The organism is Natrinema sp. DC36, from assembly GCF_020405225.1.
Classification (GTDB): Archaea; Halobacteriota; Halobacteria; order Halobacteriales; family Natrialbaceae; genus Natrinema.
In genome coordinates this window covers 1-113052 of record NZ_CP084472.1, presented here as the reverse complement: position 1 = coordinate 113052, position 113052 = coordinate 1, and the positions used below count along the sequence as shown (strand labels likewise).

Annotated in this window: 109 protein-coding genes and 3 pseudogenes (1 of these 112 only partly in view); 58 read left to right on the top strand and 54 right to left on the bottom strand. The window is 65.2% G+C overall.

Annotation, left to right across the window (positions count from 1 at the left end; genetic code table 11):
- Window positions 1-288: the 3' portion of an archaeosortase A gene (gene artA, locus LDH74_RS00555; protein WP_226040692.1), read on the top strand. Its footprint begins 780 nt before the window's first position; only the last 288 of its 1068 coding nucleotides appear in the window; its start codon lies beyond the left edge, outside the window; it ends in the stop codon at window positions 286-288.
- Window positions 281-994 carry a metallophosphoesterase gene (locus LDH74_RS00550; RefSeq protein WP_226040691.1) on the top strand — a complete coding sequence of 238 codons (714 nt, stop codon included), beginning with the start codon at window positions 281-283 and terminating at the stop codon, window positions 992-994. Before artA ends, LDH74_RS00550 begins: the two co-directional genes overlap by 8 nt.
- A 365-nt stretch (window positions 995-1359) precedes the next feature.
- On the opposite strand, the gene LDH74_RS00545 is transcribed toward LDH74_RS00550, so the two are convergent.
- The 4 genes from LDH74_RS00545 to LDH74_RS00530 form a co-directional block, all read right to left on the bottom strand.
- Window positions 1360-2700: an NAD(P)/FAD-dependent oxidoreductase gene (locus LDH74_RS00545; RefSeq protein WP_226040690.1), complete on the bottom strand. Its 1341-nt coding sequence runs from the start codon at window positions 2698-2700 to the stop codon at window positions 1360-1362.
- A gap of 62 nt (window positions 2701-2762) precedes the next feature.
- The gene (locus LDH74_RS00540) at window positions 2763-3413 is read right to left on the bottom strand and encodes a hypothetical protein (protein WP_226040689.1); all 651 of its coding nucleotides are present in this window, start codon (window positions 3411-3413) and stop codon (window positions 2763-2765) included.
- Window positions 3410-3994 (bottom strand): hypothetical protein, encoded by a 585-nt coding sequence (locus tag LDH74_RS00535; RefSeq protein WP_226040688.1) that lies wholly within the window; start codon window positions 3992-3994, stop codon window positions 3410-3412. The genes LDH74_RS00540 and LDH74_RS00535 overlap by 4 nt, the downstream gene beginning before the upstream one ends.
- A 139-nt stretch (window positions 3995-4133) precedes the next feature.
- A complete protein-coding gene (locus LDH74_RS00530; RefSeq protein WP_226040687.1) occupies window positions 4134-4268 on the bottom strand; it encodes a transporter in 135 nt (44 codons plus the stop codon).
- A gap of 131 nt (window positions 4269-4399) precedes the next feature.
- On the opposite strand from LDH74_RS00530, the gene LDH74_RS00525 reads away from it, so the two are divergent.
- On the top strand, window positions 4400-4876 hold the full coding sequence (locus LDH74_RS00525) for a thioesterase family protein (RefSeq protein WP_226040686.1): 477 nt from the start codon (window positions 4400-4402) through the stop codon (window positions 4874-4876).
- A 57-nt stretch (window positions 4877-4933) separates the two neighbouring features.
- Here LDH74_RS00525 and LDH74_RS00520 read toward each other — a convergent pair whose 3' ends face one another.
- The 7 genes from LDH74_RS00520 to gatB all read right to left on the bottom strand — a co-directional run bounded on the left by LDH74_RS00520 (window position 4934) and on the right by gatB (window position 12622).
- Window positions 4934-5653 (bottom strand): ABC transporter ATP-binding protein, encoded by a 720-nt coding sequence (locus LDH74_RS00520; RefSeq protein ID WP_226040685.1) that lies wholly within the window; start codon window positions 5651-5653, stop codon window positions 4934-4936.
- Complete coding sequence (locus LDH74_RS00515) at window positions 5653-6381, bottom strand: ABC transporter ATP-binding protein (protein WP_226040684.1); 729 nt, start codon at window positions 6379-6381, stop codon at window positions 5653-5655. Before LDH74_RS00515 ends, LDH74_RS00520 begins: the two co-directional genes overlap by 1 nt.
- A complete protein-coding gene (locus LDH74_RS00510; protein WP_226040683.1) occupies window positions 6378-7496 on the bottom strand; it encodes a branched-chain amino acid ABC transporter permease in 1119 nt (372 codons plus the stop codon). The genes LDH74_RS00515 and LDH74_RS00510 overlap by 4 nt, the downstream gene beginning before the upstream one ends.
- A complete protein-coding gene (locus LDH74_RS00505) occupies window positions 7489-8379 on the bottom strand; it encodes a branched-chain amino acid ABC transporter permease (RefSeq protein ID WP_226040682.1) in 891 nt (296 codons plus the stop codon). Before LDH74_RS00505 ends, LDH74_RS00510 begins: the two co-directional genes overlap by 8 nt.
- Before the next feature lie 6 nt (window positions 8380-8385).
- Complete coding sequence (locus LDH74_RS00500) at window positions 8386-9639, bottom strand: ABC transporter substrate-binding protein (protein ID WP_226040681.1); 1254 nt, start codon at window positions 9637-9639, stop codon at window positions 8386-8388.
- A gap of 276 nt (window positions 9640-9915) precedes the next feature.
- Window positions 9916-10878, bottom strand: a complete 963-nt coding sequence (locus LDH74_RS00495; protein WP_226040680.1) for an MBL fold metallo-hydrolase — start codon at window positions 10876-10878, stop codon at window positions 9916-9918.
- 247 nt (window positions 10879-11125) lie between these two features.
- Window positions 11126-12622: an Asp-tRNA(Asn)/Glu-tRNA(Gln) amidotransferase subunit GatB gene (gene gatB, locus LDH74_RS00490; RefSeq protein ID WP_226040679.1), complete on the bottom strand. Its 1497-nt coding sequence runs from the start codon at window positions 12620-12622 to the stop codon at window positions 11126-11128.
- Window positions 12623-12735: 113 nt separating this feature from the next.
- On the opposite strand from gatB, the gene LDH74_RS00485 reads away from it, so the two are divergent.
- Together LDH74_RS00485 and LDH74_RS00480 are read left to right on the top strand one after the other, a co-directional pair.
- A complete protein-coding gene (locus tag LDH74_RS00485) occupies window positions 12736-12981 on the top strand; it encodes an AbrB/MazE/SpoVT family DNA-binding domain-containing protein (protein WP_226040678.1) in 246 nt (81 codons plus the stop codon).
- Window positions 12982-13416, top strand: a complete 435-nt coding sequence (locus LDH74_RS00480) for a PIN domain-containing protein (RefSeq protein ID WP_226040677.1) — start codon at window positions 12982-12984, stop codon at window positions 13414-13416.
- On the opposite strand, the gene LDH74_RS00475 is transcribed toward LDH74_RS00480, so the two are convergent.
- Entirely contained in the window at window positions 13417-15447 is a 2031-nt protein-coding gene (locus LDH74_RS00475; RefSeq protein WP_226040676.1) for an AMP-binding protein, read from the bottom strand.
- Window positions 15448-15449: 2 nt separating this feature from the next.
- A pseudogene (locus LDH74_RS00470) lies at window positions 15450-15593 on the bottom strand (D-beta-hydroxybutyrate dehydrogenase); the annotation flags it as partial.
- 314 nt (window positions 15594-15907) lie between these two features.
- Between LDH74_RS00470 and LDH74_RS00465 the strand changes: the two are divergent.
- The 7 genes from LDH74_RS00465 to LDH74_RS00435 all read left to right on the top strand — a co-directional run bounded on the left by LDH74_RS00465 (window position 15908) and on the right by LDH74_RS00435 (window position 25976).
- Window positions 15908-18562, top strand: coding sequence for a PAS domain S-box protein (locus tag LDH74_RS00465; protein WP_226040675.1), 2655 nt, complete (start codon window positions 15908-15910; stop codon window positions 18560-18562).
- Between the two features lie 277 nt (window positions 18563-18839).
- Complete coding sequence (locus LDH74_RS00460) at window positions 18840-19151, top strand: hypothetical protein (protein WP_226040674.1); 312 nt, start codon at window positions 18840-18842, stop codon at window positions 19149-19151.
- Window positions 19152-19242: 91 nt separating this feature from the next.
- On the top strand, window positions 19243-22833 hold the full coding sequence (gene smc / locus LDH74_RS00455; protein ID WP_226040673.1) for a chromosome segregation protein SMC: 3591 nt from the start codon (window positions 19243-19245) through the stop codon (window positions 22831-22833).
- Complete coding sequence (locus LDH74_RS00450) at window positions 22826-23851, top strand: ScpA family protein (protein WP_226040672.1); 1026 nt, start codon at window positions 22826-22828, stop codon at window positions 23849-23851. The genes smc and LDH74_RS00450 overlap by 8 nt, the downstream gene beginning before the upstream one ends.
- A gap of 342 nt (window positions 23852-24193) precedes the next feature.
- Window positions 24194-24769, top strand: a complete 576-nt coding sequence (locus LDH74_RS00445) for a hypothetical protein (RefSeq protein ID WP_226040671.1) — start codon at window positions 24194-24196, stop codon at window positions 24767-24769.
- Entirely contained in the window at window positions 24766-25215 is a 450-nt protein-coding gene (locus LDH74_RS00440) for a hypothetical protein (protein WP_226040670.1), read from the top strand. The genes LDH74_RS00445 and LDH74_RS00440 overlap by 4 nt, the downstream gene beginning before the upstream one ends.
- 107 nt (window positions 25216-25322) lie before the next feature.
- A complete protein-coding gene (locus LDH74_RS00435) occupies window positions 25323-25976 on the top strand; it encodes a hypothetical protein (protein ID WP_226040669.1) in 654 nt (217 codons plus the stop codon).
- A 2-nt stretch (window positions 25977-25978) separates the two neighbouring features.
- Here LDH74_RS00435 and mtnP read toward each other — a convergent pair whose 3' ends face one another.
- Complete coding sequence (gene mtnP, locus LDH74_RS00430; RefSeq protein WP_226042580.1) at window positions 25979-26839, bottom strand: S-methyl-5'-thioadenosine phosphorylase; 861 nt, start codon at window positions 26837-26839, stop codon at window positions 25979-25981.
- Between the two features lie 150 nt (window positions 26840-26989).
- Here mtnP and LDH74_RS00425 point away from each other — a divergent pair, with 150 nt between their 5' ends.
- On the top strand, window positions 26990-28444 hold the full coding sequence (locus LDH74_RS00425; RefSeq protein WP_226040668.1) for an MATE family efflux transporter: 1455 nt from the start codon (window positions 26990-26992) through the stop codon (window positions 28442-28444).
- A gap of 51 nt (window positions 28445-28495) precedes the next feature.
- Here LDH74_RS00425 and LDH74_RS00420 read toward each other — a convergent pair whose 3' ends face one another.
- On the bottom strand, window positions 28496-29194 hold the full coding sequence (locus LDH74_RS00420) for a phosphoribosyltransferase (protein WP_226040667.1): 699 nt from the start codon (window positions 29192-29194) through the stop codon (window positions 28496-28498).
- A gap of 164 nt (window positions 29195-29358) precedes the next feature.
- Here LDH74_RS00420 and thiC point away from each other — a divergent pair, with 164 nt between their 5' ends.
- The 4 genes from thiC (at window position 29359) to ppsA (ending at window position 35926) form a co-directional block, all read left to right on the top strand.
- Window positions 29359-30804, top strand: a complete 1446-nt coding sequence (gene thiC / locus LDH74_RS00415) for a phosphomethylpyrimidine synthase ThiC (protein WP_226040666.1) — start codon at window positions 29359-29361, stop codon at window positions 30802-30804.
- Between the two features lie 107 nt (window positions 30805-30911).
- The gene (locus tag LDH74_RS00410) at window positions 30912-32252 is read left to right on the top strand and encodes an alpha/beta fold hydrolase (RefSeq protein ID WP_226040665.1); all 1341 of its coding nucleotides are present in this window, start codon (window positions 30912-30914) and stop codon (window positions 32250-32252) included.
- A 61-nt stretch (window positions 32253-32313) separates the two neighbouring features.
- The gene (locus LDH74_RS00405; RefSeq protein ID WP_226040664.1) at window positions 32314-33213 is read left to right on the top strand and encodes a PhzF family phenazine biosynthesis protein; all 900 of its coding nucleotides are present in this window, start codon (window positions 32314-32316) and stop codon (window positions 33211-33213) included.
- Window positions 33214-33586: 373 nt separating this feature from the next.
- Window positions 33587-35926, top strand: coding sequence for a phosphoenolpyruvate synthase (gene ppsA, locus LDH74_RS00400; RefSeq protein WP_226040663.1), 2340 nt, complete (start codon window positions 33587-33589; stop codon window positions 35924-35926).
- Window positions 35927-36033: 107 nt separating this feature from the next.
- On the opposite strand, the gene LDH74_RS00395 is transcribed toward ppsA, so the two are convergent.
- Entirely contained in the window at window positions 36034-36243 is a 210-nt protein-coding gene (locus tag LDH74_RS00395; RefSeq protein WP_226040662.1) for a hypothetical protein, read from the bottom strand.
- Window positions 36244-36325: 82 nt separating this feature from the next.
- On the opposite strand from LDH74_RS00395, the gene LDH74_RS00390 reads away from it, so the two are divergent.
- Window positions 36326-36961, top strand: coding sequence for a DUF456 domain-containing protein (locus tag LDH74_RS00390; protein ID WP_226040661.1), 636 nt, complete (start codon window positions 36326-36328; stop codon window positions 36959-36961).
- On the opposite strand, the gene LDH74_RS00385 is transcribed toward LDH74_RS00390, so the two are convergent.
- Both LDH74_RS00385 and LDH74_RS00380 read right to left on the bottom strand, forming a co-directional pair.
- On the bottom strand, window positions 36962-37621 hold the full coding sequence (locus LDH74_RS00385; RefSeq protein ID WP_226040660.1) for a metalloregulator ArsR/SmtB family transcription factor: 660 nt from the start codon (window positions 37619-37621) through the stop codon (window positions 36962-36964).
- A gap of 88 nt (window positions 37622-37709) precedes the next feature.
- The gene (locus LDH74_RS00380; protein ID WP_226040659.1) at window positions 37710-38555 is read right to left on the bottom strand and encodes a hypothetical protein; all 846 of its coding nucleotides are present in this window, start codon (window positions 38553-38555) and stop codon (window positions 37710-37712) included.
- 532 nt (window positions 38556-39087) lie between these two features.
- On the opposite strand from LDH74_RS00380, the gene LDH74_RS00375 reads away from it, so the two are divergent.
- Window positions 39088-39480 carry a DUF5802 family protein gene (locus tag LDH74_RS00375; protein WP_226042579.1) on the top strand — a complete coding sequence of 131 codons (393 nt, stop codon included), beginning with the start codon at window positions 39088-39090 and terminating at the stop codon, window positions 39478-39480.
- 29 nt (window positions 39481-39509) lie between these two features.
- Window positions 39510-40439, top strand: coding sequence for a Vms1/Ankzf1 family peptidyl-tRNA hydrolase (locus LDH74_RS00370; protein WP_226040658.1), 930 nt, complete (start codon window positions 39510-39512; stop codon window positions 40437-40439).
- 27 nt (window positions 40440-40466) lie between these two features.
- Here the strand turns inward: LDH74_RS00370 and LDH74_RS00365 are convergent, their stop codons facing one another.
- On the bottom strand, window positions 40467-40661 hold the full coding sequence (locus tag LDH74_RS00365) for a hypothetical protein (RefSeq protein ID WP_226040657.1): 195 nt from the start codon (window positions 40659-40661) through the stop codon (window positions 40467-40469).
- Window positions 40662-40809: 148 nt separating this feature from the next.
- Window positions 40810-42186 carry an MFS transporter gene (locus tag LDH74_RS00360; RefSeq protein ID WP_226040656.1) on the bottom strand — a complete coding sequence of 459 codons (1377 nt, stop codon included), beginning with the start codon at window positions 42184-42186 and terminating at the stop codon, window positions 40810-40812.
- A gap of 125 nt (window positions 42187-42311) precedes the next feature.
- Here LDH74_RS00360 and LDH74_RS00355 point away from each other — a divergent pair, with 125 nt between their 5' ends.
- The 3 genes from LDH74_RS00355 (at window position 42312) to LDH74_RS00345 (ending at window position 45385) form a co-directional block, all read left to right on the top strand.
- On the top strand, window positions 42312-43331 hold the full coding sequence (locus LDH74_RS00355) for a DUF1611 domain-containing protein (RefSeq protein ID WP_226040655.1): 1020 nt from the start codon (window positions 42312-42314) through the stop codon (window positions 43329-43331).
- A 1-nt stretch (window position 43332) separates the two neighbouring features.
- Window positions 43333-44391, top strand: coding sequence for a dipeptide epimerase (locus LDH74_RS00350; protein ID WP_226040654.1), 1059 nt, complete (start codon window positions 43333-43335; stop codon window positions 44389-44391).
- A 112-nt stretch (window positions 44392-44503) separates the two neighbouring features.
- Window positions 44504-45385, top strand: coding sequence for a hypothetical protein (locus LDH74_RS00345; protein ID WP_226040653.1), 882 nt, complete (start codon window positions 44504-44506; stop codon window positions 45383-45385).
- A 74-nt stretch (window positions 45386-45459) separates the two neighbouring features.
- Here the strand turns inward: LDH74_RS00345 and LDH74_RS00340 are convergent, their stop codons facing one another.
- From LDH74_RS00340 to LDH74_RS00330, 4 genes are all read right to left on the bottom strand, one after another.
- The gene (locus LDH74_RS00340; RefSeq protein WP_226040652.1) at window positions 45460-45906 is read right to left on the bottom strand and encodes an ATP-binding protein; all 447 of its coding nucleotides are present in this window, start codon (window positions 45904-45906) and stop codon (window positions 45460-45462) included.
- Window positions 45907-45973: 67 nt separating this feature from the next.
- Entirely contained in the window at window positions 45974-46108 is a 135-nt protein-coding gene (locus tag LDH74_RS26400) for a hypothetical protein (RefSeq protein WP_255680874.1), read from the bottom strand.
- A 75-nt stretch (window positions 46109-46183) separates the two neighbouring features.
- A complete protein-coding gene (locus tag LDH74_RS00335; RefSeq protein ID WP_226040651.1) occupies window positions 46184-47227 on the bottom strand; it encodes a hypothetical protein in 1044 nt (347 codons plus the stop codon).
- Window positions 47228-47297: 70 nt separating this feature from the next.
- The gene (locus tag LDH74_RS00330; protein ID WP_226040650.1) at window positions 47298-48350 is read right to left on the bottom strand and encodes a hypothetical protein; all 1053 of its coding nucleotides are present in this window, start codon (window positions 48348-48350) and stop codon (window positions 47298-47300) included.
- A gap of 234 nt (window positions 48351-48584) precedes the next feature.
- Between LDH74_RS00330 and LDH74_RS00325 the strand changes: the two genes are divergently transcribed.
- Window positions 48585-49097: an FxLYD domain-containing protein gene (locus LDH74_RS00325; protein WP_226040649.1), complete on the top strand. Its 513-nt coding sequence runs from the start codon at window positions 48585-48587 to the stop codon at window positions 49095-49097.
- A 54-nt stretch (window positions 49098-49151) separates the two neighbouring features.
- On the opposite strand, the gene LDH74_RS00320 is transcribed toward LDH74_RS00325, so the two are convergent.
- Window positions 49152-49499: a hypothetical protein gene (locus LDH74_RS00320; RefSeq protein ID WP_226040648.1), complete on the bottom strand. Its 348-nt coding sequence runs from the start codon at window positions 49497-49499 to the stop codon at window positions 49152-49154.
- A gap of 152 nt (window positions 49500-49651) precedes the next feature.
- Complete coding sequence (locus LDH74_RS00315) at window positions 49652-50530, bottom strand: PspA/IM30 family protein (protein ID WP_226040647.1); 879 nt, start codon at window positions 50528-50530, stop codon at window positions 49652-49654.
- A gap of 76 nt (window positions 50531-50606) precedes the next feature.
- On the opposite strand from LDH74_RS00315, the gene LDH74_RS00310 reads away from it, so the two are divergent.
- The 3 genes from LDH74_RS00310 (at window position 50607) to LDH74_RS00300 (ending at window position 52603) form a co-directional block, all read left to right on the top strand.
- The gene (locus LDH74_RS00310; protein WP_226040646.1) at window positions 50607-50834 is read left to right on the top strand and encodes a hypothetical protein; all 228 of its coding nucleotides are present in this window, start codon (window positions 50607-50609) and stop codon (window positions 50832-50834) included.
- Window positions 50835-50921: 87 nt separating this feature from the next.
- On the top strand, window positions 50922-51536 hold the full coding sequence (locus LDH74_RS00305) for an alpha/beta hydrolase (RefSeq protein ID WP_226040645.1): 615 nt from the start codon (window positions 50922-50924) through the stop codon (window positions 51534-51536).
- A gap of 146 nt (window positions 51537-51682) precedes the next feature.
- On the top strand, window positions 51683-52603 hold the full coding sequence (locus tag LDH74_RS00300) for an FRG domain-containing protein (protein WP_226040644.1): 921 nt from the start codon (window positions 51683-51685) through the stop codon (window positions 52601-52603).
- A 15-nt stretch (window positions 52604-52618) separates the two neighbouring features.
- On the opposite strand, the gene LDH74_RS00295 is transcribed toward LDH74_RS00300, so the two are convergent.
- The 4 genes from LDH74_RS00295 to LDH74_RS00280 all read right to left on the bottom strand — a co-directional run bounded on the left by LDH74_RS00295 (window position 52619) and on the right by LDH74_RS00280 (window position 56726).
- Window positions 52619-53041 (bottom strand): DUF6069 family protein, encoded by a 423-nt coding sequence (locus tag LDH74_RS00295; protein ID WP_226040643.1) that lies wholly within the window; start codon window positions 53039-53041, stop codon window positions 52619-52621.
- A gap of 217 nt (window positions 53042-53258) precedes the next feature.
- Window positions 53259-55112 carry an ATP-binding protein gene (locus tag LDH74_RS00290; protein WP_226040642.1) on the bottom strand — a complete coding sequence of 618 codons (1854 nt, stop codon included), beginning with the start codon at window positions 55110-55112 and terminating at the stop codon, window positions 53259-53261.
- A 56-nt stretch (window positions 55113-55168) separates the two neighbouring features.
- The gene (locus LDH74_RS00285; RefSeq protein ID WP_226040641.1) at window positions 55169-55963 is read right to left on the bottom strand and encodes a cohesin domain-containing protein; all 795 of its coding nucleotides are present in this window, start codon (window positions 55961-55963) and stop codon (window positions 55169-55171) included.
- A gap of 133 nt (window positions 55964-56096) precedes the next feature.
- Window positions 56097-56726, bottom strand: a complete 630-nt coding sequence (locus LDH74_RS00280) for a helix-turn-helix domain-containing protein (RefSeq protein ID WP_226040640.1) — start codon at window positions 56724-56726, stop codon at window positions 56097-56099.
- A gap of 489 nt (window positions 56727-57215) precedes the next feature.
- On the opposite strand from LDH74_RS00280, the gene LDH74_RS00275 reads away from it, so the two are divergent.
- The 4 genes from LDH74_RS00275 to LDH74_RS00260 all read left to right on the top strand — a co-directional run bounded on the left by LDH74_RS00275 (window position 57216) and on the right by LDH74_RS00260 (window position 59379).
- On the top strand, window positions 57216-57548 hold the full coding sequence (locus LDH74_RS00275; RefSeq protein WP_226040639.1) for a hypothetical protein: 333 nt from the start codon (window positions 57216-57218) through the stop codon (window positions 57546-57548).
- A 136-nt stretch (window positions 57549-57684) separates the two neighbouring features.
- The gene (locus tag LDH74_RS00270; RefSeq protein ID WP_226040638.1) at window positions 57685-58494 is read left to right on the top strand and encodes a MarR family transcriptional regulator; all 810 of its coding nucleotides are present in this window, start codon (window positions 57685-57687) and stop codon (window positions 58492-58494) included.
- Window positions 58495-58607: 113 nt separating this feature from the next.
- Window positions 58608-58865, top strand: a complete 258-nt coding sequence (locus LDH74_RS00265; protein ID WP_226040637.1) for a DUF1059 domain-containing protein — start codon at window positions 58608-58610, stop codon at window positions 58863-58865.
- A complete protein-coding gene (locus LDH74_RS00260; protein ID WP_226040636.1) occupies window positions 58840-59379 on the top strand; it encodes a hypothetical protein in 540 nt (179 codons plus the stop codon). Before LDH74_RS00265 ends, LDH74_RS00260 begins: the two co-directional genes overlap by 26 nt.
- Window positions 59380-59420: 41 nt before the next feature.
- Here the strand turns inward: LDH74_RS00260 and LDH74_RS00255 are convergent, their stop codons facing one another.
- Window positions 59421-60698, bottom strand: coding sequence for a DNA double-strand break repair nuclease NurA (locus LDH74_RS00255; RefSeq protein WP_226040635.1), 1278 nt, complete (start codon window positions 60696-60698; stop codon window positions 59421-59423).
- A gap of 126 nt (window positions 60699-60824) precedes the next feature.
- Here LDH74_RS00255 and LDH74_RS00250 point away from each other — a divergent pair, with 126 nt between their 5' ends.
- The 8 genes from LDH74_RS00250 to LDH74_RS00215 all read left to right on the top strand — a co-directional run bounded on the left by LDH74_RS00250 (window position 60825) and on the right by LDH74_RS00215 (window position 70993).
- On the top strand, window positions 60825-61103 hold the full coding sequence (locus tag LDH74_RS00250; protein WP_226040634.1) for a hypothetical protein: 279 nt from the start codon (window positions 60825-60827) through the stop codon (window positions 61101-61103).
- A gap of 138 nt (window positions 61104-61241) precedes the next feature.
- On the top strand, window positions 61242-62801 hold the full coding sequence (locus tag LDH74_RS00245; protein WP_226040633.1) for an HTTM domain-containing protein: 1560 nt from the start codon (window positions 61242-61244) through the stop codon (window positions 62799-62801).
- A 139-nt stretch (window positions 62802-62940) separates the two neighbouring features.
- Window positions 62941-64572, top strand: a complete 1632-nt coding sequence (gene gpmI, locus LDH74_RS00240) for a 2,3-bisphosphoglycerate-independent phosphoglycerate mutase (protein WP_226040632.1) — start codon at window positions 62941-62943, stop codon at window positions 64570-64572.
- Window positions 64573-64877: 305 nt separating this feature from the next.
- Window positions 64878-65300, top strand: coding sequence for a hypothetical protein (locus LDH74_RS00235; protein WP_226040631.1), 423 nt, complete (start codon window positions 64878-64880; stop codon window positions 65298-65300).
- 293 nt (window positions 65301-65593) lie between these two features.
- A complete protein-coding gene (locus LDH74_RS00230) occupies window positions 65594-68224 on the top strand; it encodes an alkaline phosphatase PhoX (RefSeq protein ID WP_226040630.1) in 2631 nt (876 codons plus the stop codon).
- A gap of 5 nt (window positions 68225-68229) precedes the next feature.
- Window positions 68230-69033 (top strand): hypothetical protein, encoded by an 804-nt coding sequence (locus LDH74_RS00225; protein WP_226040629.1) that lies wholly within the window; start codon window positions 68230-68232, stop codon window positions 69031-69033.
- Window positions 69034-69125: 92 nt separating this feature from the next.
- A complete protein-coding gene (locus LDH74_RS00220; RefSeq protein WP_226040628.1) occupies window positions 69126-70418 on the top strand; it encodes an O-acetylhomoserine aminocarboxypropyltransferase/cysteine synthase family protein in 1293 nt (430 codons plus the stop codon).
- Window positions 70419-70603: 185 nt separating this feature from the next.
- Window positions 70604-70993 (top strand): hypothetical protein, encoded by a 390-nt coding sequence (locus LDH74_RS00215; protein ID WP_226040627.1) that lies wholly within the window; start codon window positions 70604-70606, stop codon window positions 70991-70993.
- Here the strand turns inward: LDH74_RS00215 and LDH74_RS00210 are convergent.
- The gene (locus tag LDH74_RS00210; RefSeq protein ID WP_226040626.1) at window positions 70971-71159 is read right to left on the bottom strand and encodes a hypothetical protein; all 189 of its coding nucleotides are present in this window, start codon (window positions 71157-71159) and stop codon (window positions 70971-70973) included. The two genes, LDH74_RS00215 and LDH74_RS00210, sit on opposite strands and share 23 nt — an antisense overlap.
- A gap of 206 nt (window positions 71160-71365) precedes the next feature.
- Between LDH74_RS00210 and LDH74_RS00205 the strand changes: the two genes are divergently transcribed.
- Entirely contained in the window at window positions 71366-71890 is a 525-nt protein-coding gene (locus LDH74_RS00205; RefSeq protein ID WP_226040625.1) for a DUF5813 family protein, read from the top strand.
- 299 nt (window positions 71891-72189) lie between these two features.
- Here the strand turns inward: LDH74_RS00205 and LDH74_RS00200 are convergent, their stop codons facing one another.
- The 4 genes from LDH74_RS00200 to tmk all read right to left on the bottom strand — a co-directional run bounded on the left by LDH74_RS00200 (window position 72190) and on the right by tmk (window position 74322).
- Window positions 72190-72420 carry an Lrp/AsnC ligand binding domain-containing protein gene (locus tag LDH74_RS00200; protein WP_226040624.1) on the bottom strand — a complete coding sequence of 77 codons (231 nt, stop codon included), beginning with the start codon at window positions 72418-72420 and terminating at the stop codon, window positions 72190-72192.
- The gene (locus LDH74_RS00195; RefSeq protein WP_226040623.1) at window positions 72420-73166 is read right to left on the bottom strand and encodes a TrkA family potassium uptake protein; all 747 of its coding nucleotides are present in this window, start codon (window positions 73164-73166) and stop codon (window positions 72420-72422) included. Before LDH74_RS00195 ends, LDH74_RS00200 begins: the two co-directional genes overlap by 1 nt.
- A gap of 213 nt (window positions 73167-73379) precedes the next feature.
- Window positions 73380-73610 (bottom strand): Lrp/AsnC family transcriptional regulator, encoded by a 231-nt coding sequence (locus LDH74_RS00190; protein WP_226040622.1) that lies wholly within the window; start codon window positions 73608-73610, stop codon window positions 73380-73382.
- 106 nt (window positions 73611-73716) lie between these two features.
- Window positions 73717-74322, bottom strand: a complete 606-nt coding sequence (gene tmk / locus LDH74_RS00185) for a dTMP kinase (protein WP_226040621.1) — start codon at window positions 74320-74322, stop codon at window positions 73717-73719.
- Window positions 74323-74425: 103 nt separating this feature from the next.
- Here tmk and LDH74_RS00180 point away from each other — a divergent pair, with 103 nt between their 5' ends.
- The 4 genes from LDH74_RS00180 (at window position 74426) to cofG (ending at window position 78891) form a co-directional block, all read left to right on the top strand.
- Window positions 74426-75349 (top strand): complex I NDUFA9 subunit family protein, encoded by a 924-nt coding sequence (locus LDH74_RS00180; RefSeq protein WP_226040620.1) that lies wholly within the window; start codon window positions 74426-74428, stop codon window positions 75347-75349.
- A gap of 246 nt (window positions 75350-75595) precedes the next feature.
- The gene (locus LDH74_RS00175; RefSeq protein WP_226040619.1) at window positions 75596-76774 is read left to right on the top strand and encodes a tubulin/FtsZ family protein; all 1179 of its coding nucleotides are present in this window, start codon (window positions 75596-75598) and stop codon (window positions 76772-76774) included.
- A gap of 185 nt (window positions 76775-76959) precedes the next feature.
- A complete protein-coding gene (cofC, locus tag LDH74_RS00170) occupies window positions 76960-77655 on the top strand; it encodes a 2-phospho-L-lactate guanylyltransferase (protein ID WP_226040618.1) in 696 nt (231 codons plus the stop codon).
- Between the two features lie 72 nt (window positions 77656-77727).
- On the top strand, window positions 77728-78891 hold the full coding sequence (cofG, locus tag LDH74_RS00165) for a 7,8-didemethyl-8-hydroxy-5-deazariboflavin synthase subunit CofG (RefSeq protein ID WP_226040617.1): 1164 nt from the start codon (window positions 77728-77730) through the stop codon (window positions 78889-78891).
- A gap of 560 nt (window positions 78892-79451) precedes the next feature.
- Here the strand turns inward: cofG and LDH74_RS00160 are convergent.
- Together LDH74_RS00160 and LDH74_RS00155 are read right to left on the bottom strand one after the other, a co-directional pair.
- A complete protein-coding gene (locus LDH74_RS00160) occupies window positions 79452-79916 on the bottom strand; it encodes a nucleoside deaminase (RefSeq protein ID WP_226040616.1) in 465 nt (154 codons plus the stop codon).
- 57 nt (window positions 79917-79973) lie between these two features.
- Window positions 79974-80732, bottom strand: a complete 759-nt coding sequence (locus LDH74_RS00155; protein WP_226040615.1) for an SDR family oxidoreductase — start codon at window positions 80730-80732, stop codon at window positions 79974-79976.
- Between the two features lie 140 nt (window positions 80733-80872).
- Here LDH74_RS00155 and LDH74_RS00150 point away from each other — a divergent pair, with 140 nt between their 5' ends.
- The gene (locus LDH74_RS00150; RefSeq protein WP_226040614.1) at window positions 80873-81511 is read left to right on the top strand and encodes a cyclase family protein; all 639 of its coding nucleotides are present in this window, start codon (window positions 80873-80875) and stop codon (window positions 81509-81511) included.
- Between the two features lie 360 nt (window positions 81512-81871).
- On the opposite strand, the gene cofH is transcribed toward LDH74_RS00150, so the two are convergent.
- Both cofH and LDH74_RS00140 read right to left on the bottom strand, forming a co-directional pair.
- Complete coding sequence (gene cofH / locus LDH74_RS00145) at window positions 81872-83254, bottom strand: 7,8-didemethyl-8-hydroxy-5-deazariboflavin synthase subunit CofH (RefSeq protein WP_226040613.1); 1383 nt, start codon at window positions 83252-83254, stop codon at window positions 81872-81874.
- Between the two features lie 165 nt (window positions 83255-83419).
- Entirely contained in the window at window positions 83420-84421 is a 1002-nt protein-coding gene (locus LDH74_RS00140) for a potassium channel family protein (protein ID WP_226040612.1), read from the bottom strand.
- A gap of 245 nt (window positions 84422-84666) precedes the next feature.
- Here LDH74_RS00140 and LDH74_RS00135 point away from each other — a divergent pair, with 245 nt between their 5' ends.
- The 4 genes from LDH74_RS00135 to LDH74_RS00120 all read left to right on the top strand — a co-directional run bounded on the left by LDH74_RS00135 (window position 84667) and on the right by LDH74_RS00120 (window position 87557).
- A complete protein-coding gene (locus tag LDH74_RS00135) occupies window positions 84667-84957 on the top strand; it encodes a hypothetical protein (RefSeq protein ID WP_226040611.1) in 291 nt (96 codons plus the stop codon).
- Window positions 84958-85098: 141 nt separating this feature from the next.
- Window positions 85099-86118, top strand: a complete 1020-nt coding sequence (locus LDH74_RS00130; RefSeq protein ID WP_226040610.1) for a phosphoribosylaminoimidazolesuccinocarboxamide synthase — start codon at window positions 85099-85101, stop codon at window positions 86116-86118.
- A gap of 162 nt (window positions 86119-86280) precedes the next feature.
- On the top strand, window positions 86281-86940 hold the full coding sequence (locus LDH74_RS00125) for a hypothetical protein (protein ID WP_226040609.1): 660 nt from the start codon (window positions 86281-86283) through the stop codon (window positions 86938-86940).
- 452 nt (window positions 86941-87392) lie between these two features.
- Complete coding sequence (locus tag LDH74_RS00120; protein ID WP_226040608.1) at window positions 87393-87557, top strand: hypothetical protein; 165 nt, start codon at window positions 87393-87395, stop codon at window positions 87555-87557.
- A gap of 99 nt (window positions 87558-87656) precedes the next feature.
- Here the strand turns inward: LDH74_RS00120 and LDH74_RS00115 are convergent, their stop codons facing one another.
- Window positions 87657-88616, bottom strand: coding sequence for a formyltetrahydrofolate deformylase (locus LDH74_RS00115; RefSeq protein WP_226040607.1), 960 nt, complete (start codon window positions 88614-88616; stop codon window positions 87657-87659).
- Between the two features lie 526 nt (window positions 88617-89142).
- On the opposite strand from LDH74_RS00115, the gene LDH74_RS00110 reads away from it, so the two are divergent.
- From LDH74_RS00110 to LDH74_RS00095, 4 genes are all read left to right on the top strand, one after another.
- Window positions 89143-89457 carry a HalOD1 output domain-containing protein gene (locus LDH74_RS00110; protein WP_226040606.1) on the top strand — a complete coding sequence of 105 codons (315 nt, stop codon included), beginning with the start codon at window positions 89143-89145 and terminating at the stop codon, window positions 89455-89457.
- 157 nt (window positions 89458-89614) lie between these two features.
- Entirely contained in the window at window positions 89615-89866 is a 252-nt protein-coding gene (gene purS / locus LDH74_RS00105; protein WP_226040605.1) for a phosphoribosylformylglycinamidine synthase subunit PurS, read from the top strand.
- 118 nt (window positions 89867-89984) lie between these two features.
- A complete protein-coding gene (purQ, locus tag LDH74_RS00100; protein WP_226040604.1) occupies window positions 89985-90665 on the top strand; it encodes a phosphoribosylformylglycinamidine synthase I in 681 nt (226 codons plus the stop codon).
- 130 nt (window positions 90666-90795) lie between these two features.
- A complete protein-coding gene (locus LDH74_RS00095; RefSeq protein ID WP_226040603.1) occupies window positions 90796-93963 on the top strand; it encodes a PAS domain S-box protein in 3168 nt (1055 codons plus the stop codon).
- A 3-nt stretch (window positions 93964-93966) separates the two neighbouring features.
- Here the strand turns inward: LDH74_RS00095 and LDH74_RS00090 are convergent, their stop codons facing one another.
- Window positions 93967-94131 carry a hypothetical protein gene (locus LDH74_RS00090; protein ID WP_226040602.1) on the bottom strand — a complete coding sequence of 55 codons (165 nt, stop codon included), beginning with the start codon at window positions 94129-94131 and terminating at the stop codon, window positions 93967-93969.
- Window positions 94132-94218: 87 nt separating this feature from the next.
- Window positions 94219-95319 carry an archaeosine biosynthesis radical SAM protein RaSEA gene (locus LDH74_RS00085; protein ID WP_226040601.1) on the bottom strand — a complete coding sequence of 367 codons (1101 nt, stop codon included), beginning with the start codon at window positions 95317-95319 and terminating at the stop codon, window positions 94219-94221.
- A 183-nt stretch (window positions 95320-95502) separates the two neighbouring features.
- On the opposite strand from LDH74_RS00085, the gene tgtA reads away from it, so the two are divergent.
- Window positions 95503-96987, top strand: coding sequence for a tRNA guanosine(15) transglycosylase TgtA (gene tgtA, locus LDH74_RS00080; protein WP_226040600.1), 1485 nt, complete (start codon window positions 95503-95505; stop codon window positions 96985-96987).
- A gap of 359 nt (window positions 96988-97346) precedes the next feature.
- Here the strand turns inward: tgtA and LDH74_RS00075 are convergent, their stop codons facing one another.
- Complete coding sequence (locus LDH74_RS00075; RefSeq protein WP_226042578.1) at window positions 97347-97670, bottom strand: HalOD1 output domain-containing protein; 324 nt, start codon at window positions 97668-97670, stop codon at window positions 97347-97349.
- A gap of 168 nt (window positions 97671-97838) precedes the next feature.
- On the opposite strand from LDH74_RS00075, the gene LDH74_RS00070 reads away from it, so the two are divergent.
- Window positions 97839-98195: an RNA-binding protein gene (locus tag LDH74_RS00070; protein ID WP_226040599.1), complete on the top strand. Its 357-nt coding sequence runs from the start codon at window positions 97839-97841 to the stop codon at window positions 98193-98195.
- 104 nt (window positions 98196-98299) lie between these two features.
- Here the strand turns inward: LDH74_RS00070 and LDH74_RS00065 are convergent, their stop codons facing one another.
- On the bottom strand, window positions 98300-100309 hold the full coding sequence (locus tag LDH74_RS00065) for a hypothetical protein (protein ID WP_226040598.1): 2010 nt from the start codon (window positions 100307-100309) through the stop codon (window positions 98300-98302).
- 256 nt (window positions 100310-100565) lie between these two features.
- Here LDH74_RS00065 and arcS point away from each other — a divergent pair, with 256 nt between their 5' ends.
- A complete protein-coding gene (gene arcS, locus LDH74_RS00060) occupies window positions 100566-102317 on the top strand; it encodes an archaeosine synthase subunit alpha (protein WP_226040597.1) in 1752 nt (583 codons plus the stop codon).
- A 520-nt stretch (window positions 102318-102837) separates the two neighbouring features.
- On the opposite strand, the gene LDH74_RS00055 is transcribed toward arcS, so the two are convergent.
- On the bottom strand, window positions 102838-102975 hold the full coding sequence (locus LDH74_RS00055) for a hypothetical protein (RefSeq protein WP_226040596.1): 138 nt from the start codon (window positions 102973-102975) through the stop codon (window positions 102838-102840).
- Window positions 102976-103153: 178 nt separating this feature from the next.
- Between LDH74_RS00055 and LDH74_RS00050 the strand changes: the two genes are divergently transcribed.
- Both LDH74_RS00050 and LDH74_RS00045 read left to right on the top strand, forming a co-directional pair.
- Entirely contained in the window at window positions 103154-103756 is a 603-nt protein-coding gene (locus LDH74_RS00050) for an HdeD family acid-resistance protein (RefSeq protein WP_226040595.1), read from the top strand.
- A gap of 389 nt (window positions 103757-104145) precedes the next feature.
- A pseudogene (locus LDH74_RS00045) lies at window positions 104146-104306 on the top strand (alkane 1-monooxygenase); the annotation flags it as partial.
- A gap of 34 nt (window positions 104307-104340) precedes the next feature.
- On the opposite strand, the gene LDH74_RS00040 reads toward LDH74_RS00045, so the two are convergent.
- From LDH74_RS00040 to LDH74_RS00005, 8 genes and pseudogenes are all read right to left on the bottom strand, one after another.
- Window positions 104341-106032: a bacterio-opsin activator domain-containing protein gene (locus LDH74_RS00040; protein WP_226040594.1), complete on the bottom strand. Its 1692-nt coding sequence runs from the start codon at window positions 106030-106032 to the stop codon at window positions 104341-104343.
- Entirely contained in the window at window positions 106032-106493 is a 462-nt protein-coding gene (locus LDH74_RS00035; RefSeq protein ID WP_226040593.1) for a response regulator, read from the bottom strand. The genes LDH74_RS00040 and LDH74_RS00035 overlap by 1 nt, the downstream gene beginning before the upstream one ends.
- Window positions 106486-106998 (bottom strand): annotated as a pseudogene (locus LDH74_RS00030) (ATP-binding protein); the annotation flags it as partial. The gene LDH74_RS00035 and the pseudogene LDH74_RS00030, both read right to left, overlap by 8 nt.
- A gap of 211 nt (window positions 106999-107209) precedes the next feature.
- Window positions 107210-109468 (bottom strand): type B DNA-directed DNA polymerase, encoded by a 2259-nt coding sequence (locus LDH74_RS00025; RefSeq protein ID WP_226040592.1) that lies wholly within the window; start codon window positions 109466-109468, stop codon window positions 107210-107212.
- On the bottom strand, window positions 109465-109779 hold the full coding sequence (locus LDH74_RS00020) for a hypothetical protein (protein WP_226040591.1): 315 nt from the start codon (window positions 109777-109779) through the stop codon (window positions 109465-109467). Before LDH74_RS00020 ends, LDH74_RS00025 begins: the two co-directional genes overlap by 4 nt.
- Window positions 109779-110486: a hypothetical protein gene (locus tag LDH74_RS00015; protein ID WP_226040590.1), complete on the bottom strand. Its 708-nt coding sequence runs from the start codon at window positions 110484-110486 to the stop codon at window positions 109779-109781. The genes LDH74_RS00020 and LDH74_RS00015 overlap by 1 nt, the downstream gene beginning before the upstream one ends.
- A gap of 230 nt (window positions 110487-110716) precedes the next feature.
- Window positions 110717-111613: a VOC family protein gene (locus LDH74_RS00010; protein WP_226040589.1), complete on the bottom strand. Its 897-nt coding sequence runs from the start codon at window positions 111611-111613 to the stop codon at window positions 110717-110719.
- 147 nt (window positions 111614-111760) lie between these two features.
- Complete coding sequence (locus LDH74_RS00005; protein WP_226040588.1) at window positions 111761-112783, bottom strand: Cdc6/Cdc18 family protein; 1023 nt, start codon at window positions 112781-112783, stop codon at window positions 111761-111763.
- Between the last annotated feature and the right edge of the window lie 269 nt (window positions 112784-113052).

The window sequence follows — 113052 nt, the reverse complement described above, 5'->3', positions numbered from 1 at the left end:
TTCATCGCCCAGTCGCTGTCGATCGTCGCCCTGCTGGGGATCACCTACCTGGTCGTCCGCCTCCTCCCCGAAGTCTTCGAGCCCCTCGAGGAGGTCCTCTACATCCTGACGGGCACGGAGTACGACCTCGCAGACGCGCTCGGAACGGAAGCGCCTCCCGTCGATGGCTCGGACGCGGTCGCCGCGTCCGAATCGGCTTCCGACACCGGTGATGCGCCCGATCTTGACGTCACCGAGCCCGATGTCGACCCCGAGTCCGCATCGGGCCCCGAAACGGACGATGACTGACGTCGACATCGACGTCCCGTTCGATGTTCGCGATCGGTCCGTCTACGTTCCGGCCACAGCGACGCTCGTACTCGCGGACCTCCACCTCGGGAAAGCGGCCGCCTCGAGCGTCAACGCTCCGATCGACGACGGGAGCGACGTCCTCGATCGATTACAGGGGTTGCTCGAGGCGACCGAGCCGGCCACGGTCGTAATCGCCGGCGACCTGCTCCACTCGTTTTCGCGACTTCCGCGCGGTGTCGAGCGGGATCTCGACCGACTCACCGACGCGGTCGACGACGCCGGGGCCAAGCTGATCGTCACGCCGGGCAACCACGATACGATGCTCGCGGAGGCCTTCGACGGTGAGACGGCCGCCGAATACGAACTGGCCGACGGTGAAACGGTTGTCTGTCACGGCCACGAGCGGCCCGACGCGACGGCCGAGCGATACATCGTCGGCCACGACCATCCCGCGCTGGCGATCGAGGGGCGCAAACGGCCGTGTTTCCTCTACGGTCCCGACGCCTTCGAGGGAGCGGACGTGCTCGTGCTCCCGGCGTTCACCCGGCTGGCAGCCGGTTCGACCGTCAACGGAAAGGACGGCCGCGACTTCCAGACGCCGCTCGTCCGGGACGCCGACGGGTTCTACCCCGCGGTCAGGGACGACTCGAGCGGCGAGACGCTCTGGTTCCCGCCGCTGGGCGAGTTGCGGCGGTTGCTGTGATCGCCGTCTTCGTGTTCGATAGAGGGAAAACACGTCTCACACCAGATCGGCCAACCGACATGCGGTGGCGCGCGCTGGACCGCGGTGAACTGCGAGGCCTGAACGAAGTGACGGCCTCGATAGTGTGAGCGGTGACCGCAGGGAGCCGCGAACCACCTGTGAACCGGGGTCCGAAGCCGTGCGAGGGATGAGTGAGCGCCGCGAGGCGCGAACGAATCGGTTGGGGAGGGTGTGGCTATTCCCTGTTGCCACGATCGCAGGACGCTTCGTTTCGTACAGCCCCATCAAAACCCACCGTTCCGTTCCACACATCTACTAAATGCACGAACGACTCGAGTGACCGTATCACGACTCAGAAAAACGACTCATCCCGACAGATCGTCGATGACCGCCTTCGCAGCCTGTCGGCCGCTCTCCATCGCACCCTGAATGGACGACCATCGCGTGGAATCACCCGCGAGATAGACCGGCCCCGCGGGATCGCGGGCGTCCGGCAGCCCCTCGAAAAACCCGGGCGGCTGTGCGAACTGAGCGAACGGAACCCGCGCGGTGTGCACCGTCTCGAGCCCGTCGAACCGCCGATCCGGATACCACGACTCGAGCGTCCGTCGCGTCAGCGCAGCGAGTTCCTCATCGCGCTCCGTCCGCTCGCCGAGATAGGTCGCGCTGATGAGGGTCACATTACCGGGAGCGGACGCCGGCGCGACCGCGCTGTGGGGCACGACGTGGTTCGGCCCCTGCTCGGTCGCGTTCAGTAGCAGCCGGCGACCCGTCTCGAGGTCGATACCGGCCGGCAGCGAGTAGTACTGGGTGACACAGCCGCGCGCGTCGGTGGGGATCGCGTCGACGCCAGTCAACTCGCGAGCGGACGGCGGATCGGTCGAGACGACGACCGCGTCGGCCGCGACGGTTCCGGCGTCGGTCTCGACCGTGACGCCCGCATCCGATCTGCGTCCGCCGACGCTCTCGTCCGATCCGCGCCCGCCGACACCGCTCGAGTCTCCGGCAGCCCCCGAGACCGACTCGACCGTGACCCCGGTCTCGATCCGACCGTCGACCTCGCGAACGCGGTCGGCGAGCTGCGTCGGGATCGCTTCCATCCCCGCTGCGGGAACGGCGATTTCGCCCGCCGCGAGCGTCTTGAAGGTGTACTCGAAGACGCGGCTCGAGGTCGACAGCGAGCGATCGAGGGTGATCCCGCCGTAGAAGGGGGCGAGAAAGTCCTCGACGAATCGCCTCGAGAAGCCGCGCTCGCGGAGGAACGCGTCGATGGTCGCGTCATGGCCGGCGAACAACGCCGATGGATCGGTTCGCCGGAGGTCCCACCAGAGCCGGGCGACTCGTAGCGCGTCACCGACGGAGACGGACGGGCTTGACAGCGTCGCGGGGATCGTCTCGGGCTCGCGGAGCGGATCCGCGAGCGTCGACCGGCCGTCGGGACCGGCGACGGTGGCACCCGGTGCGAACCGGCGCAACTCGAGCGCCTCGCGGTCGAGTTCCCGCTGTACCGCGGGATAGCCGGTGAACAGCACCTGGAAGCCGCGATCGAATCGGTAGCCGTCCCGCTCGAGCGTTCGGACGCGGCCGCCGACCGTGTCGCGGCGCTCGAGTACAGCGACGTCGATGCCGCCGCCGGCGAGGTGACGGGCGGCGACGAGACCGGCGAGGCCACCGCCGACGACGATGACGCGAGGGGGTGAAGGCATAGTGGATGCTCGAGAGGGAGCGACTAAAGGGGCGGACCTACCCACGTTGCCCGACGGGACGCTTACGAAGTCCCGTCGCTTCGGTCGACCCGACGGCCGACGAGCCTCGAGACACCGTCGAAGTAGCCGGTCCCCCACAGCGCGACGAGCAGCGCACCGAACGCGTTGTAGAGGAGATCGAAGACGATGTCGCTCGTCCCGTACTGGGCCAACACCGGTTCGCCGCCGACGACGCTCGCCAGCCCGGCGGAGGCGAACTCGCCGATTTCCCAGAGGACGCCGAACGCGAGGACGAATATGAGGATGAACACGAAGCGAAATTCGCCGGGAACGTCGACCGATTCGGCGGACTGATCGAGCGCGTCGACGACGGCGTAGCCGACGCCGGCGACGAGCGTCGCCGAGACCGTGTGCGTTACCGAGTCGTACCAGCCGAACCGTTCGTAGGGTCCGAGCGCGCCGACCGCATGGAGAAACGCCGCCGCGGCGATCCAGAGAGCGAGTCCGCCCCCCATCTCGTGGCCGAACTCGCGACGAACGAGACGGGGGAGGAAGGTAAGAGCCAGCGGAATGCCGGCGTTTACGACCAGACCGAAATCGACCGTGACGAGCGCGTAGCCGACGACGAGCGCCAGCAGCCCCTGAATCACTCGAACGGCGTGCCAGCACCGGCGCTCGGAGAGCCCCAAAACGGTGTCGCTGTCTTCCGTCACGACGGATCACCCGAGCGTCCGCGGCGGCCGATACTTGCGGTATCGTGGCGATAGAAGTACACCACGAAGAGCGCGGCGGCGAGCCCGCCGAACGCGGTCGCGTAGACCAGATCCCACATCAGTTCTCCCTTCGTCGTGAGAAACGCCGTCGCGAGGAGCGTATCGGAGAGCCACTGAGCGATCACCCAGAGCCCGGCGACGGCCATCGTCGCGAGCACGACGAACGCGACGGCGAAGCGCGGCGACATCTCGATCGGCGTGTAGGCGTCGAGTTCGACGGTGATCAGTAACGCGATCGTCGCGACCGTGAGGAAGCCGGCGATCGGGAGCGTTCCGAACAGCCGCGCCCAGATCGGGACGGCGGCCAGGGCCAGTAGTTCCCAGGGGAGCATGACCAGCGCGTCCCACCGAACGATCGTCGGCACGAACGCGAGGACGACGATCGTCGTCGCGAGGGCCGCCCAGAGAAACGATCCCTGGCTGGCAGTCACGACGGCCGCGACGGCAATCGAGAACACGATCGGCCACGCAAGCGCCGCGTTCACCTGTTCGTTATCGATGAGCGATTGGAGGACCGGCATTTGTTCACCCGTGCCGTGAGTCACGGCAGCCGAACGGAAACCGTCGGGGCTTTCACACCCATCCCACAGTTCCTGTGATCGAAACGGATACCGGTCGCTCGGCCGACTGAACTGCCGAACTCGGCGTCGACTCTCGCCGTCACACGTTAGCGAAGAGCCGAAGACCGATACCGAGGAGAACCACCAGGATACCCAGTGCAGTCGCGATCGGCGGAATCGGAACGAGGAGCAATCCGACGCCGACGATCATCACCACCGTCGATACTCTGACCATGTTCCGTGGTCGACGGCTCGAGGCATAACGCGTCGGCAGGCATTCACAGCGATTCGACCGGCGACCGTGATCGGAGTGCGACCGCTTGCCGTAGCCGGTACGGTTTTGCTCGTCGCGGCGACCGTGTTGGTATGGGAGACCACGGTACGAGCGATTCCGAGCGCGGGTCCGACGGCCCCGCCTTCCAGTCCGTCTTCGAGAATCGCGTCCGCTTTGCCGAAACCGACCAGCAGGGAATCGTCTTCTACGGCGAGTACTTCACCTTTCAGGACGAGGCCGTCTCCGCGTTCCTGCGAGCGATCGACTACGGCTACGACCGGATGCTCGAGGACGGCTGGCAGATCCACGTCGTCAACACGCAACTGAACTACCACACCGGCGGGGAGTTCGAGGACGTGATCGACAACGAACTGCGGGTCGCCGACATCGGGACGGCGAGTCTCGAGTACGAGTATCGGGCCACACGCAAGCGTGACGACGAGATCCTGGCCGATGGAACCGTCACGCAGGTCGCCGTCGACCGCGAGACGGAGAAGCCGACTCGAATCCCCGACGAGTTCCGCGACGCCGTCGCGGCGTTTCAGGGCGGCCTCGAATCCGGCGAGTAGCGCTGCGGCTCCGGCGGTCGGTTCGACACCGAAAAAATTCGGAACGGAGAACGGTGCTCAGTGGACGCCGACGTACGCTTCGCGGACGTACTCGTTGTCGTGGAACTCGTCGTGAGTCCCCGACAGCTCGATCTCACCGGTCTCGATCAGCGAGAGTCGTTCCGCGTGAGTCAGGGCGAACGTCGAGTTCTGCTCGGCGAGCAGGATCGTCAGCCCGGTCTCCGCCTGGAGTTTCTGGAGCGCGTCCCCGATATCCTGGATGATGACCGGTGCGAGCCCGAGCGTCGGTTCGTCGAGCATCAACACGTCGGGGTCGCTCATCAGCGCGCGACCGACGGCGAGCATCTGCTGTTCGCCGCCGCTCATGGTCTCGGCCTCCTGCTCGCGGCGTTCGTCCAGCCGCGGGAACAGGTCGTAGACCATGTCGAGGTCGGCTTTGACCTCGTCGCGATCGCTTCGGAACTGGGCACCCATCAGCAGGTTCTCGTGGACCGAGAAGTACGGGAACAGGTCCCGATCCTCGGTACAGTAGATCAGGCCGTCCCTGACGATCTGCTGTGGCTTCACGGTGGCGAGATCCGTTCCGTCGTAGCGGATCGTCCCGTCGTATTCGACGAAGCCGGCGATGGCGTTGAGCATGGTCGTCTTGCCGGCCCCGTTCGGGCCGATCACGCCGTAGATCTCGCCCTCGTCGATCGACAGCGAGACGCCCTTCAGTGCGTGTGACTTGCCGTAGTAGACGTTGAGATCTTCGACCTCGAGTATCGGATCAGTCATTATAGTCCCTCCCCGGCGAGATACGCCTCCTGGACTGCGTCGTCCTGGGCGATCTCCTCGGGCGTTCCCGACGCGAGGAAGTCGCCGTTGTTGAGGACGACGACGCGGTCGACGAGTCCCATCAGCCCGCCCATGTTGTGATCGACGACGACCATCGTCATTCCTTCCTCGCGGAAGCGTTCGATCTGGGCGGCGAGCTCCCCGATCTCCGCCTGGTTCATCCCGGCGAAGGGCTCGTCGAGCAACAGGAGTTCGGGCTCGGTCGCCAGCGCCTTGGCGATCTCGAGGCGGCGAACGTCCGCGTGGGGGAGTTCGTCCGGCATCTCCTGGAGATCGTCTTCGATGTCGATACGAGCCGCGTACTCGTAGATCTCCTCCTGCGTGGCACCGCCGCGCAGCGAGACGATGCTGTTGGGGAGCGTGAACAGCTTGATGTTGCCGGCGACCGACATCGAGTCGATCGGGTTCGATTCCTGTGAGACTCGCGAGAGCCCCTTGTTGACGACCTGGTGGGTCGAATCGTCGGTGATGTCGTCGCCGTTGAACCGGATCGATCCGTCGGTGACGCCGTAGATGCCCATGATGCAGTTGAACACCGTGGACTTGCCCGAGCCGTTCGGGCCGATCAGGCCGACGATTTCGCCCTTGTCGACCTCGAACGAGAAGTCGTCGACGGCGACGAGGCCGCCGAACTTCTTCGTAAGATTCTCGACTTCCAGCACGCTCATCGGCGATCACCTCCGAGCCGCTCGAGCCCGTACCACAGTTTGCGGAACAGGCCGTCGCGGGCGAAGACGAGGATCAGCAGGACGATCGCCCAGAGGATCGACCACTTGATCTCGCTCTCGAGCCCCCCGAGAATCACGTCCTCTAACATGATGATGAGGAAGGCACCGCCCAGTGGTCCGAGTATCGAACTCATCCCGCCGACGACTGCCATCGCGATCATCTCGATGCTGTTGTGGACCGCGATGAACGTACCGGGATCGACGGTTCCGAATCGATGAGCGAGAAGGACACCGCCGATGCCCATCGGTATCGAACTGAGCACGAACGACCAGATCTTGAACTTGGTCGCGTTGATCCCGGCGGCTTCGACCGCAGACTCGTTCTCACGGATCGCCAGGAGGACGAGTCCGATGTTCGAGCGTGCGACGACCAACAGCGTGGCCGCGATCACGAGCATCGGAATCATGAAGACGTAGGTTCGCATCACCGGATCGGTGCTGTAGACCGCTTCGACTCCGGAGATGCCCAGTTCACCGCCAGTGTACTCGCTCAGCGGGTTGATCACCCGGGTGAAGATCAGCACGGCGACGAACGTGATCAACGAGAAGTACGGCCCGCTCAGTCGGAGCGACGGCAGCGCGATCGCGAGACCGATAACCAGTGCCGCAAGAATCGAGATGGGAACCGTGATCAGCATCGGCATCTCCGGGTTGACGTTGTGAATCAACATCGCGGTCGTGTACCCTGCCCCGCCGGACAGCACCGAATGACCGAAACTGATGTAGCCGGTATATCCGCTCTGGATGTCCCAGCTCATCGCGAAGATGCCCCAGATGCAGGCCATCCACGTCGCCTGAACTAAGGTGTAGTTCCCCCAGAACGGGATCGTCAGGAGTGCAAGCAGCGAGCCGAACAGCACCACGAACTGGAGGCCGTTCATCTCGCCGAAATACCGGCCGAGCGACCAATTGTAGATGTTCGCAAGCGGCTGGAGAGCTCGATCGAGGGGACCAGTGACGGTACTCAGTCCATCAATGGCCGCACCGCCGAATCGGTCGGCGGCACCTCTGAATCGCCCGGCGATACCACTCGAACGGTCTGTTTTACTACTCATGGGCAAACTCCCTCCCGAAGAGCCCCTCCGGTCGGAGGAGCAAGACGGCGACGAGGACGACCAGCGAGAAGATCCCCTGGTATCCCGTGCCGAGGAATTCGAGCGTGAACTGCTCGAGATAGCCGATGAAATAGGCGGCGACGACGGAACCTTTGATGCTGCCGATACCGCCGATCACGACGATGATGAACGCGATCGCGAGCGGATTGAGCCACATACTGGGTGAGGTCGTCTGAAGCGTTCCCAGGAACACGCCGGCGATTCCGGCCAGCGCGCCCGCGATCAACCACGTCCGCGATTTCACGGACACGAGATCGACGCCGGTTAGCTGTGCGCCTCGTTCGCTCATCGACGATGCGAGGATCGACCGCCCCTCGTCGGTTCGGCTGACGTAGTACCACAGGAGGCCGATCGAAATCCACGAGACGATAAACCCGAGGATGTACATGTGATTGATCCGGGTACCGGCCCATTCGAGGTTGAGCGAGCCGTCTACGATCGGGAGGAGCGTCCGTGGACTCGCACCGAATTGGTGATGGACGAGTTCCGTGAGGAGGAGTGCGATCATGACCGTCGAGAGGAACGTGATCACGACGTTGTCCTCGATGTGTCGGACAAGCCCACCGTATAGCAGGTACGATGCGAGCGCAGTCACGACGATCGCGACGACGAACCCCAGTGCCGTCGGGACCGCGATCGAGCCGAACACCGACGACGACGTGACCACTAAGAACGAGTACGCACCGATCATGATCAGCCCGCCGTGGGCGAGGTTCAATACACCACCGACACCGAAGATCATCGTAAATCCGATGGCGACGAGCGCATAGATCGCACTCATCATCGCCCCCAAGATCAGCACCGAGAGAATTGCATCAAGCATATCGTCTTACATCCAGGATGGCGGCATGTGTTCTGCCGTGCTGTCCGCTTTCGGATAGACGATCTGCTGACTCCCGCCGCCGTTACCGTCGGGCTGCCACTGCGTGACCGGGTAGTTGACCTTATCCTCCTCGTTTCGCGTCTCCTTGACGTCGTGGGGATACTCCGAGTCCGTCCCATAGAGGGAGAGATCCGTCGCTGCGCCGGTGTGTTCGACGCTCAGCATGGCGTCGACGATATCATCGAGGTTATCACTGTGGTTGACAGTCCCGGCCTCCTCGGCGACCTTGCTGTAGAAATGGATCGCGTCGTAGGTGTTGAATCCCATGTACATCGGCTTGCTCGGTGGCTCCCCGTCGCCGTACTTCTCCTCGTACTTGTCGACGAAGTCCATCGTCTTGTCCGTTATCGGGCCGACCCCCCCGCCGCCGGACTGGGAGGTCGTCTCGAAGATACAGCCGCCGTTCGACTGATCCCAGAACTGGGGCGACATCGATGCGACGTGAACGCCCTCGAGAGCGAACGGATAGTTCCCGGCCCAGTCCTTGAGGAGCTGTCCCCGTCCGCCTTTCGCGAAGAACCGGATCACTGCGTCCGCACCGGCGTCTTCGATCCCGTCGAGGAACGGCGTGAAGTTCGAGGTGTCCGCGCTCGGCACCTCTTCGTAGACGAGGTTGAGACCGCGGTCCTCGAGATAGCCCGGAAGCAGATCGCGGAACGGCTTCGTCCAAGCCGCTTCTTCGGGTAGATGTGCGAAGTCCGTCCAGCCGTGTAATTCGTTGAGATACTCGGCGTAGTCGGCGATCGCTTCGGCCTGCAGTTCGGAGTTGATCGGGCCCGTTCGGAAGATGTTCTTGTACTTATCGTAGTCCTCGTTGACCGTGTCTTTCAGCGTACTCGAGTCCGCCGACCCGGTGATGAGGAACGGAACGGTGCTGTCCGCGATCGGCTGATCGATGATCGCTTGGGTGACCTCGCTGCTGAACGTCCCCACGATCACGTCGACGTTCTGCTTGTTGATCATCCGCTCGACGATCGGCGTCGTCGTGCTGACCGACTGTTCGGTGTTCTCGTTGATCAGTTCGATCTCTTGATCGAGCACGCCGTCGCCCTCTTTCAGTTCCTCGACGGCGATTTCGGCGCTTCGCTCCGACCCCTTCCCCATCGACAGGCCGGTCGGTGCGAGATGTCCAATCTTCAGCGTTCCGTCGTCGCCGCCACCCCCGACACCGCCGAGGCAGCCGGCCAGCGTCGTCGTCACGGCACCGGCCGCTCCGAGAAACGTTCGGCGTCCGAGTGATCCCTTACCATTCCTACCCGAGTTGCGATTATTATTATCTTCGTTAGCCATTGTGTATCAGTGAGTTACCGATTCTCACTCTCCAGTTTTGAGTCACCCGTAATAAAGGTGAGGAAAGTTAGCAAGGATCCTGTGAACTGTGCACGAGTGTTGTGTTTTACTTCTCTTTCGAGTTACTCACAGGAACAGCTGCCGAGAATAGACGCTGCTCGAGCCCGAGCGACCGTCCACTGCCGTTCAACGGATTTCGTCCTCGAGCCCGGCCGGTTCCTCGAGGAGCCGATACTCGCCGTGTTCGAACGCGACGACGCCGTCGTGGCGGAGGTGATCGAGATGGGCGAAGGCCTCCCCCGGTCCGTGGACGATGTGGATCCCCTCGAGGTCGCCGAACAGGTGGGCGCTGACCGTCCAGGCGTCGGCCGGTCCGTGATCGTCCAGAAACGCGAGGATCGTGTCCGTTCGCTCGCGGTGGTGCTCGAGGATCGCGTCGGCGCGGGCGGTCGGCTCCGCGATCGGATCGCGGTGGCCGGGCCAGACCCGCTCGTAATCGCGGTCGATGAGTCGGTCCAACGTCGCGACGTAGCGCTCGAGCGGGCGCTCGACCCGGACGTCCGCGCCGCCGACGTTCGGCGTGTACACCGGCAGGAGGGCGTCGCCGACGAACGCCTCGTCGCCGCTCTCGGTTTCGAAACAGCACAGCCCCGCCGCGTGCCCCGGTGCGTGAACCGTCTCGAGCGTTCGGCCGCCGACCGCGAGCGTCTCCCCGTCCTCGATCGGGGTCGGGTCGGCCGGCCGTCCCTCGATCTCCGCGGACTCGAAGAAGGCGAGGAGTTCGGCTCGCGCATCGTCGGGGACGCCCCACTCCTCGAGGAGTTCCCGACGCCGCTCCTCGACGGCGGCGACGGCGTCGGGGTCCTGTGCGACCAGCGGGGCGTCGGCCTCGTGAACGTAAACGGTCGCGTCGCTTTCGGCCTGAATCTCGCCGGCCAGTCCGGCGTGATCGACGTGGAAGTGGGTGAGGACGATGTCGTCGACGTCGGCGAACCCGTAGCCGCGCTCGGCGAGCCCCTCGCGGAGGTCTCGACGGATGTCGTCGGTGGCGATGCCGGTATCGACGAGTGCGAGTTCGTCGTCGTCGGCGAGGACGTAGGCGTTGTTTCGGCCCTCGAACTCCTCGTTTCCGAGTACGATGCGGTCCATATCGGCTACCCACATGTTGTCCGCTAATAATTCGCGCGATAGCGGAACTGGACGAGACGGAGTAACCACTAAACCGCCAATTAGCTCTCGAGTTCGGCCCGCAGCAACTGATTCACGTCACCGGGGTCCGCGCTCCCACCGGTCAGTTCTCCCACCTTTTTCTCGTCGGGTTGCTCGCTTCGCTCGCAACCGCTCGAGAAAAATCTGGACCAAAAAGCCGAACGCTTACTCCGTTCGCGTTCGGTCGTTACCCTTCTAACTCCGCCCGCAGCAACTGATTCACGTCACCGGGGTCCGCGCTCCCACCGGTCTTCTGCATGACCTGTCCAACGAGGAAGTTGATCGCGCCGTCGTCGCCCGACTCGTAGTCGTCGACGGCGTCGGGGTTCTCGTCGATCGCGTCGACGACGGCCTGCTGGACCTCGTCCTCGCCGGTCTTGCCCAGCCCTTCCTCGGCGACGACCTCGTCCGGCGTTCGGCCGTCGTCCAGCATCGATCGCAGGACCGTCTCGCGGGCGTTCTTCGCCGTGATCTCGTCCTCGGCGACGAGTTCGACCAAGCGGTTGATCTCCTCGAGGCGGCCCTCGATCTCCGTGATCTCGATGTCGCGGTAGTTGAGTTCGCCCAGCAGGTTGTCCGCGACCCACGTGGCGGCGAGGTCGGGATCGAACTCGCCCGCGACATCCTCGTAGAAGTCCGCGACCTGCTTGGTCGAGGTGAGCTTCGAGGCGGCCTCCTCGCTCAGACCGTACTCCGCCTGAAACCGCTCGCGGCGGGCCGAGGGGAGTTCCGGAATCGAAATTTCGTCCTTCCAGTGGGAGACGCGCAGCGGCGGCAGGTCCGCCTCCTCGAAGTAGCGGTAGTCCTTCTCTTCTTCCTTCGAGCGCATCGAGACGGTGATTCCCCGCGACTCGTCCCAGTGGCGGGTCTCCTGTTCGACCGCGCGCCCGCGCTGGATCGCGTTCTTCTGTCGGGTCTCTTCGTAGGCCAGGGCCTTCTCCGCGCCCTTGTGACTCGAGATGTTCTTGACCTCGGTCCGGTTGGCCGCCTCGAGCGCCTCCGTCCCGATCTCATCGGTATCGTCACCGTCGATCGCTTCGTCGGGGATGATCGAGAGGTTCGCGTCGATCCGCAGGCTGCCGTCGCGTTCGGCGTCGAAGACGCCCAGGTACTCGAGGACCTCCTCGAGTTCGGCCAGAAACGCGCGCACCTCGCCGGGACTGCGGAAGTCCGGCGCGGTGACGATCTCCATCAGCGGCGTCCCGGCGCGATTGTAATCGACGAGCGTGTACTCCGCGGAATCGATGCCGCCACCGCCGCCGACGTGCTGGAGACTTCCGGGGTCCTCCTCGAGGTGCGCGCGCTCGATCGCGACGCTGCGTCGTTGGCCCTCAACGGAAATCTCGAGCTCTCCCTCCTGACAGATCGGCTCGTCGTACTGGGTGATCTGGAAGTTCTTGGGCAGGTCGGGGTAGTAGTAGTTCTTCCGGTGGAAGCGGGTCTCCTCGGGGATCTCGGCGTCGATCGCCTTGCCGATCTTGACTGCGGCCTCGACGGCGGCCTCGTTGAGCACCGGCAGCGCCCCCGGCAGGCCGAGACAGACCGGACAGACGTTGTCGTTGGGTTCGTCGCTCGGCTCGGTCGAACAGCCACAGAAGATCTTCGTGTCGGTCTCCAGCTGGACGTGGACCTCGAGGCCGATGACGGTCACGAGGTCGCCCTGCTGGACGGTCTGGGCAGTCATTGGAGGCGATTCGGCCCCACGGGGGTAAAACGTAACGGGACGCGCTCGTTTGGTCTCCAATCGGGTAGTGTGCCACCACACTATATTTGTCTCTTCGATACCTACCGTCGGGTATGAGTAGCGATCGGATCGACGCCGAAAGCAAGGTCTCCGGAAATCAGGCCAATATTCCCGCGCGAATCCGGCGGCAGCTCGACATCGATGACGGCGACCGACTTCGATGGAACGTCGAGGACGATGGAACGGTCCGGGTAGAGGTCGTTCACCGTCGTGGCGGTTCGTTCGCGGATTTCACGGGATACGACGGTGACGAGGAGACTGACGCGACGACGGACCACGACGCCTGGGGAATCGAGTAAATGCCGCGTGCAGTCGTCGATACGTCGGTGCTGTTCGCTGCGAGTTACCGCCGGGACGTGGCACACGAAGACGCGCTTCCGATTCTTCGCGGGATAGATGATCAGTCCGTGCCCGAAGCCATCGTACTCGATTTCGTTCTCGCAGAGACGCTCAACGGACTGACGACGCACGCTGGTCACGGTCCGTCCGTCGATTTTCTCGACCGCATAGAAGAAAACGACAGATTCCACATCGTCTCGCTCGCAGCGGATACGTTGGCGACGGCAAAATCGCTGTTTCGCCGGCACAGAGGCCTTTCGTTCGTCGACGCGTGCATCGTCGCGTATATGCAAGCCGACGACGTCGAATATCTGTACGCGTTCGACGACGATTTCGATCGCATCGACGACATCACTCGGCTCGAGACGGCGACGAATCCGTACGATCCGCACTGACTACCGCGCGTCCTCGAGTTCCTCGAGCGCGCTGGGGTTCTCGATGCTGCTCATATCGCCCAGATCCTCACCGGTGTAGGCCGCCTGAATGGCCCGCCGGATGATCTTGCCCGACTGCGTTTTGGGGAACTCGTCGACGAACAGCACCTCGCGCGGGCGGAACGGTTTGCCCAGCTCCTCGCCGACCTGCGCGCGCAGTTCCTCCCGGAGGTCGTCCGTCTCCTCGATTCCCGCCTCGAGGACGACGTAGGCGACGACGGCGGTTCCGGTGGTGTCGTCGGGCGCGCCGATCGCGGCGGCCTGATTGACTGCCTCGTGGTCGATGAGCGCGCCTTCGACCTCCGCCGGACCGACCTTGCGGCCGGCCACGTTGAGGGCGTCGTCGGCGCGACCGTGGAGGAACCAGAAGCCGTCGTCGTCCTTCTGGGCCCAGTCGCCGTGGTCCCACATGGGCGGGTCCCGGAACGTCGACCAGTACTCCTCGAGGTAGCGCTCGTCGCCCGACCAGAGCGATCTGGTCATCGACGGACAGGAGTCGCGAGCGACGAGGTAGCCCCGCTCGTTGTCCTCCCGCACGGAGTTCCCCTCGCGGTCGACGATATCGATGTCCATGCCGAGGCCGGGGCCACCGAGCGTGCAGGGTTTCAGCGGTTCGGTCGGCAGCGGCGTCAGGAAACAGCCACAGATCTCGGTGCCGCCGGAAATGTTGATGATCGGCGACTCGCCACCGCCCACGTTCTCGTAGAACCAGTGCCAGGACTCTGGGTCCCAGGGCTCGCCCGTCGAGCCGAGGATCCGGAGCGAAGAGAGATCGTGGCCGGAGAGCCAGTCGTCCCCGTGCTTGCGCAGCGCCCGAATGGCGGTCGGTGAGATGCCGAACTGGGTGAGCTTGTGACGGTCGATCATCTCCCAGAAGCGATCCGGTTCGGGGTAGTCCGGCGCGCCCTCGTACATGAAGACGGTGCCGCCGAAGGTGTGTGTCCCGATCAGGCTCCAGGGCCCCATCATCCAGCCGATATCGGACACCCAGAAGAAGCGGTCGGCGGGTTTGAGGTCCATCCCGAAGTAGACCTCCTTGGGGCACTGGACCTGAACTCCCGCGTGCGTATGAACAATTCCTTTCGGCTTACCCGTCGTGCCCGACGAATAGAGGAGCATCGACTCCTGACTCGAGTCGAGCGATTTCGTCTCGTACTCGTCGTCCTGCGTTTCGACGGCGTCGGCCCACCACTCGTCGCGATCGTCGATCCAGGGAATTTCGTGTTCGCTGGTCGCGGAACCGGCCCCCAATCTGTCGAAGACGATCGTGTGTTCGACGTGCCCGGCCTCCTCGATCGCCTCGTCGGCGGCGGACTTGAGGAAGACCGGGTCGCCGCGACGGTAGAAACCGTCGCCGGTAAAGAGCACGGAACACTCTGAATCCGCGATCCGGGTAGCGGCCGCGTCGACGCCGAATCCGGAGAAAATCGGCACGGCGATCGCACCGACCTTGAAACAGCCGTAGAGGATCGAGACGACTTCGGGGACCATCGGCATGTAGAGGCCGACGGTGTCGCCCGTTCCGATGCCGCGTTCCTCGAGCGCGTTCGCGACCCGGTTCGCTTGTCGGTGGAGTTCGTGGTAGGTCACCTCCCGGACCTCGCCGTGCTCGCCCTCCCAGATGGTTGCGACTTTGTTCCGGCGCTCCTCGTCGACGGCCGCGTGGCGATCCACGACGTTGTGGGCAACGTTGAGCTCGCCGCCGGGGTACCAGTCGGTGAACTGCGGGCCGTCACTATCGTCGCGAATCTCGTCGTACTCCTCGTAGAACTCGATCCCGAGGTAGTCGACCAGTTCGTCCCAGAACCAGTCGACGCCGCTTTCGGGTTCGCCCTCGATCTCGGTCGTCGTCCGCTCGATCAGTTCGTCGTAGTCGTCGATTCCGTACGCCTGCATGAACTCGAAGACGTTCGTGGACTCGACGAACTCCCGGCTCGGTTCGTGAGCGATCTCGTCGATATCCTCGAGACTCGGGCTGGTGTTTCCGGCCATTGTTACTCGTAGGTAAGGGTCAGACCATCATCAAACAACAGGTCACCGCCGTCGAGGTGTCGCCCGAGGTCGGAAAAGCCCAGCAGGAAGAGGGTGGCGACGTCGATCGGTTCCATCATCTCGTTCACTCGAGACTGGCCGAGCATGAACCTGATTCTGGGGCATTTTGCGTACGCTACCGTCTCCGCAGACCACGATAAAAGTGGCCAGCAGACGACCCCGTCCAGTCACCGGCGGCGATCTGCGGCGGCGGTAGCGATCGCTCGAGGGCGTACTCGAGAAATCTCGAGGACCCAGCTGAACGACGACGTCGAGAGCCGATTCTCCGCTTTGGAACCTCCTCGAGCGCGTTCCCCCTTGTTTGCCTTTGTCACTGATGGCCTCGCCGAACTGGACGATACCGGGGGAAACCTGCAACGCGCCGGGGGTTTTTTGCCCACTCGACGGCTATCGGGGATCCATGAGTACTCGAGCGGGCGCGGACGACGGGGCATTCTGGGGGGATGCCGACGACGACGTTGCGCTCCACCGATATCGGACCCTCGTCAACACGATCGACGACGGCATTTACCAACTCGATACCGACGGACGCTTCGTCGCGGTCAACGACATTATCGTCGAGGCGACCGGCTATACGCGCGACGAACTCCTCGGCGAGCACGTCTCGCTCGTGCTCGGCGATGACGATGTCGAGCGCATCAAACGCGAAATCGCGAGCCAGATCCGCGCCTCCGGCGAGGACGACATCGCGACGTTCGATATCGTCGTCCGAACCGCCGACGGCGACGCGATCCCCTACGAACTGCGGATCAACCTCCTGGTGAAAGACGGCGAATTTCGAGGCTCCATCGGCGTCGCTCGCAACCGCACCGAGGAACAGCGCCGGCAGGAGTCGCTCGCATCGGCGGTGAAATCGTACGATTCGATCACGAGCATCATCGACAAAGCCGATATCGGCGTCTGTATCCTCGACGAGAACTGCGAGATCACGTGGGCCGACGAGACCATCGAACAGTATTTCGCTCTCGATCACGAGCGTCTCGTCGGGCGGGACAACCGGACGGTCATCGACGAGACCCTCAAACACAGGTTCGCCGATCCCGATTCGTTCGCCGAGACCATCCTCTCGTCGTACGACGACGATCGCTACGTCAACCGCCTCGAGTGTCGGGTCACGGGCGACGGGACCGACCTCGAGGATCGGTGGCTCCGGTACCAGAGTAAACTAATCGAATCGGGGGAGTTCGCCGGCGGTAGGGTCGAGTTTTACTACGATATCACCGATCAGAAGCGGTCCGAAGAGGATCTGGAAGAGAACAGGGAAGCGTTTCAATCGTTAGTCGACGCCGTCGAGGAGTACGCGATCTTCCGGCTGGACGCGGACGGTCACGTCCTCACCTGGAACAGAGGAGCGCAGAACCTCAAGGGCTACGACCGCGAAGAGATCGTCGGCGAGCACTTCTCGACGTTTTACACCGATGCGGGTCGAGCGGCGAACGTTCCCGAACGGAACCTCAAGCGAGCGCTCGAGACCGGCTCCGCCGAGGACGAAGGGTGGCGCGTCCGAGAGGACGGGACGCGGTTCTGGGCGAACGTGACGATAACGCCGGTTCGAGACGACGACGGCACCCATCGGGGCTATCTGAAGGTAACTCGCGATATGACGGACCGCTGGGAGCGCGAACAGGAACTCGAGAGCGAACTCCAGCGCATTCTCGGGCGGATTTCGGACGCCTTCTACGCCGTCGACGACGAGTTCCGATTCACACACGTCAACGAGCGCGCCGCCGAACTCCTCCAGCACTCCGAGGAGGAACTTCTCGGCGAACAGCTCTGGGACGTGTTCCCGGATCTCCGCGACCTCGACGTGGTCTGGGACGCCTTCCACACGGCGCTGGAAACGCAGGAGCCGACCAGTTACGAACTCTACTACGACACGCTCGACTTCCGCGTCGAGGCGAACCTCTACCCCTCCGAGACCGGGATCTCGGTGTACTTCCGCGACGTCACCGAGCGCAGAGAGCGCGAACGCGAACTCGAGGAGTCCGAGCAGCGCTACCGGACCCTCGCGGAGCACTTCCCGAACGGCGTCGTCACGCTGTTCGACCACGACCTCGAGTACACGCTGGTCGCGGGGCAGGGCTTCGACAAGATACCGGTGGACCCGGCGGAAGCCGAGGGGGAACAGTTCGACGACGTCTGGCCCGAAGAGACGAGCGACACGCTCGAGCCCGCGCTTCGGGCCGCGCTCGAGGGCGAAGAGCGAACGGTCGAGCTCGAGTACGCCGGCCGGGAGTGGGTGCTCTATACGGCCCCGATCACCGACAACCGTGGCGACGTCTTCGCCGGCGTGTCGATGGCCCACGACATCACCGAACGCAAGGAGTACCAGCGCAGACTCGAGGAGACGATCGACCGGCTCGAGGAGTCCAACCGTCGATTGGAACAGTTCGCGTACGCGGCCTCCCACGACCTGCAAGAGCCCCTGCGGATGGTCTCGAGTTACCTCCAGCTCATCGAGAGCCGCTACGCCGACGAACTCGACGAGGACGGCGAGGAGTTCCTCGCGTTCGCGGTCGACGGTGCCGACCGAATGCGCGACATGATCGATGGACTGCTGGCGTACTCTCGAGTCGAGACGCAGGGGGACCCGCTCGAACCCGTCGACTTCGATTCGGTCCTCGAGAGCGTGCTCGCTGATCTCCAGCTCCAGATCGAGGAGACGGACGCCGAGATCGAGACCGACACCCTCCCCCGCGTCAAAGGGGACGCCAGCCAGTTGCGTCAGGTGCTCCAGAACCTCCTGAGTAACGCGCTCGAGTACAGCGGCGACGAGCCGCCGCAGGTTTCCGTCGACGCCGAACGTCGGGGACGAGAGTGGGTAATCTCGGTGCACGACGAGGGCATCGGGATCGATCCCGACGATCAAGAGCGCGTGTTCGAGGTCTTCCAGCGCCTCCACAGTCGCGAGAAGTACTCCGGAACGGGGATCGGCCTCGCGCTCTGTCAGCGGATCATCGAACGCCACGGTGGCGAGATCTGGGTCGACTCCGAATCGGGTGCGGGCGCGACGTTCTCTTTCGTGCTTCCCGCGGCGGACGATTTCGCGGAATAAGTCCACCGATCGTCTCGTTTCCACTCACGATTCGTCACGTCCCTTCCCGCCGCTACATCACCGTTGCCGTCACAGTCCCTCTACTCCTCAGACAGGCCATTACAGTCTCCACATCCGACCACATACAGGCCACCACAGTCCTCCAGTCAGTCACCCCATTCAGCGGACGGCCGGTACCGAATCTGCAGCCAGTGCAAACGCGGCACGGCCGAGAAATATAAAATAACTTATACACGTCTGACGTACGTTTATGTGGCCGGACGGACCCCTAGTTGATATGTCGAACAACCGCGTCGAGACGCTCGAATCGACGGTTGCGGAACTCGAGTCGACGGTAGAGGGCCTGACGGACGAACTCATCGAGGCGAAAGAGCGGATTCGCGTCCTTGAGGCCGAACTGGACGCCGACACGCCGACGCGCGTCCCCGAACGTCGCAGCGAGGAGACTGAAGCGACGGCGGACGAAACGCCCGAAGCCGAACCCGACGAGGTCGCCGAGGCGGCGGCGGACGCTGAGGGGAAAGTCGAGGATGAAGCGACCGGTGACGAAACGGAAGACTCAGGTAGCGACGACATTATCGTCGCATAACTGCGGCCGACACAACGGAAGGGGATGCCGCGGAGGGATTGATACCTCTCGTTTCGGCAGCTACTGACGGTATGGAGGTCGCGCAAAGAGAATGTATATCAAAGCGATCGTCCTCGACAATTTCAAGAGTTTCGGTAGAAAGACGAAGATCCCGTTCTACGAGGATTTCACCGTCGTTACGGGCCCGAACGGCTCCGGGAAGTCGAACATCATCGACGCCGTCCTCTTCGCGCTCGGATTGGCCCGTACCCGCGGGATTCGCGCCGAGAAGCTGACGGATCTCATCTACAACCCCGGTCACGAGGGCGAGGAGACCGCGAGCGGTCCCCGCGAGGCCACCGTCGAGGTCATCCTCGACAACTCCGAGGGCGCTCTCGATCGATCGCAGGTCGTCAACGCCGCGGGCAGCGACGATGTCGGCGACGTCGACGAAATTCGCATTCGACGGCGAGTGAAAGAGACCGAGGACAACTACTACTCCTACTACTATCTCAACGACCGCTCGGTCAACCTCTCGGACATTCAGGATCTGCTCGCACAGGCCGGGATCACGCCGGAGGGGTACAACGTCGTCATGCAGGGCGACGTCACCGAGATCATCAACATGACGCCCCACGCCCGCCGGGAGATCATCGATGAAATCGCGGGCGTCGCGGAGTTCGACGCCAAGAAAGAAGACGCCTTCGGCGAACTCGAGACGGTCCAGGAACGGATCGACGAGGCCGAACTCCGCATCGAGGAGAAACGCGACCGCCTCGACCAGCTCGCGGACGAACGCCGGGAGGCCATGCGCTACCGCCGGCTCCGCCGCGAAAAGGAGGAGTACGAGGGCTACAAGAAAGCCAGCGAACTCGAGGAGAAACGCGCCGAACTCGCGTCGGTCGAGCGCGAGGTCGACGACCTCGAGGACGAACTCCGAGAGCTCCAGCGCGAACTCGACGAGCGCGAGGGGACGGTCATCCGCCTCCAGGAAGACCTCGAGGACCTGAACGCGGACATCGAACGCAAGGGCGAGGACGAACAGCTCAGGATCAAAAGCGAGATCGAGGAGATCAAAGGCGACATCTCGCGGCTCGAGGACAAGATCGAGGCCAGCGAGGAGGCGATCGAGGAGGCCGAATCCAAGCGCCGCGAGGCGTTCGTCCAGATCGATCGCAAGCAGGAGACGATCGACGACCTCACGGACGAGATGCGCGAGCACAAACTCGAGAAGGCCTCGATCAAATCCGAGATTCAGGAACGCGAGAACGAGCGCGACGAACTCGAGGCCGAAATCGACGCCGTCGACACCGAGTTCGACGAACTCAAGACCGATCTGGCCGAGCGTAAAGAGCAGCTAGAGGACGCGAAGACGGAGCGGAACGACCTCCAGCGCGAACAGGATCGCCTACTCGACGAAGCCCGCCGCCGCTCGAACGCGATCAGCGAGAAAGAAGCGACGATCGAGGAGAGACGCGAGGAGCTCCCCGAACTCGAGAGCCAGCGCGGCGACCTCGAGCGGGAACTCGAGAAGGCAAAGCGGAACCGCGCGAACATCGCGGAGGTCGTCGACGACCTGAAAAGCGAGAAGCGACGGCTGCAGTCCGATATCGACGATCTCGACGACGAGATCCAGGCGAAACAACAGGAATACGCCGAACTCGAGGCCAACGCGGGCGAGAGCGGCGATTCCTCGTTCGGTCGCGCGGTGACGACGATCCTCAACTCGGGGATCGACGGCGTTCACGGCGCTGTCGCCCAGCTGGGGACCGTTCCCGGCGAGTACGCGGTCGCCTGCGAGACCGCGGCCGGCGGTCGGCTGGCGAACGTGATCGTCGACGACGACGTCATCGGTCAGCAGTGTATCGAGCACCTCAAGTCCCGAAACGCGGGGAGAGCGACCTTCCTGCCGCTGACGGACATGAGCCAGCGTCGGCTCCCCAACGCGCCGAGCGATCCGGGGATCGTCGACTTCGCGTACAATCTCGTCGACTTCGATAGCGAATACGCCGGAGTCTTCTCCTACGTCCTCGGTGACACGCTGGTCGTCGAGGACATCGAGACCGCCCGCTCGTACATGGGCGACTATCGGATGGTTACGCTCGACGGCGACTTAGTCGAGAAGAGCGGCGCGATGACCGGCGGCTCCGGCGGCGGCTCGCGCTACTCTTTTACCGGCGGCGGCGAGGGCCAACTCGAGCGCGTCGCGAAACAGATCACGGAACTGCAGGAGGAACGGCAGTCGCTCCGCGAGGACGCCCGCGGCGTCGAGGAGCGACTCGACGACGCTCGCGACCGCAAGAGCGACGCGGCCGACGAGGTTCGGTCGATCGAGTCCGAACTCGAGGGGCTCGACGAGAAACGCGAGGAGATCGAGGCCGAGATCGAGGATCTCGAGTCGGACCTCGAGGAGCTTCGCGAGGAGCGCGAATCGGTCGACGAGCGGATGAACGAGATCTCCGAGGAGATCGACGCGAAGACGGCGACGGTCGAGGAACTCGAGGCGGACATCGCCGATCTCGAGCGCGAGCTCGCGGACTCGAAGATCCCCGAGCTGACCGACCAGATCGAGACGCTCGAGGCCGAGATCGACGAGCGCGAGGACCGGACGCAGGAGCTCGACAACGAACTCAACGAGCTGAGCCTCGAGAAGGAGTACGCCGAGGACGCCATCGAGGACCTCCACGACGACATCGAGGCCGCGCAAAATCGGACGGCCGAGCACGAAGACAGGATCGACGAGTACGAGACGGAAATCGACGGGAAACGCGAGACGCTCGAGGCGAAACACGAGGCCGTCGCGGAACTCGAAGAAGAGCTCACGGAACTGAAAGCCGAGCGCAGCGACCTCAAGGAGGAGTTGTCCGAGGCTCGGACGGACCGCGACAAACAGCAGGATCGGGTCAACGCCGTCGAAAGCAAACTCGAGGACGCCGGCGAGCGCGCGAGCAGCCTCGAGTGGGAGATCGAGTCCCTCGAATCGGAGGTCGGCGACTACGACCCCGAGAACGTGCCGGACCACGACACCGTCCTCGAGATGATCGAGTACCTGCAGGCGGATATGGAGGCGATGGAGCCGGTGAACATGCTCGCGATCGACGAGTACGACGAGGTCAAGAGCGATCTCGAGACGCTCGAGGAGGGCAGGGAAACGCTGGTCGAAGAGGCCGACGGGATCCGCGAGCGGATCGAGCAGTACGAGACCCAGAAGAAACAGACGTTCATGGACGCCTACGACGCGATCGCCGCACACTTCACCGAAATATTCGAGAAGCTTTCGGAGGGGACGGGGACGCTGCACCTCGAGAACGAGGCGGATCCGTTCGACGGCGGGCTGACGATGAAGGCACAGCCGGGCGACAAGCCGATTCAGCGCCTGGACGCGATGTCCGGCGGCGAGAAGTCGCTGACCGCACTCGCCTTTATCTTCGCGATCCAGCGACACAACCCGGCTCCGTTCTACGCGCTCGACGAGGTCGACGCCTTCCTCGACGCCGTCAACGCCGATCGGATCGGCGAGATGGTCGACGAACTCTCCGAGAAGGCGCAGTTCGTCGTCGTCTCTCACCGGTCGGCGATGCTCGATCGCTCCGAGCGGGCGATCGGCGTGACGATGCAACAGGATAACGTGAGCGCGGTGACCGGGATCGATCTGAGCGACGGCGGCGACGGGAGCGGGGAGGAGGTGCCGGTCAGTGACTAATCACGACGAATTGTATACTGATGGAGGGGACGAGATTCCCCTCGACATCGCGGGCCACGAGGACCGCGAGCGCCCCGGGGACGCGGACTCGAGGACGGACGGTGATTCCGACGCCGAGAGCCCGCCGGCCGGGTCCGACGGTTCCGTCCTCGAGTTTGCGGACGTCGAAACGGCCACGGAGACGGCCGAAGACGACGAAGACGAGGAGACGGTCGAGCCCGTCGAACTGCTCGTCCAGCTCGCGAAGGACGGCGAAATCGACCCCTGGGATATCGACATCGTCGCGGTCACCGACAAGTTCCTCGAGGCGATCGACGAGGTCGACCTGCGAACCTCCGGCCGGGCGCTGTTCTACGCGAGCGTCCTCCTGCGGATGAAAAGCGACGAACTGTTCGCCACCGACGAGCCCGACGAGGAGGAGCTCCCGCCGTGGGAAGCGCCCTTCGCCGATGACGGGCCGATGGATCCGGAGGACGACGACGGCCGGGAGTACCCGCCGGGATTCGACCCCGTGGAGAACCTCGAGGAAGAAATGGAACGCCGCCTCGAGCGCAAGCACGCCCGCGGGAAGCCGGAAACGCTGGACGAACTGGTCCGCGAGCTTCGGACCGCCGAGCGCGACACCTGGTGGAAGGAGTCGCGAAGTTACGATACGAGCGACTCTCCGAAGGGGTACGACCGCGGCGTGCAGGAGCTGAACTACCACTCCGGCGACGACTTCCGGGTCGACGACGAGCCGACCAGCGACGACGTGACCCACACGACTCACGAGGAGGACATCGAGGCTGTCATCGACGACGTCGAGACGGAACTCGAAAAGCACTACGAGCAAGGCCGCGATGAGGTGCTGTACACCGAGATCGACGAGATTGGCGGCACGCGCGTGATGACCTACCTCGCCCTGCTCTTTCTGGCCCATCGGGGCCGGGTCACGCTCGAGCAGGACGAACTGTTCGGCGACCTCTGGGTCAAGGAGGCTACAGTGGAGGCGGAGCCGAGCGAAGCGATCGCCGACTGAGTGTTCTGAACCGGTTCGTTGTTCGGCTCGAGTGGCGCTACGTGACGGCTGTCACAGCGCCACGTCCACCGGCCGCTCAACCGTCCGCTCGATGAATCGGGACGATGATCGGGGACTGGGATAGTCGGGAACGGTCCGATACGGTCGTCGCGTCTGCAGACGCCGTTCGTGCAGGCGATACCAGTTTAGCTGAATCACGAGCGCGCCGTCCACGAGCGACCGTCGGAACCGATCGGCTGTTCCGCAGGTATGATGATACCGTGCGTCCGTTCACCGACCGTGAAGGTCGAGGGATATTCCGTCGAGAAAAGATTTATTCCGCTTCGGCTCGACGTATTAGCTATGGACGAACCGAACTCGGAACTGACGGCGAGTGCTGAGGAACGCGCAGAATCGCCGGAGTTCGAGTCGCTGACGCCGCCTGCGGAAGTCGTTCACGGTGATCGCACGCGCGACGACTTCTTCGATGCGGTTCTCGGACTGGATAGTCCAGCGACGGTCGGTGATGTCGCCGAGTACGCCGGTCACGGGGTAGACGCGGCACGGGAGTACTTGGAGTGGTTCAACCGGATGGGGATCGTCACACGGGTCACCGAGTCGCCGGCGACGTATAAGCGGAATCAGGAGTACCTGAACTGGCGTCGCGTCCAGCGACTCCGGGACCGACACACGACCGATGAACTCCTCGACTACCTGACCGCGGAGACGGAGCGCGACGAGGAGTACAGTGAAGTATTCGAGGCTGGCTCCCCGAACGCGGTTTCGATCGTCGCTCGCGCCTCGGAGACCGGGCGCTCGGTCGAGGAGGTCTGGGAAGACGTTTCCGCCTGGAAGACGACTCGTCGTCGGATCAGCCTCCTCGAACGGGCGTTGCGGACTGATTCGGGCGATTCGACAGCGCAGCGAACCGCCGTATGACCGACCGAGACGACGGGACAGGAACACCTGAAGACATCAGCGGAGCACCGGTCGATTTCGACCGGCTCGAGGTCATTACGGAACGGTTGTCTACTGACGACCGATTCGATCAGATCGACGAGCAGCCGTCGTTCGCACCGGATCGGGTGGTGTGCGTATACGATTCCAGTTTCTACCCGCGCAGCGTTCGCACGGCCCGCCTGGAGATCGTGTGGTTCGAGAACGGCGACTGTTCGCTTCATTACCACGAAACGCATGACGGGGGGACGTTCGATCATCGGTGGGATCGGCATCCGTCTGACCACAACGCACGTGATCACGTACATCCCGGTCCCGACGCACCGACACCGGGGACCGACTCGCCACACCCGCCAGATTGGCGTGATATCCTCTCGATGGTACTCGCAGAAATCGAAGACCGGCAACGAAGCTTCTGGCTCGAGTGAGTGAATGAGCGTCAGTTCGTGAATCGACCGACAGTCGTACTGGCTCCCGATCCGACCTCCTCGAACGCCCACAAGCGTTTAGCCCGCACCGGCGAAACCTCGAGTCGATGACGAGGCCGGACGATGTCCTCTTTCGCGCTCGCGTCGAGACGTTCGCGCTGGTTCGGAAGCTGCTGCCAATCGCCCTCCTCGCGGGGGCCATGGTCGGGCCGCTGTACCGGTTCGAGCCGACGGTCGCGATGTGGATCTCTGCCGTGAGCTTCCTGGTGATCCTCGTCGGTCTCCTCCTCGTGAGCCGCCTCCCGCTGTATCCGGCCCACACGTTCGGGATCGAGTACCGGTTCGAGGAGGAGCCGTTCGACACCGGTCGGCGACAGTGCGTCCGCTGCAGCGTGTTGGCCGAATCCGGCACGCACCGCCGCTACGCCAGACAGATCGTCGTCCTCGGCGTGCCACTTCACACCCTCGAGTGGGGGAGCAACGACTTCTGTGGCGACTGCGTGGCGCTCGGGGACGCCGTCGACTCGCGTCCCATGGACGAGCGCACCGCGGTGCCGGATCCGACGCCGACACAATCGACGGCGCGGGAACCGGACCGAAGTCGAGATGTGAAACAGGAACGGGAACGAGAACGGGCAACGGGATCGCCGTCAGGCGGCGAGATGCGATCGGACGGCGAACCGCCGCGCCTCGAGCGGGCCCGGCGTATCGACCGAAGCGACGAGACGACCGCGCTGGAGCTCAGGCGCGCGTTCGACTAGACTCACTCGAGGTAGTCGCCGGCCAGCAGATCGACGCGCTCGAGCGTCTCTTCGGGGATCGCCTCCTGTGGCGTGTTGATCGTCCCCTCGAGCGCGCTCCAGGCCTCGCTCTCGAAGTCCTCGGGCATCGTTCGGATGGCGCGTTCGACGACCGCGTTGATCGCGTCCTGATTGGCCGCGGCGTTCTCGAGGACCTCCTCGAGGGTGACCTCGCTGTCTTGCTTCCAGACGTCGTAATCGGTGACGCCGGCGACGGTGGCGTAGCTCAGCTCTGCCTCGCGGGCGAGTTTGGCCTCCGGGATGGCGGTCATACCGACGATGTCCCAGCCCTGGTCGCGGTAGAACTCGCTTTCGGCCCGGGTGGAGTACTGTGGCCCTTCGATGCAGACGTACGTGCCGTCTTCCTGGGTTTTCGTTCCGTCGTCGGTCGCTTCCCGTGCCGATTCCGCGAGATGAGAGACCATTTCCGGACAGTAGGGATCGGCGAAGCCCATGTGGACGACCATGCCGTCGCCGAAGAAAGTCGGCGTGCGGTGTTTGGTTCGGTCGAAAATCTGGTCGGGAATGACCAGCGTCCGCGGCGGCAGCTCCTCTCGCAGGCTGCCGACGGCGTTCGTGGCGATGACTCGGTCGACGCCGACCGATTTGAGCGCGTAGATGTTCGCCCGGTAGGCCGCGTCGGTCGGCGGATGCTGATGGTTCTCGCCGTGACGCGGGAGGAACGCGACGTCTCGCCCGGCGAGTTCGCCGCGGGTGACCGCCTCGCTTGGCTCGCCGTACGGTGTCGAAATCTCCGTTTTGCGAGTGTTCTCGAGTGGCAGTGCGTCGTAGATACCGCTGCCGCCGATTACGCCGATCGTCATGGCGAAAGATGGGCCGAGCAGGACCGTAAACGGACTGGTTCCCGTCCCGGGCTCGTCGCGAAGCGGTGGTCCGCACCGGCAGTCGAAACCGATGGCCGTCGCTACCATGGCTCACGAGAATCCAAGTAGCGCCGCCGTCTTGTTTCGGCTATGGGTGCGGAATCGGCCGATGGAACGCTCACGGACGGCCCTCTCGTTCGACCGATGATTCGACTCGCGTGGCCGCTCGTGGTCATCCAGCTGCTACAGGTCGCCTACAACGTGGGCGACACCTTCTGGCTGGGGGCGCTCTCACCCGATGCGGTGGGAGCCGTGAGCCTCGCGTTTCCGATCCTCTTCTTGCTGATCGCGATCGGCGGCGGCTTCACCACGGCCGGCGCGATCCTGATCGCCCAGCACACCGGCGCGAAAAGCGGCGACGCCGGACTGATCGCCGGCCAGACGCTGTCGTTCGTCTCGCTGGTCGCCGTCGGACTGAGTACGCTGGGCTTTTTCGCCACCGGGCCGCTGCTCGCCGCCCTGCCCGCCGACGCCGCGACGCAGGCCGAGATCATCCCGCTCGCGGCCGGCTACCTCCGGATCTTCTTCCTCGGGCTCCCCTTCCTCTTCGGCTTTTTCGTCTTCGTCGCGCTCATGCGCGGCTACGGAACCACTCGCGCGCCGATGCGCGTGATGCTCGTCAGCGTCGTCCTCAATCTCGCGCTCGATCCGTTGTTCATCTTCGGCGTCGGCCCGTTCCCCCGCCTCGAGGTCGAGGGGGCCGCCGTCGCGACCCTCATCTCGCGGGGGCTCGCGACGGCGATCGGCTTTTACTTGCTGTACTACACCAATGTGGGTCCTGATATCCAGCCCAGCCACCTCCGGCCGCGACGAGAGTACGTCGCGAAGATCACCCGGTTGGGGGTCCCGACGGCGCTCGAGCAGTCGATGACGGCCCTCGCCCTCGTCGCGATGACGGCCATCGTTGTGACCTTCCCGCCGGCGGTCGTCGCGGCCTACGGACTCGGCAATCGACTGATCTCGTTGGCCTTCCTGCCGGCGATGGGATTGGGGCAAGCGACGGATTCGATCGTCGGCCAGAATCTCGGTGCGGGCAACCCCGACCGGGCGGCGAGAGCGGTCCGGATCGCCGCGAGCGTGATCGGTGCGGTCATGTTCACGGCCAGTGTATTCGCGCTTCTCTTTCCGGAGCCGTTCGTTTCGGTGTTCGTCACCGCCGACGCGGCTGGGAAAGCGGCGACGATCGATTACGGCGTGACTTATCTCCGCTTCGCCGCGGTCGGCTTCGCCTTCATGGGCGTCTTGCAGGTCGTCCAGGGCGCGTTCCGCGGAGCCGGCAACACGAAGACGGCGCTCGCGTTCGCGGTGCTCGGGCTCTGGATCGTGCGCGTCCCCGTCACCGCCTATCTGGTCTTCGTCGCCGACTGGGGACCGACCGGTATCTGGACGGGCGTCGTGATCGGCGATATCGTCGGTGCGATCGCCGCCGTCGCGTGGTTTTCGCGCGGCACGTGGAAGGGGGCGCTGGTTGACCGAGACGAAGAAGTCGAGGGACCGACTGAGGGGGCGGCGAAAACGGTGGATACCGAGTCGACGTCGGAGTGACGAGCGGACGGGTGGACGGGGAGCTACCTCGAGCGGAAAACGGGTCGACAGTCAGTTCTCGACGAGCGCCCACTCTCCCGTCCCGACCGATTCGAGCACCTCGCGGCGTTCCATCTCGCTCAGGACTTCCGATAGCCGGTCGGGCTGGGCGATCTCCATCTCGATGCGCTCGATACCGTGGTGTTCGGTGAGGAAGTAACGGACCTCGTCGTTCGTGAAGCTCTCCTGGTCGGCCTTCTCCATCGCACTGGTGATCAGGTCCACCATGTCCTCGATGAAGTTCCACGGGTAGACGACCCAGGTCCACTCCTCGAGCCGTTCGCCGACGTAGTCGGGCTGGAACTCGCTGGTACCGAGCAGCTGCAGGGTCGCGGTGCGGACCTCGCCGGCGTCGCGGTCGTCGACGTACTCGTATGCGCGCTCGATCGAGCCGCCGGTGTCGGCGATATCGTCGATGATAAGGACGTCCTTGCCCTCGACGCTGCCCTCCGGCATCGGGTAGCGGACGGTCGGCTCGCCGGACTTCTCGGCGGCGCCGACGTAGTGTTCCATCTTCAGGCTCGTCAGGTCGTTCAGCCCGAGGAAGTCACAGAGACACCGCCCCGCGAACCAGCCGCCGCGGGCCAGCGCGACGACGACGTCCGGCTCGAACTCGTCGTCACGCACGTCGTCGGCGACGTCCCGACACAGGCCGTAAATATACTCCCAGTTGGTTATCGTGCAGTCGAAATCGTCCGGTAGGTCGGACATCTGATGGCCACCTACCCGGTCTCTCGAGCGCGGCCCCCTTAAGTCGGCTGAAACGATCCGCTCGTCTCGAGCGAGGGCAGCGAGTCCTCATCCAGCGAACTTCCCGTCACTGCGGGGGACCGGCATCCGGCAATTTATAACCAAGTAGTATAATCTAGTTATCGATGCCGCAGACACAGATTCAGGCCGCCCGCGAGGGGACGGTGACGCCCGAGATGGAACGCGTCGCCGAACGAGAGAACCGCGATCCGGCGTTCGTCCGCGAGCAGGTCGCCGAGGGGCGGGCCGTGATTCCGGCGAACGTCAACCACGACGCGCTCGACGCGATGATCATCGGCCGCGAGTTCGCGACGAAAGTCAACGCCAACATCGGCAACAGCGAGACGACCAGCGACCTCGAGACGGAACTCGAGAAACTCCACACTGCGGTCCACTACGGCGCGGACACGGTGATGGATCTGGGAACCGGGAGCGATCTGGACGAGATTCGGGAAGCCCATATCGAACACTCGCCGATACCGCTCGGGACGGTGCCGCTGTACGAGGCGGTCAAGCAGGCCGGGAGCCCCGAAGACGTGACGAAAGACCTGCTGCTCGAGATCATCGCAAAGCAGGCCGAGCAGGGCGTCGACTACATGACGATCCACGCGGGGATCCTCGCGGAGCACCTGCCGCTGACCGACGGCCGGAAGACGGGAATCGTCTCTCGAGGCGGCTCGATTATGGCCAAGTGGATGGAGGAACACGGCGAGCAGAACCCGCTGTATCAGATCTTTCCCGAAATCTGTGAGATTTTCGCCGAGCACGACGTGACGTTCAGTCTGGGCGACAGTCTGCGACCGGGCTGTCTGGCGGACGCCTGCGACGAGGCTCAGTACGCCGAACTCGACACGCTGGGCGAACTCACTCGCGTCGGCTGGGACCGCGGCGTCCAGGTGATGGTCGAAGGGCCGGGCCACGTTCCGATGCACAAAGTTGTGGAGAACGTCGAGCGACAGCAGGAGGTCTGCGACGGCGCGCCCTTTTACGTGCTCGGTCCGCTGGTGACCGACATCGCACCGGGCTACGACCACATCACGAGCGCGATCGGTGCGGCGATGGCCGCCCAGGCCGGTGCCGCAATGTTGTGTTACGTTACCCCGAAAGAACACCTCGGCCTCCCCGAGGAGGAAGACGTCCGGGACGGCCTCGCGGCCTATCGGATCGCCGCCCACGCCGGCGACGTCGGAAACGAACGGCCCGGTGCTCGAGACTGGGACGATGCCCTCTCGGAGGCCCGCTACGAGTTCGAGTGGCGCGAGCAGTTCGACCTCGCGCTCGATCCCGACCGCGCCCGGTCGTTCCACGATCAGACGCTCCCCGAAGACAACTACAAAGAGGCCCGATTCTGCTCGATGTGTGGCGCGGAGTTCTGTTCGATGCGGATCGACCAGGATGCACGCGAGGACGGCGAGATGAAAGCGATCGAGGGCAAGAAACGGACGGACCTCGAGTCCTCGCCCGCTGCGGACGTAAATCGGCCGCCCGTCGGGACTCACCGGTCCGGCAATCTGCCGCCGATGGCGGACCACGAGCACGGTGATCCGCTCGAGGAAGCAGGAGACGATTGATCCGCAACTGGCCGTGAGTCGTGGACACCTTCGAATATCAAACCCAAACACAGTCACAGAGAATCGACCTCGTCTTTATCTGACAAACCGTGGTCGGTTCGGTATCGATGGCACCTCGACGACGGACCGTTCTGGCGGCGGTATCAACGGCGACAGCGACGGCAGCGGCCGGCTGTACCGATCTGCTCGGGATCGGCGCTGACGACGAAACCGACGGCTCAAGGTCGGCCGACGAGGTAGCGACGGCGTTCGTCGACGACCTCGCAAACGGACGGTTCGAACGGGCCAGTGAACGATTCGTGGAGAACGAACGGGACCGGTACGGCGATCCCGGTCGACTCGAACGAGTCTGGCTGGCCTTCGCGACGGTCGGCGGCGCGTTCGAGAAAGTCGTCGACGCGAGCGTGACTGCTGGCAACCAGGGTAATCTGGTCACCGTGACGCTGTCGTTCGACCGCGGCGATCACGACTGCGGCGTCATCGTCGATACCGAGTCGCGGATCCGCAACTGTGGCATCGCCGACGAGTACGAACGACCGGCGTACGTCGATCCGAACGCGTTCGGCGAGCGGGATGTCTCGCTCTCGGTTCCGGACTGCTCGCTGTCGGGGACCGTCGCGACGCCCGCGGACGGCGACGGGGTTCCCGGGGCCGTCCTCGTTCACGACGACGGTCCGATGACCGCGGACACTCCCCGAGGCGCCACGAGGACGTTTGCGGACCTCGCAGAGGGGCTCGCCACGCGGGGCGTCGCGTCTCTCAGATACGACAAACGCAATACTGCCTGCGAGGTCGCGCTCGACGAGTACACGCTCGATCGCGTCACCGTCGACGACGCCGCGGTCGCGATCGAGCGGCTCCGGGCCGTCGACGGCGTCGACCCGGACCGGATCGTCGTCGTCGGGCACGGACTCGGCGGCCGAGCCGCGCCAAGGATCGCCGCTCGAGACGGCGATCTCGCCGGCGTCGTCGGGCTGGCCGCGCCGGCACGGCCGTATCGCGAACTGACCCTCGAGCAACTCGAGCACAAGGCGACGGTCGGGAGCCACGAGTGGGAAGATCTGCGCGCCACGTACGAGACCTGGGTCGACGAGAGCGACCGGCTCCGAGAGGGCGAGTACGACCCCGACGAACGGCTGCTCGGGAAACCGGGTGCCTTCTGGGACAGTATCGCGGCGTACGACCACGTCCAGACTGCGGCCGAGGTCGACGTTCCGTTCCGATTCCTGCAGGGCGAGCGCGACTTTCAGGTGACCGTGGCCGACGACCTCGAGCGGTGGGAGCGCGAACTCGAGGGGAAGTCGGCGACGACGTTCGAGACGTACGAGGGACTCAACCACCTGTTCATGCCGGGCGAGGGCGAGTCGCTGGCGTTCGCGTACGCCGTTCGGAACAACGTGGCCGAGGAGGTCGTCGACGACATCGCCGCGTGGATCGGCGAGCGGTGACTGCGCCGTCCGCCGACGGCGGGACCGAGGATTCATACGCCGGTCGCACCACCCACGTCGTATGGAGACGATTCGGATCTTGCAGGTCGACGCCTTCACCGACGAACCGCTCACCGGGAACCCGGCGGGCGTCGTTCCGAGCGCGGACGGCCTCTCGGACGACCAGATGCAAGCGATCGCCGCCGAAATGGCCGTCAGCGAGACGGCGTTCCTCCGCTCGAGCGAGAACGCCGACCGTCGCGTTCGGTACTTTACCCCCACACAGGAGGTCGATCTCTGTGGTCACGCGACGATCGGTAGCTTCGCCCACCTTCACGACGAGGGGCTCGAGGCCGGATCGACGACCCTCGAGACGAACGTCGGCGTCCTCGAGATCGAGGTCGCCGAGGACGGTACGGTCTGGATGACGCAGGACGACCCGTCGATCCGCGAGGTCGATGTCGGCTACGACCGCGTCGCGGACGCGCTGGGCGTCGATGCGGCCGCACTCGAGGGCGCGAGCGCCGACATTCCGCTCGCGGTGTCCTCGACCGGCCTGCCGTTCCTGATCGCGCCGATCACGTACCTCTCGGACGTCGGCAGCGCCGAGCCCGATATGACCGCGATCGAGGCGCTCACCGACGCGGTCGACGCCGCGGGCGTCTACCTCTTTTCGTTCGACGCGCTCGAACCCGAGTCGACGCTCCACGGTCGCATGTTCGCGCCGGGAGCCGGCGTCCCGGAGGACCCCGTGACCGGCACCGCCAGCGGGGCCGTCTGCGCGTACCTCGATCACTTCGGCGCGTTCGACGACGACCTGCCCGAGGAGCTTCGACTCGAGCAGGGCCACTACGTCGACCGGCCGGGTCTGGTCCGCGTCCGCCTCGACGACGGGGTGCAAGTCGGCGGCCGCGGCGTGACGGTGCTCGACGGCTCGATCGCCGTCCCCGAAGACGACGAGGACGAGATTCTCGAGGCCTGATATCGGCCACCTCGAGCGTGTGGGGGAGTCGACGAAGCGGCCAGTACTCAAAGCGGCCACTATTTTCGTGGATGGGGTTTACACTGAAACGAGCGAGCGAACAGATATGCAGAGAGACAGCTATCGGTGACTGCGTCCGAGGTCGTTTTCTCACCGCGAGAAACAGGTCGGTCGGCGGTGCCGAGGAGTACTTCCCGAATCTCGAGTCGCGGCGCTGCTATCTTACGAGATGCAGCGGTTCTCGGGCAGTCAGTTCCGATCCGAACGGCCCGTCTGACGACGGAGACGGGTGGAATTCATTCGGTTGCGAGTTGGGATTGATGGCGACCGTTCGCAACCTTCTTTATTCGTTCCAGTGACCACCTCACTAGAGATGGCTGTACTCTGGCTGGACGAGATCAGTGCCGGCGACCTCGAGACGGTCGGCGGTAAAGGTGCCTCCCTGGGCGAGCTCACGGGCGCGGGGCTGCCCGTTCCACCGGGATTCGTCGTGACCGCCGGGACCTATCGATCGTTTATCGAAGAGGCCGAAATCGACGAGGAGCTGTTCGCGGCCGTCGACGTCGACGTCGACGACTCGGCCGCGCTGGCCGACGCTGCCGACCGCGCGCAGGAACTCATCCTCGAGACGCCGTTCCCCGACGAGTTGCAGACGGAGATCCTCGAGAGCTACCACGAGGTCGGCAACGGCGAGGCGTTCGTCGCCGTTCGGTCGTCGGCGACGGCCGAGGACCTGCCGGACGCCTCGTTTGCGGGCCAACAGGAGACGTTCCTCAACGTGACCGAGGAAGCCCTGCTGGACCGCGTTCGGGAGTGTTGGGCCTCGCTGTTCACCCAGCGAGCGATCTACTACCGCCAGGAGCAGGGGTTCGATCACTCCGCGGTGAACATCGCGGTCGTCGTCCAGCAGATGGTCGACGCCGAGAAGTCGGGCGTGATGTTCACGAGCCACCCCTCGACGGGCGACGCGACGATGATCATCGAGGCCGCGTGGGGGCTAGGCGAGGCCGTCGTCTCCGGTGCCGTCTCGCCGGATAACTACGTTATCGATCGCGAGGACCGGTCCATGGACATCACCATCGCCGAAAAGAAGGTGATGCACGAGAAAGACGAGGCGACCGGCCAGACCGTCGAGCGCGAGGTGCCCGAGGACAGGCGGACCCAGCGAGTCGTCTCCGACGACGAGATCGACGATCTCATGGACCTCGGCGAGCGCGTCGAGGATCACTACGGCGAACCCCAGGACGTCGAGTGGGCGATCGTCGACGGCGATGTCTACATGCTCCAGTCGCGCCCGATCACGACGATCGACGAGGACGGGAGGGACGCCGTGGATCCGACCGGAAGCGTCGACGCCGCGAAGGGACTGACCGACGGCAGCGGGAGCGTACAGGCCGCCGAGGGCGGTAGTACTGACGGGACCGACTCGAGCGGTACCGGCGACGTGCTCGTCGACGGGCTCGGCTCGAGTCCGGGGACGGTCAGCGGCCCCGCGCGGATCGTCAAAAAGCTCGACGACCTGGCCAAGGTCGGCGAGGGGGACGTTATCGTCACCGAAATGACGATGCCCGACATGGTGCCCGCGATGAAGCGGGCCTCGGGCATCATCACCGACGAGGGCGGCATGACCAGCCACGCCGCGATCGTCTCCCGCGAACTCGGCGTTCCCGCCATCGTCGGGACGACCAACGCGACGACCGTCCTCGAGGACGGCCAGGTCGTCACGCTCGACGGCGACAAGGGTTCGGTGCTGGAGGGGTCGGCAGTCGATCCGGAAGAAGAAACCGAACCCGTCGAGGAAGTCCGCCCGCAGTCGCCGGTCAAGCCGATGACCGCGACGGAGGTGAAGGTCAACGTCTCCATCCCCGAAGCCGCAGAGCGAGCCGCCGCAACCGGAGCCGACGGCGTCGGCCTCCTGCGGACGGAACACATGATCCTCTCGTTGAACCAGACGCCCGAGAAGTTCATCGAAGAAAACGGCGAGGACGCCTATATCACGGAGCTCGTCGAGGGGATTCGCGGCGTCGCAGACGAGTTCTATCCGCGTCCCGTCCGCGTTCGCACGCTCGACGCCCCGACGGACGAGTTCCGTCAGCTCGAGGGCGGCGAGGACGAGCCCGACGAGCACAACCCGATGCTCGGATACCGGGGCATCAGGCGCTCGCTCGATCGGCCGGACGTCTTCGGCCACGAACTCGAGGCGTTCCGTCGCCTCTACGAGCTGGGGTACGACAACGTCGAGATCATGCTCCCGCTGGTCAACGACGCCGAGGACATCTATCAGGCCAAAGAGTGCATGAAAGAGGCGGGCATCGACCCCGAGAAGCGAAAGTGGGGGGCGATGATCGAGACGCCGGCCGCGGCGCTGTCCGTCGAGGGGATGGCCGAAGCGGGCATCGACTTCGCCTCCTTCGGAACCAACGACCTGACCCAGTACACGCTCGCGGTCGACCGCAACAACGAGCACGTCGCCGACCGCTTCGACGAACTCCACCCCGCAATCCTGCGACTCATCGGTAACGTCATCGAGACGTGTCGCGAACACGACGTCGAGACGAGCATCTGCGGACAGGCCGGCTCCAAACCCGAGATGGCCCGGTTCCTCGTCAACGAAGGGATCAGCTCGATCTCGGCGAACATCGACGCCGTCCGCGACGTCCAACACGAGGTCAAGCGGGTCGAACAGAAGCTCCTGCTCGACTCGGTTCGCTAACGGTCGCGTTCACCGATTTTTCGGACGAGCAGCGTTCGACGCTGTCGCCACGTGTACGCTTGCTGTCGCCACATGTGCATATACTGTCGCTACATGTACACACACAGTCACCACGTATATGCATAGCCAGCGGCGACGAGAAAGACCAGCCCGATCCCGAGTGCCACAACCGCGATTGCGATCCCGAGCAGTCGAAGCAGGTCCGTCATCAGTTCCGGATACTCCGGCTGGGACTCGAGGTTCGCCACGAGCACGTAAATGAACGCTCCGGTCCCGACGGAGAGCAGTCCGAACGCGGCCGTCGCGGCCCAGGTCATAGGATCGGTGGGATGGCCGCCACCGTATAACCTGCGGCCGGAGGGGGAAAGGTCCATGTTGGAGGCCGGCCTGGTTTCGAGCATGAGCGACCGTTCGGACGAGGTGACCGAGAGTCGGGAGCCGGACGCCCCCGCGACCGACGATCTCCTCGAGGAGACGGATCGCCTGCTCTCGGGGTCGGGTCCCACCGTCGACGACGGGCCATCCGAGTCCGCGAGGAGCACGGCGGGCGGCGACAGCGGCGTCGATCCGCTCAGTGAGTTCGATCGCACGCAAGACGGAGGTCTCGAGGCCGACGGTACGGTCGACTCCGGGTCCGAGCCCGGCTCGTCGCGATCGTGGCTCTCACCGATCACGTCGCGACTCTCGCTCGGGCGATACTTCTCGCCGAAGGAGTATCTCGCGCTCGTCGGCGTGCTCAGCGCCGGCGTCCTGGCCGGGGCGACCGTCCTGCCGTTTGCCGGCCGCATGATCGGCATGTTCGCCGTCGCCTTCATAATCGGGCTCCTCGCGTCGAAACGGCGCTATCTCGAGATGAGCGCCGCCGGCGTCTCGGTCGGCGGCGTCGCGGCGGTCATCAGCAACACCGTCCTCATCGCCGTCGGCTCCGGACAGCCGCTCATCGCCGTCGGCGCGACCGTCGGGCTCCTCGCGTCCGTCGTGGGCTACTACTTCGGTCGCGACCTCCGCGACGGACTCTCGCAGGATATCGGCTGATTAGCCGTTGGTCGTCAGTTCCCAGCCGCGTTCCGTCCGGCGAACGACCCCGTTGTCGGCCATCACCTCGAGTAAGTCGGCGACGACTTCGCGGGGAGCGTCGATATCTTCGCTGAGTTCACCGACCGATTTCGGTTCCGAACGGACGCTGGCGAGCAGGTCGGCGTAGATCCGACTCTCCGGGCCAGCACCGACGGTCTCGGAGATGTTCTCGAGCACGTCGTAGAGCTGCCCCTGGACCCATCGCTGGGCCAGCGACAGTTCGTTTTCGAGCCGTTCCAGATCTTCCAACACGGCGAGTAGCTCGTCGAGATCCTCGGTTTCGTCCCACGAGATATCGAGGGAGAGATGTCGACAGGTCGTGATATCGAAACTACTGTTGGCCGGGTAGGCGCTCTTGCTCGCGAAGCCGTACGGCGAGACGTTCACCTCGAGTCGGACGTTCCGGGCGATGTGGAAGTACTTCCGCCGCTGGTCGTCGACGCGGCTCTCGATCAGCCCCGCCTCCTCGAGTTTTCGCAGGTGCTCGATGACCGCCTTGGGACTCACGCCGAGGTATTCAGAAATTTCAGTGACGTAACACGGCTTCCGGGCGAGTAACTGGAGAATTCGCCTCCGGTTTTCGTTCCCGAGCAAATCCAACAGCGCGGCGGAATCCATCGAGACAGCGTTAGTGATCGGCGCTGAAAAGCGTGTCTGCTCGCAGTATGCGACAGATCGACGCGGTTCGAACCCGAGTGAGAGTAGATCAGTCGTCGGCGTCGGCTCCGCTGGGCGTCCCTGAGTCGGTATCGGACCCATCGCTCGATTCGCCGTCCGGTTCGCCAGGATCGGTCGGCGGCGCGCCGGGCGACTGTTTCTCAGCGCCGTTTCCCGACGATCGACCGGTAGGATCGGTTCCCGCACCCGAACCGTTTCCTGGCGCCGTCTCACCGGGTGCGGATCCCGGCGAGCCGGTATCGGGACCGGCTCCCGGCGACCCGTCGTTGGTGGGGCCGCCGCGATCGGCCGGTGGCCCTGCGTCATTAACGGGAGGTCCGCCGCCGGCCACTCCCCGAGCGACCGCCGCGACGTCCGGTCCGGCCTGCTCCGAAGCGGCCTGGCGGATCGCGGTCGCGTTCCCTCGGAGTTCAGCGAGCCGATCCCTGCCGATGCCGGCCTCGTCGGCCCGGGACTCCGTTCGTTCGATCGTCCGCTCGAGGCTGGCGATCTGAACCGTCAGCCGGGCCATTTGCGATCGGTAAGCCCCTGTGGAGAGCTCCCCGCGTCGAGACTCGAGAGCGACGCGTTCGTTCTCGAGTGCAGTTACTTTCGCCTCGAGGGCGTCAGTCCGCTCGCTGACCACCGCTGCTCGGCTTTCGTTGTCGGCGCGCTCGTAGGCCGCATCGAACATCCCCGACTCCACCCCGTTTGTCGTATCGGCTGCGCTCGCCTGCATGACCGTCCCGACGGACGCGTTCGTCGAGTCGGACTGTGAACCGCCGGCGTCGGCGGCCGCGAACGTGTTCGCGACGGCACCGCTCGCGAGCAGCGCGACAGTCAGACCGACGACGGTGAGGGTCACCAGGAGAGCGACCGATCGCGTGCGTCTCATCGTCTTTCTTTTTCGCATGAATGTACTAAAAAGACGGAGCTTCGTTCGAACCGTTTAATCGCACCGACCGAGCGCTGAGATTCGTTTTGAGCGTTCAAGGCGGGTGGAGTATCCGTCAGCGGATTCGATCAGCCGACGGTTTGCGGGCCCGGTTCACCGGTGTTTAGCGGATGGTTCAAATCGTTTCACTCGGAGAGCGAGGCATCAATCACTTGCTACTCCGGTCGGAGTTGCATCACGATTGGTCGCTACTGCGTCCGGCGAGGCGCCGTGAACGCCGATACCGTGATCGGAGAGACGCCACAGTCAGCGCTACTGCAACGGGGGTGATCGTGACATCTCCCCCGGTGGGTGAGGACCCAAGCGAAGCGGCCGCTGACCGGACACTATCTGAAATCTAATAGGATCGATCCGCGACCGATCCTTCCGAACATTGCCCGAGCGACCGCCGAACGGAGAACGCACTGATAGCGCGTCGGGATAAACCTACCCGCCAACAGTTATATCACTTCGGGCCATGGTATCTATTACCATGTTCGAGGTGTTCTCGCGAAGCTATTATCTCGGACGTCTCTACGTGACCCCGACGGACGGGGAACACGCACTCATGCACAGCGACCAGCACGAACGCATCAACGAGGAAGTGTACGCTACCGGCGACGGCCTCGAGCGACTCGACGCGCCGCTGGTGATGAAACTCGAGACCAGTCACTTCCCGGTTCACGGAGCGGACGCCGTCCCGGCGAACACGCTCGCGTTGCCGGAGTCGATGCTCGAGGGGACCGACGTCCGGAACCCTCCCTCACTCCGGGAGGTGTTTCTGGCCCGGCGCGAGCGCGCCCGTCAGCTGCTCTCGTTCGCCGGCGGCTTGCGAGCCGACAACGTGGGGCCGACCGGTGACGAGCCGCCGAGCGCCGGAACCTAGAAGTAGCCACGCTTCCCGATTTCGGTCGGATGCTCGATAGGTTACTCGGCCGCACCTCTCTCAACGCTCGCATCGACGAACTCGAAGAGAAAAACGAGCGGTTGCGAAAGCGCTACGAGGCCGAATCCGAACGGCGGGCCGAGGCCGCCACCGCACGACAGGACGCCGAAGAGCGGATCAACCGGCTCGAGGATCGGATCGCCCAACTCGAGGGCGAACTCGAGCGAGTGGACGCGAACGAGACCGAACTGACCGTCCGACGCCGCGACCAGCTTCGCGGCCCCCGGCTCGAGGCGGTCCTCGACCTGCTGGCGTCCCTCCGAACGGGTCCCGAAGGCGCGCTGACTGCCGGCGTGGACGACGCGGTGCCCGAATCGGTCCGTGCGGATCTGGACGACGTGCTCGGCGATCGAGTTGCGCTCGTCGACGACGCCGCGCCGTGTCTGTGCTGCGTCGACGACGCCGGATTGCTCGCCGTGACGCTCGAGCCGCCGATCACCCCCGGCGTCGGCGCGGCCTGGCGCGATCGGTTCGCCCTCGAGCGGGAGTGGTTCCTGCCGACCGGCCGACACGCGGTCGCGCTGGTCCGGACCGATCTGTTCGCCCTCGGCGTCTACGAGGACGACGAGCGCGTCGACTACCGGGGCTTCGAGAGCGACGTCAAGGGGAGTCACTCGAAGGGCGGGTTCTCGCAGGCCCGGTTCGAGCGGATTCGCGACGGGCAGATCGACGACCACCTCGAGCGCTGTCGCGACGCGCTGGCGGCGTACGAACCGGGGGGCGAACGGGCCGACACGCCGCTCTATCTCGTCGGGCAGCGAGGCACCGTCGACGCGCTCGTCGACGAATCGGGACTCGAGCCGACCGCGACGGCCGCCGTCGACGCGACCGGCGATCCGAAGCCGGCGCTCGCGGATGCCGTCCGGTCGTTCTGGACGACGGAGCTTCGGGTGCTGTGAGTCCGCGCTTCGGACGATATCGGACCGTCAGTAGCCGCCGCCGTCGTCGAAACAGCGACCGCATCTGTTCGCGTCCGCGTCACTGACCGCCCGCTCGACGGGAACCAGTCGGAGATCGTCGTGAGCGACGTGGGAGGTCGCTCCGCAGGTCGTCTGGAAGTCGGAACGGCCGGATTCGTGCCGGTGGATCTTGTTCGTCGTCTCGTTCAGGACGCCATTCATGGTGCAAGTTAACACAGTTCAGCAACATAAGCCCACCGACCGTTGATTTCGGTTTATCGGGTCGGTCGGCTACCGGTAGTCGTTGCGGGCAGTGAAATAGTACTGCCAATAGATCGCGAGGGCGAAACAATCGCCCGAGAGCGGCCCGCTACTCCTCGCGGTTTGCTGCCTGCATCGCGATCTCGTCGCCGACCGTCTCGACCCCGCCTTCGGGTTCCGGCGGTGCTGTTACGGCGCGACCGCCGCCCGAAAGCGCCTCGAGCGAGACGACCAGGGCCGCACCGAGGAGGACGAGTCCACCTGCGACGCCGAACGCCACGGTGTAGCCGAGAGTGGCAATCCACCCGCCGAGGACGCCGCCGAGCGCGCCGCCCAGTGCCCCCAGCGCGACGTAGGCCCCGAGTACCTCCCCGCGGAGGCCCGGCGGCGCGAGCCGGGTAACGATCGCCGTCCCGATGACGGCGATCCCCGCCCACGTGATTCCGATAAGGGCGAGGACGATACCGGCGGTTCCGAAGGCGACGGTCGCAGCCAGCCCCGCCACACCGACGGTTACCGGGAACAACACTCCTCTCGCGGCGAGGACGCCGGTCTGCAGGAGCCGAACGTCGTACCGCCCCGAAAGCCGTCCGGCAGCCTCGTAACAGACCGCGGAGCCGAGGCTCGAGGCCAGATAGAGCGCGAATACCTGTCCCGAATCGAAGCCGGCGTCGGTCAGGAACAGCGGGAGCGGTGCCCAGAAGGCGGCCGAGCCGGTAAAGAAGAACGCCCCGGCGACGAAGTACGTGGCCATCGGCGGCTCGAGGTGGGTCGCGAGTCGTCGGGGATCGATTCCGCGCGTCGACCAGTAGAGTCGGGTCGGCGAGAACGAGACCGTGGCCCCTCTGACGCCCCGGCTGGAGCTCGCGAGGAGCCGACCGATCCGACGAGCAGCGCGCTCGTCCGTGACGTGAGCCGACGGTTCTGGCCGTGGGAGTGTTCGCGCCGCCAGGATCGCACTCATACCGGCGCAGGCCGCGAGCACCCAGCACAGCGTCCGCGTGATCTCGTCGGCCGCGAGCAGTCGACTCCCGACGGCCGGCCAGACCGTGCCGATGACGAGGCCGCCGGCCCAGCCGTAGCCCTGATACTTGTTTACGAGCCCGATCCGTTCGCTCCACTGGGATTCCGGGGCGTCGTCGACGACGAGCATTGTCAGGACCGGCCCGATCGACGAGACGAACAACCAGAGGACCGCGTTCGCGGCGATAACCGCCGAAATTGAGGTGAGAAAGGGGATCGCGGCCAGCGAAACCGCGACGCCGATCAGGGTCGCGAGCACCAGCAATCGGCGGTGGGCGACCCGGTTCGCGAGGCGGCCGAACGCGATCGCCCCGGGTGCGGCGACGCCAGCGGCCGTCGCCGCCAGCACGCCCAGCTGGACCGGCGATGCACCGAGTTCCACGATGTAGAGCGGGACCAGAAGGGACGCGCCGCCGAACGCGACCGAGCCGAGTCCCCACGCGCCGAGCCAGCGATCCGCCATGACGCGTCCCTTGGACGCGAACAGGTAAGTTGTGGCGATCGTCGATCCCGTCCAACGTCGATTCGACCCACCGTTTTCGGAGCCGTCAGCCGGAAGTTCAAGTACTCCCTCGTCCATTTCCGGGTATGCGAATCGCGATCCTCGCCCACGAGAGGTTCCCCGACCGGGCCAAGACCGCCCTCGGCGTCCTCCGGTACGCCGACCACGACGTCGTCGCCGTCCTCGACCGGAAGAACGGCGGTCGACGCGTCTCCGACTTCGTCCCGGACGTGCAGGACGCACCGATCGTCGCCGGGATGGCCGACATCGAACCGGCCGCCGTCGACGCCCTGCTGATCGGCATCGCCCCGATCGGCGGCGGCTTCGACGAGAGCTGGCGCGAAGACGTTCGGACGGCCCTCGAGGACGGCTGTGACGTGATCTCGGGACTACACACGTTCCTCGCCGACGACGAGGAGTTCGCCCGGTTGGCGGCCGAAAACGACTGCGAGATTCGAGACGTTCGGAAGCCGCCGGCGGATCTCACGGTCAGCCAGGGCGTCGCGAGCGAGGTCGCCGCCGAGGTGATCCTCACCGTCGGCACCGACTGCTCGGTCGGCAAGATGACGACCACGATGGAACTAGCCCGCGACGCCCGCGCGGCCGGCCACGACGCAGCCGTGATCCCGACGGGCCAGACCGGAATCATGATCGAGGGCTGGGGCACCCCGATCGACCGCGTCGTCAGCGACTTCACCGCGGGCGCGGTCGAGGAGATGATCCTCGAAAAGGGCGACGAGCACGACTACCTCTTCGTCGAGGGCCAGGGAAGCATCGTCCACCCGGCGTACTCGCCGGTCACCCTCGGAATCCTCCACGGGTCGATGGCCGATACGCTCGTGCTCTGTCACGAGGCCGGCCGGGAGTCGATCCACGGCTACGAGTCGTTCTCGCTGCCGTCGGTCCCCACCTACGTCGATCTCTACGAGAGCGTCGCCGAACCGGTCGCGGGGAGTCGGGTCGTCGCCGGTGCGATAAACACCGCCGCTCTCGAGGACGACGAGGACGCCCGCGAAGCAGTTGCGGCGTATGCCGACGCGCTCGGCGCGCCCGCGACCGACGTGATCCGCTTCGAGACCGACGAGTTGCTCGAGGAGCTCTGCTGAGATGGCCCTCGAGACCTCGTTCGAACGGCGCTCGCTGCCCCTCGAGTACCCCTTCGGAATCGCCCGCGGGACGACGACCGAGACACCGGTCGTTTTCGTCCGGATCGGAGACGCGGCCGACGACGGCCCAACTGGTATCGGCGCTGCCGCACCGTCCGCTCACTACGGCGAGACCGCCGCCACGGTCGAAGCCGTCCTGCCCGACTTGCTGGCGGTCGTCGAGGACATCGGCGATCCTCACCAACTCGAGCGAATCGAACGGCGGCTGCGCGAGACCGTTCGGCGGAACCCGTCGGCCCGTACCGCGGTGAGCATCGCGCTTCACGACCTCGTTGCGAAACGACTCGAGGTCCCACTGTATCGCTACTGGGGACTCGATCCGGCGGAGACGCTCGAGACGTCGTACACCATCGGCCTCGACGACCTCGAGACGATGCGCGAGAAGACCGAGACGGCGCTCGAACGCGGGTACGGCACGCTGAAGGTCAAACTCGGCACCGAGCGCGATCTCGAGATCATCCGAACGATTCGGTCGGTCGCGCCGGACGTTCGGTTGTTCGTCGACGCGAACGAGGCCTGGACGCCCCGCGAGGCGGTCGCGAAGATCGAACGGCTCGCCGAGTTCGACCTCGCGTTCGTCGAACAGCCGGTCCCCGCGGAAGACCCCGAGGGGCTCCGGTTCGTCTCCGAGCACTCGGCGCTGCCGATCGCCGCCGACGAGTCCTGCGTGACGCTCGCGGATATTCCGCGGATCGCCGACCGCTGTGACATCGCGAACCTGAAACTGATGAAATGCGGCGGGCTAGGGGAAGCCAAGCGGATGATTCACGCCGCCCGCGCTCACGGCCTCGAGGTCATGTGCGGCTGTATGACCGAATCCGACGCCTCGATCGCGGCGGCCTGTCACCTCGCGCCGCTGCTGGACTACGCCGACCTCGACGGCTCGCTGTTGCTGGCCGACGACCCCGCCGACGGCGTCCCGATGCCCGACGGCCGGATCGACCTCGCCGGCCTCGAGCGGCCGGGGACGGGTGCCGTCCTCGAGTCCGAATTCGACTGAGTGGGGGGTTCGAGCGTCCGCGTCCGAGACCGATCGAGGAGTCACCGACGACGACTGTCAGCGCGAGCGCCAACGGGGTTTCATTGCGGTCGTCGGCGTGGGACGTGCTGGTATGGACGACAGTGACGACGATCGACTCGTGTCCCGTCGGGCGCTATTACGGGCGTCGGCCGGGACGGTCGCGCTCTCGGCGGTCGGCAGCGCGCGAGCCGGTGGAAATGGTGGCGGCGAGCCATCGGTCGAACCGCGGTTCGATCGGGATTGCTCGGACGCGACCCTCGAGCCCGGAATGGCACACTGCGAGGGGACGAGTATGGAGGGGTGTGCTGACGACCATCCGGCGACGACCGAACTCCGATCGGGCGTCGCGGAGAGTCTCGAGACCCGGTTTCCCGACGTCAGTGCGTTGATCGACGCGGGGTTCAAGCCGTACTTCGACACGCTCGAGACGGGGGACGACAGCTGGTCGCACTGGCTCAGTCCGGATTTCATCGGTGATGACGAGATTCTGAACCCGGAACGCCCCGAATCGGTCCTCGTCGACAACGAATCATGGCGATCGATGGGCGTCATGTTCATCGCGACGAGCGGCGGGGAACCGGTCGAGCCACCGGCAGTGTACGGTGCAGACGAGTCCACAGAGCGGTGTTCGCCGTGGCACGCCCACACCGGCCTCCCGGGGCGATTCGGTTGGTGGTACTACCGGCAGGCCTACGAGCGCGAGTTCGCGGACGGCGACCTCGAGTTCCCCTGTCGAACGCCCTGTATGCTCCACGTCTGGACCGTCGACCACCCCGAGAGCGTCTACGCACACGACGCGCCCCCGCAGGAAGATCGCGATCTGTCGCCCGCCGACGATCCCGAGTTCGATACCGACGCCGTCCCCGGGGCGGACGAACTCGGCTGGGACGTGCTTCCGAACGAACTCGTTCCCGAACGGACGCCCAACGAATTCTCCCTGCCCGATCCCTTCGGCATCGATCTCGGGCTGTGATCCGCGGTCGAGAACCGTAGCGAGCCGTCGTACTCCCTCACGCAGGCGGTAGCGCGCTTGACCGCGATGCGCCGTCAGTCGAGCCAGGCCTCGAGCGCGGTAACGATCCGATCGACCACCTCGGTCGGACCAAACTCGTCGGTATCTATCTCGAGGTCGGCGTCCGGCGCTTCGAACTCCCGAAAAACGACGTGAACGCCCTGTTCGGAGATCGCATCCGCTCGCTCCCGATTGCGCTCGAGGCAGGTCTCGAGACTCGCAGTTACGAGGACGAACCGAACGTCACCGAGTGTCCGAAACCCGGTCTGCCACTCCCGGCGGTAGAACGTGCCGTCGACGATCGTAATCCCGTCCGCGGGAGTCTCGGCGACTCGCTCGGCCAGTTGCTCGTAGGTGCGACTCGAAAAGTCGTCGGAGTGGAACAGCCGAACCGGGCGGTCCCGTTCCTCGAGTCGGCGGCGAACGCGGGTCGCGATGGTGGTCTTTCCGGCACCCGGTGGCCCGCAGATGACGACGATCACGCACGCCGGTAGCGGCCGGGGCTATATCGGTCGTGGAATTCGCGACGAGAGATCGCGAGGAGCCCCTTCAGACGATCGACGAACCCGTGGTTTTGGCCTCGAGGTTCGCGAGACACTGCCGACAGTACGAGTAGAAGGGGTCGTTTTCGGTCCCGCAGACCGAACACCGCTGTCGCTCCGTCTGTTCGGACGAGGTCGACATACCCGTCGATTGGGGCTGGAGAGGAATAGCCGCTGGGCTACCGTGTGCAAGCGTGCTCGACGAGGATCGTCGGCCTCACCCGAGATCATCGTCGCGCGCGGACTCCCGGAGGATGAACGGCCCCATCGCGAGCGTCCGCTTGGCGACGGTCGCGATCCGGAGGATGTAGACGATGAAGATCACGAAGGGAGCGATACCGACGACGAAGCCCGCGCTGGTCAGCCAGACGAGGTTGTCGACCCCCAGCGTCGTCCCCGGGAGCGCGTTGGCGTCGACGTACATCAACATGAGTCCCATCACCGTCAGCGCCGGCACCGCCACGTACAGCAGCGCTCGCGAGAGGTTGATCAGCTCCCACTGGAAGTACAGCGTCTTGAAGTGCTCGCGGGCCGGGCCGAAGAGCTTGAGCACGGTGATCATCTCGTCGATCTCCTCGTCGGCTTCGTCCGAAAGCTCCTCGCCGTGATCGGCACGGATCCGGCGGGCATCGTAGATCTTCCGGGAGTAGTTGAACGCGAGCGCGTTCCAGATCACCTCGAAGGTGCCGAACTGGGCGTCCTCGAGGTTGCCCTTGACCGTCCGGGCGTTGCCGATTACGTCGTCGGCGTAGTCGCGGATCCGTTCCTGAAGATCGTCGCTGAGGTCAGTGTCTCCTGCCACCGCCGACTCGAAGTCGGCCGCCTCGTCCTCGATTCCGTCGACGAGTTCGTAGAGGAACCCCGCGGGCTCCGGTGGCGTCACGTCACCCTTGAGCTTGTCCTCGGTATCTCGGCGGAAGTTCATCGCCTCCTCCATGCGCTCGCGCTGGTCGCCGACCGCGCCGAGTTCCTGGGAGAGCACCAGCTGATTGATCGTGACGACGATCGACGTGCCGGTGATGATCGCGCCGATGAACGCCGAGAAGATCCAGAAGGTGCCGTTGCTGGACGCGACGATCACGCGCAGCGGTGTGAGACCGATCTGGCTGAGTCCGACGAGGACGCCGTAGACGATCGCGAGCACGATCCCCGTGAACAGCCAGCGGTTCAGACGCAATAGAAGATAGAGGCGCGGACCGTTCAACTGATCGTGTTCGCTCGATCCGCCGCCCTCGTCGACGTTCGAATCCGAAGTATCCATCCGGCGATCGGAATCGACCACAACGGTGGACAAAAGCGTGTCGCACGAGCGGCGACGGGCCGAAAAGCGGCTATCGCTGGTCACCGTGACTCACGTTGAACGGCCCCTCATCGGGATCCTTCTGGGGGACCATCGGGCCGACCGACGCGGTCCGGCGCGTGATGGTCGCCGTCCGGAGGATGTAGGAGACGAGCAGGGCGAGCGGCGAGAGCGTGATGAGAATCAACGCGCTCACGACGTAGGGGAGCACGACGGCGCTGACGCTCGGTCCGGTCACGTCGGCGTAGAGGAAGCCGATCAGGATCGCCGACAGGATCGACGGCACGCCACAGTACACCGTGAGCTGCGAGAACCGGGTGAGCTCCTGTTGCAGGTAGGTCGTTTTGAACTGCTCTCGAGCCACGTGGAACAGCTCCAGGGACTCGATCAGATCGTCGAGTTGCTCCATCGCGGCCGGCGACAGCGAGTCCGTGTACTCGCCGCGCAGGTGCGTTCCGACGTACAGATGCCAGGATTCGTCGTACGTGATCGCCGCCGAAACGGCCGAGAACGTGTCGAATTTGGAGTCCCCTATTCGGTCCTCGATCCGATCCGTCCGTTCCTGAACGCTGTTCGTGTACCGAACGACCGTTTCGCGCAGCTCCTCGTCGTCGTGCGTCGCGACGGCGTCGGCGAGCCCGACAGCGTCGTGGTGGATCGATTCGACGATCAACTCGAGCACCCGCGTGGGCGACGCCGGGGTCGCGGGAACGGCCGCGTCGTCCGCAACGGCCTGCCGGAACTCGATGACCCCGTCGAGTCGCTTGCGGGCCTTGCCCGCCGCGCTGAACTCCTGAGAGAGGATGAGCTGGTTGACCGAGACGACCAGCGTCACGAGCGAGAACGTGCCCGCGATCATCCCGCTGGCGACGCGCGTCACGGAGTTCGGGTTGACGAAGGTGATGACGCCGAGTTCGTACAGCCCGACGAGGAGAACGAAGATGGCGATCAAAACCGTCGCCGCGACGGTCAACCGATTGCCCTCGACCAGAAACCACTCGCGGAACCGCGTCACGGACCCCGATTCCGTCCCAATATCGGCCCCGTAGGACTCGAGCGCCTCGTCGGTCTCGGAGGACCCCATAGCGATACGTTCCACCGACCCGACAATAAGAGCCGTCGTTGCAGACAACGGTCAGGACACCTGCCGCCGTCGGCCCGACGCGGCGGAGAGCGGCATCCGCGGGACCGACCGGCTCGCTGTCGACGTGGTGACTCGAGAACGAGCGCTTCAAGGCCTACACTGAAATGCGTCCGCGGTGTCGAACCGATACATGCACGGTGACGGAACGAACTCGCGGACGAGCGCTCGGCGGCGATGACCGGGGCAGAACCGACGAGCAGGCGGCGAGTACTCGCGACACTGGGGTCGGGTATCGCGGCCGCAGCCGCGGGCTGTCTCGGCGGTAACGGCGGTCTCGGCGGCCAACCGACCTACGAGGACGGCACCGTTAGCGGGATCAACGAAAGCAACGTCTCCGATCGGTCGACGAGCGAGATGTCCACGGCAGCGTCGCTCGCCCAACAGCAGCCCAGCAACGCGGTGACGCCGCTCAACCCGATCTCGCTGCGTAGCCACGAGTTCGTCGTCGAGAGCGGCTATCTCGGCTCGACGATTCAGGGAACCGTCGAAAACACGGGAACCGATCGGATCCAGACCGTCGAAGTACGAACGCGCGTCTACGACGACGGCGGAAACATGCTCGGCCGCTATCTCGCCAGCACCGGCGACCTCAACGGCGGCTCGACCTGGGAGTTTCAGGTGATCGTCCTCGAGGCGCCGTCGGACGTCGCAAGCTACGATATCACCGTTCTGGGTACGCCCTCCTGAACGTCCTGATTCTGGGCGTTCAGGCTGCCCCAGCGAGACGGTATCAACCTGCGATCAGTCGGGCGATCCGTTCAGTAGTTCGTCGGCGACTTCCTCGTAGACCGTCTCGGCGCTGACGGCGAGCGTGTACGCCGGTCGCCCCTTCCCCGTCGGCGACGTTTCCGCCGGGCTGACTTCGTCGACGAGACCCTCGTCCTCGAGTCGGTACAGCGATCGGATCACGTCTGCCTCGGTGATCGTCCCGACGACCTCCGTGTCGACCTCGGGGAGGTGTCGCTGGCAGTGCCGTCGCAGTTCGTGCGTCTGGACCGGCGTCTCGTCCTCGCTGGCGAGTTCGGTGACCGCGAGCAGGATCACCTGATTGGTCAGCGAGATGGATTCGAACGGCGACTCGTTGCTCATAGGACACACTTGATCATGAACGATGGTAACCGTTTCTCTCCCTCCCAGAGAGACAGAATCGCAGTTCCTCGCCAGGAACGCATAGACGCCCCGCTCACCGGCGTATCGACGCCTCGCCCCTTCTACGGCCCGACATCGTCAACCGGTCCCGGTTAAGCGTTCTCTTCGTCCTGTAACTCCGCGAGTTCGGCCTCGACCTCTTCCTGATCCTCGCCCTCGAGCTCCGTGAGTTCCTCCTCGTCGACCTCGCCGTCGGCATCGGAGTCGGCAGCGGCGTCGGACTCGGTCTCGGAGTCGACCGCCGCGTCGGTCTCGCCGGCGGCTTCGGATTCGCCCGCTCCGACCTCGGATTTGAGCGTCTCGAGTTCGGCTTCGACGCCGCTGTCGGTCGAGAGCTGCTCGAGTTCGCGGTCGATGTTGTCCTTGTCGGAGAGGACGTCCTCGAACGCGCCGGACTCGTGGAGTTCGTCCATCGCGGCAGCGCGGGCCTCCATGTCCTCGGTCTGCTCCTCGGCGCGCTCGATGGCGCGGCCGACGTCCTCGAACTCCTCGCCGGTGGCCGTCATCGCCTCCGAAACCGTTGAACTGGCCTTCGCGGCCTCGTGACGGGCCTTCATGGTCTCTTTCTTGGTCCGGAACTCCTCGATGCGGCTCTGGAGTTCGTCTTTCTGTTCGATCAACCGGTCTTGCTGGTTCTGCAGGTCCGAGATCTGCCGCTCCAGGTCCTCGATCTGGTTCATCTTCGTCTTCTTCTTCTCGAGGGCCTTTCGCGCCAGATCTTCCCGGTCCTGCTGGACCGCCGTTCGGGCCTGCCCGTTGTGTTTCTCGACGTTTTCCTCGAGGCGGCGTTTCTGCATCTCGAGGCGCTTTTTCTGCGTGGTCAGATCGGCGATGCCCCGTTTGACCTGCTGGAGCTGGTCGCGCATCTGCTCGTAGGAGTAGTCGAGCGTTTCGGTCGGATCCTCCGCCCGGTTGAGCACCGAGTTGAGCTTCGACCGGATGACGTAGGAAGTCCGAGAGAGGATGCCCATACTCGCAACGTATCGTTCCCCGGCCTTAAAAACATCACTTCGGTAACAGTCCGCGACGAACGGAACGAACCCTGCAGTGAGAGACCGACGCCGTCCCGGTCCAGTCACGTCTCCGAGGGACCTCGAGGCGCTGGCGGCTCACGTCGCGCTCGAGGTGGACGGTATCGGTCACTGGACCGGACTGCTGGCTCTCGACACATCGGCCGTCCTGGCCGGGCTCGTGAGCTACGTTGGGCTCGGCGAGTACGACGGAGTTCGCATGCGCCGAACGTTCCGCGACCGCATCGGCACGCATCTCTCCTGAGCGGAGCGCGTTCCGGCCACCTCGAGTACCCCCTGGAGTGAGTATCCCGGAGAAGGCTTGATTATCGGTCGCTCACAACGACCGTCCATGACCGACGTCCTGATCCCCGGCGGTCGCGACGTTCGCGGGACGCTCGAGGAGCCGGCCGACGACCCGCGGGCGATCGTCGTCGCCTGTCCGCCACATCCACAACAGGGGGGTTCGCGAAGCGATCGGCGACTCGTCGCCGTCAGCGGCGTGCTGGTCGACGCCGAAATCGCCTGTCTGCGCTTCGATTACGGCCCGTGGGACGAGGGTCGCGGCGAGCGAGAAGACGTTCGAAACGCCGTCCGGTGGGCTCGCGAGTGGGGCAGCGACGAGAGGCTCCCGGTCGGCGTCTTCGGCTACAGCTTCGGCGCAACGCTCGCCCTGCTCGCGTCTGCCGACGCCGATCCCGACGCCGTCGCCGTCCTCGCACCGACAGTGGAACTGGGTGAGGACCTCGACGCACTCGCGGCGCTTTCTGTCCTCGAGGTGCCCGTTCACGTGCTCTCCGGCGAGCGAGATACGACCGTCGACTGGGAACCGATCGTCGAACGTGCACGCGAACGCGGCGACGCGGTCACCGCGCTATCGGGCGATCACTTCTTCGGCGGCGAGCACGACGAGATCGCGGGCGCAGTCGGCGGGTTTTTCGAGCGGACGCTACTCGAGTCGGTGTGATGGTGCGACGATCAGTCGGAATCGACGGGACTCTCGAGGGGAAGACAGTCACCGTCGAACTCGAGTAATCGTTTTCTCCGCGCCGCGAGTAGGCCGGACACTGTGGAACCGATGCTCGACCGAGGCCGACACGGCCGTGCGCACCGATGACGGCAGACCGTCCCGACTCGGTCCAGCGGGCCGACACGTGGACCGAGCTCCAGGAACTGATCACCCAGGAGATGTGGATGTCCGACATCGGCCGGCACCGTTCCCCCTACGTCTTCCGCGGCGTCCCGAACCAGTCGTTCAGCCTCGAGACCTCGATCACCCGGTTCGTCGGCGACTCCCGGAAGTGGCCCCTCGAGCCGTTGTTGCTACGCAACTTCGCCCAGTACGCGGCGAGCGAGATGGAAGAACCCCAGTCGGTCTGGCACCTGCTGGCGATCGCCCAGCACTACGGATTGCCGACTCGGCTGCTCGACTGGTCGTTCTCGCCGCTCGTCGCGGCGTACTTCGCCACTCGCACCGGCAACACTGACCACGACGGTGCGATCTGGGCCGTCGACTACCGGAAACTCCACGCCGACCTGCCCGACTACTACCAGTCCGTCCTCGAGATGACGGAGACGAACATGCTCGACACGCACCTCCTCTCGAACGCGATCCTCGAATACGAGATGAGCGAGGACCGTGCCGATGGCGACGGACCCGCGCCGGCACGCGATCTCGACGACGTCTCTCGGATACACGAACTGTGGCAGGAGCTGTGGGCACCCGACGCCGGCGAGTCCGACGAGGAGTACGTCATGTTCTTCCGGCCGCCCGCGATCGACGACCGCATCGTCGACCAGTCGGCCGTCTTCTCCTTCCAGTCGGATCCGCGAATAGTCCTCGGTCAGTGGCTCGAGGATCGCCCCGACTGCTATCGGAAAATCATCATTCCGGGTGATCGAAAACTCGAGTTCCGGGACAAGCTCGATCAGTTGAACGTCAACCACCGGACGCTGTTCCCCGGCCTCGAGGGACTGGCGACGTGGCTCAAGCAGTACTATCAGCCGCAGTCGGGGAGTGACTCGAGCGGGTGAACGGTGAGAGTAGCGTCAGTTCCGGAGATCGGTTAGCGCTCCCACGCAAACGACCGCCGTCGCGACGTGCATCGCGCCGAGGATAGCACCGGCGACGAGGCTGCCGCCGGGCTCACCGGGGATGACGGTGAAATCGGGAACCAACGAGATGAGGAGGACGATCGCCGCGACGGCTGCGAACAGTCGATCGGGGTTGGCGGCGACTCGAGTGAGGACACCGTAGGTCACGATCGCACCGACGACGCCGAGGGTAGTAAACAGCGAGACGGGGCCGTAATTCAGTGCCATCAAATCCGGGGCGATACCGCCGGTGTTCGCCCCGAACACGATGAGCCAGTTGATGAGCAGCGACAGGACGAGCGCTACCGCCCCCGATAGCGCGATATCTCTGTCGGAGGGCGTTCTGGACGACGACGAGAGGTTCGTTTCCTGACCCATATTCGCGTATACAATTCACCAAGCGAAAAGCATTCTGACGACATTCATATATTGATCGACCAGTGAAACGGAAGCGTGCACGAGAGACGCACGACGTATTCGCAACTCCGAGAACACGTCTCGGATCGGGCAGAAGCTGGGTTATCAACGAAAGGGCGTTGTGAGCGGCTGTTTGGGGAGTATTCGTCCGAAGGACCTCTCGACAGCGCCGACAAACTCAGTCCCGGCCGTGCCGGGTCAGACACTTCGGAAGCCCGATCAGTTCGACCGGTTCCGAATTATCGGGCGAGTAGACGACCATCTGGCCCTTCTCCATGTAGGGGACCTTGGACTCGAGGTTACTGGGAATGTTCACGCTCTTGATGGCCTCCTTGTCGCCGAGATTCAACACGACGGTGGTGTTGATCTGTTTGAAGACCGCATCGTGGATATCCTGCGGGTCCTGCGTGATAAGAAAGAGGCCGAGTCGCTCTTTCCGGCCCTGTTTGGCGGCCTCGGTGAACTTGTTAATAACCTTTCCCGCCTGCACCGAGTCGGCGTCGGTCAGGAAGTTGTGGGCCTCGTCCATCCCGAGGACGAGCGGCGTCTCCTTGATCCGGTCGTAGTCCGGGTCGTTCGAGAGCTTCTGGTCGATGATGAGCGAGGAGACCGCGAGGACGATGGCCTCCGTCGCTCGAGTGTCGTTGATGTGGTAGGTCGGGACCACGGTGAGTCCGCCGGGGCGGACGAACTCGTGGACGAGGTCGGTGATCGGCCGGGCGTCCTGATCGAAGACGTGGCCGAAGCCGAGCACCCGCCGCCGGACCGCGTCGAAGGTCGCTTCGTGGACCCGGCCGGACTCGTCGAGTTCCTCCCTGAGCGCGGGGTCGTCGAGGAACGTCGTGAACTCCTCGTAGGTGCCACCGTTGCCGTACTGCTTCCGGAATCGCGGCAGGAGCACGCTGACCAGCGCGCCGTACTGGTTGTCGTTCAGTCCGCTGCCCGCGACCAGCCACGGATTGTCGTGGACCATCGCGAACGGAATCGTGAACTCGACCTGCTGGGCGCGGTGGTGGCCCGCGGCGTACGACGCCGACCCCACTTTCGGAACGAAGGCGGTCGTGTCGTCGTGACCGCCGTAGGCGATGTCCTCGCGCTCGAGCCGGCGCGCGAACTCGTCGTCCAGATCGGGGTTGTCGTCGTGCATCTGGGCGTACTCGTCCTGCGGGTCGAACTGGACGACGGCGGGGGTGACCTCGCGGCCGTCGTCCATCGGATAGGTCCGCTCGTCGTCGAGGTACTGACGGAGAATGTTCTTCGCGCCGTGGGTCTTCCCCGAGCCGGTCCCGCCGGCGATCAGGGAGTGCCGAAAGACGAGCGGATCGCCCGCGTCGTAATCGTCTTTCAGCCGGTAATCGATGGTCGGCGGGGTGGCCGCTGTCCGCACCTTCTCGCCGCCGACCGAGAGGTGGCCGAGGAAGACGCCGTCGTCGGGCATCTTCAGCCCCGTTTTGATCTCCTCGGTGTCGTCGGCCTGGCGGATCACCGTCTTCGGTTTCGGCACGCGGTCGGTCATCCGCCGTTTGAGTTCGCCATCATCGTCGTAGAGGACGGCGACGGGCTCGAGGCCCGCGACGAACTTGTAATCGGACTCGTCGATTTCGTCGGTTCGCATCGCCCGTCGGGCGTGGATCTCCGTCGCGTCGTCGGCGTGGTACTGTTGGGAATACTCCAGTCCAGTTATGCGACAGAACAGCGTTTCCCCGTCGGGGTAGGGTGCGAGCAGGTAGCTTCCGATACGAATCGACGATCGATTGCCGCGGGTAACGTAGGCCCGTAGCGTCGTCTCCTCGCCGTCCTCGTCGACGCGCAGTCCCTGGGAGACGCAGATCGCGCCGATACCGACGTCGTCGCCGCTCGGTTCGACGGTCGTCGGTTCGAACTCGGCGCTCGTTCCGTTGGCCGTCGAACCTGTGGTTGCCGGTTCTTCCTCACCCGAGGACGACGGCGACGAGCCGCCCGCGTCGGCCGATACGCCGTCTTCGGTATCGGCGTCGACGTTGAAATCGCCGAAGTCTCCCAGATCGCTCATACCAACCCCATCCGGCCCATCCCTAAAACGCGTTTCCCTCCAGCTGGACGGAGTGTTTATCTGGGAGGACCGTCACGAGCGGCTGTCAACCGGAGCACCGCGAGCACAACGGCCACCAACGTGGCCCCGATCGTAAAGCCAGGAACAGGCAGATCGTCCCCGCTATCGGCCGCCCGTCCGTCAGCGTCGCTCGAGTCCTTCTCACTCCCACCCCCCTCGGCCTCGAGGTCCAGTCCGTCCGGATCGGGGTGGGCGAACGTCTCGAGCGGTTCGTCGCCGCCGTCGATCGCGACGGTCACGGATTCGTCGACGACGGCGATCGGCCAGTCGCCGGTGAGATCCACGTCTGTCCCGTCGAACGAAATCGTCGTCGCGCCGGCGGGTGCGTCGTCGGCGACCCGGACGGACAGGGTCGCGATCGTCCCCGCTCCGGTCGTCCCGCCCGCGGCTGGCTCGCGGCGCTGGTCAAGGACCGCCGTCCCCCGCTCGGGGGCGATCCGTTCCGTCGTCCGGATTTCGGTCCCGTCGCCCTCGAGCCACGGCCCCCGTTCGACGTCGGTGATCTCGACGTAGTCGGGATGGTACTGAGCGACCAGCGCGACTCCCGAAACGCCCTCGCCACCGTGGCCGCCCTGACTCCGGAGGACGACGTCGATCTCGATCGTCTCGCCGGGTGCGGCTTCGACCGTCCGCTGCTCCGGCGAGAGGATCGCAACCTGATCGATCGCGGCGGCCGTTCCCGCGACGCCCGTCATCGAGAGAACGAGCAGGACGGCGAGACCGATACTGACAGCGATGCGAGCGACGCTCGTCGGGACATCGCGGCCACCGTCCTCGCGTTCGGGAGGCATTTTGCGTTGGTCCTACGCGGGGGAACGGGAACACTGTATCGTTCCGACGGCCTGAAACGCGAAGAGCGTGCAGACTGGCGGCTCGAGTCGAAGAGAGAAGATCGAACGGTCGAGGTGCCCGAACCGTCGACGGCTACTGAACGATCGAGACGACGCCGTCGGACCGAGTGACCAGCTTCGACTCGGAGTCGTAGTTGACGACGCCGGCGTCCGACAGCGCGGGGAGGTGGGAGTGGTGCAGCGCGACCGCCGCCCGATCGGGATCGGAAAACGGCCCCCCGTCGTGTGCGCTGAGACGAGCCGCGAGTTGCTCGAGCGAGAGCGGGCGGTCGTCGTCCTCGAGGGCGGCGAGCAGGCGCATCCGGACGGGATCGACGATCGCCTCGAGCAGCCCCTCGGCGTGGTCCGCCTCGCACAGTTCGAGGAGAGCGGCAAGGTCTGCGGGGTGGACCGGGGAGTCGTCTACGAGCGCGACGCCGTTTTCGTCCCAGTCTACGATCTCGTAGTCCGCGAGTCGCGGCAAGTGATTGTGAACGAGGGTAATACGAACGTCGTGTCGCGCCCGCCCGTTCGAGGGAGACAGTTCCGTCCGGTCGATCAGTTCCGTCGTCAGTTCCGGTAGGGAAAGCCGCGCTCCCCGGATCCCGAGTACCTCGAGGATCCGAAGTCGGCGGGGATGGCGAAGAATCTCGTAACACTCCGTCGGAACGTCAGAGAGTGGATCGGGCAAGGTGTCGCCGCCGAGGTGTGCGTCCGAACTCATTACGCATATCCACCCTTGCAATAGGGATAAGGTCATTTCCAAAACGATTTGGGTCGGAAGATCGATCGTTACTCGCTTAACAACTGGGTAACCCAGTGAACAGCCCGTAAACGGCAAATAACGGAAATTGCCGTTAGTTACATAATAGTAATTCTATAAGTCGCATTCCTACTAGGAATACACATACGTTCCAAATACCGCTCCCGTCGTCTTGTACCGCGGAGTACGATCAGTATACCGACCACCTCGGCGTCGACCGGCGTCGGAAACCCGAGCGCGTAGACGGGTACTCGAGAACTGGTTCCGAGAGCGTCCTCGACCGAAACGAGTGACCGATCACGGGTCGGGTGGTCCGGAGAACCCTCGCTATTGGCTGGAGACACCGATCGCAACGAATAACGACTGAAACTTCCGGCCGGCCGCCGCGATAATTCTCATCGTTCGGTGGATAGCACGGTACTTTTGCGTCCGCGAGGCGTACCATCTCGTATGCTTCTGGTACGCGGTCGTGCCGGCGGGACGGAACTCACCGGCACGCTGTACGAACGGGGCGAACGATCCCCCTCGTTCCGCGGCGCACCCGACGAAGACGCCGCGTACGTCTGGGTCTGCGACGAATTCTACGAGGTCGACAGTGGTGGGTCGACCCAGCTGGTCGACGGCCGGGAGGTGAATCTCGCCTTCGAGTCACCCATGCCCCGCGGCTTCGACACCCGCGAACGTGCCGTCGAGGGGGCCAAGGAACACGTCCGGACGCAGTTCGCCCGAATCGGAATCGACCCCGACGACGTCGCCCTCGAGGTCGAGAAAAACGACGGCTGATACCCGGCCCCGGCCCGCGGAGTCCGGTTTTCGCCACCCACATCGGCGTCCTCGAGCGATGCGTGGCGTTCCAGAGTGATACCGTCGCTTGCGTATCGAGGGCCATAGCTATGCTACTCGCGTGCGTATGAGTACCATGATAAGCAGAGGCGAACACTCGCCGCTCGACGATATCGAGTTCCTCGCGCGCTCGGACCACCGCGTCGCCGCACTCGACGCACTGGCCACGCGTCCACAGAGCCGGACAGACCTCCGGGAGCTGACCGGGGTCTCGCGGTCCACGGTCGGGCGAACGCTCCGCGAGTTCGAAGCGCGACGCTGGATCAGGAGAGAGGGACATCAGTACGAGGCGACACAGCTGGGCGGGTTCGTCGCGTCGGGACTGCGGGAACTGATCGATCGACTCGAGACCGAGCGGAAGCTCCGCGACGTCTGGCAGTGGCTGCCGGTCGAGGCGAGCGGCTTCTCGATCGAGATGGGGTCCGATGCGGTCGTGACGGCCGCCCGGACCGACGATCCGTACCGCCCGGTGAATCGATTCGCGTCGTTGCTTCGGGAGACGGACCAGTTTCGGTTCGTCGGATTCGACCTGGGGTTGCTCGAGCCGTGTAAGGACGAACTCGCTCGGCAAATCGTCGACGGGATGCGAACGGAGATCATCGATCCGCCGCGCGCCGCCAGACACATCCTCTCGACCTACCCGGAGCACTGTTCCGAGCCGCTCGAGAGCGGGAATCTCGCGGTCCGAGTCCACGACGACGTGCCGCCGTACGGAATCGCTCTCTTCGATCAGCGAGTCGGGATCAGTGGCCATAGTCCCGACAGCGGGACGGTTCGGGCGTTGATCGATACCGACGCACCGGACACGCGCGACTGGGCTGAATCGACGTACGAGTCCTATCGGCGCGAGTCCCGGCCACTCGTTTCCGAACCGACCACGGAGTGACCAGTGACCGCCGGTCATCGTCCGCGCGGAAGTCACCGGCTGCGCAAAACTCATCGGATGCCTACACGACCCTCCGCATCGTAGCCCCTCTCGCCGGGAGGCGAAACGAGACTATGGCGAACGATCTGCAAACGGAAGATAGGACGACAGCACTACAAGTAGCGTGTGACACGGCGGTTTCGGGCTGTGTCTTCCGCATGCGTACCGAGGCGGACGACAGGGAACGCTTGCTCGAAATCACGCGAGAGCACGTGAAAGAACAGCACGGGAAGACGTACTCGCTCGAGGAGATCGACGAACAACACGTGGAGGAAGTCGAGGTCGAAATCGAGACGGGGGAGAGCAATGAGTCTAAAACGGGCAACGGCTGAGCGACACGGGACCGACTACGAGCCCGGACGGGGGCTGCGGATCGGCTCCCTCATGATGGCGCTCGCGGGCGTCGCCTTCGTCGGGTACGGGGTCGTCTTCCTCGCGAGAACGTTCTTCGGCACCGGATTCGAACTCGGCGTCGCGACCCTGAACGGCGTTACGCCGGCGCAACTCGATGCGATCGATCCGGCGATCATGCACTACATCAACCATCTCCACGTCGCGACTGCGGCGTTCATCATCGCCACCGGGATCGCCATCGCGGCGCTCGCGTGGTACGGCGTCCGAAGCGGGCAGTTATGGGCGTGGGCGACGGCGATCGTCGCCGCCGTGATCGGGCTGGCCATCGCGCTTCCGATGCACTACGCCGATCTCTTCGCACACAACTGGGTGACGCACCTCGGGCCGATCTACCTCGCGACGATCGTGTTCGTGGCGGGAGCCGTCCTCGCCTTCAGCGGAGTCCGATCCGAACCCCGGCTGGCGGAAACCGACGAGAACACTGAGGCCTAGTGGCCCGGAGTTATTTTTCGATGATCGCAGTTACGTGCCCCTTAATAGGGCTGGTCGTCCCACCGATGGTCGTCGTAGGTCCGGTCCTGCGCCGCGTCGAAGCGATCCTCGAGCGTCTCGCGGAGCGACGCCTTCTCGGCGTTGCTGATCCGGGCGAGTTCGTCGGCTTTCGCGACGATCGTCGGCGGCCCGTGGGCGACGGCAACGTTCTGTAACAGTTGCATCGTCAGCCGCTCGCGCGTCTCCGGATCCTTCGTGAACGCGTAGGGAGCCTCGATCCGATAGCAGAGGTCGTCGCGCGGATCGTAGAGGACGAAAAAGGTGACCTCGTAGGCCTCGGGCTCGAGGCGTCGCTCGACGCCGAGCGCATCGCCCTCGGCCGAGAGGGGGAAATCGACGCCGCCTCGAGACCGGAACCAGTTCGTGTAGGTGAGCGCCGAGGTATCCCGCTCCCAGCGATCTCCCTCGACGTCGTCGACGTACTCGCCGCGCTCGAGCAGGCGGGTGAAGAGCGCCGAGTCGTCGCTCCACGGGACGCTGATATCGATATCGCGCTTCGACTTCAGAGTCCGCGTGAGGACGCGCGTCGCGGGGTTCTTGACGAAGCCGACGAGCGGGACGTCGCGTTCGACGAAGTCCTCGACCAGCCGGACGTAGTTCTCGAGGACCGTCGTCGGTCGCGGATCGTCGAGCAGGAAATCGGCGAGGTCGGGATGCTGGTCGGCCCAGCGCAGCAGGCCCCGCGGGTACAACGGGCCGTCGAGGACGAGCAGGTCCGAGACCGCGTCGGCGTGGTCGCGAGCGTGCGTGCTCTCGGCGAGGTAGAGCGCGAGCGCGTGGACGACCCCCTCGGCGAAGCGGGGCAGCGGCGGGATCTTGACCGCGCGACTCCGGCTGTACCCCTCGTCGAACGTTCCCCACGTCTCGTCGACGGTCATCGTCTCGTCGTTGGAGTGGACCGTCATCACGGTCGTCCGCGACCGGTGGCGGTCGAGATCGCTCGGGGTCGCGCTCATCGCCGCCTGTGCGATGTCGATGACGAGCCCGTTTTTGAACGTCGTCGGGTTGATCGTTCCGGCGTCGAGGCCGTGTTCGGTCGGGAACTCGCGATCGCGCAACGCGACCGCCTCGCAGTCGACCAGCCGTCGCGCCCGCTCGTCGACCGGCTCCAGGACCGTCCGTCCGTCGTAAACTAGCGGGTCGAGGAACTCGGCCCAGACCGTCTCGGCGAATGCGCGGCGGTCGCGCTCGTCGGTCCCGTGATCGATCCGCCCTGCGAGCCGCGCGATGCCGTCGAAGTGGACCGGATCGAGCGTCATGACAGGTGGCTCCCACCCGACCTGCAAAAAGCCAGTGGTCGCCACTCGAGCGAACGGGAACTCGAGGCCGAGTAAATTACTATCAGAAAACGTATGTATGGGCGCGTCGAGTCCGGAACTATCTCGATGTCCGAGCGAGAACCGGCAGCCGTCACCTGCGACGATCGCGCGACCAACTGGCGACAGGACAGTTCCGGCGTCACTCTTTACGAGGAGGGGAATCGCGACGCCTGGATCCGCGCCGACTTCGAAGCCGGCGTCGCGCCGGAACACCGCCTGTTCATGATCTGTGACGAGTGCGGTGGCGTGTTCGCACAGCGAGTAAAGCCCGGAAACGGAACGACCTGTGGCGACTGCGGTGCGACGTTCGAACACGACGAGGACGCGACCCGGTCGTCGCAGTGACGGAGCACGGCGGCCGGACTATTTTCGGTCTTCGACCGACAGCGGCGAGCGTGACGGCGACGAGAATCGACGTTTCAGTTAACAACAAACTTATGCCGGTCGATACGAGACCCGAGAGCGAACGGTCAGGAGTAGACGATGTCTCAGGCCTCCTCTGCGAACGCGCGGGACCGGGTGACGACTACGCTGGATCGAGCCGCGGGAGCGATCGAGCGGCGGTTCGAGATCGATCTCCGAGCGCTGGCCGCGTTCCGTATCGCGGTCGGAACGCTGCTGATCGTCGATTTATTGTTGCGCTCGCGGAACCTCACGGCGTTCTATACCGACGACGGCGTCCTTCCTCGAGAGGCGCTGTTCTCCGATTACTCGTCGGTCTACTCCCTCCACGCGATCTCCGGTGAGGCGTGGGCACAGGTTCTCCTATTTTTCGTCGCGGGCGCGTTCGCGCTCGCGATGCTCGTCGGCTATCGGACCAGGCTCGCGACGATCGTCTCGTGGCTCCTGTTGATCTCGCTGCACGTCCGGAATCCGATGATCCTCAACGGCGGCGACATCATGTTGCGAATGCTCCTCCTCTGGGGAATTTTCCTCCCGCTCGGAGAACGGTGGTCGATCGACGCCCGCCGGATCGAGCGGAATCGGGCGACGGTATCTTCCGTCGGAACGATGGCCGTCCTCACGCAGGTGTTGCTCATGTACGCGACCAACGCCATCCACAAGAGCAGAAGCGACGCGTGGATGTCGGGGAACGCGGTCGTCGAAATCTTTCAGGCCGATCAGTTCACGATCTTGCTCGGCAACGCCATCGCGGATCAGGTGCCGCTGTTGCGCGCGTTCACCCACCTCTGGATGGTGCTCATCCTGCTCTCACCCTTGCTCATCGTACTGGTCGGCTACCGGCGGGCGGTGTTCGCGTCGCTCTTCGTCAGCATGCACCTGGGCATGTTCGTCACGATCCAGGTCGGCCTCTTCCCACTGATCTCCGTCGCCGGGCTCCTCCTGTTCTATCCGTCCGCCGTCTGGGACGACCTGACCGCGCTCGCGACTCGAGTTGGGATCGCACCCCGACTCCACGGCGGCCTGATCCGGCTCCAGCGAGATTTCCCGCAGTTCTCGCTCCCACTGCTCCCGTCGGTTCGGCAGGCCGTGCCCTCGCCCTCACCCGCGGCGATCACGTCTCGCGGTCGGGTCCTGTTCTCGACGGTCGTGCCGTGGCTCTTCCTCGTCCTCGTCGTCCTCGCCAACGCACAGGCGGTCGACTACACCGAGGTCCCGGACCCCGCCGAACAGGTCCTCGAGACGACCCACGCCGAGCAGAGCTGGCGGATGTTCGCCCCCAACCCGATTTCCAACGCCCGGTGGCTCGTCGTGCCGGGCGAACTCGAGGACGGGACGGAAACCGACGTCCTCCACGGGTCCGCTGTCGACTGGGACAGACCGCCGTCGGTCGACGAGACCTACGAGACCTCGCGGTGGCGCAAGTATATCGCGACGATGCGCTACACCGACAACGAGAACCACCGCTCGTACTTCGCCAACCACCTGTGCGGGCGCTGGAACGCCACCCACGAGACCGGCGTCGATCGGCTCACCGTCTACGGACTGACCGATCGGGCCGGCCCGTCCGAAGACCCGGACATTGCCAAGTACGAACTGCTCGAGTACGACTGTTCGGGCGAGTTCATCCAGCGCGACTGAGACGGATTACTGGAACGATTTACCGGCGCAACCCCCGACCGCTCAGGGGTTGCGCCGGCAATGGCTTACAGGAGTCCGTATGACCCCCATCTCGGCTGACAACGACAGCTAGTTAGGCCGCGCCGGAATCCGAACAGACATGGAAGCTGCGCTGATCGTCCTCGACGGCTGGGGGCTCGGTACCGGCGGCAGAGACGCGGTCGCCGCGGCCGAGACGCCGGTCTTCGATCGACTGTCGAAATCGGGCGCGTACGGGCGGCTCGAGGTCGCGGGCCGACGCGTCGGTCTGCCGGACGGCCAGATGGGCAACAGCGAAGTCGGGCACCTCAACATCGGCGCGGGGCGCGTCGTCTATCAGGAGTACACCCGGATTTCGGACTCGATCGCGGACGGCTCCTTTCGGGAGAACGACGCGATCAACAGCGCCTTTGACCAGGCTCGCGAGAACGACGGGCGCGTCCACTTCGTCGGACTCGTCAGCGACGGCGGGGTCCACTCCGACCACGAGCACCTCCACGCGCTGATCGAACTGGCGGCCGACCGCGACGTCGAGGCCGTCACCCACGCCATCACCGACGGGCGGGACACCTCGCCGACCGGCGGTCGCGAGTATCTCGAGACGCTCGAGGACGTCGTTTCGGACCACGGCACGGGCGACGTGGCGACGGTCTCCGGCCGCTACTACGCGATGGACCGCGACCAGAACTGGGAGCGGACGAAGCGAGCCTACGACGCCATCGTGTCTCACGAGGCCGAGTGGACCGCCGAATCGGCCGTCGACGCCGTCGAGGAATCGTACGACCGCGGCGAGACCGACGAGTTCGTCGAACCCACCGTGATAGAGAGCGAGGCGCTACGCGCCTCGGAGAGCGAACGGCGAAGCCGTGAGCAGGGCGGGCCGGCGCTCGAGGACGGCGATGCGGTCGTCTGGTTCAACTTCCGCTCCGATCGGGCGCGACAATTGACTCGGATGCTGGCGGACATTCGGCCCGAAGACTGGGCCGAAGAGGTCGAGACGAAACCGCCGGACGCGGAAGTCGTCATGCTGACCCAGTACGACGAGACGTTCGACCTTCCCGTAGCCTACCCGCCGAACCAGCCCGAACAGGTGCTGGGCGAAGTGCTGGCCGACGCGGGCCGAACCCAGCTCCGGATCGCCGAATCCGAGAAGTACGCCCACGTCACCTACTTCCTCAACGGCGGCCGCGAGGTCGAGTTCGACGGCGAAATCCGGAAGATCGTCGAGAGTCCCGACGTGCCGACCTACGACCTGCAGCCGGAGATGAGCGCGCCGGAAGTGACGGACACGGCGATCGAGACGATCGAGGGCGAGGCGCGATCGGAGCGAGCGCCTCGAGAAAGCGAGCGGGGAGGGACGACCCGCGAGCAGAGCGACGACCCGGACGTCCTCGTGCTCAACTACGCCAATCCCGACATGGTCGGCCACACTGGGGACTACGAGGCCGCGATCGCGGCCGTCGAAGCCGTCGACGAACAGCTGGGTCGCCTGGTGGAGACGCTCGAGGCCGCCGGCGCACACGTCCTCGTCACCGCCGATCACGGGAACGCCGACGACATGGGAACCGAGGAAGATCCTCACACTGCACACACGTACAACCTCGTTCCGCTCGTTTACGTCGCACCCGACGGCACTGCAGGGGGGCGGACGATCCGCGAGGACGGCACCCTCGCCGACATCGCGCCGACGATGCTCGAGGTTATCGACCTCGCCCAGCCCCCCGAGATGACCGGCCAGTCGCTGCTCGAGTAATCGCGGGGCTGCGACGATTCAGTTTTTTGCGATCCGGTTTGACGTGAGAGTGAGCAACTTCAGCGTTCAGTTGTGAGTGATTCGACCGTGGGAGTCGGTTGAGCCCTCAGCCGTCCGTCGGCGGATGCAACTCGTTTCCCCCGAACACGGTGTGCTTGGTCGAATTCGACTGTACTCCGTGCTGGCGCTCGTCAACGACGGTCCGATCGAAACAGTACCGGTATGAAACGCTCACGAGCACACAGTAGTGCTCATATCAACGTTCAATACCGTTACGGGAGCGAGTGAGAGCAAGGAATCCTCACATGGCTACACCCGACACCGTCCCCGTACCCGACGACACTATCGTCGAGGAGTACATTCTGGGCGTTCGTATCGTCGAAACCGGCACCGCCGACGGCGATGACCTGCGCTACCGGTTCGACGCGCCCGATCACACCGAGATCGCGTTCGACGACCTCGAGACGGCCCGCCTCTACGCCGACGTCTACTTCGACGTCAACGGCTTCGTCGAGGAGGGAACCGGTGAGCGCGGCGTCCCGCCGGAGGTCGTCCAGGCCGGCAAGGACACCCTCGCCGCGTACCTCGTCACGTGTCCCTGGTCGGATGTCAACTGGGTCGCCTCGTTTTACGGTGCCACGCCGACCGAGATCGAGCGCTACCTCTCGTGGGTCCGCGAGCGTGCTGCCGAGATCCGATCCGAAGCGGCCGAACGAGGCCTCGAGTAGGCCCGCGACGGTCCGCAGTCACGAACGACTCCTTTTCCGCACCACCGTTACACTCGATTCGATTGATTCACCGATCGGTTATTGGAGCAACTACCATCGGTTTGGACGACGTCCGGAATCATCGTCTGAACACTGCTCACCGGAACACTGCTCACCGTTTGCCTATATATCGACCAATAGTCGTTAGAGCGCTCGATCGACTATAGTATCAGCAGTAGACTAGTAGATTCTATACCGTCCTACGTGCATCTATTATAAAATCTCATTAATTAATCGGGGGTTGCTCCGCTTGCATGGTCGAATTTACCAGGCGGAACTTGATGGCATCGTCAGTCGCGGCAGCCATCAGCACCGGAGCGGTCGGCGTCGCCGGCGCACAGGACGGGAGAGACGAGCACGAGACGCTGGACGCACCGTACATCGAGGGGAGCATCAAGCGGTTCTCGACGACGGCTCGAGGCGCGGAGGTCACGGGCCCGTTCGTCTTCGAGACGGGCGAACTCCTCTACAGCGTCCAGCATCCGAGTCGGGACAACCCGGAACCGTTCGACCAGGCCGGGATCGGCGTCTTCGAGGGGTTCCAGTTCACTTTCAACGGGAGTAACGACGACTTCGCCGAACTCGAGCCGCCGCGCACCGAGAGCGAACAGGGGCGGGTGCTCTCGGCGGGTGGCGAGTACGCATACCTCGTCCAGGAGGGAGACCCGATCAACGGCGGCACCGAGAGGTGGGGCCATCCCGAGACGCCCGACGGGACCGATATCGCCGACGTCGTCGGCGAAAGCTACGAGGGCGTCGGCCACAACCCCGACATGAACTTCTTCGTCTCGACGACCGAGGACGGCACCGAGGGCTACCTCTTCACGAACAACGAGACCACACCCGGAGCCATCACGCGGACACCGATTAGCCGGACGAACGGCAGCTGGGACGCCGATCTCGAGAACGCGGCCGAGATCGAGAACCAGGCGGCGTTCCGCGACATCGGCGGCACGAAGATCAACTGCTACGGCGATCTGAGTCCGTGGGAGACGCCCCTCTCCGCTGAGGAAGACTACGGTCATCCGCGCGTCAACGGGCTCGCGACGGTAAGCGACATCGTCGAACAGGGCAGCGGCGTCGGCCTGCGCGGGGGCAGCGAGTTCTACAACCGTCCCAACATCACCGAGGTCGGGAACTCCCTCGAGGACATCTTCGCCGACGACGCCTGGTCGCCGATGGGGCTCTGGGCGAACAGCGGCGTCGAGAAGCTCGCCTACTATCTCGGTGCCGAGCCCGTCGACCGGACTGAAGCGGGCAACACGCGAACGCCCATCGACGACGAGTTCCCCAACCGCTATCGCTACGGCAAGATCGTCGAGATCGCCGACCCGACCGCCGAAGAGCCGACGCCGGTCAAACACCACGTCTTCGGTCGGGCCGCCTGGGAGTGTCCCGAGGTCCTGCCCGACGAGCGAACCGTCTACCTCGCCTCCGACGGCGGCGCGAAGGGGATCTACAAATTCGTCGCCGACGAGCCGATTCCCGAGTACGACAGTCGAATGGACGTTCGCGGGACGCTGTACGCCCTGCAAGCGAGCGAGATCGGCGAGGGGCCGGTCGCCGAGACGGATCTCGAGGTCGAGTGGCTCGAACTCGGTACCGCGAGCAACGCCGAGGTCGAGTCCTGGATCGCCGACTACGACGATATCACGCAGGTCGATTACCTCGAGACCCACGCCGAAACCGACTGGGAAGCCGATCTCGAGACCGCGCTCGCGGAAGCCGATGAGGAAGTCGCGATCAACGGCAACCGGGACTACATCACCGACGAGGAGATCGTCGAGTGGGCAGCTCAGTACGAGGCACACGGCCCCGACGGCGTCGACGATGACCTTCGCCGCGTCCCTTTCCTCGAGACCCGAGCGGCCGCCAAGGAGATCGGCGCGAGCATCGAGTTCAACAAGGCCGAAGGGATCGACTCCCACGACGAGGCCGAGCCCGGCGACTTCATCTACTTCGGCATCTCCTCGCTCGGCGGCTACATGACCGACGATCAAGGCGAGCTCCGATTCGACGAGGTCGAAAGCGGCGTCCTCTATCGCGCCGAACTCGAGGACGGGTACGACGTCTCCCGGCTCGAGCCCGTCGTCGTCGGTCCGAACGGGAGCGACCCCGAATCCCTGAAAGACGTCTCGCTCATCAACGTCGACAACGTCATGGTGATGGACGACGGCCGCGTCCTCCTCTGTGAGGATAAGGGAAGCTTCGGCCGCTCGTATCCCAACGACGCGATGTGGGTCTACGAGCCGCCGACGTCGCTGCACGTCGACTCCGTCGCCGTCGGTCAGGGGGTGACGGGAGAAGTCGATCTGACGCTCTCGTCGGTTCCGGACGGCCTCGCCGGCGGTCGCGTCACCGTCTGCCTCGAGCACACCGACGTCGCCGAAATCACGGGTGCAACGTACCACGACGCGCTCGAACTCACCGCCGGCCCAACGATCAGCGATGACGGGTCGACGGTCGCGTTCAAGTTCGCCGATCTCGACGAGGAGATCGAGCCCGGCGCGATGAACGTGACGCTGGCGAGCGTCGAACTCGAGGGTGTCGGGACCGGAACGACGGATATCACGGTCGACGTGCAGGCGCTGGACGACGACGACGGGGCCGCTATCGAACCCCAGCGCCGTCCCGGCGTCGTGGTTACCGGCCCACCGCCGATCGGTGGCGGGCCGGGCGGTTCCGGCAGGGCACCGACCGATCCGGACGGCGACGGTCGATTCGAGGACACCAACGGCAACGGTCGACTCGACTACGACGACGTCGTCTTGCTGTTCGATCACATCGAGGACGACTCGGTGACGCTCAACGCCGACGCCTACGACTTCAACGAGAACGGCCGCATCGACTACGACGACATCGACGAACTGTACGACGAGCTGTGAGGCGGATGGAACGACCGGACGCCGATTCGGCCACGACCGCACGGCGGGTCCGAGCTGACGAGTCGGATTCGATCGGGTGGCTGAAATCGTGGCGACGGACAGTAGCGGCGCTCGTCGTCGGGCTCGCGGTCTGTCTGGCGCCCCTTCCGGCTCCGATCGCGGCCGCGAGCGAGGTGCCGCCGTCCGTCTCCGGTGTGGACACCGCAGCGACGCCAGCGACCGAGAGCACGCTCGTCGTCACCGATTCGACCGTCGAGCCCGGGACCACCGCGACACACCGGATCGCGCTCACCGACGCGCCGGACGGCCTCGCCGGCTTCGAGTTCACGCTCGAGCTGTCCGGCAACGCCGCGACGGTCTCGAACGCCAGCTATCCCGACGCGTACGGGCTGACAACCGAGCCGATCACGAGCGCCGACGGCCGATCGGTGACCGTCGAGGCCGCGGACCTCACCGACGAAGTGACGCCGGGTGCGACCGACGTCACCCTCGCGACCGTCGAGGTGAACGCCACCGAGACTGCGACCGGTTCGACGACGCTGCGAGTGACGGATTCCCAGGTCGACGCCGACGACGGCGGCCGCATCGAGCCGGCGCTCGAGGCCGGGACGCTCACCGTCGACGAGAACGGACCGGCAGCCGCGTCGTCGCAGGACGAGGGGACCGAATCGGCGGACGAGACTGCATCCGATGGACCAGACGACTCCGATAGATCGGATTCGTCGGAACCGGTTCCCGGCTTCGCCGCCGGATCGGCGATCGGTGCGGTGGCCGTTCTCGCGGCCGTCCTGCTCGCGCGGCCCCGCTGACGCCTCTCGATCGGTTCTTTTGCTGGACGCCGTTCGAGACGCCGAACAAGATCGTCCAGTAACTTTACCGTATACCGGTTTCTATACCCGGTATGAGCGACGATTCCGACTCGGAAGCGCACCGCTTCGCCACGAACAGCGTCCACGCCGGCCAGGAACCGGACTCGGCCACGGGGGCCCGCGCACCGCCGATCTATCAGACCACGTCCTACGTCTTCGACGACACGGACCACGCCGCCGCGCTGTTCGGCCTCGAGGAGATGGGCAACATCTACTCGCGGATCATGAACCCGACGAACGCGATGCTCGAGGAGCGCATCGCGACGCTCGAGGGCGGCGTCGGCGCGCTCGCCACCTCGTCGGGGATGGCCGCGTTCGACCTCGCAACCTTCATCCTCGCGGATGTTGGCGATAACATCGTCTCCTCGTCGGCGCTGTACGGCGGCACCTACACCTACCTCACCCACACCGTCGCCAAGCGCGGCATCGAGACGAAGTTCGTCGACACGCTCGACTACGACGCCTACGCAGAGGCCATCGACGACGACACCGCGTTCGTCCACCTCGAGACGATCGGCAACCCCGCGCTCATCACGCCGGACATCGAGCGCATCGCCGATATCGCCCACGAGCACGACGTGCCGCTGTTCGTCGACAACACGTTCGCGACGCCGTATCTGTGCCGGCCGCTCGAGCACGGCGCGGACCTCGTCTGGAACTCGACGACGAAGTGGATCCACGGCGCGGGCTCGACCGTCGGCGGGATCCTCGTCGACGGCGGCTCGTTCCCCTGGGAGGAGGGCGACTACCCCGAGATCACCGAGCCGAACCCGGCCTACCACGGCGTCAACTTCCGCGAGACGTTCGGCGACATGGCCTTCTCGGTCGTCGCCCGGACCCGCGGGCTGCGGGATCTGGGCAATCAGCAGTCCCCTTTCGACGCCTGGACGACCCTGCAGAAACTCGAGTCGCTGCCCCTCCGAATGGAAAAGCACTGCGACAACGCGATGGCCGTCGCGGAGTACCTCGAGGAGCACTCGGCGGTCGACTGGGTCAACTACCCCGGCCTCGAGAGCCACGAGACACACGAGGAAGCCAGCGAGTACCTCGAGGGGGGTTACGGCGGCATGATCACGTTCGGCCTCGAGGGTGGCTACGACGCCGCCGAGACGGTCTGTAACGAGGTCGACCTCGCGAGCCTGCTGGCGAACGTCGGCGACGCGAAGACGCTGATCATCCACCCCGCGAGCACGACCCATCAGCAGCTCACCGAGGAGGAGAAGCTGGCCGGCGGCGTCACCGACGACCTCGTGCGCCTCTCGGTCGGGATCGAGGACGTCGACGACGTGATCGCGGACCTCGATCGGGCGATCGAACAGGTGTAGACGGAGCCGGCTACGACCGCGGTAGCGGACAGCAATGACTGCGAGAGACGACGACTGTGACGGATGACGTCTGAGACCAATGACGACTCCGATCCGGGCCGCCGACTCCGGCCGTCGCCGCCGGCGGTTTCACCTCGTCGTGACTATCCCTCGTCGTTAAGGTCGCGGGGATCGACTGGTCAGCTATGCCGACCGGAATACTCACGTCAGAGGCGTCGGAGCAGATCGTCGCGACCTGTCGAACGGCCATCGGCGACAGCCTCCGTTCGGTCACCTACTTCACGCGCGACGACTACGAGCAGGTATACCTCCGCGAGGACCTCGAACGCGACGCCGACCTCTCGACGTTCATCGGCCACGAGTGGCGCGGGTTCAAGACCACCCAGACCGCCTACGAGGGGTCGGAGCTCGGTGCGTACGACTACACCATCCGCGTGTTCGAGAACGGCTTCCTGATCCGCGTGACGAACGACAGCGAGGGCGTCTTCGTCACCACCGACGGACTGACGGTCAAAGACTTCGAGGAGGTCGCGACGGCGCTCGATTCCTTCCTCAGCGAGCGCGAGATTTCGTAGCGTCGCCGTCGCTCGAGCGCTCGAGATCGCGGCCGTCATCGTCGTCCGCCTCGGGCTCGTCGTCGGCGTCTCGGCCACCGATCGGCAGGCCGGAGCCGCGGTCGCCGTCCGTTCCGAGGAGATGAGCGAAGCGACGACGTTCTGCCGCGTGTTTATCCAGACTCATACCCCGGACAGTATCCTGTTTCCCCTGTAGTTATGCAGTTCGTTTTCGATAACAACGGATTACTTCCCCGTGAAACGGTTCCAGCGACTACTACTGGAGCCGCCGACGCCGAGTACTGCCACAGTGACTTCTCGTTCGGCCAGCGTCCCGCCCAGGGCGGTCACCATAACGTAACATCCTTTTCCGCCACGCCCGTGAGACGGATAATGACTGATCTCCCGACTCCCGTCGAACGCGAACTCGAGTCCCACGACGCCTTCGCCCGGACCGACGACGGCTACGACCTCACGACGACCGTCTTCGAGACGACCGTCGCGGCCGACGACGCCGAGGGAAAGCGCGACGGCCGATTTCTGGTCACCGTCGTCCTCCCCACGCTCGACGCCGCCGTCGCCGACGAGGTCGTCGCGCCCCCCGTCGAAAACGGCTGGTTCGAGACCCTCGAGCGCCGCCTCGAGGACGTCTTCACGGTCGCCCGCACGAGCACGCACGACGAGCCCGTCGTCGAACGCGACGCCGACGAGGTCCGGGTTCGCCTCGAGTACACCGCGTGGGACGCTAGCGACGGTGCCGACGACGCCAAGGCGCTGATCGAGTTCGTCGAAGGCACCTTCGCCCAGGGGATCATCCCCGGCTACGACTATCGCGGCGAAGCGGCGACGCTGCTCGAGAACGCCCAGAGCAGGGGCCAGCAGGCCGCCGACGGCGACAGCGGCGGGATGCCACTCTAGATCGTCGTTTCGCCTGGGAACGACCGGTATGGCCGAGAGCGTGGCTCGAGCAGACGCGAGAGCCACGCGATTCGGGGGAGGGCAGGCCGCTACCCGATACCGACCGCGAGCGAAGCCGTGCGCGGCGCGTAGCGCCGCGAACAGTCGAACGGCCGAAGGCCGTGAGACGGGGTGAGCGAGCGGGCCGACGACTGACCCGGAAGCCGCGCTCGCGCGGCTGGCGGGGAAGGAGGAGTGCTTTTAATCGAATTTTTGCCGAGGGCGCGGCTTCGCCGCGCCCGCAGCGCAAAACTTCGTCTCTAGTCCATCGCGATGTACGTCTGCGTGTCTTCGACGCCCTCGATAGCCTGAATGTGGGTCGCCGCGATCTCCTTGACCGCGGCCGGCGAGTCGACCTGCGCTTTCGCGATGAGGTCGACGTCGCCGGCGACGATATGGGCCGATCGAACGCCATCGATCGATTCGATGCTGTCTCTGAGTCGATCCGCCTCGCCCGTGTTCGCTTTGATCATGACGAATGCTGTAACCATCAGTTGACACCTCCCGAATCCGTTTCGCGCTGGAGTTTCGTTGCCGCCGAACTCGAGCCCCCGTCGGCGTTAGCGGCCGCCCGGCTCGGCGTCTCGCCGACCAGGAGCTGGCGGACCTCGCTCAGGACGTCGAAGTCCGCGAGGACGACGAGTCGGTCGCCGTCCTCGAGCGAGAGGTCCTCGTCGGGGATGCCGAGAGCCTGATCGCGCTTGCCGAAGGCGAGGACGGTCGCGTCCGCGGGCAGTTGCAGTTCGCTGATCGTGTATCCGTTGACGGGGGCCGCGTCGGTGATCGTGAGTTCGACGACCTGCAGGTGCGGCGCGATGTCGGCGATAGCGCGGATCGTCCCGCCGAGGAGGGCGTTTTTCGCGCCGATCGCGCCCAGCCGCTCGGGGTAGATGATCTCGTCGACCTGATCGGCGTACTTCCGGTAGATTCCCTCGCGATAGGCCTCGTCGATCCGCATGACGGTTCGACAGCCGTAGTGGTTCGCGATCATGCAGGCGGTGAAGTTGACGTTGAGGTCGCCGGTCAGCGCACCGACGGCGTCGGCCGCCGCGATACCGGCCTCCTCGAGGATATCCTCGCGAGAGCCGTCGCCCTCGACGGTGGTAAACCCTTGATCGCGAGCGCGCCTGAGCGTCGGCTCGTCGCGTTCGACCACCGTTACCTCGTGGTCCTCGTCGCGCAGGACGCGCGCCGTCCGCAGCCCGACCCGTCCGGCCCCGATGATGACGAACCGCATGGACAGGGGTACGCTCGCCCCGGTGAATAAGTTTGCCCCCGACTAGCACGGTATTCGTTCGACCGAGAGTCGACCGACGCGCGAGTTCGGCGTGACGCTCGAGTTCGGAGACTGAGAGGGAATTCCCACGACGGTCGCGTCCGACAGCTAGGGTCCGCGAGAACACGCGAACCGACGGCGATTGCGAGAAAACGCGCGACTGATCCGGTACCGCTAGCCCATCGCGATGTACGTCCTCGTCTCGGTGACGCCGTCGAGTCCCTGCATGCTCGAGGAGACGGTCTGGAGCACCTCGTAGACCTCGGACGCGTCGACCTCCGCGATGATGTCGTAGTTGCCCGCGACGATGTGGGCGTCGGCGACCGACTCCAGGTCGCCGATCTCCGCGAGCAGGCCCTCGGACTTTCCGGCGGCGGTCTTCACCATGATGAACGCGTGGACCATCGGAGGTGTGGTACACCCTGGCACGACTAAAGCCTTTGCCCGAAGTCGCCGTCTCCGACGGGAATTGCCGCGGTGGAACGGCGGACGGAGGAATCGATGGACGAGGTCAGCGCGACTCGCCGACCGCTTCGGCCAGCGCATCCGTCGCCGCCTCGAGCACCGCTTCGGGCGACTGCGTCGCGTCGACGCGGACGAACCGATCGGGGTCGCGCTCGAGCAGTCGCTCGTAGTTGTCCCGAACCGATGCGAGGTACTCGGCGCGTTCGAACTTGTTGGTCGTCCCCGCGCGAGCCGCGGCGGTTTCGGGATCGATATCGAGGTAGATCGTCAGATCGGGATCGATCGAGAACGGCCGATGGACGTCGACGACGTACTCGAGCGGGTCCTCGAGGTCGTAGCCCTCGGCCGCTGCGAGCGTCGCGCCCTGATAGGCAAAGCGCGAGTCGGAGTAGCGATCGGAGACCACGAGGTCGCCGCGCTCGAGGGCGGGCCCGATCACCCGCGAGAGGTGATCGGCGTGATCGGCGGTGTAGAGGAACAGTTCCGCCAGCGGATCGGCGTCGTCGTCCTCGATCGAGCGGTAGACGGCCTCACCGTACCAGGAATCGTCCGTGGGTTCGCGCGTGAACGTGGCCTCGGGGTAGCGCTCGCCCAAGGCCTCCCAGACCGTCGTCTTGCCGCTGCCGTCCAGTCCCTCGAGCGTGACGAGCATGGTCCCACTCGTGGGGACGGCTACTACAATCTGTCGAGAGCCTCGAACGGGCCACGCAGCGTCGCCGCCCAGTTATTTATCGCTGCGAAGTCACGTTTCGGCCATGAAGATCCTCGTCGCCGGTGGCACCGGCTTCATCGGCACGAACCTGTGTGCAGAACTGGCCGAGCGCGGCCACGAGGTGACGGCGCTCTCCCGGTCTCCAGATGACGATAACGAGTTTCCCGACGGCGTCGAGTCAGTGATGGGCGACGTCGGCGCCTACGACTCGATCGTCGACACCGTCGCGGGCCACGACGCCGTCGTCAACCTCGTCTCGCTCTCGCCGCTGTTCGACCCGCCCCGCGGGACGAGCCACCGGGAAGTCCACCTCCGGGGCACGGAGAACCTCGTTCGCGCCGCCGAAGCCGGCGGCGTCGACCGGTTCCTACAGATGAGCGGGCTCGGGGCCGATCCGAACGGCGCGACCGCGTTCATTCGCGCCAAGGGCGAGGCGGAGGCGGTGGTCCGCGACTCCGGGCTCGAGTGGACGATCGTTCGGCCGTCGGTCGTTTTCGGCGACGGCGACGAGTTCGTCGGGTTCACGAAGACGCTGACGACGCCGTACCTGACGGCGTTGCCCGCCGGGGGACGGACGCGATTTCAACCCATCTGGGTCGGTGATCTCGTCCCCGTGCTGGCCGACGCGCTCGAAGACGACGCCCATATCGGCGAGACCTACGAGCTCGCCGGCCCGCAGGTCGTCACGCTCGCGGACGTGACAAAGCTCGCTTACGGCGCCGAGGGAAAAGACGTCAGGATCGGAACGATCCCGATGGGACTGGCCAAACTCGGGCTCTGGGTGATCGGTCCGCTACCGTTCGTTCCGTTCGGCCCCGATCAGGCTCGGTCGCTCGAGTTCGACAACACCGTCGACGATAACGACGTGACCGTCTTCGGCCGGGACCCGGTGTCGATGACGACACTCAGCGCGTATCTCGGCCGCAACGGGACGGACCGTCAGGAACGATCGGCGAAAACGGTCTGACGAGTAGATCGGTGTCGTCGTCGCTCACAGCGACCGATTATGTCGCGATCGGGTCGAGAGAAAACCTAACTTAAAAAACAGTACGGGACGGGGTACACGGCGTTTTCGAGTTCGGAGAATCGGCGCAAATACCACTCCAGTCACCCGATACGGAGGAATAGTAAAGAAAACGTGAAATTCAGTTCAGCACAAGACTTATATCCTCCATTGCACTGGTACCAATTCAACGGAGCCCCCAAACAAACAATGAAGCTGGCGATGATCGGATTCGGACAGGCCGGTGGCAAAATCGTCGATCGATTCCTCGATTACGACGATCGGACGGGTAGCGGAATCGTCCGCGCGGCGATTGCCGTCAACTCCGCGAAGGCGGACCTCATCGGTCTCGATAATATACCACAGGAGAATCGCGTACTCATCGGCCAGGCCCGCGTCAAGGGCCACGGCGTGGGTGCTGACAACGAACTCGGCGCGGAAGTCGCCGAGGAGGACATCGACGAGGTACAGAACGCCATCGACTCGATCCCGACCCACGAGGTCGACGCCTTTCTGATCGTCGCCGGCATGGGCGGCGGCACCGGTTCCGGTGGCGCGCCCGTCCTCGCCAAACACCTCAAGAGGATCTACACGATCCCGGTCTACGGCCTCGGCGTCCTGCCGGGGACGGACGAAGGCGGGATCTACACGCTCAACGCGGCCAGATCGTTTCAGACGTTCGTCCGCGAGGTCGACAACCTGCTCGTCTTCGACAACGACTCGTGGCGACAGACCGGCGAGTCCATGGAAGGCGGCTACGACCAGATCAACGAGGAGATCGTCCGCCGCTTCGGCATCCTCTTCGGCGCCGGCGAGGTCGGAGAGGGCCAGGAAGTCGCCGAGAGCGTCGTCGACTCCTCCGAGATCATCAACACGCTCTCCGGCGGTGGTGTCTCCACCGTCGGCTTCGCCTCGGAGGACGTCGAGGTGAACTCGAGTGGCGGCCTGCTCTCCCGGTTCACCGGCGACGGCGGCGGCGACGACAGTCTCGACGCCGCGAACACGACGAACCGCATCACGAGCCTCGTCCGCAAGGCCGCACTCGGCCGACTCACGCTCCCGTGTGAGATCGAAGGGACCGAGCGCGCCCTGCTCGTGCTCTCCGGACCCTCGGAGTATCTGAACCGGAAAGGCATCGAGCGCGGGCGGAAGTGGCTCGAGGAGGAAACGGGAAGCATGGAAGTTCGCGGCGGCGACTTCCCGCGCGGAGAGCCCGAAGTGGCTGCAGCCATCTTGCTCTCCGGCGTGACGAACGTCCCGCGGATCAAGCGACTGCAACAGGTTGCCATCGAGGCCCAGGACAATATCGACGATATCCAGCAAGACAGCAGCGAGAACCTCGAGGAACTCGTCGAGGACGACGAGGACGAACTCGAGCCGCTGTTCTAGGCCGTCGTTCGTTCGACAATCGCGAGCGACCGGACTCGTGTCGGGGGGCACGAGGCCGGGAACACACTCGCGTTCCCGGCGTGGACTGCTCGCAGCGCGTATTTCGCGACGTGTATTTCGCGACGGCGAACGGGCGCACTCCGACGTGTTTTTGAGCGCGCCCGAACTACCGCAACCAGATTCAGATGCGCGTCCTGGTCCCGTTCGCCGCCGAGACGCCGAAGACTCGCCTCGAGTCCGTGCTCACGCCGGCCGAGCGCGAGGTACTTTCCCGCGCCATGCTCGCAGACGTCCTCTGTGCGATCGTCGGCGCGGGACACGAGCCGAGGATCGTCTCGACTGTGCCACTCGATCTCGAGGAGTTCGATCTCCCGGGCGAGGTCGCCGCGTCGGTATCAGGGACGGTCGACGATCGGCCGCTGACGGACGCGGTCAACGCGCGACTCCCGGGAAGCGAGTGCCGCGGCCGTGCGGACGACGTTCCCGACGCCGTCGCCGTCGTCATGGCCGACCTCGCGCTGGCGACCCCCGATGCGCTCGAGCGGCTTCTGACGACGTCGGCCGATATCGCGATCGCGCCGGGGCGCGGCGGCGGGACGAACGCGCTCGTCGTTCGACATCCCGACTTCCGCGTGGACTACCACGGAGCCTCCTATCTCGACCATCGCGAGATCGCTCGCAACGTCGGTGCCGGTCTCGAGACGGTCGACTCGTTCCGACTGGCGACCGACATCGACGAACCGACGGATCTCGTCGAGGTGCTCGTCCACGGGCTCGAGACGAATCGCGCCCCCGCTCGTCTCCGGGCGTTCGGGTTCGAACTCGACGATCGGGACGGTCGCGTCGACATCGTTCGCGACGAGAGCGTCCCGACGAAGTAACCCGGTGGCTGCCCGTTAGCCCGCCACGCAGGAAGGCAGCCCTTATGTGCCGAGGGAAGACATCCAGAGGTAATGTTTCCCGGGGCGAGCGAGTACGGCGTCGATATCGCGGTCGACGACGGGGCCGTCGAGGAGCTCCTGCAGGTCAGCCCGAACGACGTCGAGGCACCGCCGGCGCTGACGTTTTCGCGAAACGTGTTCATCCCGCTCACCACGGCCTGTCGCTACACCTGTACGTACTGTACCTACTTCGATCCGCCGGGACAGGCTTCCCTGCTCTCGCTCGAGGAGATCCGCGATATCTGCCGGCGCGGGGCCGACGCGGGCTGTACGGAAGCGCTGTTCACGTTCGGCGACGATCCCGACGACCGCTACACGGAGATTCACGACCAGCTCGCGGAGTGGGGCCACGACTCGATTCATACCTATCTGCGCGAGGCCTGTGAAGTGGCACTCGAGGAGGGGCTGCTCCCGCACGCCAATCCGGGCGATCAGACCCGCGAGCAGATGGCCGAAGTCGCCGACGTCAACGCCAGCATGGGCGTGATGCTCGAGACGACCGCGGAAGTCGGGGCCCACGCCGGTCCGCGGCGCAAGGTGCCCGGCCAGCGGCTGCGGACCCTGAAAAACGCCGGCGAACTGGACGTGGCCTTCACGACCGGGATTCTGGTAGGAATCGGCGAGAACTGGCGGGATCGCGCGGAGAGCCTGCTCGCGATCCGCGAACTGCACGACCGATACGACCACATCCAGGAGCTGATCGTCCAGCCGGTGGTGGAGAACGAACGCTGGTCGGGGGGCTCGCCCGACCTCGCGACGCTGCGACAGGTGACTGCGATGGCCCGCGTCGCCCTGCCCGAGGAAATCTCGGTACAGGTACCGCCGAACCTCGCCCCCGCCAGAGACCTGATCGACTGCGGGGTCGACGACCTCGGCGGCGTCTCGCCAGTTACTGACGACCACATCAATCCGGACTACACGTGGCCCGCGCTGCGCGAACTCGAAGAGATCGCGGCCCACGCGGGCGTTCCACTGGGAGAGCGCCTCCCCGTCTACGAGCGGTTCCTGCCGCCAGCCCTGCGAACGGACGGGTTCGACGGTCGACTGGCCGACGGGTCGGACGGGGGTCGCGAGTGGATCTCGCCGACGATCCGGGACGCGCTCGAGGCCGAGGACTCGGCCGGCGAGCGCTATCGGTCGGTGCTTCGAGACGAGACGATACCCACGGCGGACTAGACCGGGCGTCGGCGCGCGGTGTAACCCTCGATTTGGTCCGATAATCGATCGGAACAGGCGAACAACGTATCACCTCGGATTGGTCAACTGGCGTGCGGTGGCACGCGCTGTGCCGCGGCGAACTGCGAGGCCTGAACGGAGTGACGGCCTCGGTAGTGTGAGCGGTGACCGGAGGGAACCGCGAACTAACGAGTGAGCCGCGGCCCGAAGCCGTGCGAGGTCGTCACGAGTGTAGCGAGTGACTGCTTGGAAGACGCTTTGCGTCTTCCAGTGGATGAGTGAGCGACGATAGGAGCGAGCGTTAGCGCGGAACCGGAGGTTCCGCGGACCATACGAACGGTGCGCGGTTCGGAGCGATCGTCGGGAGCGAGAACCGCAAGGTGAACGGGCCTTCGGCCCGTGAGTAGCAATCGGCCGGGGAGGGCGTGGCGATTCCCTGTTGCCACGATAGCAGGACGCTTCGTCTCACTTGATTCAGTCGAAATACACCGTCCCATTCACTGGCAGTACTACCAACAGAGACATCGAAATTAGCATGCAGTCGACTTCTGCAGACTGTTCTATGATGTCGACGAAAAGTAGTTCTCGTGGACCGCGAGCCCCTCGCGCTCGAGCACCGGTCCCTCCACGATCGTCGACCTGTCGGCCCGATCGACGACTTCCTCGCAGGGGATCTCGATCACGCCGTCATCCCGAACGTCCACGAGCGAATCGACGGAAACGCTGTAGACGACCCGCTCGAGTCCCGCGTAGATAATCGCGCTCGCACACATCGGACACGGCTCGGTGCTCGTGTACATGGTACAGGACTCGAGTTCGTCAGGCTCGAGTTCGCTCGCGGCCCACCGAGCCAGTTTGAACTCGGGATGAGCCGCAATGTCGTCGTCAGTGAGCGTGGTGTTCTCGGCCGTCCGAACGACCGCGTCGTCGACGACGAGCAGGGAGCCGAATGGCGTGTTGCCGTTCGCGACCGCCGATTCCGCGAGGTCGATCGCCCGCCGCACGTAGGACTCGTCGGTGGCCATAGCGGGCGTTCGGCCGCCGGTCCCGAAACGCTTCCCCTCCGGAAACGGGGTAGACCGTTACGTACATGAGAAGCCGCCGTCGACGACCAGCGCCTGGCCGGTGATCCAGTCGGCTTCGTCGCTCGCCAAGAACAACATCGCGTTCGCGATATCTTCGGGCTCCCCGAGACGCTTCAGCGGATAGTAGCGGGACATCTCCTCTTTGGTCGCCTCCCACTCCTCCTCGGTGTGGTTCTTCCGGGGCATCGCGGTGTCCGTCACGCCCGGGCAGACCGCGTTCGCCCGGACGCCGGCGGGGCCGACCTCCGCCGCGACGGTCCGCGTGAAGTTGACGACTGCGCCCTTCGACAGCGAGTAGGCTCCCAACTGCGGCGCGCCGATGACGCCCGCCAGCGACGCCGTGTTGACGATGGCTCCCGATCCCTGTTCCCTGAAGTGTGGAATCGCGGCGTGACAGCCGTTCCAGACGCCCTTGACGTTGATATCGATCACCCGATCGCGCTCGCCCTCGGCGATCTCCTCGACCTTCGCGCGCTCGTGGCTCACGCCCGCGTTGTTCACCATGATATCGAGGCCGAACTCCGAGACCGCCTCGTCGACGGCCGCGTGGACCGCGTCGGCGTCCCGAACGTCCAACTCGAGTGCGGTCCCCTCTTGCCCCGCGCTTTCGACCAAGTCAATCGTCTCCTCGGCCCCCTCGAGGTCGATATCGGCCGCGACGATCGTCGCGCCCTCCTCGGCGAACAACTGCGCTGCTTCCCGGCCGAGGCCGGACCCTGCACCCGTAATAAATGCCGTCTTGCCTTTGAGTCGCATGCCCATACGTTGTCGAGCGGTGGCATAAATCATGATATATGATCCGGCGACCCGCGTTCGGCCGTTCGGGGTACGGAATGGTCGTCGCTCCGCGAACGCGTTCGCACAGCGTTATGTCCGTCCGGCGACGGCAATCCCGTATGCACGTCGATCTCACTCAGCCGATCGAGACGGGGATGCAGACGTATCCCGACGATCCCGCGGTCGTCGTCTGCCCCCACGCGACCCACGATGAACACGGCGTTCGCGTCACGGCCCTCGAGTGTGGCAGCCACACCGGGACCCACGTCGACGCGCCCGCCCACACCGAAGCCGACGGGAAGACCCTCGAGGCGTACCCGCTCGAGCGGTTCGTCTTCGACGCCGTCCGGATCGATTGTCGCGACCTCGAGGCCCGCGAGCCGATTCCCGCATCGCGAGTGCCCGACAGCGACGCCGATCTGGTCGCGTGCTGGACCGGCTGGGACGCCCACTGGGGGACCGAGCGGTACCTCGAGCACCCCTATCTCTCACCGGCCGCAGCCGAGGTGTGCATCGATCGGGGATTCGATGTCGCGGTGGACGCGCTCAACCCCGATCCGACACCGACGGAAGACGCGAGTGCGGACGAGCCGGAGGGGTTTCAGGCCCACCGTGCGCTGCTGGGCGACGATCGGTTGATCCTCGAGAACCTGACGAACCTCGGGGCGGTCGGGGATCGGTTCGAGCTCCGGGCGTATCCGCTGGCGCTCGAGGGGGACGGTGCACCGGTTCGGGCCGTCGGCGTCGTGAACGAATAGCGTGTCCTCGAGTGACTCGTAGACTCAGGTAGATCACGAACGAGTCGAGGGTGACTGTGAAGAGAGGTGTACCCTGCAATCGTGGCAACAGGGAATCGCCACGCCCTCCCCAACCGATTTCTCCTCACGGGCGCGAAGCGCCCGTTCGGATGGTTCGCGGAACCCCCGGTTCCGCGCTAACGCTCGTTCCCTTCGGTCACTCGTTCATCCCTCGCACGACATCGACGCCCGCCCTCACTGTCGTTCGGACGGCCGACAGCGTGCGCCACCGCATGACGGTTGCTCAGTCTCGAGGGATACGTCCCACCGTCTCTGGACTATCAGGAATTAGTTCGGGACTGAGTGATACAGGTCGACCGATCAGTCGTCGGCGGGGACGGTATCGCGTTCGTCCTGTTCTTCGCGAGTCAGCAGCGCGGTCCCGTCGGCCTTCGGCCCGAGTCGGGGGCCGAAGGGCGGGTCGTCGGGGTCGATGACGCGGCGTTTCTCGTAGTCGGTCGAGCGCTCGACCGGGACGCGGCCGATCGAAGCGACCATCTCGACGTAGTCCGCAAAGGAGCGGAATTCACCGTGCTCGCCGCCGGCACGAGTGGTGATCTCCTCGGAAAGGATCGTTCCCATGTAGTCGTCGGCCCCACACGAGAGCAGCTTCAGCCCCTGTTCGTCGCCGTACTTGACCCACGAGGACTGGATGTGGTCGATGTTATCGAGGAACAGCCTCGAGACGGCGATCATCAGTTCGTCCTCGTCGATGCTCGCGCCGCCCGAGACGACGTCGTGTTCGAACAGCGGCGTGTTCTGGTGGATAAAGGAGAGCGGGACGAACTCGGTGATGTTCCCGGTTCGATCCTGCAGCTCCCGGATCCGCTTCAGGTGCATCGCGCGGTGGGCCTCGTTCTCGACGTGGCCGTACATGATCGTCGCCGTCATCCCGAGGCCGACGTTCGCGGCGGCCTCCATGGCCTCGAGCCAGCCGTCGGTACTGATCTTGCCGGGACAGATCACTTCGCGGACCTCCTCGACGAGGATCTCCGCTGCGGTTCCGGGCACAGTATCGAGCCCAGACTCCTTCAGCCGTCGGTAGACCTCCTCGTAGGACCAGTCGGTGCCCCGCCGGGCGTGGTAGGCCTCTTCGGGCGTCATCGAGTGAACGTGCACCTCGTCGACGCTCATCGCGGACAGCTGGTCCGCGTAGGTGCCGGGACTGGTGTCGTACAGTTCGGGTGGCTTGTAGTTGACCGCCTTCGGGTTCGGGTGATCGTCGAGAATCTCCCGATGTTCCTCGTCGAGGGCGAACGCGGGGTGAAGCCCGGAGACCGACGTGACCTCGTAAATACCGCGATCAACGGCGTCGGCGACGACTTCGCGGGACTCCGCGGGCGTCTTCGTGAACCCGGCGGTCTCGATCTCCGTCTCGCGCTCGAAGGTGTGGGCGGCGTCCTTGAAATTGCAGAAGAGACAGCCCACGTTACAGGCCGTCGTGACGTTGTTGTTCAGGTTCGCGATGAAGGTGACCTCCTCGCCGACCTGCTCGGCGCGGCGTCGGTCCGCCGCCTCGAGCACGCGCTCCTTGCGTTTCCGGTCGATCCCCTCGCTCTCGGTTCCCGTCGTGAGTAACTCGATTGCGTCGTCGACCGTGAGACGGTCGCCGTCGCGTGCCTTTGTCAGTGCGTTCTCGAATGACTGGTCGGTCTCGGGAACGTGATCAAACGTGAGGTCGGCCTCGGTCACCGGTCGCTCCATCGAGGGAACGATACCCGTACAGCGAGAAAAGCATGGTGGATGTGGAATCGCGGGGACGCCGACCCAGCCGTCGCTCGAAGCCGGCGCCGATCGAGGCGCGCCGCCCGGTCAGCCATCGAGCGGACCCGCCGAACTGTCCGAACTGATCTCGAGGCGAGACGACGGTCACGCCGATTCCGCGGTCGGCCACTGTCGGACGTCCGATTCGACGAGCGCGAGCAGCAGTCGGCGCCGCTCGCGCAGGTCCGCGACGGACGCGTCGAACGCCCCGTCGGAAACGGTCGGCACGTCCGCATCGCGCAGCGCCTCGAGCGACGGGGCCGGCGGGGACCGATCTGCGGGTTCGATGAACGCGTCGTCGAGCGTTCCGAGATAGCTATTGACGCTCGCCCGCGCGTTTTTGACGATCGTGTCACTGGGCCGGTCCCGTTCGGGAACGCCGAACCGCAACAGCGTGAGCGTTTCGTCGAGGAGGGCGACGCTCGTCACCGGCGCTCGTTCGGTCTTCCCGCTGTGGAAGTAGTGGAGAACCGGATACGCCTTGTGGTTCGCCGTGAGCGTGTTTAACTGCGACGTAAGTTCGTTCAGGGACAGCGCCAGTCCGTCGAACTCCTCGCCGTTCCAACTCGTCCGGAGGATCCCGTCGCTTTGCGACCCGAGACCGCTCACGCTGCTCGCGAACGACCGCTTTTGCGTGACGGCGTCGAGAACGGAGAGGACGTAGGTGACGCTCAGGGTGACGAAGAGCATCCCGCTGGCCGCCGCGAGCGTCGTCGCGATCTGCCACGGTCCCTCGCGCGGAACGAGGTCGCCGATTCCCAGGGTGAATATCGTGTAACCGGTGTAGTAAATCCGGTCCGACCAGGAGGTCGTGCTCCCGTTGACCGTATCGACGAGGGCATAGTCGGCGCCCGCGAAGACGAGCGTCCAGCCAGCCCAGAGGAGGGCGAGCCAGGTGACGAGTCCGACGACGAGGACCGACGGGCCTGAGAGGGTGAGTAGGCGAGAGCCCCGATCGCCAACCCGCCGGAACCCGCTCCACGTCGCCGCCATCAGCCACGAGGTGAGCGGCCCGGCACCGCCCTCGACCCAGAGCGTCGTCCACAGGAGATCCACGACGACGACGGCGAGCAGGAGTATCCCGAGACCGAACGGAATCGGATCCATCTCATCGCCACCTCGAGACCGAACGAGTCGTCGATTCGTCGCGGTCGTCGGCCCGCAGGCGAGCAGCGGTTGGACGCGCGACGTACCGGTCCGAAATCGGTGTGTGCACGCTATCGCGTTCGGTCTCGAGCTGGAAAACACTCCGACCGGCTGCTCCCTGCCGTCGAACCGCCGCTTCGGTCCCGGTCACCCCTCCGTCGAACGCAGGTCTCGGAATTATCGGTGTGGACCGCAAACGATCACGCATGAGTTCACGGACGCCGGAGGAATGCGTCGACCTCGCCCTCGACGAGGGGGCCACCGAGGAAAAGCGAGCGGGCGCGATTCGGGAACTGAGAACCGCCAACGAGTGCGACGAACTCGAGGCGCTCGTCCGAACGGAGCGCATCGACGAGCGGTATCGTCGCCAAGCCCTCGAGGAGTTAGCGACCCCGCAGTGCGATTCGACGCTCCGGGAACTCGTTCACGACGAGCCCCTCGAGGGGCCGCTGAAGCAGGAGGCGGAAGAACTGCTCGCGACCGTCGAAGACGACTGAGATCGTGCGAGAGTAGCGGTCCGAACGAGCGAGCGCGTCACCGATCTCGAGGTGCCGACCGGATACTGAAACCTTCTTACGGTCCGGACACAGCAACTGGAGTATGATCGACGGCGGCGAACACGTCCTGAGGTGTCTCGCGTGACGAGCGTCAAAGAGTTCCGCATCGAGGAAGACGCGACCGACGAGGAGCTCGGCCGCGGCTCGTTCGTCTTCACCGACGACTACTCGGTGTTCGACTGGGGGAAGATGCCCGACCAGATTCCCCGGAAGGGTGCGAGCCTCTGTACCATGGGCGCGTTCAACTTCGAACTGCTCGAGGCCGAAGGCGTCCCCACCCACTACCGCGGTGTCGTCGAAAACGGCGACGTCGTCGGCCTCGAGGACGCGACTCACCCGCCCTGGGAGATGGCCATCGACCTCACGCAGGTGCCCGACCTCCCCAACGAGGGCCGGGAGTACGACTACGAGCGCTACCACGACGCGGCCGGCGAGAACTACCTGATCCCCCTCGAGATCGTCTTCCGCAACCGGGTTCCCGTCGGCTCGAGCCTGCGCGATCGGACCGTGCCCGCCGATCACGGCCTCGCGCTCGATAGCTGGCCCGACGAGGCCGTCGACCTCGACGAGCCCATCGTCGAGTTCACCACGAAGTACGAGGAGGGCGACCGCCACCTCGAGCGCGAGGAGGCCGATTCGATCGCCGGGACGGCGTCGATCGAGGACCTCGAGTCGCTCGCCCGCGAGGTCAACCGGATCGTCACCGAGCAGGCCGACTCGGCCGGGCTGGTCCACGAGGACGGCAAGATCGAGTGTTGCTTCTATCGGGACGAGATCCGCGTCGCCGACGTCGTCGGCACCTTCGACGAGAACCGCTTTAGCTACGAGGGCACCCAGCTCTCGAAGGAGGTGCTCCGCCAGTATCACAAGCGCACCCAGCCCGAGTGGGTCCGTGCCGTCGACGCCGCCAAGGCGCAGGCGAAGCAAGAGGACGTCGCCGACTGGAAGTCCCTCTGTGACGAGGACCCCGAGCCGCTCGAGGCGGACGTCCTCGAGACCGCCAGCAACCTGTACTGCGCCGGTGCCAACGCCTACACCGGTCAGGAGTTCTTCGACGCGCCGCCGCTTTCGAGCGCGATCGGTGCGGTCCGGCGGCTGTAACCTGACGCGATCGCGCCGGTCCTCGCTCCGTCGCCTCGGACGCTGGCGTCGGCTTGACCGTCGTCGTCCATCGCAGAATGCGGTAGATGCTACCGTGTGGCACGCTCGAAACAGATAAGTAACCCTCATATCGGGGGACGAAACACATTCGACCGAGCGTCAATGAGTTTCACCGCCAGCGCAATCGTAGCGAGTATCGTCGCGTTCAGCCTCACCAGCGGGATCGCGGCCGTGGCGAGCGGGATGCTGACGCTGTTTATCCTCGTCATCCTCGGACTCACCGTCCTCTCGCAGGGGTCGGACGACTGGGGGCCCGCACAGCCTGCGCGGTCCTCGTCCGCCGACTCCTCGAGACGGCACAAAACGGATCAATCGAACGACGAGCAAAATCGGATGGGACTCCTCGATCGGACTGGTGTACTGAGCATGACCAACGGCGACGACACGCTAGTACTAGCAGAACGGGCGGTGGGACTCGCAGCGGCCATCAGCGCGTTCGTCATGGCTTCGACGGCCGTATTCACCATCACCGACTTGATGGGGATCCACAACGTTCTACTGGGGGCGACGATGGCCGTACTCGCGTCGGTCCACGCGCTTCGGATCAGTCAGGACAAGCCGATCATCGTCCTCGCCGGCGTGTTGGCGCTGCTCGGCGCGTGGACGACTGCGGCGCCGTTCGTCCTCGGGGTCAATCGGGCCCTCGTGATACAGATCAACGCCGCGGCCGGCGTCCTTATCATGAGCCTGTCTCTCGTCAGCGCGTACGGGATTTTGCAGACGTCACGATCGGACCAGACGTCGGGCGCGACGGGCGCGTAACCGCTGCGTAGCCGAATTCCCTGCATTTTCTCGTCGTCGCGACGATCGCGGTTCGCGGTTCGAACTCGAGCAGGGCGCCGACCGTCAGTGACGCGTTCCACGACTCCGCGTCCGTTTTCGGCTCGTCCTCGAGGGGCGTCCCGTCGATTCGCTTCGGGCCCTCCACGTCGAGTCCGACGACGCGGCGCAGTTCGCCGACGCCGTCACTGACGCGCTGGCAGTCGCGCTGACGGACGGCGAACTCCGGGATCCGAAGTCCCAGCTCGACAGCGACCTCGATCCGCTATTCGAAGGCGTAACGATCGATCGAGAGAACGCGTAGCGACGCCGAAAGCGAACCGCGCGATCGGACGGGGGTCCGCCCCGGGACCTGCACCGGCAAATTTGGCCGCCCGTGGCCGATACGGCCGAAATGGATTCGTTAAAGTGTGTCACGTCCCACCTGTCAACCGATGACTGACTCGACGGACGAGGACACACCCGAATGTCGACACTGCGGCGATTCCGTTGGATCGTCCGCCGAACAGCGCGTGATAACGACGGTCGAAGACGGGACGACCGTCTACAAACACTTCTGCAGCGACGACTGCCGGGATATCTGGGAGTCGTCTCGGTGAGGAAGAGGCAGTAGCACCGCAATTTAGGTACCAGTCACCGAGAGCCGTCTGGAAGTTCGACGCACTGACGGACGGCCGGCGGGTATGCCGTTCGTTCAACTACTGATCCTTCGCGACCACGCTACCGATCCCGTCGACCGGTCGGTCGGGCGTGAACTCCTCGATCTCGTCGGGGAGACCGAGCTGGTAGTCGGTACCGTTCTCTCGAACCGACGTTCGGCCGCGGTGGACCGAGACGTCGCCGTTCAGGTGAAGCTGGACGGCCTCGAGCAGGGCGTCGGCCTCGAGGGGCTGGCCGCGGCGTTTCATCTCCTCGAGGTCGGCGTCGTCGGGGACGTCGAACGCGCGCTGGGTGATGATCGGCCCCTGATCGAGGTCGGTCGTCACGTAGTGGCCGGTGACGCCCGCGACGCGGACGCCCTCCTCGACGGCCTGTCGGTAGGCTTCCGCGCCGGGGAACGCCGGCAGCAGCGAGGGGTGGACGTTGATGATTCGATCCTCGTAGCGGAAGACGACGTTCGGGCTGAGAATCCGCATGTATCGCGCGAGCACGATCAGATCGACGTCGTACTCAGCGAGGAGTTCGAGCAACTGGTCTTCGTTTTGCTGGCCGCCCTCGTCGCCGATATCGTGGAACGGCACGTCGTAGTGCTCGGCCAGCGGCTGAAGGTCGTCGTGGTTGCCGATGACGACGCCGATGTCCGCACCGAGTTCGTCGTTGGCCCACGCCTCGAACAGCGCCTCGAGGCAGTGGCTCTCCTTCGTGACGAGGACGGCGATCTGCTGGTTCTCGCGGTCGGCGGGGAATCGGACCTGCACGTCGAGTCCGAGGTCGTCGCCGAGGTCGTGGAGGTCGTCCCGAAGCGTCTCCTCCGTACAGACCATGTCGGCGGTGTCGACGGCGAGATACATCCGGAAGACGTCGTCGCGAACCGCCTGATCGAGGTCCTCGATGTTGATCCCGCGCTCGAACAGGAGGCTGGTCACCCGGGCGATAAGCCCGGTGTCGTCGTCTCCGATCACCGTGATCTCAGTTACGTCGGTCGTCACCGCTGCCACCTCCGCTCGAGCGAGTGTCGCGTCATCACGACGAAACTCAGTCCACGAGCGGCTAAAAGTCCTGCTTTCCGTGGAGGTCCGTGAGAATCGCCCGCGAGGCGGGCTTCGGATGGCACGATCGTTTCTGGAATGATGCGGAGAGTCCGTGAAGCTGACGGTCGATTCGATTGCGGACAGTGTGGTAGCGAAGTGTCGACAGCAGGCCCCGATCGTCATGTCATCAGCACGTCAACAACTGATTCCGCCCGCTCGAGAGCTAAAACGGCTGCTCAACGCGTATCAGCGGCCGGTCATCGCACCGGTTCATCGACGGACGACTCGCCGCGGGAGGCACAGTTTTCGGTCACGAGACCGCGTTCGTCAGACGTATGACGGACGGTCACTGTCAGTCCCTCACCCGTCTCCTGAATTCGTTTATTTTGTCGTACAACTCCCTGTAACATGTCTGACAGGGTTTTATGCCGGTTACTGTGGAACGATTTTCCAGTCACTCACAGTGACAGTCGCCAGCCGAAGGGTGAACACAATGACGGTAACACCACACGATCACGGCCAATCACGTATCGATCGCGACCGGGAGACGGCGTTCGTCTCACACGACTGGACGGGAACCGACTCGCTTACCAACACGATCGTCTCGACGGTCGCGGAGCTCTCGGAAATCGACCCGACGGAGGTCGAACGACTCTACGACCGGATCAACCCGGAAAGCCTCGAGACGCTCTTCCAGCCGACGAACGGAACCGCGGGTCGCAACACCGGACAGGTATCGTTCCAGTTGGACGCGTACACGGTCACCGTTCACGCGACGGGAGACATCGTCGTCGCGCGAATAACGTAACTCGGCCGTCGGGCGACTACCATCGGCCGCCGGGCGACTGCCGACCGGAAACCGGCGACGCGGCCCGTCCGCCCTCATCGGTTCACCGGTATCCACGAACGTGCATTACGGGGCCAAGGCGAAAGCGTTTTTGAGCACGGTTACGGGGTATCAGATAATGACCGCCTACACCGCGACGGTAACGGTTCGACTCAAACGGGGCGTTCTCGATCCCGAGGCCGAGACCACGAAGCGAGCCCTCGAGCGGCTGGGCTTCGAACTCGAGGAGCTGCGGGCGGCCGACCGGTTCGAGGTCGACCTCGAGGCCGATTCGGCGGACGGCGCGCGCGACCGAGCGGACGAGATGGCCGAACGGCTGCTTGCGAACCCGACGATCCACGATTACGACGTGGAGGTCGACGAGCGGTAGATGACCGTCGCATATACACTGATCGAAACCGTCTGTCGCAACCCCACGGGGTGGCGACTGTGACGGTTTCGATCACGACGACCGAGTCCGTCGGCCGAAACACCGGGGGGTGTCGCCTGTGACGGTCTCGATCGTCCGCTTCGGCGGCTCGAACTGCGACCGCGACGCCGAACGCGCCCTCGCACACCTCGAGATCGACGCCGAAATCGTCTGGCACGAGGACGGGCTCCCCGAGGACGCGACGGGGATCGTCCTTCCGGGCGGGTTCTCCTACGGCGACTACCTCCGCGCGGGGGCGATGGCGGCCCGCTCGCCGATCATGGCCGAGGTCCGCGAGGCCGCGGCCGAGGGGGTTCCCGTGCTCGGCGTCTGCAACGGCGCACAGATCGGGTGCGAGACCGGTCTGACCGAAGGTGCGTTTACGACCAACGAGAGCGCCCGCTTCCAGTGCGAGCACGTCTACCTACGCGTCGAGCGCGACGACACGCCCTGGACCGCCGCCTACGACGAGGGCGAGGTCATCGAGGTTCCCATCGCCCACGGCGAGGGGCGCTACGAAATCGACGACGATCGGCTGGCCGAACTCGAGGACGAGAGACGGATTCTCTTCCGGTACTGCGACGAAAACGGCGAAACGGGCCCCGACGTGAACCCGAACGGGTCCAAGCACAACGTCGCCGGCATCCTCGGCGAGCGCGAGTCCGTCGCGGTGTTGATGCCCCACCCCGAGCGCGCGACCCTTCCCGACGTCGGTCCGACCGACGGGCAGGGAGTCCTTCGCGGTTTCGAATCTCCCTAACACGGTAGAGATCCACTGAGGCATCTCTTTTCGAGAGCTACACCGAAGATAGCGGCCGACGACTCAGAATCTGAGTCGAGTCGAACAGTAATAGTGTCGGCGTTCGTTAGAGTCGACTGGAATACAGGGAATGGGACAGGATAGCCGACCGAGCGCCCGCATTATCGGCGCTACTGCCGATGCGGGAGCCGCCGTCGACCGCGCCCTCGAGGAGCGCGGCGTCGCGACCGAAACTGTTCGGTCGGCCGACGCGCGTCTGGCGCGCCTCGAGAGCGTCGACTGCGTCGTGATCGCCGGATCGGCCCGCGACGCTGACCCCGTCGAGTGCTGTCGGGCGATCCGAGAGCGGTCCGACGTGCCGATCGTCGTTTTTCCCGCCGACGGCAGCGAAGCGCTCGCGGGCGCGGTCGTCGCCGCGGGAGCCGACGGCTACGTCCCTCGCGATCAGGGCGTCGACACGCTCGTGACGCGACTGGAAGCGGTGCTCGACGACCGGTCGTCGGCCACCGACGCGGTCGATACCCACACGCCGGAGCCGGCGGAGGACCCCTCGAGCCGCCTCGAACTACTCGTCGAGCAGTCGCCGCTCGCGATCGTCGAGTGGAATCTCGCGTTCGAAGTCCGCAGCTGGAACCCCGCGGCGACCGAACTATTCGGCTACACCGCCGACGAGGCGAGGGGCGAATCGGCAATGGATCTGCTCGTTCGGGACGACGAACGTCAAGAGGTACTCGAGTACTGGGACGCCCTCACCAGCGGCGACGCCGACGGACTGCCGTCCCGACGAGTGAATCGCAACGTCGACAGGGACGGGACGCCGATAACCTGCGAGTGGGTCAATACGCCGCTCGTCGAGAACGGGGAAATCGTCGGCGTCCTCTCCTTCGGACAGGACATTACCGCGGAGCGCAAGCGCGCGAACGCGCTCGAGTCGCTTCAGGAGACCACTCACGAGCTGCTGCGAGCGGAGTCAACCGACGAAATAGCCGACATCGTGATAACGGCGACCGAGGACGTGATCGATCGGTCCCTGGCCGCGATCAGGTTCTACGACGAGGAGACGGAGACGCTCGAACTCGCCGGGACGACGGCGGCGCTCGACGAGTCCACCGACGACATCTCGACGATCGGCCCGGAGTATACCACCCTCTGGGACGCCTACACCGACGGCGAGCCGGTTGTCGTCGACACCGTCTCGACGGGCCGCATCCCGTACGACATCGAGGCCAGCGTCGGAAACGCGGTCATCCAGCCGCTCGGCGAGCACGGGCTATTGACCGTCGCGTCGTCGGGCGACGACGAACTCGACGACGCGGAGAGACACCTCATTCAGGTCCTCGCCACGACCGCCGAAGCGACGCTCGATCGGGCGGCGCGCCAACGAGAACTCGAGCGGACGAAGACGGTCGTCGAGACGGTCGGCGACTGCGTCTACCAGCTCGATAGCGAGGGGTATCTGGTCACCGTCAACGAGACGATGATGGGCGTGACCGGCTACGACCGCGACGAACTGATCGGCGAACACGTCTCGATGATCCTCACGGACGCGAGTATCGAGCGCGGCAGACGACACGCTCGGGCGCTCCTGTCCGACGATTCCCGACGCGTCGCGACCTACGAGGTCACGCTGACTGGCCCCGACGACGAGCGGATCCCGAGCGAGGTTAACATGGCGCTGTTGCGCTCCGACGGCGAGATCGAGGGGACGGTCGGGATCGCACGCGATATCAGCGACCGCAAACGCATGGAACGGAAACTCGTCGATCGCAAGGCGAAGATCGAGGGCCTCCACGGCGTCGCCTCCCGGCTCGACGACTGCGAGAGCCACGCGCAGATATACGACCTGACCGTCGAAGCGGCCGAAGACGTCCTCGACTTCGACGCCTGCTGCGTCGCGCTGGCTCGAGGGGAGTCCCTCGTTCCGGAGGCGGTTTCGTCGACCCTCGAGATCGACCTCGACGCGACGATACCGATCGACGACGACCTCGCAGGGCGGTGCTATCGGACGCGACAGCCCGTTCGAGTCGAGAGGATCGACGCGGATCACGACTCGATCCGGAACGGCGACGACTGCCAGTCCGCCCTGAGCGTTCCGATCGGTGACCGCGGCGTGTTTCTGGCCGGTTCGACGGAACCCGACGCGTTCACGCCGGCCGACGAGGAACTGGCGGAACTGTTACTCTCCCACGTCACCGACGCGCTCGATCGAATCGCGTTCGAGGAGCGTCTCCGGGCGGAGCGCGACCGATTCGCGGCGCTGTTCGAAAACGTCCCCGACGGCGTCGTCAGCGTTACACAGCTCGAGGACGGCCCCGTGGTCGAGGAAGTCAATCCGTCGTTCGAGCGGATCTTCGGCTACGACGAGGATGACCTCGTCGGGAATCCGCTCGATCAGTACGTCGTTCCGACCGATAGAACGGCCGACGCCGACACGCTCAATCGCCGCGGAAGCCGGGGTGAGATCGGCGACGCCGAGGTTAAACGGCGGACCGCGAACGGGCTACGTGACTTCCGGCTTCGCGTCGTTCCGATGGAGATGGACGGGTCGTCGGATCGCGCCTTCGGACTCTACACCGACATTACCGCCCAGAAACAGCGGGAGAAACGCCTCGAGATCCTCAATCGCGTTCTCCGCCACGACCTGCGCAACGGGATGAACATCATCAACGGCTGCGCCGAGATGCTCCCCGACACCATCGCCGACGGGAACCGCGAGTACGTCGAGACCATCCGAAATCGTGCGAGCGAACTCACTGGCCTCGCGGAGAAGACTCGCGCCGTCGAACGGGTACTCGACCGCGAGGAGGTCCCGGCCGGACCGATCGACCTCTCCGCGGCCGTCGAACGAGCGGCCGACCGCCTCGAGCGCGCCCACGAAGTGGATATCGACTGCTCGCTGCCGGACCGAACGTTCGCCCGAGCCGACGAGTACCTTCAGACGGCCGTCTTCCAGATCCTGGAAAACGCCGTCGAGCACAGCGATCGGGCGCGGCCGACGATCGACGTAACGCTCCGGGATCGATCGGACGACGAGATCGTGACCGTGTCCATCGCCGACGACGGTCCTGGCATGCCGGACGAGGAGCGAGAACTGCTCGAGGGCGACCGGGAGATTACGCAGCTTCGCCACGGGAGCGGCCTCGGGCTCTGGCTGGTCAACTGGATCGTCAGACAGGCCGGCGGGCGGCTCTCCTTCGCGGACAACGACCCCCGCGGCACCGTCGTCACGCTCGAGGTGCCCCGCGCCGACACGGAAGCAGTTCGAGCGTCAGTGGACGAACCGGCGACCGGCGATTAGAGCTCAGCGCCCCCATTCGTAGAACCACCAGCTAACACCGAGTAGCATGAGCCCCGCGCCCAGCGCGGAGGTCGCGGGCTCGGGAAAGACGAACAGGAGGAATCCGACGAGTATCAACAGCGCGGGCTCGAGTTCGTTCCAGTAGTCAGAAAACGACGGGAGTGCCATGCGGAACGGTACCGGGACTGCGGTCAAATAAGTGCGGCCGGCTTCTACAACCAGAAGCCATCGAGTCGGCAGCTATCGGTGGTTTCGCTATCGAGTCAGCGGCTGATTGAAGCTCCGTTCGCGCTCGATGACGGTCTCCCAGGTCAGTTCGCACTCGCAGGAGACCTGCTCGAAGACCGACGGATCCTGCCGCAGGTCGAAGTCCTTGATCGCCTTCTGGACGCGGTCGTCGCACTCCGTGCAGTTGTGCGGGCCGCGATCGGAGCCGTGGCCCACGGGGTCGGAGACGACGATGGCGTCGACATCAGCCGTTTCCTCAAGTACGTGTGCCACCGACCAGAGCCACGGCGGGCGGTACCCGTCGTTGAAGTAGAGGTCGTCGACCATCGTGTAGCGCTGGACGTTACACGGGTTCATCGAGACGGTGTGACAGCCGTCGACGTCCGCACAGCGTTCGATCGAGGAGATCATGTCCGCCACCGCTTCGGACTCGGTGAGGAAGGGCGGCTTCATCAGGAGGTAGGCCTTGATCCCGGCCGCCGTGTCGCCGCCAGCGTTCTCGTCTGCAACGGCGGCTTCCGCACAGGCGTCCTCGAAGTCCGCGAAGTCGAAATACTTGTTCACGCAGTCGTGGCGCACGCGGTCGGTGGCCGTCTCGAGGCCGATCGCGATGTCCGTATCGATGCCGTGCCGGGTGAAGTCGCCGATCTTCTCGCGGTCGACGAAATCGGGCAGGGACTCGAGGACGATGCGCTCGCGGTCGGCGAAGGTGTCGGCGATCGCTCGGCGGCTCTCCGCGCCGACCTCGCGCTCGTCGAGGAAGGACCCGGAGGTGTAGATTTTGATCAGGTCGGCCGGCTCCTCGGCGTTGTCTTCCTCGTGTTCCAGACAGATATCGATCTGATCCATCAGGGCGTCGTGTCTCACGGAGCCGCCGTCGACGCTCTCGGCGACGTAGCCACACATCGTACAGCCGCCGGCGCGGGCCCACCGGCAGCCGCCGGTGTTGAGAATGATCGTCAGACTCGTCTTGACGCCGTCGGGAGTGTTGTCCTCGTCGAGCCAGACGCGCGTGGGCTCGTGGGGATCGTAGCTGGCCTCCTTGCGAGAGCGGATCTCCCGCATCGCCTGATTGTGGGCGTCCATGCCCTTGCCCTGCTCGTAGACTTCGGGCGTGGGTTTACTCATTAGGGGACGAAAGCGGCCCGCAGCGTAAAGCGCCTTCGTCTCCCCTCCTCACTGATCACGGGATCGTTCTCGGCTATCTTCGTCTCGAAAGCCTCGCGCAAACGGTTCGGAACGAGTCGTGCCGCTCCGGTCAGCCAGGTGAAAACCGTCACGACTTACGTCCGACGGTCCAACCCAGGGTCAATGCGCGAGTGCTTCGAAGTCCGGGATACCGACGCCGGCGGTCGTATCGGGGAACTCACCGTCCCCCGTGCCGACGTCACCGTCGAAACCCCGGCGCTGCTGCCGGTGATCAATCCGAATCTGGATACGATCAGCCCTCGCCGGCTCGCCACGGAGTTCGGCGCGGAAATCCTGATCACGAACTCATACATCATCCACGGCGACGATACCCTTCACGAACGCGCCCTCGAGAAGGGCCTGCACGAACTTCTGGACTTCCCGGGCGCGATCATGACTGACTCCGGCTCCTTTCAGCTGTCGGAATACGGCGAGATCGACGTGACGACCGAGGAAATCCTCGCCTTTCAGCGCGAGATCGGCTCCGATATCGCCACGCCGGTCGACATCCCGACTCCGCCGGACGTCCCCCACGAACGGGCCGACGCAGACCTCGAGACGACGCAGGAGCGACTCGAGATCGCCGAGGCCGCCGACACGGGCGAGATGCTCGTCAGCGCGCCGGTCCAGGGGTCGACCTATCCGGACCTCCGCGAGCGTGCCGGTCGACACGCCGACGGGACCGATCTCGACGTGTTCCCGGTCGGCGCGGTCGTCCCCCTTATGAACGACTACCGCTACGACGACATGATCGACGTCGTCGCCGCCGCCAAACGCGGGCTGGGAGCCGACGCGCCGGTCCACCTCTTCGGTGCCGGTCACCCCATGATGTTCGCGCTCGCCGTCGCGATGGGCTGTGACCTGTTCGACTCGGCGGCCTACGCGCTCTACGCCCGCGACGACCGCTATCTGACGGTTCGGGGAACCCGTCACCTCGCGGACCTCGAGTACCTCCCCTGTTCCTGTGCCGTCTGTACCGAGTACTCGCCCGACGAACTCCGCGCGCTCCCCGACGACGAACGCGAGTCGGAACTGGCCGCGCACAACCTCCACGTCACCTTCGCCGAGATCCGCCGGATCAAGGAGGCGATCCGCGCCGGAAACCTGCTCGAACTCGTCGAGCAGCGCGCCCGCGCCCACCCGACGATGCTCGACGGCTATCGCACGCTGCTCGATCACGCCGCCCAGCTCGAGCGCTCGGATCCCGTCTCGAAGGGGTCGTTTTTCTACACCTCCCACGAGAGCGCGCGCCGGCCCGAGGTCGTCCGCCACCACGAGCGCCTCGAGCGGCTGTCCGTCCCCGACTCCCTGTTGCTCACGGAGGGGGATTCCCCGCGAAGCGACGAGTTCGACGATGCCTGGCGCGTCGAGCCGCCGTTCGGTCCCTTCCCGCGGGCGCTCTCGAGGAGCTACCCGCTCACCGCGGAAGTCCCCGAGCGGACCGATCGGGCGGCGCTCGAGGCCGCGGCCGACGGCGTCGCTCGGCTCGTCGAGGTGAATCCGGACGCTGCGGTCACGCTCGCGCATCGGGGATGGCCCGCGGGCGTCCTCGAGCGCGTTCCCGACTCTGTCGATTTCGTCGATCTCCGGGGTAACGACGGCCGGTGACGACGGTTTCCCACTGCCGAACTCGCGTCGCCACGGCCGACGCGCGCAGCGTCAGTCGTCGTTCGGTTGATCGGCATCGCTCGAGGCGAGCCGACGAGCAGCGAGAACCGCACCGCCGGCCGTGCCGACAAGGGTACTGAAGGCACCGGATTCGGCGCTTCGTCCGCTCCGGTAGCCGATTCGTTTCCGCTCGGATCGGTTTCGGATTCGTTTTCGCTACCGTTCGGTCGGTCACTCGAGCCGAGCGCACCGCTCGAATCGAATCACGCTGCGGGTCGAATGTATTCCAGTCGGGCGGATTCCAGTACGAAGTGAAATCGTCGTCCGGCAGTCGGACGCGGGGTGACCGACAACTCGAGTTACGCGCCGGTGGGGGTCCCGCGGTCGGATCCGGCCGTGATTGATTCGGCGGCCGGCGAGCCATCGACCGAAATCGTGACGTCGTCGGTGCAGTCCACGGTGATCGCGTGGCCATCGTATGTGAACTCGAGACGACCACGTCGGGGGCCGTTGCGTCGCGTCGGCTCGAAGAGGGCGTCCAGCGAATCGGGGTCGATCCACTCGTAGAGGGGTGGCAACTCGATCGGATCTACCTTCCGGTGCGCTGCAACCGCGCGAATGACGGCGATATGTAATGGCTCGCTGCTGCCGTCACCGGTCGATCCGCTGAATGAGAAGGTCACGACGTATTCGAACGGACGGGGAGGTAAAAGGGCAGCGGCGATTCGAGAGCCGTACTCGACCGTCGCACCGTCGGCGAAAAGCGTTTCCGACCCGCGGTGATCGATCCCGGTCACCGACGCGCCGTCGGAATCGGAACACGGAAGCCCCACGCGCCGGCCCGTTTCAGTATGCTCGATCAAGCGGTGCTCGGTATCGGCCTGCTCGTCGTCCTCGTGTTCGGCTCGTGGGTATTCAAACGGATCCGCGGTGGCTCCGCGGACGAGCGGCGATCCCGGGACCGTCACAGAGCGGCCCAGAAGCGCGACCCACCGGTTGAGATCGGCGACGTCGAGAGCGTCGCTATCAGCGAATTTACCGACCACCACTCCGGCGAGCGACAGGCGGTCGGCAAAATAGAAGGGTTCGTCGTCTTCGTCGAGGACGTCCCCGGCGGCTGCGAGCCGACCGACGTGATCCGGATCAAGATCCTCTCGTTCAACCGCGGGCACACGTCGGCGACCGCGACGTTCCTCGAGACCGTTTAGCCGCGTCTCGCCGTCCGAACGATCGTCCGATCGCACACCCGGCGCTGCTGTCGGGTGCTGGTACCGACGTCGCCAAAAGAACGGTCGCACCGATCGCCGATGCGTTACGCTCGCCGTCGGAGCACGAGCGCCGTTAGCAGCCCGGCGATCGACGCGAGTCCGATTCCGATTCCGAAGCCGGGAACGCTATCGGAACCGTCGTCTTCGTCCTCGTCACCGCTTTCCGCCGTGTTTTCGTCGTCCTGGGTCTCGAGGAACTCGCTCATTTCCTCGGTCTCGATCGCGGGGAGGTCGTCGTCCCACTCGCCGGCTCGGTGGACGGTGGTCTCGGAATCGACCACACTGAACTGCTCGAGATCGGATTTCGTCGCCGACGCGGTGTCGACCTCGCCCATGTCGTCGACGTAGACGTACATCGACGCCGTCTCTCCGTCCTGTTCGGTCGCGATCCCGCTGATAGCCATGCTCTCGCTGACCGTCTCGGTGAGCGTGCTCATGTCGTCGAACCGCGCCCCGCCTTCGACGCGCACCGTGCCGTCGTCGATACCCGCGTCGACGCGGAGGACCTCGAGTTCGGATTCTGCCAGCGCCGAAACGAACTGATCGGCTTCCGGGGACGTCGGCGACATCGGTCCGGTCTGGGCCGATTGCGCCCAGTTTTTGACCGCCTGACTGGCCAGATCCTCGGCCCCGAGTTCGAACTCGCCGTCGATCGCGAGCTGGTCGCCGTCGGTTTCGGCCGACAGGTCGAACGTAACGTCGTTCGGGGGTTCGACGCCTCGAGACTCGAGTTCGTCGATGTAAGCGTCCCAGTTTTCGGTGTCGCTCGTCAGTGAGGCGTCGAGCGTCATCTCGTCGGACGACGTCTGTTCGATCGAGCCGTCCCAGTCGAGATTCATCTCGAGAGCAGCCGCTTGCTGGGCTTCGAAGGCCGTCCGTGCGTTCTCGAGGTCCTCCGCCGGGAGCTGGTCGTTCGTGCTGGTCGCTTCCGCCAGATCGAGCAGTTCGACCGTCAGCTCGTCGTAGTTTGCGATCGCGACATCCCATTCGACGGCCGTCGAGCTACCGCGTTCGTCGATCATGAACTCGAGCGTCTCGATATCGACGTCGGTGACGCTGGTCGCGATCGCCTGCGCCTCCGATCGACTCAGATCCATCGTCGGATCGCTCGCCAGCTGATCCGTGAGTCGCTCTTCGATGCCGCCGTCGACACCCGTGTACTCGACGGTGAATTCGATGTCGAGCCGGTGTTCGCCGTTCGATCTCTCCTCGAAATCGTGTTTCGTGACGTCGATCTCACTGGACCCGCCCAACAACGCGGCGTAGACGCCATAGTTCCGCCAGAGCGTCCGTTCGGCCTGTTCCTGTGTCGACCACTGATCGGCCGACGTGGCGTCGACGGTTATCTCCCGTGCGACGTCGACCTCGTAGCCGTCGCTCGTCTCCTGCAGCGAGACGTCGAGATACTCGTCGGCCCCGTCGGCACCCGACGCTTCGGACGAGTCGACCGAGACGCTCCCGCTCGTCTCGAGTCGGTCTGCAGTTGCAGTGACGTGACCGTTCGTACTGACCGCTCCGGTCGTCGTTGCTTCGCTGTCGAACGTGCCGGACGCGGAGCCCTCGAACTCGTTCGTCTCTTCGGAGACTTCGCCGGAGACGTCGAGTTCGAAGTTCTCGAGGTCGTCGGGTTGCTGCATGACCATCGAACCGCTCCCGGAGAGCCCCTGCTTATCGAGGATCGTCGAGAAATTCGCCGACTCGAGTTCGTCGTCGGGGTTCTCGACGTCGTCGACCACCAGCACGTGGACCAGTCCTTCGCTGACGTCCATCCCCACCTCGAGCGTGTCGACGTTCGTTTCATCGTCATAGCGAAGGACGGCGCTGCCGTTCTCCCCGAGATAGATCTCGTCGGCCGAACCGAGTTGCGATTCGGCTTGCGAGATCGAGTCGTACGATTCGAACTCTGGCTCCGGCTCGGTCGCTTCGACGGTCGTCGTCATTCCCCCGAAGACGATCGGCAGTCCGATCGTCGCTACCCCAACGACTGCGACCAGGAACACGGCCAGAAACGCTCTGAACCCGTCCGTCGATCGCAGTTTTGTTTCCGATGACATATAGGGTGACCTCCAACTGCAAGAGCATAAAGATTAATTTTCCCAACTATCCTGCAATGGATTCAGTTTTGATACTCAGTAATCCACGCCGAAATATTCACGATAAACGACGGGTATGCAGCTCGTGAATCGCCCGTAGGAGTCTCCAGATTCGCTCGCCTCGAGACGTTCACCGGCAGCTCGAGCACGCTCGGAGTCCGGCCGCGGGACCGCTCGCTATCGACAACCTCTTTCGCTCGCCGCGGTCATATCGAGTATGACCGAGTATTTCGAAGTACACGAGCGCGACGGGGCCGCGCGCGTGGGCGAACTCCGCCTCTCTTCGCCGGTGACGACGCCCGCACTCGTCGACGACGTCCTCGAGGACGCGGGCTCGCTCTGGAGCGAGGATCGCGGGATTCCCGCGGGCGACGAGTCGCGGCTCACGGTGCTCCCCCACCGGGCGTTCCCCGGCGGCACCGCCGAGGAAGTTCAGGAGTCGTTCGCCGTCGACTCCCCCGACGTCGAGTATCCCAGCGTCGCGGTCGTCTCGAGCGAGAGCGTCGAATCCCAGGGGACGGACGCCTACGCCCTCTCGAACGTCCAGTCGGTGATGGGCCACGGCGCTGCGCTGGTCGAGGCCGTCGTGACCGTCCGGGAGGCGATTCCCGCCGACACCGCCCTGCTGTTTTCCGGCGTCGCGACGCCGCGGAACGTCGCCCTGCTGGCCTACGCCGGCGTCGATCTGTTCGACGAGACCGCCGCTGTCGTGAAGGGCACCGAGGGCCGCTATCTGACGACCGACGAGGCGTACTTCCTCGAGGATCTCGAGGAGCTCCCCTGCTCGTGTCCCGCCTGCCAACGGCCCCGCGAGGAGTTCACCCGCGAGGACTGTGCGGAACACAACGTCAACGCCCTCGAGTCAGAACTGGCGATCGTCCGCCGTCGGATCCGGGACGGCCGCCTCCGGGATTACGTCGAGGGACAGGCCCGCCACGACCAGTGGCTCACCGCCGCGATGCGCGAACTGGATTCGCAGTGGGGCTACCTCGAGGAGCGCACGCCTATCCTTCGGGACGCCCAGATCGACGCCGCGTCCGCGGACACCCTTCGCCGGGTGGAGATCCAGCGCTTCGCAGACCGGGTGACGACGCGGTACCGCAACCGGTTCGAGAATCCGCTCGTGCTCGTTCCGTGTTCGGCCGCAAAGCCCTACAGCGAGTCGCAGAGCCACCGCCAGTTCCACGACGCGATTCAGTGGCGCGCCCACCTCGTCTCGATGACCAGCCCAATCGGCGTCGTCCCGCAGGAACTCGAGACGACCTACCCCGCCCAACACTACGACACTGTCGTGACCGGCCGCTGGTCCGAAGACGAAAAGCAGTTCGTCGCCGACGTCCTGCAGCGCTACCTCGAGCGCAACGACTATCCGGAGATCATCGCCCACGTCCCCGACGAGGGCTACCGCGACATCGTCGAACGCGTCGAGGACCGACTCGAGCTCGATATTACCTATACAGTCGACCGGCATCCGACCGACGACGAGTCGCTCGCGACCCTCTCGCAAGCGCTGTCGGGCGAACTGAAGTACTCCAAGCGCGAGCGCGAGCACAACACCGTCCGCGCGATCGCGGACTACCTGCTGGGCGACGGAGCCGGCGACGACCTCTTCGAGGACATCCAGACCACGAGTCGGTACCCCAAGATCCAGGTCCGCGATAACGAGGACACCCAGCTCGCGACGATGGTTCCCCAGTACGGCACCCTCTCCTTCACGCTCGCGGGGGCGAGGCGGTGGCTCGAGAGCGATGCGCCGACGAAGCGCGTCGAGATCGACGGTTTCGTCCCCCACGGCAGCGTGCTCGCGCCGGGCGTCGTCGACGCCGACGAGGACATCCGCGTCGGCGACGAGGTGGTCGTCGAGGGACCGAAGGCGTTCGCCGTCGGCCGCGCCGAGATGTTCGGCCGCGAAATGGCCGAGAGCACGCGCGGCGTCGCCTCCGAGATCCGCCACGTCGAGGAGAAGTGAGAGGGTGTATCCGTCGCGACCGGGACGGTTCGTGATTCTCGACTCGGTCGTGTCTCTCGGTCCTGTCTTCCGACTCCCTGATCGTCTCCGATACACCCTCTCAGTCGGCGGCCGGGTTACCGGCTCGTCGCGTCGGACCAGCAGTCACAGCGCTCGGAGACGTTCTCTCGACAGGACGGACACCGACAGCCGTTCACAAATCGGTTGACGGAACGGCCACACTTCGGACAGTCCCAGATGGTTGAATTCTGCGTTCCCGTCACTGTCACGCCCTGATTCCGACGGGACGGAAAGGTGTTTCCCACCGTCTCGGCTCGAGAAAACCGACCCGACGCCGGAGTCGTCGGTAGCGACGGACGGCCGCGATCACTACCGCGTACTCGTACTATCTCTACGAACGTCTCGAGCGCGACACGGAATCGTCCTCGAACGCCGGCGTCTGAGATCGGTCTCCCGGAAACGTCGCTATCGTTCGCCTTCGGCCCGGAACAGTCCGGAAAGCCGAGTCGCTCGAGGCGGATCACTCCCCGGAACGGCTGGGACACGACTTGAGCAGGTGCTCGTGATAGACGGCCGCCGGGACCCGTTCCCCGCAGAGATCACACTCGCGGACGTCGCCGTCGCGATCGTCGGTCACGACCCGTGATGTCATTCCCATCGAAATAACTGCCGTGCTTCGCCCGTATTTCCGTCGTCTGAGCGGCGTCCGATACGGCCCCGAGAGACCCCGAAACGCCGTTCGTCCCGGTTTCGGACCGGTCCGTTTCCGCGACCGACTGTCAAATCGTATATTTGTATTATATACTTACACGACGTACGTAGTACCGGTGACGCAGATGAACAGTATCACAGCAACCACCGGAGACGACGAGGGCTACGCCCTCGAGAACGACTGGCGACCCCTCGCGATCGCGGGCGGGATCGTCGGACTGATCGGGATCCTCGCGATGGCCGCCCCGGCCGTCACCGGGCTCTCGGTGTCGATCGCGCTCGGCGCATTGCTCGTCGTCGGCGGCATCGTCCACGGCGTCCACGCGTTCACGGCGCGCGGCTGGCGCGGCTCGGTCTGGCAGACGACGCTCGCGGCCGTCTCGGTGCTCGCCGGACTGGCCGTCCTCGCGGCCCCCGCGATCGCCCTCGTCACGCTGACGATCGCGCTCGTAGCGTACCTGGCCATCGACGGGATCGCACAACTCGCGATGGCCGTGCGGATGCCCGGATCTCGCGGTCGAACCTCGATTGCCGTCAGCGGCGTCATCGCGCTCGTCCTGGCCGGATTCCTCTGGGTCGGTTTTCCGGCCACCGCGGCGTGGGCTATCGGCCTGCTCGTGGGCGCGAACCTCCTCGTGACCGGGCTCTCGATGGTGGCCGTCGCGATGGCCGCTCGGCGTCCGATGGACGACGTGACCCCGCCCGCGACCGAACCTCGCGGCGCGTGATCCTTTTTGCCCGTTCGAACGGGCTGGGTAGAGTCGAATTCAGGAATCGGTTTCACTCGAGTCTCTGCAGATCGGCCGAGTCGTCCGTATGCATACGTACCTTTTCCGCCTCGGGTTCGTAGCGCCCGTTCGCATGACCCGCGGGACCGGAGGTCCCGCGCTGGCGCAAAAAACCACGCTAAAAAGGCCGCCTCCGCGGGCTTCGCCCGCTTCGACGGTGTCGTTCGAAAGCGCTCAGCGCGCTTTCGTGATGCCGAGAGAGCGATGCTCTCTCGTAGCAAACTGCTCACTCCGTTCGCAACGTCGCAGTAACGCCTTCGCCTCTACTGAGCAATACAGTGGTTCCCTACAAAATCACTGCGCCGTCTCTGATACCCTATCAATCGAACGAGACGCCGACTTCCTCTTCGAGAACACCGCGACAACGGTGGCTGGTCTGCTCGTGCAACTGACGGACCGAGTCGACGACGTGATCGGCCAGAATATCACCGCCGATCACGACGACGTACTACGTTCGCACGAACTCCTCGCAGACGGGTTCGATCTCTAAGAGGGAACAGACGTGTTCGAGCCGGAAGCGACTCCTACTCTCCGAATACCGAGTTGAAGAACTTCCGTTCTGCCGTCCGGAGGTGCTGGTTGAAGGTGGCGGGCGCGATACCGAGGCGCTCGGCGATCTCCTCGCCGGTGCTGCCCCGCGGCCAGTCGAAGTAGCCCGCGAAGTAGGCCGTCTCGAGGGCGGCCCGCTGTTTCTCGGTCAGGTCGTCCTCGAGGACGGACGACGAGCCGCTGTCGCTGCGCTCGCTGCGTTCGGTGGTCCGCTGTGCGAGGTAGGTGACGTCGTCGCGCTGGGTCCTGATGAGTTCGATCATCTGGCGGGTGTCCCGGCCGCGCGGGAGTTCGACGACGAACCGGAACTCCCCGTCGGCGATCGTCGCCTCAGCGACGCGGCCGCCGTGGGTGGCGATCGTCTCGAACAGGCTGACGGCGGCGGGTGCGACGAGTTCGAACTCGAACTCGTCGCGTCGGGCCGTGAGCAACCGAACGTCAGTGATGCCGTCGGTTCGGTCGACGGCTTCGGTGAACGTCTCCTGCGAGACGCCGTGTGCCGAGCCGTAGGCCAGAAGCGTCTCGTCGCTGCCGACCAGTTGCTCGAACTCGATCGTACACGACTCGGTCGTCGAGAGTTCGACCAGTTCCTCGGCCATCGCCTCGACGCGGAACTCGAGTTCGATGACGGCGTCGCTGACGAGTGCGTCCCGGCGTTCGATCGCGGTGATCGCGTGGGCGATGACGTCGCCGATCCGGCCGAGAACGTCGGTTTCGGGGCCCTCGAACGACCGCGGTGACGACGAGTAGACGTTCAACACGCCGTAGACGAGATCCTCGTGGGTGATCGGGATCGAGACCGACGATCGGTAGTCGCGGGCGCGTGCCGCCTCCCGCCACGGTCCGAACTCGGGATCCGTGCCGGCGTCGTTCATCACCTGAACCTCCCCGGTTCGAATCGCCGTTCCCGCCGGCCCCCGTCCGCTCTCGTCGTCCTCGTCGACGGTGACGTCGATTTCCTCGAGATATCCGTCCTCGACGCCGGCCGCCGCCTTCGAGACGACGCGGTCGCTGCCGGGGTTGACGCTGCCGATCCACGCGAACCGGTAGGCGTCGGACTCGGCGAGTCGGTCACAGACCTCCTGTTCGAGTTCCGCGCGCGTCTCGGTCGTGATCACCGCGTGGGTGATGTCGTGGCCGATCCGGTTGAGCCGGTTGAGCGCCTCGAGTTGCTCGCGCTGCTGGCGGCGTTCGCGCTGCTGGCGGGCGCGCTCGATCGCGTGGTGGATCGTTCGCACCAGGAGTTCACTGGTCACCTCGTCTTTGACGAGGAAGTCCTGGGCACCGCGCTGGATCGCCTCGACGCCGACCTGCTGATCGCGGACGCCGGTCAGGACGACGATCGGCGTCTCTCCCGCCGCTTCGTGGACCGTCTCGAGGGTGTCGAGCCCCTCGCTATCGGGGAGGTTCAGGTCGAGCAGGACGATATCTGTGGGCGCCGATTCGATCGTCTCGAGCCCCTCCTCGAGGCGGGTTTCGCGGGTGATTTCGGGCGTCTGGCCCGCTGTCTCGGAGGGGCTGACCCGCTGGGCGAGCTCTTCGGTTCCGCGGAGCATCTCCTGTATGAGACGGGCGTCGCCGGGGTTGTCCTCGATCAGGAGGATGTGAAGTGCGTCCTCGGTATCCGCGCCCTCCACATCGATGGTCTGGGTGTTCGTCTCGCTCATCAGTTGTCGCCCTCCGGCGGGAGTCGGACGACCGAGAACCAGAACTTCTCGAAGGCGCGGACCGTCTCGATGAACTCGTCCGGATCGACCGGCTTCGTGAGGTAGGCGTTGGCGTGGAGTTCGTAGGACTTGACGACGTCCTCTTCCGCGCGCGAACTCGTCAGCACGATCACCGGGATCGATCGCAGCGCCGGATCGTCCTTGAGTTCCTCCAGGACCTCTTCGCCGTCCTTGCCGGGCAGATTGAGATCCAGAAGGATGAGGTCCGGCCGCGGTACGTCGGCGTACTCGCCCTGTTGGGAGAGAAACGCCAGCGCCTCGATGCCGTCGGAGACGACGTGGAGGTCGTTCTCGATCCGACCCCGTTTGAACGCCTCCTTGGTCAGGCGGACGTCGCCGGGATTGTCCTCTACTAACAGGATCTGTGCCGGCTCGGACCGGAGTCGCTCTGGCTTACTCATCGGTCACTGGGTCCGTCGTCGAATCGGTCTCGGTGTCGGCTTCGCTGGCCGGCGCGCGTTCCATCGCGTCGTCCGCCTCGGGCACCGTCGGTAGCTCGATCGGAAACGTCGACCCCTTTCCGGGCTGGGAATCGACGCTGATCTGGCTGCCGTGGCGCTCGGCGATTCGCTGACAGAGCGCGAGTCCGATACCAGTGCCGTCGTACTCCTCGTGACTGTGAAGCCGATCGAACACCTGAAAGATGCGATCCGTGTCGCTCGAGTCGATCCCGATCCCCCGATCGCGAACTGAGACCTGCCATGTTGCCCCATTGTTCTCGGCGAATACGGATATACGTGGGGTTCCATCGCCCGAATAGGTAATCGCGATATCGAGCAGGTTCTGGAACAGCTGGCGGAGCTGTCCGGGATCGCCGTAGACCCGCGGCAGCGAGTCGACGCTGATCTCGGCATCGGTCTCGTCGATCCGCACCTCGAGATCGGCGGCCAGCAGCCCGTCGAGATCGGTCGACTCGAGGGCCCGCTGACCGAGTTCCGCGAGGGGGGCCTGCCGGCGGACGCGGGAACGGAGAACACCTGCCGTAGAATCGGAGACAGCCATGTACGATCACCACACGGGCAGAGGGTGTAAGCCTAGCGCTGAACCCTTTTCGAGCCGGTAATTCACGTTTTAGTGAGAGCCTCAACGGATAATCGGTGATCGCCGGTTCCCGCGGTCAGTCGACGAACGTCGACAGCCGCACCGCCCGGCCGTCGCGCAACGACCGCCGGATCCGGGCGCGATCCCAGCCCAGCGGCGAGACGACGCTCTCGCAGGCCCGCACGAGCAGCGTCGCGTAGTAGTCGGCGTCGTACTCCGAGGGATCCTCGAGCGCGAGTCGGACGCGCTCGGGGCCGCGCGAATCGTCGTCCGTGACGACGTACTCGACGGACTGATCGGGATGGCGATCGATCCCGCGGCGGTCGTACCGCTGGAGCGCGGCCACGGTGTGGGTCCGCCGGCCGTAGTCGGCGAGGGACTTCGAGACGCGTTTCGTGATCGCGAGCGCCGCCGGATCGACGCGTCCCTCCCGGAGTTCGTTCAATCGTCGGCCGAGCACATCACAGACTGCTCCGGGATCGCGCTCGCGGTCGAGCGCCTCGACGAACGCCCGCTGACCGTCCGCGACGAACGCCGGCGTGCTCCGCTGGCGCAGTTCGATCCCGCGGAATTTGTACTCGCCGCTCGTTCGCTTGCCGAAGTATTTCGTCAACGCACCCGCGGACGCCCCGCTCGCACGCGTCGAGTCGGCACCGGTTTCCTCGACGGAGCCGACACTCCCGATCGAGTCGCGCAGCGGCACGAAACACACCCACTCGTAACTGCCGTCGTGCTCGAGGGGAATCCCGCTCGTTTCGGAAATCGCGCCGATCACGGCCTCGAGCGGCTCCGGCTCGGCGACTCGCGGCGTCACCCAGAGGCTGTCGACGATGCCGTGGACGATCCGCCAGCCCGCGTCCTCGAGCCGGCGTTTGGCGGTCAGAGCGATCTCCCGAGCGTAGGCGTTGATCGCCTCGTGGCACTCGATCCGACCGAACTTGGCGTTTCGGTAGCCCTGATAGCCGAAACAGGAGACGAGGACCCACTTGATCGCGCCCGACTCGGCCCGGAGCCGAGCGGCCTCCTCCTCGGGGAGATCGGCCTCGAGTCGCCCCTTGATCTCGGCCCGGTCGGCAATCAGAGGCTCGAGGACGGCGGGGAGAAAACCGTCGGTCTCGCAGATCTCGTACTCGAGTTCGGGGACGCGGTGCGTCCCGGCGTCGGATTCGTCGGTCGCAGCCGTCCCGTCGGCGGCGGACTCGTCGGTCGCAGCCGCCCCGTCGCCGGCCCCGCAGTCACAGCCGACCGTTTCCGGACTGACGTTTCGCTCGCAGATGATCCGCGGATACAGCGACGCGAAGTCGATCTCGTGGACGTCCTCGTGAAAGCCGACCTCGGGGGCGAACGTGAAGCCGCCGCGGTCGGCCGCGTGCAGCGTCTCGACGTCGGTGAAGCGCTCGGGTTCCCACTTGTTCCACGGCGCGAGCACGCCCCGTTTTTCGCGGGCCAGCCGGATCTGTCTCGAGGTCAATAACGTGCCGATACTTCCCCACGCGGCCTCCTGTAGCGGGCGACCCGTCCGCTCGACCATGTAGCGGATCCCCGCCAGCCCCGACTGGTGCCAGAGGAAGCTGTTCGACGTATCGACGATCGCCCGCCCCGGAATCCGGTACCGCGCGGGCGAGTGGCCCACCCGCCCGTAACTCGCGTACGTATTCTCGCCCGCGAGCGCGGTCCACCCCGGCAGCCGTCCGAGATGAAAGTCCGCGAGCCCCAGTGCCTCGGCACGGCGCTCGAGGAGCGGGATCAACGCGGCGTGGCTCACGACGAGGATGTCAGGGTCCGCCCGCTCGAGGCGGCGTTGGCACGTCCGAAGCGCGCGCGTCGCATCGCCGTCGACGGGCTCACCCCCGACTTCCAGCGCCGACACGTCATCGTTGGCCAGCGCGGCCTCGTCGAGGGCGAGCCGGAGCGTCCGCAGGTCGCGCGTCGGCGTCGGATCGAGCCCGCGGTCGAGACAGTAGCGAAACCCCGGCGCGAGGTCCACGTCGAACAGTCGAACGGTTCCGGGGGCGTGCGTCCGGCGTGCGTGGACGCCCCGAATCTCGCGGGCCAGCGTCCGGACCTCGCCGACGCGCTCGAGGTCGGCACACAGGACTCGACTTCGCTCGCCCGCGTGGGCCTCGTGGAGGCTCGTCGGCCGCCGCTCGGAACGAGTCGTGACGACTTTGGGATCCGCCTCGAGGCGCTCTCGCAGGTCCGCGAGCGCGTCGTTCGGGCCGGAGACGAACACCGACGGGGTGTAATCCTCGACGACCGCGGGCTCGGCACCCGATTCGGTCAGGGTCCACTCGCGAACGGTGCCGTCCTCGAACTCGACGGTGTAGGGGCTCATTCGTCGGACTCTCCGGTGGGGTCGCGCTCTCGTGACTCGCGAGGGTCGCGATCCGACTCGTCCTCGAGCGCCGCGAGCGCCTCGCGCAACCGACGTAGTTCGGCCTCGTGGGCGAGCAACAGCGACAGGACGAACGCCCGCTCGGGCTCGGGCGGGTTGGCGTACCCCGCCGCGTCGGCGAACGCCCGGGCCCGGTCGAACAGCCGGTCGAAGTCCTCCTGGTGCTCCCGGCGCAGCGCGCGGCCCATCGGCTCCCACTCCGACTCGAGTCGCCGGAGCGCGTCGCGGTAGGTCGGGTTCGTCCGCCCCATCAGGGACCCACCTCGAGCAGCCCCCGGTCGTGGGCGGCGACGGCGGGATCGACCGCGTCGACGGCACCACAGAGTTCGACCCAGTAGGGGATCGTCGTCTGCCAGACGTCGCCGTGCCAGTAGCCCGCCGTCGCGCTCGCCGCGTTCGAACCGTCGCCCGCGGCCTCGAGTCGGAGCCCTTCTCGCGTGCGCGTACACTCGATTTCCGTCTCGGCGTAGTCGGCGACCGTCTCCGAGGCGGTGGCAGCGTCAGAGTCGCTCCCGTCGCCGGCGCTCGTCAGGAGTACCGGACAGTCGAGAACGGCCCCCAGTTCGGAGAGGATCTCGAGGCTCGCGGTCAGCAGGTCCTCGCGCTCCCACGCCGCGAGGTCGTCGTCCCGGTAGAGGGCGGCCACGTTCGGCGCGACGAGCAACTCGGTCGCCGGCACCGCCCGCCGCGCGACGGTCCGCACCAGCGAGTGGTGCTGGTAAGCGGTAAACGCCCGCGCGACCCGCAGCCCCTCGAGGACGCGCGGACTCGACGCGGCATCGTACAGCGCGTGGGTCGAGGCCGCGTTCCGCGCGTCGATCCAGTAGGCTCGCCCGGGGCGGTCATCGCCGGTCGCACTGTCTGCCAGCCGATCGCAGACCAGTCGGTGGACGATACCCGACCGGGACGACGGAACCTGTAACAGCGTTACGCCGGGCTCGAGTTCGAGTCGGTGCATACGTGCAGCCTCGAGCGAGCGCCCCATAAGCGACGGAACACCGTTTCCGATAGTTCCGATACCGCACCGACTGCTCTAATCGGCGGCGTTCGGGCCGCTCGAGAAGACGGACGGTTTCCGTTACGGATTCCGAAACGGGCGACGGCGACGCCGGGACGCCGAACGCGTCACTCTGTCTTCCGAGCGCGTCGTTCTGTCTGCCAGGCACATCGTTCCGCGCGCCGAATCCATCACTCCGCGTGCCGAACTCGGACGCTGATCCCGTCCGCATCCGCGATTTCGATACCGTCGTCGATTTCGGCGACCGTCGCGTCGTCGTCGGCCGTCGCTCGCTTCCGGACCGCGTCGAACGCCTCGGCGTCCGGAACGAGCAGTTCGAACCACGCCATCCCCAGCCCGTCGACCGGCGTCGACCGCCGGTTCCAGACGTTCGCGCCGACGTGGTGGTGGTAGCCGCCCGCCGCGAAAAAGAGCGCACCCGGTGCGAACTCCATCGACACGTCGAATCCCAGCGTCTCCGCGTAGAATTCACGGGCCGCCTCGAGCGAGGAGACCTCGAGATGAACGTGGCCGAGGGTCGTCCCCGCGGGCGCAGCGCGTCGATCGGTCGGCTCCGCGGCGTCGTCGTCGGTCGACTCCGTCGCATCGTCCGCCGCGGACGCCAGCGTCTCGAGATCCAGGGGCCCGCCGGTCGCCCGGAGGGTCCCGTCGTCGGCTCGCGGCCACGCGTCCCGCGGCCGGTCGCAGTATATCTCGACGCCGTTCCCCTCGGGATCGGTACAGTATAGCGCCTCGCTGATCCCGTGATCGGAGGCCCCCTCGAGCGTCCACCGATCTCGAATGCGGTTCAGCGCGGCCCCAAGCGCCGCGCGCGAGGGGACCCTGAACGCGTTGTGATAGAGCCCCGTTCCCCGCTCGTCGCGCGGCTCCGCGGTCGGGTCCTCGCGGACGACGAGCAGCGGCGTTCCGTCGACGCCGAGCGATACTCTCGTCTCGTCGCGATCCCGCTCGAGAACGGCGAGGCCGACTACGTCGCGATAGAACTCGACCGTCGCCGCGCGGTCGGCGACGCGAAGTGCGGCTCGACCGAGGCGCGTGTCGGCCGGGAGCGCCGATGAAGTGCTCATGTATGTCGTACGGGGGTGGCCCCCGCAAGTGGCTCTTTCGGCCGGTAACACCGGTCGGCCGCCTTCATCCTGCAGTCGTCGCTCGCTGCCGTCCACTCGCCGTTGTGCATCCACTGCGTCCACTTGCCGTCGGTCATCCGAATTCGGTCATTCCTCGGTTTCGTCGTCCTCGTCGACAAGCCGATAGGTTCGGCCGCGACGCTTGCCGACGGCCTCGATCAGATCGTAGTGGACCATCTTCGTCAGGTAGTTCCGCAGGGTGCGGTTCGTCTTCGGCTCCTCGACCCGACGCTCGTACTCCTCGTAGAGCTCGCCGGGTTCGATCTCGCCCGCGTCGTCGATCACGTCGTAGAGCACCCGCTGGTGTTCGATCAGCCCCTCGACGGTCTTTCGCCGGATCGCCGTCCGCGCGTCCGGAATCGCCGCCTCGAGCGCGTCGTCGGTGATCGTCGCCAACCCCTGGCGCTCCGCGCGGCGGGCGGCCGACCGCAACACGCCGATTCCGACGCGGGCGTCGCCCGAGGCGGCGTCGGCGACCGTCCGTAGCTGGGAATCTGTCACCACGCCCGGCTCGAGGGCTTTCTCGGCTCGTTCGGCGAGGATTGCCGCGAGTTCGTCGGTGCCATACCGGTCGAACCGGACCCGAGTACCGGCGTGAAACCGCGAGCGCACCCGATCGTCGAAGCTCGCGAACAGCTCTTCCTCGCGGTTGGCGATCAACACGGGCGAAACGTGGCCCAATCGGTGGAGGTCGTACAATGCGGCCGTCTCCTCTAACTGGTCGACCTCGTCCAGAATGACGACGATCGGCTCGTCGTCGGTCTGAGAGAGCCGCTCGAACAGCTCGTCTTTCGGCGTCGAGCGGTGGACGTCGACGGCTCGGTCGACCCCCTCGAGGATCCGGTAGAGGACCCGAAACCGCGTGTACTCCTGCCAGCAGTTGACGTAGGCGACCCGCACCGCCGGCTCCTGTTTGCACAACTGGGCCAGCGTGTAGCGAGCGATACAGGTCTTGCCGACGCCCGTCGGCCCGAAGAGAAAGGCCGGATCCGGTCGACCGTCGGACAGCAGCGGCTCGAGGGTCTCCGAGAGGAGGTTCACCTCGTCGTGGCGGTGGACCACCTCGCTGGGCACGAAATCCTCGCGCAGGACGCGGCCGTCGACGATCACACCGAATCGGTTGGGTCTCGAGGATATTAAACGACGCCGGGCCGGTTCCGAAACTTCCGAAACTGGCCCTGATTCGGTATCGCAGTATACCATTTATCGGAGGAAAATTCGCGTCGCTGGTACACGCGTGGAAACTGCCGGTACACCGCGTGTACAGGCCTGAATCGGCAGATTATCGCCGCGTTGTCGATCCCTCCGTCACGAACTCGACGACGGGTGGGGAGCCTCGGTGTATCACCCTGGGACCGCGAGTATCGGAAACGAAGCGA

Bases quoted from the DNA above. Each gene is read 5' to 3' on its own strand.
- LDH74_RS00550 (WP_226040691.1), top strand. From the start codon at position 281: ATGACTGACGTCGACATCGACGTCCCGTTCGATGTTCGCGATCGGTCC.
- LDH74_RS00545 (WP_226040690.1), bottom strand. From the start codon at position 2,700: ATGCCTTCACCCCCTCGCGTCATCGTCGTCGGCGGTGGCCTCGCCGGT.
- LDH74_RS00535 (WP_226040688.1), bottom strand. From the start codon at position 3,994: ATGCCGGTCCTCCAATCGCTCATCGATAACGAACAGGTGAACGCGGCG.
- LDH74_RS00530 (WP_226040687.1), bottom strand. From the start codon at position 4,268: ATGGTCAGAGTATCGACGGTGGTGATGATCGTCGGCGTCGGATTGCTC.
- LDH74_RS00525 (WP_226040686.1), top strand. From the start codon at position 4,400: ATGGGAGACCACGGTACGAGCGATTCCGAGCGCGGGTCCGACGGCCCC.
- LDH74_RS00520 (WP_226040685.1), bottom strand. From the start codon at position 5,653: ATGACTGATCCGATACTCGAGGTCGAAGATCTCAACGTCTACTACGGC.
- LDH74_RS00515 (WP_226040684.1), bottom strand. From the start codon at position 6,381: ATGAGCGTGCTGGAAGTCGAGAATCTTACGAAGAAGTTCGGCGGCCTC.
- LDH74_RS00510 (WP_226040683.1), bottom strand. From the start codon at position 7,496: ATGAGTAGTAAAACAGACCGTTCGAGTGGTATCGCCGGGCGATTCAGA.
- LDH74_RS00505 (WP_226040682.1), bottom strand. From the start codon at position 8,379: ATGCTTGATGCAATTCTCTCGGTGCTGATCTTGGGGGCGATGATGAGT.
- LDH74_RS00495 (WP_226040680.1), bottom strand. From the start codon at position 10,878: ATGGACCGCATCGTACTCGGAAACGAGGAGTTCGAGGGCCGAAACAAC.
- gatB (WP_226040679.1), bottom strand. From the start codon at position 12,622: ATGACTGCCCAGACCGTCCAGCAGGGCGACCTCGTGACCGTCATCGGC.
- LDH74_RS00485 (WP_226040678.1), top strand. From the start codon at position 12,736: ATGAGTAGCGATCGGATCGACGCCGAAAGCAAGGTCTCCGGAAATCAG.
- LDH74_RS00480 (WP_226040677.1), top strand. From the start codon at position 12,982: ATGCCGCGTGCAGTCGTCGATACGTCGGTGCTGTTCGCTGCGAGTTAC.
- LDH74_RS00475 (WP_226040676.1), bottom strand. From the start codon at position 15,447: ATGGCCGGAAACACCAGCCCGAGTCTCGAGGATATCGACGAGATCGCT.
- LDH74_RS00465 (WP_226040675.1), top strand. From the start codon at position 15,908: ATGAGTACTCGAGCGGGCGCGGACGACGGGGCATTCTGGGGGGATGCC.
- LDH74_RS00460 (WP_226040674.1), top strand. From the start codon at position 18,840: ATGTCGAACAACCGCGTCGAGACGCTCGAATCGACGGTTGCGGAACTC.
- smc (WP_226040673.1), top strand. From the start codon at position 19,243: ATGTATATCAAAGCGATCGTCCTCGACAATTTCAAGAGTTTCGGTAGA.
- LDH74_RS00445 (WP_226040671.1), top strand. From the start codon at position 24,194: ATGGACGAACCGAACTCGGAACTGACGGCGAGTGCTGAGGAACGCGCA.
- LDH74_RS00440 (WP_226040670.1), top strand. From the start codon at position 24,766: ATGACCGACCGAGACGACGGGACAGGAACACCTGAAGACATCAGCGGA.
- LDH74_RS00435 (WP_226040669.1), top strand. From the start codon at position 25,323: ATGACGAGGCCGGACGATGTCCTCTTTCGCGCTCGCGTCGAGACGTTC.
- mtnP (WP_226042580.1), bottom strand. From the start codon at position 26,839: ATGACGATCGGCGTAATCGGCGGCAGCGGTATCTACGACGCACTGCCA.
- LDH74_RS00425 (WP_226040668.1), top strand. From the start codon at position 26,990: ATGGGTGCGGAATCGGCCGATGGAACGCTCACGGACGGCCCTCTCGTT.
- LDH74_RS00420 (WP_226040667.1), bottom strand. From the start codon at position 29,194: ATGTCCGACCTACCGGACGATTTCGACTGCACGATAACCAACTGGGAG.
- thiC (WP_226040666.1), top strand. From the start codon at position 29,359: ATGCCGCAGACACAGATTCAGGCCGCCCGCGAGGGGACGGTGACGCCC.
- LDH74_RS00410 (WP_226040665.1), top strand. From the start codon at position 30,912: ATGGCACCTCGACGACGGACCGTTCTGGCGGCGGTATCAACGGCGACA.
- LDH74_RS00405 (WP_226040664.1), top strand. From the start codon at position 32,314: ATGGAGACGATTCGGATCTTGCAGGTCGACGCCTTCACCGACGAACCG.
- ppsA (WP_226040663.1), top strand. From the start codon at position 33,587: ATGGCTGTACTCTGGCTGGACGAGATCAGTGCCGGCGACCTCGAGACG.
- LDH74_RS00395 (WP_226040662.1), bottom strand. From the start codon at position 36,243: ATGACCTGGGCCGCGACGGCCGCGTTCGGACTGCTCTCCGTCGGGACC.
- LDH74_RS00390 (WP_226040661.1), top strand. From the start codon at position 36,326: ATGAGCGACCGTTCGGACGAGGTGACCGAGAGTCGGGAGCCGGACGCC.
- LDH74_RS00385 (WP_226040660.1), bottom strand. From the start codon at position 37,621: ATGGATTCCGCCGCGCTGTTGGATTTGCTCGGGAACGAAAACCGGAGG.
- LDH74_RS00380 (WP_226040659.1), bottom strand. From the start codon at position 38,555: ATGAGACGCACGCGATCGGTCGCTCTCCTGGTGACCCTCACCGTCGTC.
- LDH74_RS00375 (WP_226042579.1), top strand. From the start codon at position 39,088: ATGTTCGAGGTGTTCTCGCGAAGCTATTATCTCGGACGTCTCTACGTG.
- LDH74_RS00370 (WP_226040658.1), top strand. From the start codon at position 39,510: ATGCTCGATAGGTTACTCGGCCGCACCTCTCTCAACGCTCGCATCGAC.
- LDH74_RS00365 (WP_226040657.1), bottom strand. From the start codon at position 40,661: ATGAATGGCGTCCTGAACGAGACGACGAACAAGATCCACCGGCACGAA.
- LDH74_RS00360 (WP_226040656.1), bottom strand. From the start codon at position 42,186: ATGGCGGATCGCTGGCTCGGCGCGTGGGGACTCGGCTCGGTCGCGTTC.
- LDH74_RS00355 (WP_226040655.1), top strand. From the start codon at position 42,312: ATGCGAATCGCGATCCTCGCCCACGAGAGGTTCCCCGACCGGGCCAAG.
- LDH74_RS00350 (WP_226040654.1), top strand. From the start codon at position 43,333: ATGGCCCTCGAGACCTCGTTCGAACGGCGCTCGCTGCCCCTCGAGTAC.
- LDH74_RS00345 (WP_226040653.1), top strand. From the start codon at position 44,504: ATGGACGACAGTGACGACGATCGACTCGTGTCCCGTCGGGCGCTATTA.
- LDH74_RS26400 (WP_255680874.1), bottom strand. From the start codon at position 46,108: ATGTCGACCTCGTCCGAACAGACGGAGCGACAGCGGTGTTCGGTCTGC.
- LDH74_RS00335 (WP_226040651.1), bottom strand. From the start codon at position 47,227: ATGGATACTTCGGATTCGAACGTCGACGAGGGCGGCGGATCGAGCGAA.
- LDH74_RS00330 (WP_226040650.1), bottom strand. From the start codon at position 48,350: ATGGGGTCCTCCGAGACCGACGAGGCGCTCGAGTCCTACGGGGCCGAT.
- LDH74_RS00325 (WP_226040649.1), top strand. From the start codon at position 48,585: ATGACCGGGGCAGAACCGACGAGCAGGCGGCGAGTACTCGCGACACTG.
- LDH74_RS00320 (WP_226040648.1), bottom strand. From the start codon at position 49,499: ATGAGCAACGAGTCGCCGTTCGAATCCATCTCGCTGACCAATCAGGTG.
- LDH74_RS00315 (WP_226040647.1), bottom strand. From the start codon at position 50,530: ATGGGCATCCTCTCTCGGACTTCCTACGTCATCCGGTCGAAGCTCAAC.
- LDH74_RS00305 (WP_226040645.1), top strand. From the start codon at position 50,922: ATGACCGACGTCCTGATCCCCGGCGGTCGCGACGTTCGCGGGACGCTC.
- LDH74_RS00300 (WP_226040644.1), top strand. From the start codon at position 51,683: ATGACGGCAGACCGTCCCGACTCGGTCCAGCGGGCCGACACGTGGACC.
- LDH74_RS00295 (WP_226040643.1), bottom strand. From the start codon at position 53,041: ATGGGTCAGGAAACGAACCTCTCGTCGTCGTCCAGAACGCCCTCCGAC.
- LDH74_RS00290 (WP_226040642.1), bottom strand. From the start codon at position 55,112: ATGAGCGATCTGGGAGACTTCGGCGATTTCAACGTCGACGCCGATACC.
- LDH74_RS00285 (WP_226040641.1), bottom strand. From the start codon at position 55,963: ATGCCTCCCGAACGCGAGGACGGTGGCCGCGATGTCCCGACGAGCGTC.
- LDH74_RS00280 (WP_226040640.1), bottom strand. From the start codon at position 56,726: ATGAGTTCGGACGCACACCTCGGCGGCGACACCTTGCCCGATCCACTC.
- LDH74_RS00275 (WP_226040639.1), top strand. From the start codon at position 57,216: ATGCTTCTGGTACGCGGTCGTGCCGGCGGGACGGAACTCACCGGCACG.
- LDH74_RS00270 (WP_226040638.1), top strand. From the start codon at position 57,685: ATGATAAGCAGAGGCGAACACTCGCCGCTCGACGATATCGAGTTCCTC.
- LDH74_RS00265 (WP_226040637.1), top strand. From the start codon at position 58,608: ATGGCGAACGATCTGCAAACGGAAGATAGGACGACAGCACTACAAGTA.
- LDH74_RS00260 (WP_226040636.1), top strand. From the start codon at position 58,840: ATGAGTCTAAAACGGGCAACGGCTGAGCGACACGGGACCGACTACGAG.
- LDH74_RS00255 (WP_226040635.1), bottom strand. From the start codon at position 60,698: ATGACGCTCGATCCGGTCCACTTCGACGGCATCGCGCGGCTCGCAGGG.
- LDH74_RS00250 (WP_226040634.1), top strand. From the start codon at position 60,825: ATGTCCGAGCGAGAACCGGCAGCCGTCACCTGCGACGATCGCGCGACC.
- LDH74_RS00245 (WP_226040633.1), top strand. From the start codon at position 61,242: ATGTCTCAGGCCTCCTCTGCGAACGCGCGGGACCGGGTGACGACTACG.
- gpmI (WP_226040632.1), top strand. From the start codon at position 62,941: ATGGAAGCTGCGCTGATCGTCCTCGACGGCTGGGGGCTCGGTACCGGC.
- LDH74_RS00235 (WP_226040631.1), top strand. From the start codon at position 64,878: ATGGCTACACCCGACACCGTCCCCGTACCCGACGACACTATCGTCGAG.
- LDH74_RS00230 (WP_226040630.1), top strand. From the start codon at position 65,594: ATGGTCGAATTTACCAGGCGGAACTTGATGGCATCGTCAGTCGCGGCA.
- LDH74_RS00225 (WP_226040629.1), top strand. From the start codon at position 68,230: ATGGAACGACCGGACGCCGATTCGGCCACGACCGCACGGCGGGTCCGA.
- LDH74_RS00220 (WP_226040628.1), top strand. From the start codon at position 69,126: ATGAGCGACGATTCCGACTCGGAAGCGCACCGCTTCGCCACGAACAGC.
- LDH74_RS00215 (WP_226040627.1), top strand. From the start codon at position 70,604: ATGCCGACCGGAATACTCACGTCAGAGGCGTCGGAGCAGATCGTCGCG.
- LDH74_RS00210 (WP_226040626.1), bottom strand. From the start codon at position 71,159: ATGAGTCTGGATAAACACGCGGCAGAACGTCGTCGCTTCGCTCATCTC.
- LDH74_RS00205 (WP_226040625.1), top strand. From the start codon at position 71,366: ATGACTGATCTCCCGACTCCCGTCGAACGCGAACTCGAGTCCCACGAC.
- LDH74_RS00200 (WP_226040624.1), bottom strand. From the start codon at position 72,420: ATGGTTACAGCATTCGTCATGATCAAAGCGAACACGGGCGAGGCGGAT.
- LDH74_RS00195 (WP_226040623.1), bottom strand. From the start codon at position 73,166: ATGCGGTTCGTCATCATCGGGGCCGGACGGGTCGGGCTGCGGACGGCG.
- LDH74_RS00190 (WP_226040622.1), bottom strand. From the start codon at position 73,610: ATGGTCCACGCGTTCATCATGGTGAAGACCGCCGCCGGAAAGTCCGAG.
- tmk (WP_226040621.1), bottom strand. From the start codon at position 74,322: ATGCTCGTCACGCTCGAGGGACTGGACGGCAGCGGCAAGACGACGGTC.
- LDH74_RS00180 (WP_226040620.1), top strand. From the start codon at position 74,426: ATGAAGATCCTCGTCGCCGGTGGCACCGGCTTCATCGGCACGAACCTG.
- LDH74_RS00175 (WP_226040619.1), top strand. From the start codon at position 75,596: ATGAAGCTGGCGATGATCGGATTCGGACAGGCCGGTGGCAAAATCGTC.
- cofC (WP_226040618.1), top strand. From the start codon at position 76,960: ATGCGCGTCCTGGTCCCGTTCGCCGCCGAGACGCCGAAGACTCGCCTC.
- cofG (WP_226040617.1), top strand. From the start codon at position 77,728: ATGTTTCCCGGGGCGAGCGAGTACGGCGTCGATATCGCGGTCGACGAC.
- LDH74_RS00160 (WP_226040616.1), bottom strand. From the start codon at position 79,916: ATGGCCACCGACGAGTCCTACGTGCGGCGGGCGATCGACCTCGCGGAA.
- LDH74_RS00155 (WP_226040615.1), bottom strand. From the start codon at position 80,732: ATGCGACTCAAAGGCAAGACGGCATTTATTACGGGTGCAGGGTCCGGC.
- LDH74_RS00150 (WP_226040614.1), top strand. From the start codon at position 80,873: ATGCACGTCGATCTCACTCAGCCGATCGAGACGGGGATGCAGACGTAT.
- cofH (WP_226040613.1), bottom strand. From the start codon at position 83,254: ATGGAGCGACCGGTGACCGAGGCCGACCTCACGTTTGATCACGTTCCC.
- LDH74_RS00140 (WP_226040612.1), bottom strand. From the start codon at position 84,421: ATGGATCCGATTCCGTTCGGTCTCGGGATACTCCTGCTCGCCGTCGTC.
- LDH74_RS00135 (WP_226040611.1), top strand. From the start codon at position 84,667: ATGAGTTCACGGACGCCGGAGGAATGCGTCGACCTCGCCCTCGACGAG.
- LDH74_RS00125 (WP_226040609.1), top strand. From the start codon at position 86,281: ATGAGTTTCACCGCCAGCGCAATCGTAGCGAGTATCGTCGCGTTCAGC.
- LDH74_RS00120 (WP_226040608.1), top strand. From the start codon at position 87,393: ATGACTGACTCGACGGACGAGGACACACCCGAATGTCGACACTGCGGC.
- LDH74_RS00110 (WP_226040606.1), top strand. From the start codon at position 89,143: ATGACGGTAACACCACACGATCACGGCCAATCACGTATCGATCGCGAC.
- purS (WP_226040605.1), top strand. From the start codon at position 89,615: ATGACCGCCTACACCGCGACGGTAACGGTTCGACTCAAACGGGGCGTT.
- LDH74_RS00095 (WP_226040603.1), top strand. From the start codon at position 90,796: ATGGGACAGGATAGCCGACCGAGCGCCCGCATTATCGGCGCTACTGCC.
- LDH74_RS00090 (WP_226040602.1), bottom strand. From the start codon at position 94,131: ATGGCACTCCCGTCGTTTTCTGACTACTGGAACGAACTCGAGCCCGCG.
- LDH74_RS00085 (WP_226040601.1), bottom strand. From the start codon at position 95,319: ATGAGTAAACCCACGCCCGAAGTCTACGAGCAGGGCAAGGGCATGGAC.
- tgtA (WP_226040600.1), top strand. From the start codon at position 95,503: ATGCGCGAGTGCTTCGAAGTCCGGGATACCGACGCCGGCGGTCGTATC.
- LDH74_RS00070 (WP_226040599.1), top strand. From the start codon at position 97,839: ATGCTCGATCAAGCGGTGCTCGGTATCGGCCTGCTCGTCGTCCTCGTG.
- LDH74_RS00065 (WP_226040598.1), bottom strand. From the start codon at position 100,309: ATGTCATCGGAAACAAAACTGCGATCGACGGACGGGTTCAGAGCGTTT.
- arcS (WP_226040597.1), top strand. From the start codon at position 100,566: ATGACCGAGTATTTCGAAGTACACGAGCGCGACGGGGCCGCGCGCGTG.
- LDH74_RS00055 (WP_226040596.1), bottom strand. From the start codon at position 102,975: ATGGGAATGACATCACGGGTCGTGACCGACGATCGCGACGGCGACGTC.
- LDH74_RS00050 (WP_226040595.1), top strand. From the start codon at position 103,154: ATGAACAGTATCACAGCAACCACCGGAGACGACGAGGGCTACGCCCTC.
- LDH74_RS00040 (WP_226040594.1), bottom strand. From the start codon at position 106,032: ATGAGCGAGACGAACACCCAGACCATCGATGTGGAGGGCGCGGATACC.
- LDH74_RS00035 (WP_226040593.1), bottom strand. From the start codon at position 106,493: ATGAGTAAGCCAGAGCGACTCCGGTCCGAGCCGGCACAGATCCTGTTA.
- LDH74_RS00025 (WP_226040592.1), bottom strand. From the start codon at position 109,468: ATGAGCCCCTACACCGTCGAGTTCGAGGACGGCACCGTTCGCGAGTGG.
- LDH74_RS00020 (WP_226040591.1), bottom strand. From the start codon at position 109,779: ATGGGGCGGACGAACCCGACCTACCGCGACGCGCTCCGGCGACTCGAG.
- LDH74_RS00015 (WP_226040590.1), bottom strand. From the start codon at position 110,486: ATGCACCGACTCGAACTCGAGCCCGGCGTAACGCTGTTACAGGTTCCG.
- LDH74_RS00010 (WP_226040589.1), bottom strand. From the start codon at position 111,613: ATGAGCACTTCATCGGCGCTCCCGGCCGACACGCGCCTCGGTCGAGCC.